Below are 115343 nucleotides of genomic sequence, written 5' to 3'. Positions count from 1 at the left end.
CATTGTCACCTTTTTGTCCCAGGGAACGGATGGGGTACTGAATATGACCTGGGGGATGTGGGCCATTGCGGCGCTTCTTCCGGCGGTCGTTTCGCTGATTGTGATGCCCATCGTCATCTGGTGGCTCTATCCACCCGCCATTACCCGCACACCCAATGCGCCGCAGTTCGCCCGGCAAAAGCTGGATCTTCTCGGCCCACTGTCGCTGGCGGAAAAAATCACGCTGGCGGTGTTCATTTTGCTGCTCTGCCTGTGGGCTGGCGTTCCCGCGATGATCATGGGCAGCGGCTGGACCGTTAACCCCACCAGTGCGGCGCTGATCGGTTTATCGATTCTGTTGCTGACGGGGGTATTACACTGGGAGGACATCCTTAAGTGCCGCGGTGCCTGGGATACCATTGTCTGGTTTGCCGCGCTGGTGATGATGGCGGATTTCCTCAGCAAACTGGGACTGGTCGGCTGGCTTGCGACCAGTGTGGGGACGGCAATCAATCACCTTGGCGTCCACTGGAGTATTGCGACACTGCTGTTGATCCTGCTTTACGTCTACTCTCATTACTTTTTCGCCAGCACCACGGCGCATATCACGGCCATGTTCTCCGCCTTCTTCATCGCGGGGTTAGGTCTGGGCGCGCCACCGGCCCTGCTGGGGCTGATGCTCGGTTTCTCCTCTTCGCTGATGATGTCGCTCACCCACTACGGTACGGGCACTGCGCCGATCATTTTTGGCTCTGGCTATGCCACTCTGGCGGAATGGTGGAAGACGGGGCTGGTGATGAGTGTGGTAAACCTGACTATCTGGGCGGTGACAGGGGCTTTCTGGTGGCACTGGCTGGGATACTGGTAATACGGGGATAAGTCGGGGGAGAGGTCCCCCCGACTACACAACTTAAGCTTGTTTTGCTGCTTCAGCTGCTTTTACGATCACGGCGAAAGCGTCAGCTTTCAGAGAAGCACCGCCAACCAGCGCGCCGTCGATATCCGGCTGAGTGAACAGTTCTGCCGCGTTAGCTGCGTTTACGGAACCGCCGTACTGGATGATGACCTGCTCAGCAATTTTCGCGTCCGCTTTGGCAATATGATCACGGATAAATTTGTGAACAGCCTGTGCCTGCGCTGGCGTTGCGGATTTGCCGGTGCCGATTGCCCAAACCGGTTCGTAAGCGATAACTACGCCTTCGAATGCCGCAGCACCCTGTGTTTTCAGAACGGCGTCGATCTGACGTGCGCACACTTCTTCTGTTTTGCCCGCTTCGTTTTCAGCTTCGGTTTCACCGATGCACAGAACGGGAGTCAGACCCTGCTCTTTCAGCACAGCGAATTTTTTCGCGATCAGTTCGTCAGACTCTTTGTGGTAAGTACGACGCTCAGAGTGGCCGATGATGATGTACTGTGCGCCGATGTCTTTCAGCATTTCAGCACTTGTTTCACCGGTAAATGCGCCGGACAGGTTCAGGTCAACGTTCTGTGCGCCCAGGAGGATGTGGCTACCGGCCGCAGCATGTTTTGCCAGATCGATATACATTTCTGGCGGTGCGATCGCTACCGCACAGCCAGCGACGCCAGCCAGCTCTTTACGCAGGTTAGCAATCAGTTCGTTTACCATGTGGCGGCTGCCGTTCAGTTTCCAGTTACCCATCACTAAAGGATGTCGCATTTCTATTCTCCACGCTTTGTCAGCGAATTAAGGAAGATGGCCGCCCCGCAGGGCAGCATGGTCTGTGAAACAGTATAGAGATCACTCCCCGGAAAGGCTTTGCTTTTTATCATCAATTGGGCCCGTCCAGATTTTCAGATAACGCCAGCTTAATCGGTTCAACCGCGAAGGTCAGCCCCTTTTCGCCGTTATCTGCGACAACATAGCGAATTGCGCCTTCGGTCTCCGCGTAATAGCGCTTATTTTTGCCCGACGTAAGCAGCTTTTGCAGCTTTTTCTGGCTCTGCTCTTTGGTCAATAAGGGGGCGACCGTGCGGATCACTGCCGCCATATATTCCTGCGCTTTGGCTTTCGCCGCTTTCTGTTCCGGCCCCTGAATCGGCAGCCAGGTTATCTGCATGCTCTTAATCTTCAGCGTTCCGCGCTCAAGAGCGGTCGAGGCGTACAGGTTTTCATTTATTTTGCTGGCCGCACGGGTGAGGTTGGCTTTGTCGCGACTACTGTCGATGGCGCGGAATTCATTTAAGGTAAGCTTCGGATTTTGCGTATTAAAGTTTTCGCGAAACTGGCTGATCGAAAGGTCAAACGTGGGGGCACCGGCGAGTAAATACGGTGCGGTGGTGGCCGCCAATGGCTCAGCCGCCAGCGCCGGAGGGCTGGAGAGCATCGCAGAAAACAATAATAAAAACAGTGAACATCCTGGCTTCATCAATCTTACCTTTCGTTATGACTGTCCACGATTAAAACGATAACCGTCTGGCTTGTCAAAAGGGTAAACTGTCGAAGATAGTCATTTTAAAGGAACAGACATGACCCTACAGCAGTGGTTATTCTCATTTAAAGGGCGTATTGGACGCCGTGATTTCTGGATCTGGATTGCGCTGTGGATTGTCAGCATGGTGGTTCTGTTTTCACTCGAGAGTCAAAAATTACTTCCCGATCAGATTGCTCCCTTTGCCCTGGTGTGTCTGCTCTGGCCGACGGCAGCGGTTACGGTGAAACGTCTGCACGATCGTGGGCGTTCGGGGCTGTGGGCGTTATTGATTATTCTTGCCTGGATGCTGTTAGCCGGTAACTGGGCTATTCTGCCGGGGATGTGGCAATGGGTGGTCGGACGGTTTGCGCCGACGCTTATCCTCATCATGACTCTTATCGACCTGGGGGCGTTTGTTGGCACCCAGGGCGAAAATAAATACGGTAAAGACACGCAGGATGTCGCGTTTAAATCAGCGCCCTGAACCGTATTACCAGTAATGCTCGGCGGTCATATGGCCTGGCCGGCGACGAAGGTGTTTCGTCATCTGCCGGGTCTCTTTCAGCAACTGCTGTGTGTCGCGAACCATTTGCGGATTTCCACACAGCATCACATGGCTGGTCTCTTTATCCATCGGTAAGCCTACCGCTTTTTCCAGTTCGCCACTTTCAATCAATGCCGGAATGCGGCCGGTCAGTGAACCCGCGACGGTCTCCCGGCTCACCACCGTCTGGATCCGCAGTTTGCCTTCGTAGCGCTTTTGCAGCGCCTGCATCAGCGGCAGGTAGCTTAAATCGGCGGCGTATCGTGCGGCGTGGACCAGTACCAGATTTTTGAAACGTTCGAGATCGATACCCAGTTGCAGAATCGATAAATAGGGACCAATGGCGGTGCCCGTTGCCAGCATCCATAACGTGTCACAGTCCGGTACTTCGTCAAGCACAAAGAAACCGGCGGCTTCGCTCACTACCTGTACTTCGTCGCCGGGCTTGAGTGCCGCCAGACGTGGGCTTAGCTTACCGTCAGGCACGGTGACCAGGTAAAACTCCAGATCGGGATTGTCAGGGGCATTCACATACGAGTAGGCACGCTGGACGCGCTCGCCGTCAATCTCAAGACCGAGTTTGGTAAATTGACCTGCGGTGAAGGGATGAACGGGGGCGTGAACGGTCAGACTAAACAGAGCATCAGTCCAGTTCTGTACCTTTGTGACTTTGCCTGTTACCCAATCTGCCATGGTTTTCTCCTGTACGGGTCTCGTTCCCTTATCTTCGTTCGTTGGCGGAAAGATTTCCAGCCCGGAGGGGCTGGAAGGCTCGAACGAACAAATCAGTTACAGGATGTGCGCCTGCACGTCCGGGTCTTTACGGTCGAGATAGTGGATCGACTGAATACGGCGGATGGTGCGTGACTTACCGCGGATCAGCAGCGTTTCGGTGGTCGCGATATTACCTTTACGGCTGATCCCTTCCAGCAGATCGCCTTTGGTGATGCCGGTTGCGGAGAAAATAACATTATCGCTGCGCGCCATTTCATCCAGACGCAGCGCTTTACCCGCCTCGATGCCCATTGCCTGGCAGCGTGCCAGCTCTTGTTCGCCAATGCGACGGTTCTCTTCGCTGTCGCCTTTGACATCATGACGTGCCAGCAGACGGCCCTGCATGTCACCATCCAGTGCGCGGATCACCGCGGCGGACACCACACCTTCCGGCGCACCGCCAATCCCGTACAGCACATCCACTTCGCTGTCCGGCATGCAGGTCAGAATGGACGCGGCAACATCGCCATCAGGAATCGCGAATACGCGCACGCCAAGCTTCGCCATCTCTGCGATCACGTCATCATGACGCGGTTTCGCCAGAATCGTTACCGTCAGTTCGCTCAGCGGTTTGCCCAGCGCGTTGGCGACATTACGCAGGTTCTCTTCCAGCGGCAGATTGAGATCGATGCTGCCTTTTGCGCCCGGTCCAACAATCAGCTTTTCCATATACATGTCAGGTGCGTTCAGGAAGCAACCCTTGTCACCCACGGCCAGAACGGCCAACGCGTTGGCCTGGCCCATCGCCGTCATTCGTGTGCCTTCAATGGGGTCGACGGCAATATCCACCGCGTCGCCGCGACCGGTACCGACTTTCTCACCGATGTAGAGCATCGGCGCTTCGTCGATCTCGCCTTCCCCGATCACGATGGTCCCGTCAATGTTGACCTGGTTTAGCATTATGCGCATGGCGTTAACCGCCGCGCCGTCGGCGGTGTTTTTGTCACCGCGTCCTAACCATTTGTAGCCAGCCAGCGCCGCCGCTTCGGTTACGCGGGAAAATTCGATGGCAAGTTCTCGTCTCATAGCAAACTCGTAGCAGAAAGGAATGGCGCGAAGTGTAGCACAGGGGAGAGGGGGAAATTATTGATATCAGAGGGTGAGTGTGCGGGGTTGTCCCCGCACCGTAATCTCATCCGTAGGCCGGATAAGACGCTTTCGCATCGTTATCCGGCAATTCGCGATTACTCTTCGTGGTCTTCCCACGCCAGCGCGCGTTTGACCGCTTTCTTCCAGCCGCTGTAACGGTAGTTACGCTCGGTGGTTTCGATGCCAGGGCGGAATTCACGTTCGATGACCGCTTTTTCCTGCAGTTCATCAAGGTTCTGCCAGAAACCGACTGCCAGACCGGCCAGGTAGGCCGCACCCAACGCCGTGACTTCACGCACTTCCGGACGCTCAACGCGCGTGCCAAGAATGTCAGACTGGAACTGCATCAGGAAGTTGTTGGCGACCGCGCCACCGTCCACGCGCAGGGCGTGCAGGCGAATGCCGGAGTCTGCCTGCATCGCTTCCAGTACGTCGCGGGTCTGGTAGGCAATAGATTCCAGCGTTGCACGGATGATGTGGTTGGCGTTCACACCACGGGTCAAACCGAAGATCGCGCCACGCGCATACGGGTCCCAGTACGGCGCGCCCAGGCCGGTGAAGGCGGGGACGACGTACACGCCGTTAGTGTCCTTCACTTTGGTCGCGAAATACTCGGAATCGAAGGCGTCGCTGATGAGCTTCATTTCATCACGCAGCCACTGAATAGAAGCGCCCGCCATAAACACAGCGCCTTCCAGCGCATAGTTCACTTCCCCGGTCGGGCCGCAGGCGATGGTGGTCAACAGGCCGTTTTCGGATTTCACCGCTTTTTCGCCGGTGTTCATCAGCATAAAGCAGCCGGTACCGTAGGTGTTTTTCGCCATCCCTTCCTTCACGCACAGCTGGCCGAACAGTGCAGCCTGCTGGTCACCGGCGATACCGGAGATCGGAATACGCGTGCCGCCTTTACCGCCGATGTTGGTCTGACCGTAGACCTCGGAAGAACGGCGCACTTCCGGCAGCATGGCGCGTGGAATATCCAGCGCATCCAGCATCTTGTCGTCCCAGTCCAGCGTGTGGATGTTGAAGAGCATGGTACGCGAGGCGTTGGTGTAATCCGTTACGTGTACGCGTCCCTGGGTCATTTTCCAGATAAGCCAGGTATCAACGGTACCGAACAGCAGTTCGCCGCGACGTGCGCGCTCACGAGAGCCTTCGACGTGGTCGAGGATCCACTTCACTTTGGTGCCGGAAAAATACGGGTCAATGACCAGACCCGTGTTATTGCGGATGTACTCTTCCATGCCATCGCGCTTCAGATGTTCGCAGATATCCGCGGTACGACGGCACTGCCAGACAATCGCATTATAGATAGGTTTACCGGTCTCACGTTCCCAGACGATGGTCGTTTCACGCTGGTTAGTAATCCCGATAGCTGCAATCTGATCGGAACTGATGTCCGCTTTCGCCAGGACTTCCACTAGGGTAGAGCTCTGCGTTGCCCAGATTTCCATCGGGTCGTGTTCTACCCAGCCTGCTTTCGGGTAGATCTGCTCAAATTCGCGCTGTGAGACGCTTACGATATTGGCATCATGATCCATCACGACGGCGCGGGAGCTGGTGGTTCCCTGGTCGAGCGCAACGATATATTTTTTCTCAGTCATAATTATTTGTCCCGTAGTCACATTACAGCGAAGCTTTTTGTTGTGAAGTGGTCGTGGTTTCCTTCTCTTCCACGGCACAGATATCGCACGGCAAATGGCGACCGATCAGCTTGCGATAGGCGAAAGCGCCCAAAATAGCACCAACGATGGGGCCAAACAGCGGCACCAGGAAGTAAGGAATATCTTTGCCACCGGTGAAGGCGACATTACCCCAGCCTGCAAGCCAGGCGAACGCTTTCGGACCGATGTCACGTGCCGGGTTCATCGCAAACCCGGTCAGTGGGCCCATGGATGCGCCGATAACCGCAATCAGTAAACCAATCAACAAAGGAGCCAGCGGGCCACGCGGTACACCGTTACCGTCATCAGTCAGCGCCAGAATAAGCCCCATCAGGATAGCGGTAATCACCATTTCAACCGCGAAGGCCTGCACAAAATTGATATGTGGGTTGGGATACGTTGAGAAAGTGCCGGCCAGATCAACACTCTCAATGCTGCCACGTACAATGTGGTGCGTTTGTTCGAAGTCGGCGAAAAGATTGTAGTAAAGCCCGTAAACTAACGCCGCTGCGCAAAAGGCACCGGCAAATTGAGAAAGGATAAAAGGAACAACTTTGCGCTTGTCGAAACACGCAAACAGCCACAACGCGATAGTGACTGCCGGGTTGAGATGTGCGCCAGACACCCCTGCGGTCAGGTAGATAGCCATGGCTACCCCCAATCCCCAGATGACGCTGATTTCCCACTGTCCAAAAGACGCACCCGCGACTTTAAGCGCAGCGACGCACCCCACACCGAAGAAAATCAACAACCCGGTACCGAGGAATTCAGCAATGCACTGGCCTTTTAAGGTTGATGTTTGACTCATAATCGGATCCTGAAGAGTTTAATGTTTATTGTATGCGAGGAGGTCACTGACGTCCGCGATGCCCTGTAGGCACACTGTTAATTTATCGTTAACGAGCACAAACGAGAAATATCGAACTTAAAATGTGTGTACTCCGTCAATAAAATGAGCGTTTTCGCGCCATGAGGCGCGTTTTGTTATACAAAAATAGTGTGAGCTGAATCATTTCATTAACCAAAGCGTTAACACTTAAGGGTTAGGCCGTCGATGTCTGTAAGAGTCGACTGAAAAGTGTTGCAAACCGCAATCAGCGCGGGATGCCGCTGGACAGGGAGAGCGGGGCTTCATACAATCGGCACTATATATTGTGCGCGTTCACGTGAAGCGTCGCCTTGCAATTCAGGAGAGTATGACCATGTCTTTAGAAGTGTTTGAGAAACTGGAAGCAAAAGTACAGCAGGCGATTGATACCATCACCTTGTTGCAGATGGAAATTGAAGAGCTGAAAGAGAAGAACAGCTCGCTGGCGCAGGAAGTGCAATCTGCACAGCACAGCCGTGAAGAGCTCGAGCGCGAAAATCAGTCTCTGAAAGAACAGCAGAATGGCTGGCAGGATCGTTTGCAGGCATTGCTGGGCCGCATGGAAGAAGTCTAATCCTCGTCATCTTTCACGTTATGGCGGCGTTGGCTGCGCGTATTCACCCCGGTCACGTAGTTTACTACGCTCCTGGGGATTCATTCGCTTGCCGCCTTGCCCTAACGCGAAATCTTTAGAGGATTCCTGAGCAAGTAGCTTGTAGGCCGGATAAGGCGCAAGCCGCCATCCAGTAGCCCGCGATAACCAATAAAAAAGGCACCTTACGGTGCCTTTTTCGATCACTCGATATCGAGCGGGTCTTCGGAGAGGATGATTCCGGTGTTATCGGCGTACAGATGGTCGCCGGAGAAGAAGGTCACGCCGCCGAAATTGACGCGGACATCGCTTTCCCCAATCCCTTCGCCTGCTGCACCTACCGGAATCGCGGCAATCGCCTGAATGCCGATGTCCAGCTCTTCCAGATCGTCTACCTGACGCACCGCGCCGTAGATGACCAGGCCTTCCCATTCATTTTGTACAGCCAGACGCGCCAGTTCGGCGTCGACCAGCGCACGACGGACAGAACCGCCGCCATCGACCAGCAGAATGCGACCACGGCCATTTTGTTCGAGCAGATCGTACAGCAACCCGTTGTCCTCGAAACATTTCACCGTGACGATTTGTCCGCCAAACGACGACCGTCCTCCAAAGTTAGAGAACAGTGGTTCCACGACGTTGACATCTTCTTGATAGATGTCACAAAGCTCGGAAGTATCGTATTTCATAGGCTTAACGTTCAGTTGCTGCGAGAATTTTTAGTATATCGCGCTATGCGTACTGTTGGCAAAATCATCAATTGTTAATTGATATTTGTCAGTTATCTTGCCCACTGACTTAAGAAAATCCCGACAACAAACAGCAGGTTAGTCAGCAACGCGGCTTTTACCGTACGTTCAAGCATAGGGCGCATCGCTGCTGGTTCCATCTGGCGCATCACGTAACGCGCCTGTTTTACCAGTACCGGTGCGGCCAGCAGGAACAACCAACCCCACGGACTTTGCAGCGAAAGCAGGTTAAACAGCGCCAGGCAGATCAGCGTGCCTATCAACAAGCAAGCGTGGTAACGACGGGCATTTACGGCGCCGAGGCGGACAACCAGCGTGTTCTTGCCGTTTTCCCGGTCACTGTTGATATCGCGCAGGTTATTGATGTTAAGCACGGCGGTGGCCAGCAGACCGCAGGCGGTAGCTGGAAGGATTAACGCCGGGATCAGTGTATGCGCCTGCAGATACCAACTCCCCATCACGCTCAGCCAGCCAAAGAAGACCAGCACGGAAATATCGCCCAGACCGATGTAGCCATAAGGACGATTGCCCACGGTATAGGTGATGGCGGCAATGATCGACAGTACGCCAAGCACCAGGAAGCCGACAAAATCCGCCGGCGTGCGGCACGCCACCGCAACCAGCGACAGACCGGACACGCAAATGAGTACCACGGTGATGATCAGCGCGCGCTTCATCTCCTGTTGGGTGATCACCCCTTTTTGCATCCCACGCAGCGGCCCAATGCGATCCGGCTTATCGCTGCCTTTAACGGCATCACCATAGTCGTTGGCGAGATTTGACAGGATTTGCAGAAGCCCTGCCGTAATGAGCGCCAGCAAGGCGACCAGCGGATCAAAATATCCCTGCCACCATGCCAGGGCAGTACCGACGATGATCGCCGCGAAGGCGAGCGGTAGAGTCTTGGGTCGTAAACTTTCCAGCCAGGCCTGGGAGCGGCTAATTTGTTGTTGTTCAGTCATATTTAGCGCCAATAAAAATGGGGCCTTTCAGCCCCATCAACAATGATGAAAATGCAGTGAACGCGATTATAGGATAAAACGGCTCAGATCTTCATCTGCGACCAGCGCATCCAGATGTTTGCTCACATAATCCGCATCAATTGTTATGCTTTGACCGTTCAAATCGCTCGCATCATAGGAAATATCTTCCATCAGACGCTCCAGAACGGTGTGCAGACGACGGGCACCGATGTTTTCGGTGGTCTCGTTAACCTGCCATGCTGCTTCAGCTATACGCTTGATACCGGATTCCGTAAACTCAATGTTGACGCCTTCGGTCGCCATTAGCGCTTTGTACTGCACGGTAACAGAAGCGTTAGGTTCCGTCAGAATACGTTCGAAGTCGCTGGTAGTCAGCGCCTGCAGCTCTACGCGAATCGGCAGACGACCCTGCAGTTCCGGGATCAGATCGGACGGTTTTGCCACCTGGAATGCGCCAGAGGCGATAAACAAAATGTGGTCGGTTTTGACCATACCGTGTTTGGTCGAGACGGTGCAGCCTTCAACCAGCGGCAGCAGGTCGCGCTGTACGCCTTCACGGGACACGTCCGGACCCGAGGATTCGCCGCGCTTACAGATTTTGTCGATTTCGTCGATAAATACGATCCCATGCTGCTCAACGGCGTCGATAGCTTCCTGTTTCAGCTCTTCCGGGTTCACCAGTTTGGCCGCTTCTTCTTCAATCAGCAGCTTCATCGCGTCTTTGATTTTCAGCTTACGCGCTTTCTGCTTCTGTCCACCCAGGTTCTGGAACATGGACTGCAGTTGGCTGGTCATCTCTTCCATTCCCGGAGGCGCCATGATTTCCACGCCCATCGGTGCGGCGGCAAGATCGATCTCGATTTCTTTATCGTCGAGCTGGCCTTCACGCAGTTTTTTACGGAACGCCTGACGCGCAGCGGACGGTTCAGACTGTTGCTCCGCCTGGCCCCAGTTATTTTTCGCCGGTGGGATCAGCACATCAAGAATGCGCTCTTCTGCCATCTCTTCCGCACGATAGCGGTTCTTTTCGATCGCCTGGACGCGAACCATTTTAATGGCGGCATCGGTCAGATCGCGGATGATAGAGTCGACTTCTTTACCGACATAACCCACTTCGGTGAATTTTGTTGCTTCCACTTTAATGAACGGCGCGTTGGCAAGCTTTGCCAGACGACGGGCGATTTCGGTTTTACCGACACCGGTTGGGCCGATCATCAGAATGTTTTTCGGTGTAACTTCATGGCGCAGCTCTTCGTCGAGCTGCATGCGGCGCCAGCGGTTACGCAGTGCAATCGCCACGGAACGCTTGGCGTTATCCTGGCCGATGATGTGCTTGTTCAGTTCGCTGACGATTTCGCGTGGGGTCATTTCAGACATGGGAGATCCTTACGCTTTAGACGGTAATTCTTCAATGGTATGGAAATGGTTGGTGTAAATGCAGATATCACCTGCAATATCCAACGCTTTTTCAGCAATGTCGCGAGCGCCGAGCTCGGTGTTTTCCAGCAGAGCACGTGCCGCAGCCTGGGCGTAGGGACCGCCGGAGCCGATGGCAATCAGATCGTTTTCCGGCTGCACGACGTCACCGTTACCGGTGATGATGAGGGAGGCGGTTTCATCCGCGACCGCCAACAGCGCTTCAAGTTTGCGCAGCATGCGATCGGTACGCCAGTCTTTCGCCAGCTCAACGGCGGCTTTAACCAGATGTCCCTGATGCATTTCCAGCTTGCGCTCAAACAGTTCGAACAGCGTGAACGCATCCGCCGTACCGCCCGCAAAGCCAGCAATGACTTTGTCGTTGTACAGACGACGCACTTTCTTCACGTTGCCTTTCATGACGGTGTTACCCAGTGTGGCCTGACCATCACCGGCGATAACCACCTGGCCGTTACGGCGTACGCTTACTATTGTTGTCACGAGCAGACCCCTTGGTTACAAATGCAGAATACAAGCCCCGCACGGTGTGCGGGGCGTAATGCAAGTATAGATGGGGGAGATTTTGGGGGTTTCAACCCCCGGAGGCGAGTCGAATACAGTTTGTGTGACCTGCCATCTTCAGACGGCTAATGGTGCTGTCGGCATTCTCTTTGCCTTTCACCGGCCCGATGACCACGCGGTTCCAGCCATTATTGGTGGTGATTTTGGAGTCAAAGCCTTCGAAAGCTAACTGTGCACGCACGGTTTCTGCCTGTTCTGCGCCTTTAAACGAACCACATTGTACCATCCAGCGACGTTCGTCTTTCTTCTCTGTCGTCGGCTTCGGTGCCTCTGGCACGCGCTCAACCGGTGCGGCTGGCTGTGTTTTTGGCTGCGATGCCGTGGTGTGTGCCGGGGTCTGCAGCAGATCCTGGTACGGTTGCGACGTCGCAGCGGGTTTCTGCGTCTGCGTGGCAGGCTTCGACGGCTGCTGCACTGGCGCCGTTTGCGCAGTACGCGTTTGCGTCTGTGGCTGCGTACGCGGCTGTTGAACTGGCGGCGTGCTGTTCCACTGCTGCTGCTGTTGCTCAACCTGACGTTGCTGAGCCTGGCGTTGCAACGTTTGCTGACGTTGTGCCGGTGTCTGCTCGTTCCACGGCACTTCGTTGAGCTGCGTCGGTTGCTGGCGCATGTCGGCCTGCATTTGCGCAAGTAACTGGCGCTGTTCTTCAGTCAGTTGATCCGGCTTCATGACTTCACCACCGGCTGACGGTTCTGTGGGCGCACGTACGCCCGGCTGACGGCTTTCCAGCTCTTTAATATAGCGCCAGCGCTCTTCCGGCTTTGGCGGCAGCCCGTTGCCGGTCACTTTCTGACCCTGCAACGTTTCGGATTCTTCTTTTTTATGATGCGTAATGAAGTACAGACCACCGATAAAGGCCACAAGCACGGCGGCGGCAATGGCGACCATTGCGGGCGATACCGCAGACGTGTTGCGTTGCTTTTTCCGTGAGGTGCTCTTTTTGCGCCGCGAAGGTGCCGGTTGGCCGCGACGTACATAATCTCGTTGTGCCACTATCGTTTCGCTGTATTGATTCGTTCGTCAGCCCGCCATGTTACTTAAGCGGCGGGCCTTTGACCAGACACGGTGTCTGAAAGGTTTACGTTAAGGCACGCGTCGTACCCCGAAGGATTAACTCACAATCCATTAAACGCGAGCCGCTGTTGACATTTTGCCCCTGAATTTGGTCAAGCAGCAACAGCATCGCTTCGCGACCAATTTCGAAACGCGGTTGCGCAACGGTGGTCAGCGGCGGATCGCAAAACTCCGCCAGGGCGATGTTGTCGAAACCAATAATCGACAGGTCATCCGGGACGTTGATGCCCTGACGTTTGGCCCATGAGAGGGCACCAAGCGCCATAACATCGCTATGACAGAATACCGCTGTCGGTGGTTGCGGCAAGTCGAACAGTTGTTTAAGCGCATTGCCGCCAGCTTCGTAGGTAAAATCCCCACGGGCGATATAGTGCGGATCAACGGTAATACCGCAACGACGCAGCGCCTGCACGTAGCCCTGCAAGCGGTAATGACACAGCGGCATTTCTTCCGGCCCGGCAATACAGCCAATGCGCTGATGTCCCAGCTCATGCAGGTAGTTCACGGCATTGAAGGCGGCGGTCAGGTTATCGATATGGACGGTAGGCAGTTCCAGTTCCGGCGCAAACTCGTTCGCCATCACCATCGGCGGCAGATTGCGCTGCTCTTCAATACTGGCGTCAAACGGCAGACGAGAGCCCAGCAGCAGCATGCCATCAATTTGCTTGGTGATGATCAAATTGACGAAGGTTTTTTCCTGCTGGTTCTGATGCGCACAATCGCCGATCAGCACCAGATAGCCATGACTGGCGGCGGTGACCTCGATCCCACGGATCAGTTCGCTAAAGAAGGGATCGCAAATATCCGGAACAATCACCAGGATGGTTCGCGATTCATTACGTTTAACGTTGCGTCCCGCCGCCTGCGGTAAATACCCGACCTCTACAGCTGCCTGTTCAACCCGGTTTCGGGTGGACTGAGAGACTTTATCCGGGTTCATTAGCGCGCGAGACACGGTTGCCGTTGAGACTTTCGCCTTCATGGCAACATCTTTCATTGTAGCGGCAGCAACCTGCTTATTCGGTTTCACTCTTTCTCCTCGCCTGGGAAATCCGGCGCAGCACAATCCCTGTTTAAATTCACATCGGAAACATTTTTATCAGATAGCGAATGGAAACGGTTACAGAATTTTCATAAAAAGTGTGATGGGTGTTAAATTTTACGATCCGCCTCGCATCGTGAGGGGGTTATCCCTCAATAGGATCGACATCCAGCACCCATTTCACCTTGCGTGAATCCGGTAAGGTATTGATGAGCGCGAGCGTTCCGCTGACGATATGTTGCAAACGAATTCGTGATGGATGTTGCAATAAAATCTGCCAGCGATAGCGTCCGCCGCGCTTCGGCGCCAGCGCCGGAACGGGGCCTAACACCCAGAGCTTGTCATCTGCCAGCGGGCTGGCCTGGATCAGATTACGCAGCTGCTGCAAAAACAGTGAAGCCTGCTGATTATTATGATCTTCAGCACGCACGATGACGTGGCTGGTCCACGGCGGCAGTTGCATCGTTCGGCGTTCGGCCAGCGCCTGTTCGGCAAACGCGTCATAGCCTTTATGCAACAGAGTTTGCAGCAGCGGATGTTCCGGATGGTGAGTCTGCAAAACCACTTCCCCCTGTTTGCCTGCGCGTCCTGCGCGTCCGGACACCTGAGTATAAAGTTGGGCAAAGCGCTCCGCCGAGCGGAAGTCTGCGGAGAACAACGCGCCATCCACATCCAGCAGCGCAACCAGCGTCACATCAGGGAAGTGGTGACCTTTTGCCAGCATCTGGGTGCCGATCAGGATCCTTGCGCCGCCGCGATGGACTTCCGCCAGATGTTGCTCAAGCGATCCTTTTCGGCTGGTGGTGTCGCGGTCAATGCGGGAAATCGGCACGCAGGGAAAGAAGGGGGCTAAGGCTTGTTCAAGCTGCTCGGTGCCTAACCCGACCGGCACCATATGCGTGGAGCCGCAGGAGGGGCACTGACGCGGCACCGGGCGCTGACTGTCGCAGTGGTGGCAGCGCAAGTGGTGCTGCGCCTGGTGCAGGGTGTAGTAGTGATCGCAACGCGGACACTCTGCAATCCAGCCGCAGTCGTGGCAAAGCAACGCAGGCGCAAAACCCCGGCGGTTGAGGAATAAAATCACCTGGTTATCGGCCTGTAAATGCTGGCGCATACGGGCGATTAACGCCGGTGCCAGGCCTGCCTGCACCTGTTGACCTTTTAAATCGAGTACATGCTGAGTGGCGGGGCGTGCGTTTCCGGCACGACGCGTCAGGCGCAGCATGCGGTATTTTTTCTGCCTGACATTGCAAAGCGTCTCAAGCGCCGGCGTTGCCGAACCGAGGATAATCGGGATGCGTTCACTATGGGCGCGCCAGACCGCCAGATCGCGGGCATGGTAGCGCCAGCCTTCCTGCTGTTTATAGGAACTGTCGTGTTCTTCATCGATCACGATCACGCCAAGATTTTTAAACGGTGTAAATAAGGAGGAACGGGTGCCAATAACGATCGCGGCTTCGCCGTTTTTCGCCTTCAGCCAGGCAGAGAGGCGTTCGCTGTCGTTGAGAGCGGAGTGCAGCACTTCCACCGGCGCGTTGAAACGTTCGCGAAAGCGGGCGATGGTTTGCGGCGTCAGGCCAATTTCCGGCACCATTACCAGCGCCTGTTTACCCTGCGCGAGGACGTTTTCCAGTACGCTCAGGTAAACTTCGGTTTTACCTGAGCCTGTCACCCCGGCCAGCAGCCAGGCGGAGAAACTGTCTGACGCACTGTGAATGGCGCCAACGGCGGTGGCCTGTTCGGTGTTCAGGCGCAGACGTTCGCCGCAGACCGCGTAATTTGTGCGCCAGTCGCTAAAACCAGGCGTTTCGCTCGCCAGTTCGCACAAGCCTTTTTTACGCAGCGCCTGAAGCGCGCCATCGTTGAATTCGAGAGCAGCCACCTGATCGCGCCAGATTTTCCCCTGCCGTAACGCAGCCAGCGCCTGCTGCTGTTTGGGGGAACGCTTCAGGCTATTGAGATCAATGGCCTGACCCTCTTCGGTGGCAAACCAGTACCACATTGGCGCGTTGGTAGCAGGTTTCCCCTGACGCAACAGGATGGGCAGAGCGTGGAACAGCACATCGCCGATGGGATGATGATAATAATCCGCCGCCCAGATCAGCAGACGCCAGACAGAGGTCGAAAAGAGCGGTTCATCATCCAGCACGTCAACGATCGCTTTCAGTTCATTCAGCGGCAGCTCGCTTTTGTCGCTGACCGAAACCACGATCCCGACGCGCTCTTGCTGTTTGCCAAACGGCACGCGCACGCGACATCCTGCCTTGACGCTGCTCATGCCTTCCGGCAGAAGATAGTCAAAGGTGCGGGGAAGCGGAACGGGTAAGGCAACGCGCGCTACGGGCATAAATCGTCCTGACTTGAAATCTGGCGGGTTAGTATACACATTAGTCGTGGGTGACGAGCGAATCAGTTTGCATGAGTGGGCTAATTTCTGTATGATTCGCCGCCTTTGATGCAAATTGATTGTGTCAAACTATACTATCAACATCGCGTGGTGTCTGGCGTTAGGGCTGGAAGAGCGACGCGGCCTTAAACTGAGGTTTCCCATGAAAAAAGATATTCACCCGAAATACGAAGAAATTACTGCTACCTGTTCTTGCGGTAACGTCATGAAAATCCGCTCTACCGTTGGTCACGATCTGAACCTGGACGTGTGCGGTAAATGCCACCCGTTCTACACTGGCAAACAGCGTGACGTTGCAACCGGTGGCCGTGTTGACCGCTTCAACAAGCGTTTCAACATCCCGGGCAGCAAATAAGTTTCAGCTGTCAAAAAAAAGCGCCGACTGGCGCTTTTTTTGTCTCTGAAATTTATCTGTTCCATATATATCATTAATGTCTTGAATAAATAACGCCACGGAAAATTGAAATTGTGTTTTTAATTTATAGATAAATTGTTTCTGTTGGTGATGTCTGTCTCTCTTATCTTCCTTTTTTTGCCATGATTTTTATTTGCTGGCAAAATTTAAAAGGTTTTAACTTTCCCACTTAAATAAACTTCACTTCGTAATATAAAATTATCCTTGTTTTCATCATTGCATTTTTATCGTTGTGATGTTGATAAGGTCAGATTGTTTTTGATGTATTCTATTGAGAGGGATTGCTATGAAGCGTGGATATGCGTTATTACTTATTCCAATATTATCTGGAGCCGCTCATGCTGGCTACGTAGATTATCGTCATGAATATTATGACGACGGACGTAACTATGACCGTGTTTATATGTCCCATCGTTTTGCCAGTGGATTTGGCGTTGCGGTAGAAGCGATTTCGCGCTCTGATGATTCGGATCCAAAACATCCGGTTAATAACATGGAGACGAACGGTAACGAGTACACGGCCAGTTACCAGTTCACCTGGCAAGACCTTGTCTGGCAACCGGGACTGGCGATAGAAACAGATGAAGGTCAGGCAATCTATAAGCCGTACTTGCGTGTGCAATATAATATCAATGATAGCTGGTGGACGGCATTCCGCTATCGTTTTGAGTATACTCGTCGCAATTCAGAAGGCAGAGATGATCGAATGGTTTATCGCCCGGAGGCCTGGTTGGGCTATAACCTTCATGACTGGATGTTTGAACTGAACGGTATTTATAAAATCGCAGACAGTGAAGATTTATATAATAATAAAAAAGAAGACTATGAACTTAACTTTCGCGTTGCCTATAAAATAGGTTCCTGGATTCCTTTTGCTGAAGTGGGTAACGTCTCTTCCGGCTATAATACAGCGACAACCGACGATCGTCAGACACGTTATCGTATTGGTATTGGTTATACTTTCTGATTAATAAATTCTTCTCTATGACATATTCCTGTGCGGTAAGCGTATTTTTTTGCCGCGCGTACTTCATGCTTAATAATCAGGGAATCCAGATGAATAAGCGAAAAATAGGTCTTGTGAATTACCTTGCCTATGGCTCAGGTGATTGTCTTGGCGCAGGGACAACCGCGCTGACTGCGGCATGGTTATTATATTTTTTCACCACCTTTTGCGGATTAACACCAATAGAGGCGACGTTTATTTTTGCGATGGCGAGAATTTTGGATGCGGTGGTCAGTCCGCTGATGGGATATCTGACGGATAGCTTTGGCAATACGTGGTTGGGAAAACGATTTGGTCGACGGAAGTTCTTTATTTTACTGGGTATTCCCTGCGTTTTCTCCTATAGCCTGATGTGGATGGAGGGAATGAGCTACTGGTATTATCTGGCCGCCTATCTGTTGTTCGACGTGGTCTACACCATGATTTTGGTGCCTTATGAAACACTGGTTCCGGAAATGACCGACGAATTCAGGCAGAAAACGAAGTTTTCCGGGGCGCGTATCGCGATGGCGCAACTGTCAGCGATCCTGGCGGCTTTTTTACCCGGTATTTTGCTGAACCATTTTGGTAAGGACAATGCCATCTCCTTCTTTTACGCCAGCCTGGTGTTCGCCATTATGTGTGCCGTGGTGCTGACTTTCGTCTGGATCTTTACCTGGGAACGTGAACGTAGTGCGGAAGAGCTGGCGGTGCAGGCGCAAAAGCTGACTCTGGGGCAGAGTCTGCATCGCCTGGTGATTGAGCTGAGCTCAACGTTTCGCATTCGAATTTTTCGTCTGCATCTCGGGATGTATCTCGGCGGCTATATTGCGCAGGACGTTTTCAACGCCGTGTTTACCTATTACGTGGTGTTCGTGCTGATGCAAAGCCCAACGCTGGCGTCCAATCTCATGGGGACGATGGCGATCCTGCAGTTTATCGCCGTGATGGCGATGATCCCGCTGTGTATCCGTTTTGGCCCAGCGCCGTCGTATCGTGTGGTGGTGCTGCTGTTTGGTCTGGGCGCGCTGTCATACTCCGCACTGTACTATAGCGGGATGAGCGACAATTCGGCGCTGTTGCTGCTGATTTCCGCGGTGGCCGGTCTGGGGCGCGGCGGCATCAATTATATCCCGTGGAACATTTATACCTATATTGCGGATGTGGATGAGGTCATCACCGGACAGCGTCGCGAGGGGATATTTGCGGGCATCATGACCCTGACTCGCAAAGCGTCTCAGGCCGGTGCCGTAATGTTGGTCGGCATTGTGATGCAGTATTCCGGTTTTGTCTCAGGACAGGCCACTCAGGTGCCGGGTGTCAGCCATACCATCATGCTGATTCTGAGTTTCGGTACGGAGGCGGTGCTCTGCATGGGATTCCTGGTTTCACTGCGTTTTCGATTAAACCTGAAAACGCACAAAGTACTGCGCGAAGAGACACTGAAAATGCGTCAGGCCGGAGGGATTACCCCGGACGCGATCACACCTCAGGCGCGCCAGACCGTGGAGATGCTGGCTGGTATGCCGTACGAACAGCTGTGGGGAAACAATACGATTGGTTATGTAAACCGGCAGAAGGCGCAGTACCATCAGCCAGCCTGATCCGAGAGAGCCAAACCGATAATCACCATGAAAAAAAGCAGAAGCGTGGCTTCTGCTCTTTTCTGCATCAATATTCCCACGTCTCCGGGTCGATGCCGAGTTCACGCATAATCTCTTTTGCCGCTTCCGGGATTTCGTCGCTGCGCTCTTTGCGCAGGTCGGCATCGTTTGGCAGAGGTTGCCCGGTAAAGGCATGCAGAAACGCTTCACACAGCAGCTCGCTGTTGGTGGCGTGACGCAGGTTGTTCACCTGACGACGCGTGCGTTCATCGGTGAGGATTTTTAACACCTTCAGAGGAATGGAAACCGTAATTTTCTTTACTTGCTCACTCTTCTTACCGTGCTCAGCGTATGGGCTGATATATTCGCCGCTCCATTCAGCCATGAGATACCTTAATCCTCTTCGTCATTAATATGGGGCAAGACCATACTATTAGTATGCCTACTCGCCGTAATTCCGCATAGTTTACCGTACAGGCGATACCGTGACACGGATTAAGCACCTGTAGTTGTGCGCTAATGCAGATAATTTTAACGGCTATTTCCAGTTTGCTCAATCTATACGCAAAGAAGTTTAGATGTCCAGATGTATTGACGTCTATTGTTAACCTGTTTACTCTGGGACCTGACTTTTCATCGACTCAGCTCAGGAACACCCTAACATGACGCGTAAACAGGCCACCATCGCAGTGCGTAGCGGGTTAAATGACGACGAACAGTACGGTTGCGTCGTTCCGCCGATTCACCTTTCCAGTACCTATAATTTTACCGGTTTTAATGAGCCGCGCGCCCATGACTACTCCCGTCGCGGTAACCCGACGCGCGATGTGGTCCAGCGTGCGCTGGCCGAACTGGAAGGCGGTGCGGGTGCGGTACTGACCAATACCGGTATGTCGGCGATTCATCTGGTGACGACCGTGTTCCTGAAGCCCGGAGATCTGCTGGTTGCGCCACATGACTGCTACGGCGGCAGCTACCGCCTGTTTGACAGCCTGGCGAAGCGCGGATGCTATCGCGTGCGCTTTGTCGATCAGGGAGATGAGCAGGCGTTGCAGGCAGCGCTGGCAGAAAAACCTAAACTGGTGCTGGTAGAAAGTCCGAGTAATCCGCTATTACGCGTGGTGGATATTGCGAAAATCTGTCAACTGGCACGTGAAGCCGGGGCCGTCAGCGTTGTCGATAACACTTTTTTAAGCCCGGCGCTGCAAAATCCGCTGGCATTGGGCGCCGATCTGGTGTTGCATTCATGCACGAAATATCTGAATGGTCACTCTGACGTCGTGGCGGGCGTGGTGATAGCCAAAGATCCGGAAATCGTCACCGAACTGGCCTGGTGGGCGAATAATATCGGCGTGACCGGCAGCGCGTTTGACAGCTACCTGCTGCTGCGCGGGCTGCGTACGCTGTCGCCGCGCATGGAAGTGGCGCAGCGTAATGCACAGGCGATCGTCGATTACCTGCAAACCCAGCCGCTGGTGAAAAAGCTGTATCACCCGTCGCTGCCAGAAAATCAGGGGCATGACATTGCCGCGCGTCAGCAGAAAGGCTTTGGCGCAATGTTGAGTTTTGAACTGGATGGCGATGAGCAGACGCTGCGTCGTTTCCTGAGTGGGCTGTCGTTGTTTACGCTGGCGGAATCTTTAGGGGGAGTGGAAAGCTTAATCTCTCACGCCGCAACGATGACGCATGCTGGCATGGCGCCAGAAGCGCGTGCGGCCGCCGGGATCTCCGAGACGCTGCTGCGCATCTCCACGGGTATTGAAGATGGCGAAGATTTAATTGCCGACCTGGAAAATGGCTTCCGGGCTGCAAACAAGGGGTAAACATGAGTGTGATTGCGCAGGCAGGGGCGAAGGGTCGTCAACTGCACAAATTTGGTGGTAGTAGTCTGGCTGACGTGAAGTGTTATCTGCGCGTCGCGGGCATCATGGCGGAATACTCACAGCCTGACGACATGATGGTGGTTTCCGCTGCGGGCAGTACGACCAACCAACTGATCAGTTGGCTGAAATTAAGTCAGACCGATCGCCTCTCTGCGCATCAGGTACAACAGACCCTGCGACGCTATCAGTGTGAACTGATTAGCGGCTTGCTTCCCGCCGACGTGGCGGAGGCATTAACCAGCCTGTTTATCAGCGATCTGGAACGTCTGGCCAATCTGCTGGACAGCGGCGTGAATGACGCCGTTTATGCGGAAGTCGTGGGCCACGGTGAAGTATGGTCAGCGCGTCTGATGTCGGCTGTGCTCAATCAGCAGGGCATGGAGTCGGCCTGGCTGGATGCGCGTGAATTCTTACGCGCTGAGCGCGCTGCGCAACCGCAGGTGGATGAAGGGCTTTCTTACCCGCTATTACAGCAACTGCTGATCCAGCATCCGCAGAAACGTCTGGTCGTGACCGGTTTTATCAGTCGTAGTAATGCGGGTGAAACGGTGCTGCTGGGCCGTAATGGTTCTGACTACTCCGCCACGCAGATTGGCGCGCTGGCGGGCGTTTCCCGCGTTACCATCTGGAGTGACGTGGCCGGGGTTTACAGCGCTGACCCGCGTAAAGTCAAAGATGCCTGCCTGCTGCCGCTGCTGCGTCTGGATGAAGCCAGCGAGCTGGCGCGTCTGGCGGCACCGGTTCTGCACGCCCGTACGCTGCAGCCGGTTTCTGGCAGCGATATCGATCTTCAGTTGCGCTGTAGTTATACGCCAGATCAAGGCTCCACGCGCATTGAGCGTGTATTAGCTTCCGGGACCGGTGCGCGTATCGTGACCAGCCATGATGACGTCTGCCTGATTGAATTTCAGGTCCCTGCCAGCCAGGACTTTAAGCAGGCGCATAAAGATATCGATCAGGTCCTCAAGCGTGCACAGGTGCGTCCGCTGGCCGTTGGCGTCCATACCGATCGTCATCTGCTGCAGTTTTGCTATACCTCGGAAGTGGCCGACAGCGCCTTGCGAATCCTCGATGAAGCCGGTCTGCCGGGTGAACTGCGATTGCGTCAGGGGCTGGCGCTGGTGGCGATGGTGGGCGCAGGCGTCACCCGTAACCCGCTGCACTGCCATCGTTTCTGGCAACAGTTGAAAGGACAGCCGGTAGAATTTACCTGGCAGTCGGAAGAGGGCATCAGCCTGGTGGCCGTACTGCGTACCGGCCCAACGGAGAGCCTGATTCAGGGTCTGCATCAGTCCATATTCCGCGCTGAAAAACGCATCGGCCTTGTGCTTTTCGGCAAGGGCAACATCGGCTCCCGCTGGCTTGAGCTGTTTGCCCGCGAGCAGAGCACGCTCTCGGCGCGTACCGGATTTGAATTTGTGCTGGCTGGGGTGGTGGATAGCCGTCGCAGCCTGCTGAACTACGAAGGGCTGGACGCCAGCCGGGCGCTGGCGTTCTTCAATGATGAAGCCATTGAACAGGATGAAGAGTCGCTGTTCCTGTGGATGCGCGCGCATCCGTATGACGATCTGGTGGTGCTGGATGTGACCGCCAGCGAACAGCTCGCCGATCAGTATCTCGACTTTGCCAGCCACGGTTTTCACGTGATTAGTGCGAACAAACTGGCCGGTGCAAGCACCAGCAATAAGTATCGCCAGATCCACGACGCGTTTGATAAGACCGGGCGCCACTGGCTGTATAACGCAACCGTGGGTGCGGGGTTGCCGATCAACCACACCGTGCGCGATCTGATCGACAGCGGCGACACCATCCTGTCGATCAGCGGGATCTTCTCCGGCACACTGTCCTGGCTGTTCCTGCAGTTTGATGGCTCTGTGCCGTTTACCGATCTGGTGGATCAGGCCTGGCAACAGGGACTGACGGAGCCGGATCCGCGCGTTGACCTGTCGGGTAAAGATGTGATGCGCAAGCTGGTGATTCTGGCACGCGAAGCAGGCTACGACATCGAGCCGGATCAGGTCCGCGTTGAGTCGCTGGTTCCCGCGCATTGTGAAGAAGGCTCAATCGACCACTTCTTTGAGAATGGCGATGAGCTGAACGATCAGATGGTGCAGCGTCTGGAAGCGGCCCGTGAAATGGGGCTGGTACTGCGCTATGTGGCGCGTTTCGACGCCAATGGCAAAGCGCGTGTTGGCGTGGAAGCGGTTCGCCCGGAGCATCCGCTGGCAGCGCTGCTGCCGTGCGATAACGTCTTTGCTATCGAAAGCCGCTGGTATCGCGATAACCCGTTAGTGATCCGCGGGCCCGGTGCCGGGCGTGACGTCACTGCCGGGGCGATTCAGTCGGATATTAACCGTCTGGCGCAGCTGCTGTAGTTTTTTGCCGGATGGTGCAGTGCGCTTATCCGGCCGATGGTTCGGGCGTAATTCAGGCCGGATAAGATGCTTCAGCATCCTGTCCGGCGTGTTACCGACCAGCAAACACCTCTTTTGCGGCGAACAGACCGTTCAGCGCCGCCGGGAAACCGGCATACACTGCCATCTGCATCATGACCTCAATAATCTCCTCCTGCGTTAACCCGACATGCAGCGCGGCAGCAATGTGAACCTTCAACTGCGGTGCGGCGTTGCCCAGTGCGGTTAAGGTGGCGACGGTGGCGATTTCCCGACTGCGTAAATCCAGTCCGGGGCGGGAATAAATGTCGCCAAAAGGAAACTCAATCAGATAGCGAGCGAAGTCGGGAGCGATGTCCTTCAGGCTCTCGACGACGGCATCGCCGCCTTTGCCATCAACCTGCTGTAGCATGTTCTGACCGGTGATAAAGCGTTCTGAATGCATAGTGTCTTCCTCATCTGTTAGTGATGACGTGAGGATAGGGTGGGTGGAATGATTTGGATAATACCGTTTCCGTGATACCTTTTCGGTATGACAACACCGCTTCTGCACTCTCTGGATATTCGCTTGCTGCGTTACTTTGCCGTGGTGGCGGAAGAGAACAACATGAGCCGGGCAGCCCTGCGACTGTTTATGTCGCAACCGCCGCTTAGCCGCCATATACGCCAGCTTGAAGAACGTCTGGGGGTGACGCTGTTTGTCCGTCATACCAAAGGGTTGACGCTGACGAATGAGGGGCTGCGCGTGCTGGAGATCGTGCGTCCGCTGCTGGAACAGCAGGATAAAACCTATGCGGCCCTGAATCAGCTTGCGCCAGACGGCGTGCAGTCGTTGCGTCTGGGGCTGACGACGGCATTTGAGCAGGGCGTCTTCGCCGCGCTGGAAACGCAACTGAATACCCGGGTTGATACCCTGCGTCTTGTGCGCCAGGGCTCGCCCGATCTCATACGTCAGGTGCGACGCGGAAAACTGGATGCTGCCGTGGTGGCGTTGCCGCTGGAGACCGCCGGACTGACCATCACGCCGCTCGACTGGCGTGAGCCGCTCATCGCAGCGCTACCTGCCATTTGGTCAGAGGCTGGCAGTGACACCCTCTCCCTGAAAGCACTTAATCACCGGCCGCTGTTCTGGTTTAGCCGGGAACGAAATCCGGCCTTCTTTGACGCTACGCGGGCACGCTTTCAGCGTGTGGGTTACGCTCCTGCCTGTCTTGAAGAGCCGCTGGAGCATGACGTTCTGCTGGCGCGAATAGCCCATGGCGATGGTCTGAGCTTATTCCCTGCTTCCTTTGCCGCTATTCAGCGTCAGGGCGTGGTTTTTCGACCACTGAGCGAGGGTGAACTCAGCATTCAGGCGGGGCTGGCGATGTTGCCGGAGAACGCTGCCCGCTTACAATGGCTGAAAAGCATGATGCTGTCCGCTGGTATAGCCCACTAACGTGAATTTTTTTCATCTTCCCTGACTTTTCCTCACCATCAACGATGATTTTTCAGTTGACGTCATCGTGCTTTTCCGTCATTTTTACATCTGGACGTCTAAACGGATAGATGTTCACAACACAACATATAATGACAAGCGATTGATGAGGTAAGGTATGAGCTTTTTTCACGCCAACCAGCGGGAAGCCCTGAATCAGAGCCTGGCGGAAGTCCAGGGTCAGATTAACGTTTCGTTCGAGTTTTTCCCGCCGCGCACCAGTGAAATGGAGCAAACCCTGTGGAATTCCATTGATCGCCTGAGCAGCCTGAAGCCGAAGTTTGTTTCGGTAACCTACGGCGCCAACTCTGGCGAACGCGATCGCACGCACAGCATCATCAAAGGGATTAAAGATCGCACCGGTCTGGAAGCCGCACCGCACCTGACCTGTATTGATGCGACCCGCGATGAACTGCGTACTATTGCACAGGACTACTGGAACAACGGAATCCGCCACATCGTTGCGCTGCGCGGCGATTTGCCGGCAGGCAGCGGTAAGCCCGATATGTATGCTGCCGACCTGGTGAGCCTGCTGAAAGAGGTGGCCGACTTTGATATCTCCGTCGCCGCTTACCCGGAAGTGCATCCGGAAGCGAAAAGCGCGCAGGCGGATCTGCTCAACCTGAAACGTAAAGTGGATGCCGGGGCGAACCGCGCCATTACCCAATTTTTCTTTGACGTCGAAAGCTACCTGCGTTTTCGTGACCGCTGCGTCTCTGCGGGTATCGACGTGGAAATCATTCCTGGCATTCTGCCGGTCTCGAACTTTAAGCAGGCGAAGAAGTTTGCCGATATGACCAATGTGCGCATTCCGGCGTGGATGTCACAAATGTTTAATGGCCTCGATGACGATGCGGAAACCCGTAAGCTGGTGGGAGCAAATATCGCCATGGACATGGTGAAAATTTTAAGCCGGGAAGGCGTAAAAGACTTTCATTTCTATACACTTAACCGCGCTGAAATGAGTTATGCCATTTGCCACACCCTGGGTGTCAGACCCGGTATCTAAATGCCTCGGCCCTCCCCGGAGGGCTTTATTACACCTCATTTTGATCTACATCTCTGTAACTAAAAATATAAAAGGTATCGGCTATCGAATCTGTGGATTTTTTCGACTATATCTTATCTCTGTAGGTGTATATCGTAATGTAAACACTGTAAAGGGAGCATATAGATGAGCACGCCAGACGATATCCATAACCCGACGTCCGCCGGAAAATGTCCTTTTCATCAGGGCGGCCATGACCAGAGCGCTGGAGCAGGAACAACCAGCCGTGACTGGTGGCCTAACCAGCTCCGCGTCGACTTGTTAAACCAACATTCCAATCGCTCAAACCCGCTGGGTGAAGATTTCGATTACCGCAAAGAATTCAGCAAATTAGATTATTCCGCGCTGAAAGGCGATCTCAGAGCGCTTCTCACCGAATCTCAACCGTGGTGGCCTGCTGACTGGGGAACGTATGCCGGTCTGTTTATCCGCATGGCCTGGCACGGGGCTGGTACCTATCGTTCCGTTGACGGACGCGGCGGCGCAGGTCGCGGACAGCAGCGTTTTGCTCCCCTGAACTCCTGGCCGGATAACGTGAGTCTGGACAAGGCGCGTCGTCTGCTGTGGCCAATCAAGCAAAAATACGGACAAAAAATTTCCTGGGCCGACCTGTTTATTCTGGCGGGTAACGTTGCGCTGGAAAACTCCGGCTTCCGTACCTTTGGTTTCGGTGCGGGTCGTGAGGACGTCTGGGAACCGGATCTGGATGTAAACTGGGGCGATGAGAAAACGTGGCTTGCCCACCGTGATCCAGAAGAGCTGGCTAAACGTCCTTTAGCCGCCACCGAGATGGGGCTGATCTATGTTAACCCGGAAGGTCCTAACGCCAGCGGTGAACCGCTTTCGGCGGCTTCAGCGATTCGTGCAACCTTTGGCAACATGGGGATGAACGACGAAGAGACCGTTGCGTTGATTGCCGGCGGTCACACATTAGGGAAAACCCACGGCGCAGGCCCGGCGACGCACGTCGGCCCGGACCCGGAAGTGGCACCGATCGAAAACCAGGGTTTAGGCTGGAAAAGTGATTTTGGTAGCGGTGTGGGCGCGGATGCGATTACATCCGGACTGGAAGTGGTCTGGACGCAAACCCCAACCCAGTGGAGCAACTACTTCTTCGAGAACCTGTTCAAATATGAGTGGGTACAGACGCGCAGTCCGGCTGGCGCCATCCAGTTTGAAGCAGTCGATGCGCCAGAAATCATTCCTGATCCATTCGACCCGTCGAAAAAACGTAAGCCGACGATGCTGGTCACCGACCTGACGCTGCGTTTTGATCCGGAATTCGAAAAAATTTCCCGCCGTTTCCTGAACGATCCGCAGGCGTTTAACGAAGCCTTCGCCCGTGCGTGGTTCAAACTGACCCACCGTGATATGGGGCCGAAAGCGCGTTACATCGGTCCGGAAGTGCCAAAAGAAGATCTGATTTGGCAGGACCCGCTGCCGCAACCCACCTTCAATCCAACGGAAGAAGATATCCTGAGCCTGAAGTCTGCCATCGCGGATTCCGGTCTCTCTGTCGGTGAACTGGTGTCCGTTGCGTGGGCGTCTGCGTCGACCTTCCGCGGGGGGGATAAACGTGGCGGGGCGAACGGTGCGCGTCTGGCATTAGCGCCGCAGCGCGGCTGGGATGTCAATGCGATTGCTACGCGTGCGCTGCCGGTTCTGGAGAAAATCCAGCGTGATTCCGCTAAAGCGTCGCTGGCCGATATCATTGTTCTTGCCGGTGTCGTGGGGGTTGAAAAAGCCGCCAGCGCTGCAGGTGTCAGCATTCATGTGCCGTTTACGCCTGGTCGTGTGGATGCGCGTCAGGATCAGACAGATATTGAGATGTTTGAGCTCCTCAAACCGATCGCCGATGGGTTCCGTAACTATCGCGGTGAACCTGGCGTGGCAACAACAGAGTCTCTGCTGATCGATAAAGCGCAGCAGTTGACTCTGACCGCACCAGAAATGACCGTGCTGGTGGGTGGTCTGCGCGTGCTTGGCGCGAACTACGACGGCAGTAAACATGGTGTCTTTACCGATCGTCCGGGTGTACTCAGTAATGACTTCTTCGTCAACCTGCTGGATATGCGTCATGAATGGAAACCGGTTGATGAGTCAAACGAACAATTTGAAGGTCGCGATCGTCAGACAGGTGAAGTGAAGTACACCGCTTCTCGTGCGGACCTGGTTTTTGGCTCTCATGCGGTGCTGCGTGCTCTGGCGGAAGTGTATGCCGGTAGCGATGCGCACGTGAAGTTCGTGAAGGACTTTGTTGCGGCATGGGTGAAAGTGATGAACCTGGACCGTTTCGACCTGCAGTAAGCCCACCCCTGATGTAATCTGACCCCGCTTCAGCGACGGCTTGCAGTCGCTGAAGTGTATTTGTAGGGGTATAGTGTCCGCAGGAAACGTCAATCTACTGGATCTATCATGTCTGTCTCAGGAAAGGGCAATCCACTGGCAATCGGTGGTCTTATCTTGCTTACCCTTATCTGGAGCTATAGCTGGATTTTTATGAAGCAGGTCACGAGCTATATCGGCGCGTTCGACTTCACTGCATTACGCTGTATCTTCGGAGCCTTAATATTATTCCTCGTCCTCCTTTTGCGCGGCCGTGGCCTGCACCCGACGCCGTTTCGGTTTACGCTGGCGATTGCGCTGTTGCAGACCTGCGGGATGATTGGCTTCGGTCAGTGGGCGCTGGTCAGCGGCGGGGCGGGGAAAGTCGCTATCCTGACCTATACCATGCCGTTTTGGGTCGTTATTCTGGCGGCGCTGTTTCTGGGGGAGCGACTGCGACGCCTGCAATACGCCGCAATTGCCATTGCCGCAATAGGGTTACTGCTTGTGCTGCAACCGTGGCAACTGAATTTATCAACGTTGAAGAGCGCTCTGCTGGCGATTCTCTCCGGAGTCAGCTGGGGAGCGAGCGCCATTGTCGCTAAACGTCTTTATACCCGCCATCCACGCGTCGATTTGCTGTCGTTAACGGCCTGGCAGATGTTGTATGCCGCGCTGGTGATGAGTGCGGTGGCCTGGCTGGTGCCGCAGCGGGAAGTTGACTGGCAGCCGGTGGTCCTCTGGGCGCTGGGATATAGCGCGATTCTGGCGACGGCGCTGGCCTGGAGTTTGTGGCTGTTTGTCCTGAAGAATTTGCCTGCCAGTATCGCCAGCTTAAGCACCCTGGCGGTGCCGGTCTGTAGCGTGCTGTTTTCCTGGTGGCTGCTTGGTGAAAACCCCGGTCCCGTTGAGGGTGGGGGAATTGTGCTGATCGTTATGGCGCTGGCAATTATCAGCCGGAAAAAGCGTGAGGTGCAGGTGGTCGAACAGGCCTGATGAGATAAGAAACACTCCCGGCGAGGCCGGGAGTGTAGAGCGTGTTATTCCCACTCTTGCAGATAGCGCTGACCGTACTGGTCGGCAACCAACAGTGCGGCATAAACCTGATCCGGCGTTGCGCCGCCAGGCATGTTGTGAATGGTTTCGCCTTCCGCGCAGGAGGCTTCTGCCACAATACGCATCTTCGCCGGGATATCCTGTTTGATATCCAGTTGCGCCAGCGTAATCGGCAGACCGACGGAATGGCACAGTGCGGCAACGGTCTCAATCTCTTCAACCGGCGCGTTTTCCAGAATCAACTGCGTCAGCGTACCGAAGGCCACTTTTTCACCGTGATAATAGTGATGCGCATCCGGGATCGCCGTCAGACCGTTGTGAACCGCGTGCGCGGCAGCCAGACCGCCGCTTTCAAAGCCGACGCCGCTCAGATAGGTGTTGGCCTCAATCACGCGCTCAAGCGCCGGGGTCACGACATGCTGCTCGGCGGCGAGCATTGCTTTTTCACCCTCTTCGAGCAGCGTGTTGTAGCACAGTTCAGCCAGCGCCAGCGCCGCCTGAGTGCATTTGCCGCCCGCCATGGTGATCGCGCCGCTGCGTGAACACGCGCGTGCTTCAAACCACGTGGCCAGCGCATCACCAATCCCTGCGGCTAACAGACGCGCCGGGGCGCCGGCAACGATTTTGGTGTCGACGATAACCATATGCGGGTTGTGCGGTAGCAGCAGATAACGGTCAAATTCACCAGCATCGGTGTAGATAACGGAAAGTGCGCTGCAGGGCGCATCGGTTGAGGCGATGGTCGGGGCGATCGCCACAGGCAGGTTCATAAAGTGGGCAAGGGCTTTGGCGGTATCCAGCGTTTTACCGCCGCCGATGCCGAGCACCGCGCTACACTGCGCATTTTCCGCCACGCTGCGCAAACGGTCGATCTCGTTTTGCGAGCATTCACCGCCAAACGGCGCGACTTCCAGCGCCAGTCCTGCGTTTTTAAAGCTTTTTTCCAGTTCGCCCTGAGCGAAACCGAGAACAAATTTGTCGCCAACAACCAGCCAACGTTCAGCCAACGGCTTGAGGTATTCGCCAAGACGAGTGATGACATCTGCACCCTGGATGTACTTACCAGGGGATTGAATAATGCGATCCATACCTTATTTCCCTCACAGGTTGATGTTACCGAATGCGTTTTTCCAGTCTTGCTCAAACTTCTCAACAGCTGACTCTACCGCAGGGGTATCGAGCATTTGTTGCGCTACATCTAAAGGAAGGGTGATTGCTTCACAGCCCACCAGCAGACAGTCCAGCGCCTGGCGCGGGGTCTTGAAACTGGCGGCCAGCACTTTGCTTTTCGGGGCATGACGTTCCAGTAGCGTCTGTAATTCCTGAACGGTGCGAATACCGTCTCCGCCCTGGGCATCTACGCGGTTGACGTAAGGCGCGACATATTTTGCCCCCGCCAGCGCGGCAAGTAGTCCCTGAGAGGCGCTGTACACGGCGGTGCCCAGGGTGACTATGCCCTCTTTTTTCAACTGCTTGATGGCGACCAGTCCTTCAGAGGTTACCGGGATTTTCACCACAATTCCCGGAACGGCATTGTTCAGACGTTTAGCTTCGTTCACCATTCCCTGCGCATCGCGACTCATGGTCTGGGCAAACAGAACGCCGTTTTCGCCAATCACCTTTTGCAGACGCGGCAGAACATCCCAGATGGATTCTTTGCTTGCCGCGATAATACTCGGGTTGGTCGTCACCCCGGCGATAGGGAAGATGCGGGCCAGACGTTCGACTTCCGCCACATTGGCGCTATCCAGATACAGTTCCATTTTGCTTCCTCTTAAAGTTCAAGCTCATGTTGCAGCAGGCTGGCAATCGCGTCGGCAGACGCGGCATTCACCAGCGCATTGCGAAATTCTTCGTGCATAATGCGACGGGCCAGGCGTGAGAAAATACGCATGTGCTGGTCCCCCGCCGCGTGTTTGTTGAGCGTTAGCATGATGATGAACTGCGCCTCGTCATCTCCCCAGCGGACAGGCGCTTTCAGGCGTGCCACGCTGATAGTGGACTGCTCAATGTGTTCAGATTTGCTGTGCGGAATGGCGAAGCTGAAGCCCAGCCCGGTAGAGAATACTGCCTCACGAGCCCACAGATCGGCTTCCAGTTTGCGGGGGTAGCGGCAGCGGCTGGCGAGCAGCAGATTGTCGGTCATTCCTTTGATCACCTCTTCTTTGCTGCGCCAGTCACTGTCGAGGGTGATGCACTGGGCGGTGACCAGTGGGGCATCCTGCTGTGACATGCGGAACTGCGCCAGCAGATGCTCCACTTCCAGCGACGTGCGACAGGCCATCGCCTGATTCAGCAATTGTCGGCAGGCGCGACTGTCGAGTTGCGCCATTCGCGCTTTAGCGGCAGGAATGGCGGGGGCGCTCATGCTGATTTCATCCAGCCCCAACCCGACCAGCAATGGCAGAACGGAACCTTTTGCCCCGAGCTCGCCACACAGGCCGATCCATTTCCCCTGACGGTGCACCGCCTGCACCGCGAAATCCAGCGCGCGCAGAAAGGCGGGGTTCAGGCTGTTGTAGTGGCGGGTCACTTTGGCGTTATCGCGGTCAACGGCCAACAGGTATTGCGTCAGGTCATTGCTGCCAATACTAAAGAAATCAATCTCTTCGCAACACTGGTCGATGATGAACATCACTGACGGGACTTCCAGCATAATGCCGAGCGGGATCTTCTCATCAAATGGGATCTGTTCATTGCGAAGCTGCTGTTTGGCTTCCGCCAGTTTCTCTTTCACCCACAGGATCTCTTCCATTGAGGAGATCATCGGGATCATAATTTTCAGGCTTCCGTGCGCCGATGCGCGCAGGATCGACCGGAGCTGAGTGGTAAACAGCGCGGCGTACTCTTCATAGATACGCACGGCGCGATAGCCGAGGAACGGGTTGGCTTCAGCAGGAATATTCAGATAATCAACGGGCTTATCGCCGCCGATATCCATCGTACGCACAATAATGCTGCGCCCCTGTGCGGATTCCAGCGCCTGGCAAAAAATGTTGTACAGCTCGTTCTCGTCCGGAGCGCTGAGCCGATCCATATACAGCATTTCGGTGCGGAACAGGCCAACCGCCTCCGCGCCGTTGCCAAATGCCGACTGCGCTTCCACGGAGTGAGCAATGTTGGCGGCAACTTCCATACGAATGCCGTCGGCCGTGCGCGCTTCCTGGGTCAGCCAGACGCGCTGTTGCTCGCGCAGCGCCTCGTGTACACGGGCTTCCTGCTGATAGTAGCGGCTGACCGGTTCATCAGGCGCGACCACCACCGCTCCTGCATTGCCATCGATATAAACTTCTTGCTGCAGCCACGGGGTTAAAGCGTCAATCGCGACACCGATCAGAGTGGGGATGTTGAATGAACGAGCAAGAATCACCGTGTGCGAAGTGGTGCCGCCGCTTTTCAAAAGCAGTCCTTTGAGGAACGTTTTGTCCAGTTCCAGGAACTGGCTGGGCGTCAACTCATCCGCCATACAGATGGTGGGTTGGGTCAGCTTTCCCGGTGCCGGAAATCGCTTTTCGCCGTAGATGTGTTGCAGCAACTGGAAACAGACGTCGCGAACGTCCAGCGCGCGTTCCTGCAAATAGCGACTGCTGGAACGGGCAAACTCATCGCAGAAATGGTTGGCGCTGTCGACAATCGCCTGCGCGCAGCTTAAGCCGCGAGAAACGCCTGCCAGCAAATGCTGACGTAAGGAGGTATCGCCCGCCAGCGAACGGTGGGCTTCCAGAATCGCACTGGTGGTGCCGTCGCTGTCGAGCAAACGAAACGCAATGTTTTTTACCAGCAGCGTTAAGCCGCGATCCAGCGCCGACTGCTCGCTTTCCACATCGCCTGCCACAGGGAGTTCGCCGAGCGCGTTGAGATCCAGCGAAGAGAGAAGCGTCAGGATACCGCCCGCGCTACCACTGCAAACGCTACGGGCGCGGAAAAGCTGCGGGTTCAGGTGAGTCAGTGAAGCCGGTAGTGGTTCTAATTCGCTGTTACTGGCTTCTGCCAGCGGGGCATCGCAGTGGGGGAACTCGTCGCGCAGCCACAGGCTCAGGCGCTGATGGGCATCGGATTCATCTGCTCCTGTAATGAGCAACTGGCAGGGGTCGCCAGCCAGCGTATCCGTGCCAATCAACGCCAGTGCGCTCTTGGCGTTGCCCTTACGATCGGTTCGCAGGTTGTGCCACTCAATGTGTGAAGTAAAGGTGTTACACAGGGTCTCAACATGGCTTGCCGGGCGCGCATGGACGCCATTGGGCAGCTCACAGGTAAATTCCACAATCAGGGCCATTGCCTTTCTCCCATAACGGTTTTCTGTCTACAGCATAAAAGGCCTTGCTTGTTCGCTGCCATGTGACAATTCTGCCAAAAACTGGACAAATGTAATGTAAGGCGAAAAGTGGGAGACAGTTCACAAGTCCTCCCGGTATCCGTGAATTCTCTTATCCTTCAACTTATGAAGCGGATCGCATTTTTGTACTGACATTACAAAAATCCAGTAAATGGCCTTTTTATCCACTGTCTGCGACCTTGCGGATTGCCTATTGTTTGCCACAACAACGTTATGGATATGGGCAAACACCTGCCCGGGAGCGACTTATGAATGAGTTGGTACACATCCTGAAAAATACCCGTCAGCATCTGATGACGGGGGTGTCGCATATGATCCCCTTTGTGGTTGCGGGCGGCATCTTACTGGCAGTCTCCGTCATGCTGTATGGGAAAGGGGCGGTGCCTGATGCCGCGACCGATCCGAATCTCAAAAAGCTGTTTGATATCGGCGTGGCCGGGCTGACCCTGATGGTGCCTTTCCTTGCGGCGTACATTGGTTATTCCATTGCGGAACGCTCCGCGCTGGCACCATGCGCGATTGGTGCCTGGGTAGGCAACAGCTTCGGCGCCGGGTTCTTCGGGGCGCTGATTGCCGGGATTATCGGCGGCATTGTGGTGTATTACCTGAAAAAAATTCCGGTCCATAAGGTATTGCGTTCTGTCATGCCCATCTTCGTGATTCCTGTCATCGGGACCTTTATTACGGCGGGCATCATGATGTGGGGACTGGGCGAACCCGTTGGCGCGCTGACCGCCAGTCTGACCCAGTGGCTGCAAGGCATGCAGCAGGGCAGCATCGTGATGTTAGCCGTGATTATGGGGCTGATGCTGGCCTTTGACATGGGCGGCCCGATCAACAAAGTGGCCTACGCCTTCATGCTGATTTGTGTAGCGCAGGGGGTTTACACCGTCGTGGCCATTGCGGCGGTCGGGATCTGCGTGCCGCCGCTGGGCTTAGGACTGGCGACGCTGGTGGGGCGTAAAAATTTCTCTTCTGAAGAGCGCGAAGCCGGTAAAGCGGCGCTGGTGATGGGATGTGTGGGCGTTACCGAAGGGGCGATTCCTTTCGCTGCCGCTGACCCGCTGCGCGTCATTCCTTCCATCATGCTGGGTTCGGCCTGTGGTGCGGCCACGGCGGCATTGTTCGGCGCTCAGTGTTACGCAGGCTGGGGTGGACTGATTGTTCTGCCGGTGGTTGAAGGTAAGTTGGGTTATGTCGCCGCGGTGGCGGTAGGTGCGGTGGTGACGGCTATCTGTGTGAACGTGCTGAAAAGCCTGGCGCGCAAGAATGTCTCTCAGACCGACGAGAAAGAAGACGATCTGGATTTAGATTTTGAAATTAATTAAGTGAGGAGTGGCGTCATGACGAAAATTATTGCAGTAACCGCATGTCCTTCAGGTGTCGCACATACCTATATGGCCGCTGAAGCGCTGGAAAGTGCAGCCAAAGCGAAAGGCTGGGAAGTGAAAGTGGAGACGCAGGGCTCCATTGGTCTGGAAAATGAACTGACACCCGCTGATGTGGCACAGGCTGATATCGTCATTCTGACCAAGGATATCGGGATTAAATTTGAGGAGCGTTTTGCTGGTAAGACTATCGTCCGTGTCAACATCAGCGATGCGGTAAAACGCGCCGACGCGATTATGAACAAGATTGGCGCGCATCTGGCGCAAACCGCATAAGTTTTTTGTGTTCCGGATGGCGGCGCTGCCTTATCCGGCCTACGAATTTGTAGGCCTGATAAGCGTAGCGCCATCAGGCATTCATGCCCACAGGAGTTCCTCATGACCCACCGCATCCACCGCTTAAAAGCGGCACTCTTTCAGAACAGCAGGGAAATTTCGCTTGAGCGTGCAATGCTGTATACCGCCAGTCATCAACAGACGGAAGGGGAGCCGGTCATTTTACGTCGGGCTAAAGCGACCGCGTATATCCTCGAGCATGTCGAGATTTCGATTCGTGATGAGGAACTGATTGCCGGCAACCGTACCGTTAAACCGCGTGCGGGCATCATGTCGCCGGAGATGGACCCGTACTGGCTGCTCAACGAGTTGGATCAGTTCCCGACTCGTCCCCAGGACCGTTTCGACATCAGCGAAGACGATAAACGCCTCTATCGTGATGTGCTGTTCCCTTACTGGGAAAAACGGTCGATGAAGGATTTCATCAACGGTCAGATGACGGATGAGGTTAAGGCCGCCGTCAGTACCCAGATTTTTAGCATCAACCAGACGGATAAGGGACAGGGGCATATCATCATTGATTATCCGCGCCTGCTGAATCATGGGCTGGGTGAACTGGTGATGGAGATGCGCGCGCACTGCGAGCAGGCGCCGCATAACGCCTTTTATCAGGCGGCACTGCTGCTGCTGGAAGCGTCGCAGCGCCACATTCTGCGTTATGCCGTACTGGCGGAAGAGATGGCTGAACGCTGCCCTGACGTCACTCGTCGCCAGGAGTTGCTGACTATCGCTGCCAACTCGCGGCATAACGTGCAGCATAAGCCGCACACCTTCTGGCAGGCGTGCCAGTTGTTCTGGTACATGAACATCATTTTGCAGTACGAGTCCAACGCTAGTTCGCTGTCGCTGGGGCGTTTCGATCAGTACATGCTGCCGTTTTATCAGGCGTCGCTGGCGCAGGGAGATGATCCCGCATTCCTGAAAGAACTGCTGGAATCGCTGTGGGTGAAATGCAACGACATTGTGCTCCTGCGTTCGACCAGCAGCGCACGTTATTTCGCTGGCTTCCCGACCGGCTATACCGCGCTACTTGGTGGCCTGACGGAGAATGGCCGCAGTGCGGTAAACGTGCTTTCATTCCTCTGTCTCGATGCCTATCAGAGTGTGCAGTTACCCCAGCCGAATCTGGGCGTTCGCACCAACACGCTGATTGATACGCCGTTTCTGATGAAGACTGCCGAGACTATCCGCCTGGGTACCGGTATTCCACAGATCTTTAATGATGAAGTGGTGATCCCGGCATTCCTCAACCGGGGCGTCTCGCTGGAAGATGCGCGTGATTACGCCGTGGTAGGGTGCGTGGAGTTGTCGATTCCGGGCAGAACCTACGGCCTGCATGATATCGCCATGTTCAATCTGTTGAAGGTCATGGAAATTAGCCTGTACGAGAATGAAGGTAATAGTGAGCTGACCTGGGACGGTCTGCTGGCACATATTCGCACCAAAATCAGCCACTACATCACGCTGATGGTTGAAGGCAGTAATATTTGCGACATCGGTCATCGCGACTGGGCGCCAGTGCCGTTGCTCTCCTCGTTTATCAGTGATTGTCTGGAGAAGGGATGTGACATTACCGACGGCGGCGCGCGCTATAATTTCTCGGGTGTGCAGGGTATTGGCATCGCCAACCTCAGCGATTCTCTGCATGCGCTGAATGGACTGGTGTTTGAGCAGCAGCGCCTCCGTTTTGACGAACTTCTTGCGGTGTTAAAGGCTAACTTTGCCACGCCGGAAGGGGAAAAGATCCGCGCCAGGTTGATCAACCGCTTCCATAAATACGGTAATGACATTGATGAGGTGGACAACATCAGCGCCGAACTGCTGCGTTATTACTGCAAAGAGGTGGAGAAGTATCAGAATCCGCGTGGCGGGCAGTTTACGCCGGGTTCTTATACCGTGTCCGCACACGTGCCGTTGGGGGCGGTGGTAGGGGCGACACCGGACGGGCGGTTTTCCGGAGAGCAACTGGCGGATGGCGGCCTTTCGCCGATGCTTGGACAGGATATGCAGGGACCGACGGCGGTGCTGAAATCGGTCAGTAAGCTGGATAACACGCTGTTGTCCAACGGGACGTTGCTGAACGTGAAGTTCACGCCCGCCACGCTGGAAGGAGAGGCAGGATTACGCAAACTGTGCGATTTCTTGCGCGCCTTTACCCAGCTCAAATTGCAGCATATTCAGTTTAACGTGGTGAATGCCGAAACGCTGCGGGAAGCGCAGCTGCGACCCCAGGATTTCGCCGGGCTGGTGGTACGCGTGGCAGGGTATAGCGCCTTCTTTGTCGAGCTGTCGAAGGAGATTCAGGATGACATCATTCGCCGCACCGCGCATCAGTTGTGAGGTTGTGGAGTCGTGCGACGAGGAGGTCGCACGCATCTTCAATATTCAACGGTATTCGCTGAATGACGGTCAGGGGATCCGCACGGTGGTCTTTTTTAAAGGCTGCCCGCACACCTGCCCGTGGTGCGCCAATCCGGAATCGATCTCGCCACGAATTGAAACGGTGCGACGGGAAAGCAAATGCCTGCACTGTACGCCGTGTCTGCGTGATGCCGACGAGTGTCCTTCCGGGGCGTTTGAGCGGATTGGCCGTGATGTCACCCTGGATGAGCTGGAACGCGAGGTGATGAAAGATGACGTTTTCTTTCGCACTTCTGGCGGCGGGGTGACGCTGTCGGGCGGAGAGGTGTTGATGCAGGCGGCTTTCGCTACGCGATTCTTACAGCGTCTGCGGCGCTGGGGTGTGCATTGTGCAATTGAAACGGCAGGCGATGCCCCCGCCCGTCGGCTGCTTCCGCTGGCGAAAGCGTGTGATGAAGTGCTGTTCGATTTAAAGATCATGGAGCCTGAACGGGCCCGTGAGATTGTGGCGATGAATATGCCACGCGTCGTGGCTAATTTGCGGATGCTGGTGGCGGAGGGCGTTAACGTGATCCCCCGTTTGCCGCTGATCCCCGGTTACACGCTCACACATGAGAATATGCAGCGCGCGCTGACGTTGCTGTTATCGCTTGGTATAAAGCAATTGCACCTGCTACCGTTTCATCTCTATGGAGAACCGAAATATCGGTTGCTTGGGCAGCAGTGGGGGATGAAGGACGTCCCTGCGCCAGCGGAACAGATTATTGCCCAAATGCGTGAGATGGCGGAGAACGCGGGCTTTCAGGTCACAACAGGAGGGTAATATGTCCGTGTCAACAGGACGATTTCTGGTCGCGGTGACGGCCTGCGTAAGCGGTGTGGCCCATACCTACATGGCGGCTGAACGGCTGGAGAAGTTATGCCAGCAGGAAAAATGGACCATTAAGATTGAAACGCAGGGGGCGCTTGGTACGGAAAATCGCTTAACCGAAGAGGATATCCGTCGGGCGGATGCCGTGCTGCTGATTACCGATATCGAACTGGCGGGGGCGGAACGTTTCACTCAATTCCGTTATGTCCAGTCCGGCATTAACGCCTTTCTGCGCGAACCGCAGCGTGTCATGAGCGCGGTGCGTAAGTTGCTTTCCGCTCCGCAATATACCCATCTTATTCTGGACTGACCTGCTTTTCCGTTAGCTGGCTGTGATACTGACGACGATATTCTGACGGCGAGCGTTCGGTGTTTTTACGAAACAGGCGGCAAAAGTAGTTACTGTCCACAAATCCGCAGGTGTGCGCGACTTCTTTCACTTTTAAGTCGTAGCCTTTCAACAAAGTCTTTGCGTGTTCCAGTCGCGTATGGTTCAGGTATTCGTTAAAGCCAACCGCCCCCGTTTTTTGAAACAGATGCGAGAGATAGTTCGGCGAGATATAGAACGCCTGCGCCACCGATTCCCGGGTGAGCGGTGAGGCGTAGCGCTCGTCAATGTAGTCGCGGATAGCCTCAAACAGCGCCTGGCTGCGCGAGGCAGTCTGGATCTGGCTGCCAAGCAGGTCGCGACAGTGGCTGAGCAGACTGGCGACAATCAACCGCGCCGTTTGCTGCTCCTGCGGCTGCATTTGCATTTCATTGAGCGTCTGCAGCAGAAAGGAACCGATACGCGGGCCACGGCGCGCCACGTGCTGTTTGACCAGATTCTGGTATGTTTCCCCGTCCCATTGCACCACGCTGAATCCGAGCTGTTGTTTGCCGAACAGGATACTGAGCGTAATGACCGGCACCTGCCACTGCGGAAGATTCCAGCCACCTGCTGGCACATAGAGCACATCGTATGGGGTGAGCGTGTCGGTGAGGCTGGCGTCGGTCAGTTCACCTTCCAGCACGATTTCCAGACGGGGAAAATCGACCTGATACGCCAGCGCCGGGATGGGGGTAAGCGTACTGGCAAAGAAAATCTGGCGCAGCGGCGCGGGGCCATGAATCAGGCGGGATAGAAGATGGCTGACGTCTTGATACATGATGATCCCTTGCGTTGCTCAGACAAGGAAACAGTAACTGCCAGGGTGAAAAAAGGCCACCCTAAAAAGCGTGGCCTGCTGAATGACTTACTGATTTCCGACCTGATCGCCATACGGCAGAGTGTCGTAATCAATCAGCGCATTTTTCTTGTACGGGTTACCAATCCAGCGCGTGGTTTCTTTGAACTGCGGGCTGGTGATGGAGCGCGTCGGATCGAAACCGTCGTAGGTCAGCCCGGCTAAGTCGGACCAGGTGTGGATCAGTTCCGAACTGCTGTACTTACGATTCACATCTTGTGATAAATCACGCGGATGCGCGGCCTGCCATTTCTCGGACGTCCACAACAGGAACGGCACGGTATACATGTGACGCGTCGGGTTGTCCTCGTTACGACCCTGCGTTTTATGCGGCGGGGTGTCATACACCTCTTCGCCATGGTCGGAGAAATAGAGCAGGAAGCCGTTCGGATCGGTCGCTTTATAATCCTTAATCAGGCTCGCGACGACTTTGTCGTTATACAGGTTGGCGTTGTCGTAATCGTTATACGATTCCAGCTCTTCTGCGCTCAGGCCTGGCGGAACATGATCGGTACTGCCGTCGAACTTGCCCTGGTCTTCCGGGTAACGGAATTTGTACTTAATGTGCGTGCCCAGCAAATGCACGATGATGAACTTTTTCGGTGCCGGATCAGCCATGATTTTCTTAAATGGCGTCAGCACGTTAGTGTCATATTCGCGCGCGCTTTGCGTACGCTGCTGGTTCATATAGAACTGCTCGTCGGTCTGCTTAGAGAAAACCGTCAGCATGGTGTTACGGGCGGTCATCGTCTGCTGGTTTGTGATCCAGTAGGTCTTATACCCCGCCTGTTTCATCATGTTCATCAGCGACGGTTTCGTCAGATACAGGTCCGGGTTCTTCTCGTTCGCGAAGGTCAGCGCCTGTTGCAAGATTTCGATCGTGTAAGGACGTGAGGTCACGACGTTGTTAAACACGGTCAGATTCGGATCCGACTGATGCAATGCGTCCAGTTCCGGCGTGGTTTCACGCGGATAACCGTACAGACTCATGCGGCCACGTTGGGTGGATTCGCCAATCACCAGCACCAGCGTGCGCGGCGCGTCGCCGGAATTGTCTTTAAAATTGCTCAGCGGAGGCAAAGCGTGGTTCTGACTTAACAGGTTGTTAAGTGAGGTCAACTGGCGCTGATACTGGTAGTAACCAATGACAAACTGCCATGGTGCCGCCGGTTCCATACGTGAGGAGAGGCCGCTTAGCGTTTTTTCATACGGCGAGTTGCCAAACGCAGAACGAACCACAAACGGGTTCAGGATCAGCCCATACAGCAGCGCAAAAGAGACGAGCCAACGCCAGCGTCCGGGAATATAGACGGGGCGCAGTCGTGTCCAGAGAAACACGGCGACGACGGTATAGGCCAGCGCAATGGCGATAATCTTCAGGCTGAAGTATTGGCTCAGGTATTCACTGGCTTCGTTGGCGTTAGTCTCAAACATCACGAACAGGACGCTTTGCGAAAACTCTTGCCCGTAGATGACGTAATAGCAGAGCGTGGCCAGCGACGTCGCCCATAACACGATCCCCACCACCGCAGCAATAATGCGGGTCCGACTCGGGAACAGGAAAATTGGGATTAGCCAAAGGGAGCTGTAAAGCAACGAGTCACGCAGTCCGTTGGTACCGCTGAAACCCGTAATTAAAATAATGGCCTGTAATAAAGAGGAGAAAAACCAAAAATAGAGAAGCGCCCAGCCAAGGGCTTTCCAGCTAAATGATGGCGTAGACTGGAGGGTTGTGGATTGCATATTGTCAGCCTGTCTTTAAACGTGGTGCCAAACGTAGCGACTAAACCTTAAGAGAATCTGAAGCACCGGTGCAAAGGCACACGTTGCTCTGAAAAATCTCACGGTGGAAAAAACAGACAGAAATATAGTGAATGTGCGGAGGTTATGACAGAACTATTTCAACCCCCTCGCGCGCAATAGCACGAGAGGGGGGTTAGGGGAAAAATTAGCCGGTATTACGCATACCTGCCGCCACGCCGGCAATGGTGACCATCAGCGCTTGTTCAACGCGAGGATCGGGCTCTTTGCCCTGTTGTTCCGTCAGTCGCGAGCGGTGTAACAGCTCGGCCTGCAGAACGTTCAGCGGGTCGGTGTAGATATTCCGTAACTGGATAGACTCGGCAATCCACGGGAGATCGGCCATCAGATGTGAATCGTTGGCAATCGCCAGCACCACTTTGATGTCTTCTTCCAGCAGTTCGCGCAGCTCCTTGCCCAGCGGCCACAGCGCTTTCGCGACCAGGCGCTGATCGTAATATTCCGCCAGCCACAGATCCGCTTTCGAGAACACCATTTCCAGCATGCCGAGACGGGTGGAGAAGAACGGCCAGTCGCGGCACATCGCTTCCAGTTCGCTCTGCTTACCATCTTCCACCACTTTTTGCAGCGCGGTGCCGGCACCGAGCCAGGCTGGCAACATCAGGCGATTCTGCGTCCAGGCGAAAATCCACGGAATAGCGCGCAGAGATTCCACACCACCGGTCGGGCGACGTTTCGCTGGACGCGAACCGAGCGGCAGTTTGCCCAGTTCTTGTTCCGGCGTTGCGGAGCGGAAGTACGGGACAAAGTCTTTGTTTTCACGCACGTAGCCACGGTACACGTCACAGGAGATGACTGAAAGTTCGTCCATGATATGACGCCAGGCGTCTTTCGGCTCTGGCGGCGGCAGCAGGTTCGCTTCCAGAATGGCGCTGGTGTATAGCGACAGGCTGCTGACGGTGACTTCCGGCAGACCGTATTTGAAACGGATCATCTCGCCCTGTTCGGTCACGCGCAGACCGCCTTTCAGGCTGCCCGGTGGTTGTGAAAGCAGGGCGGCATGGGCCGGTGCGCCCCCGCGACCGATAGAACCACCGCGACCATGGAACAGCGTCAGTTCGATACCGGCTTTCTCGCAGGTTTTGATCAACGCATCCTGCGCCTGATACTGCGCCCAGGAGGCGGCCATTACGCCGGCGTCTTTTGCCGAGTCGGAATAACCAATCATCACCATCTGCTTGCCCTGAATCAGACCGCGATACCAGTCGATGTTCAGCAGTTGGGTCATGACGTCGTCGGCATTGTTCAGGTCGTCAAGGGTCTCGAACAGCGGGGCCACCGGCATGGCAAAGCCAATTCCGGCTTCTTTCAATAGTAGATGCACAGCCAGCACGTCAGATGGCGTTTTTGCCATTGAGATGACGTAGGCAGCAATCGACCCTTTCGGCGCTTCGGCGATGACTTTACAGGTGTCGAGCACTTCACGAGTGTCATTACTCGGCTCCCAGTTGCGCGGTAGCAGCGGGCGTTTGGAGTTCAGCTCACGGATCAGGAAGGCCTGTTTGTCCGCTTCTGACCAGCTTTCGTAATCACCAATGCCGAGGTAGCGGGTCAGTTCACCCAGCGCTTCGGTGTGGCGGGTGCTTTCCTGGCGGATATCAATACGCACCAGCGGGACGCCAAAACATTTCACACGACGCAGGGTGTCGAGCAGTTCACCGTTGGCGATAATGCCCATGCCACAAGCTTGTAACGACCGGTAGCAGGCGTACAGCGGTTCCCATAGCTGTTCGTTTTGCGTCAGCAGACCTGCCGGTTTCGGCAGCTTCTCGCCTTTCAGACGCGCTTCCAGCCAGGCCTGGGTTGCCATCAGGCGCGAGCGCAAGTTTTTCATCAGATAGCGGTAAGGCTCCGAAGCGCCTTCTTCACCGACCATCGCTAACAGTTCCGGCGTGGCATCGACCATCGACAGCTCGGAAACCAGAACCTGAATATCTTTCAGGAACAGGTCGGTTGCTTTCCAGCGGCTCAGCAGCAGAACGTGGCGGGTGATATCTGCGGTTACATTCGGGTTGCCGTCACGGTCGCCGCCCATCCATGAGGTGAAACGGACTGGAACGAAATCAACGGGTAACTGGTAGCCCAGATTATCTTCCAACTGTTCGTTCAGCTCGCGTAAATAGTTCGGTACGCCCTGCCACAGGCTGTTCTCGACCACCGCGAAGCCCCATTTGGCTTCATCAACCGGGCTTGGGCGCAGCTTACGAATTTCATCGGTGTGCCAGGACTGGGCAATCAGCTGACGCAGACGGCGCATCAACTGGTGGCGTTCGTATTCAACGATATCTTTGTTATCGAGCTGCTTCAGACAGGCGTTGATTTCGCCCATTTTGTGGATCAGTGTGCGACGGGTAATTTCCGTCGGATGTGCGGTCAGCACCAGCTCAAGAGACAACGACTCTACCGCTTTTTTGATGATGGCGTCGTTCAGCTCTGGCTGGTTTTTCAGTTTACGCAGGGTGCGGGCAATCACTTCCGGGTTGCTGGCGCCTTCGCCTTTTGGCGAGCTGCTGTGATATTGCTCGGCGGTGTTGGCCAGGTTCAGGAACTGGCTAAACGCGCGTGCGACCGGCAGCAACTCGTCATTCGACAAATTCTGTAACGTGGTGAGCAACTCCTGGCGATTTGCTTCATTGCCAGCGCGTGAGGATTTAGACAGCTTACGGATTGTTTCTACGCGATCAAGAATGTTCTCTCCCAGCGCATCCTTGATGGTTTCTCCCAGCACTTTGCCGAGCATACTGACATTACTACGCAACGCGGAATATTGTTCGTTCATATTAACCCAGACACCCCATCTTTAATCTATGAGTCCTGTATCTTTCACGCCACAGCGGCGTTGGCTGCGCTCGCCCACCCAGGTCACTTACTTATGTAAGCGCCCTGGAATGGGCTTGTTTGCCGCCTTGCTGTGACACGAAATCTTTCGGACTTTGTTTAGTAGTCGTCTTTTATAAAGCCACGTAAAACCCGTGGCGTCAATTGCGGCGAAATCGGTTCAGCAAACGAATAAATGCGGGTAATTTACGAAATTTAATTCATATCCAGCCAGATAAGAAATGCTTATCGGAATGTGAAAATGCATTGCCGGATGGCGCTGCGCATATCCGGCCTACCATCGGAGGTAGGCCGGGAAAGCGGGTAGTTCGATCAGTGCCAGCAGAAGTGGTGCACGACCTGGGTGATTAACTCACGGGTGGGCTTAATAAAACGCGTCTCGAGATATTCGTCAGGCTGGTGCGCCTGATTGATTGAACCCGGTCCCAACACCAGCGTTGGGCACAGGGTCTGAATAAACGGCGCTTCGGTGCAGTAGTTCACGACATCGGTTTTTTCGCCCAGCAGTTTCTCCACTACCTCGACAAGCTGATGGTCTGGCGGACACTCGTAACCAGGGATCGGCGGATGGAGTTCGGCAACGGTCAGACGACCCGGCCAGCGTTCGCTCACTGGCGCCAGGGCTTCCGTCAGCAAACCATCCAGATCGCCCAGCGTCATGCCCGGCAGCGGACGGATATCCATATGCAGTTCACAGCAGGCACAAATTCGGTTCGACGCATCGCCACCGTGCAGACTACCCAGATTCAGGGTGGGATATGGTACGGTGAACGCGTCGTAGTGATAACGCTCTTTCAGAGTATCGCGCAGTTGCATAATGCGACCAATCGCGTCGTGCATCAGTTCGATGGCGTTCACGCCGCGTGCCGGATCGCTGGAGTGACCGGACTGGCCCATCACCCGTACCGCCGTCGAGATATGACCTTTGTGAGCGCGAATCGGCTGTAGCGACGTGGGCTCACCGATGATCGCGCAATCAGGACGAATCGACGCGTTTTCCGAGAAGTAACGTGCCCCCGCCATACTGGTCTCTTCATCTGCCGTCGCCAGGATGTAGAGCGGTTTTTTCAGTTGTGTCACATCAACGTCGCGAAGCGCGTCGAGAATAAATGCGAAGAAGCCCTTCATATCTGCGGTACCCAGACCGTAGAGCTTATTGTCATGCTCGGTAAGGGTGAAGGGATCGCGCGTCCAGCGCCCATCGTCAAACGGTACGGTGTCGGTATGACCCGTGAGCAGTAAGCCGCCTGCTCCTTGTCCGGTGCTGGCCAGCAGATTGAATTTATTGCGGGTTCCCGGGACCGGTTGAATCTCAACGTTGAAACCGAGATCGCTGAACCAACCCGCCAGCAGATTGATTAAAGACTCATTGCTCTGATCCAGTGCTTCTTCGGTAGCGCTGATGGACGGCGTGGCAATCAGCGCGCGGTAGATCTCGATAAATGGCGGTAAGTTCATTTTCATTGTTGACACACCTTAGGTCGTGATAGTATCAATATTCATGCAATAAATATGCATAAAAATACATTAACGTTGAGCATAAAGGAACCTGATGTTGAATACGCTGATTGTAGGCGCTAGCGGTTATGCGGGCGCAGAGCTTGTAAGCTACGTGAATCGCCACCCTCATATGACCATAACCGCTTTGACCGTCTCAGCGCAAAGCAATGATGCGGGAAAGTTAATTTCTGATTTGCATCCACAGCTTAAAGGCATCGTCGATCTGCCGTTGCAGCCGATGTCTGATATCAGCGAGTTTACCGATGGCGTGGATGTGGTGTTTTTAGCCACCGCCCACGAAGTCAGCCATGACCTGGCGCCGCAATTTCTGGCTGCCGGTTGCGTGGTCTTCGACCTTTCCGGTGCCTTCCGCGTGAACGATGCCGGCTTCTATGAAAAATACTATGGCTTCACCCATCAGTATCCCAACCTGCTTGAGCAGGCGGTCTACGGTCTGGCGGAGTGGAGCGCCGACAAACTGAAAGAGGCGAATCTGATTGCGGTGCCGGGGTGTTATCCCACGGCGGCGCAACTTTCTTTGAAACCCCTGATTGATGCCGGACTGCTGGATTTGACGCAATGGCCGGTGATCAACGCGACCAGCGGGGTGAGCGGAGCGGGACGTAAAGCGGCATTGTCTAACAGCTTCTGCGAAGTGAGCCTGCAACCGTATGGCGTGTTTACCCATCGTCATCAGCCGGAGATCGCCACCCATCTGGGAACGGACGTGATTTTCACCCCGCATCTGGGCAATTTCCCGCGCGGGATCCTGGAAACGATCACTTGTCGACTGCAGCCGGGCGTGACCGCTGCGCAGGTCGCGCAGGTATTACAGCAGGCGTATGCGGATAAACCGCTGGTGCGTCTGTATGACAAAGGCGTTCCGGCGCTGAAGAATGTCGTTGGGCTGCCGTTCTGCGATATCGGTTTTGCCGTGCAGGGTGAACATTTGATCGTGGTGGCAACCGAAGATAATTTGTTGAAAGGCGCCGCCGCACAGGCAGTGCAGTGTGCCAATATCCGTTTCGGCTTTGCTGAAACGCAGTCTCTTATTTAAGGGTGCAATGATGAGTCCATTAATTATCAAGCTGGGTGGCGTATTACTGGATAGCGAAGAGGCGCTGGAGCGTCTTTTTACTGCGCTGGTGAACTATCGCGAGTCGCATCAGCGTCCGCTGGTCATTGTCCATGGCGGCGGTTGTGTCGTTGATGAGTTGATGAAAGGGCTCAACCTGCCGGTGAAAAAGAAAAACGGCCTGCGTGTGACGCCTGCTGACCAGATCGACATCATCACCGGTGCGCTGGCGGGAACGGCGAACAAAACGCTGCTGGCCTGGGCGAAGAAACACCACATCGCCTCCGTAGGCCTGTATCTTGGCGATGGCGATAGCGTAAAAGTGACCCAGCTCGACGAAGAGCTTGGCCATGTTGGACTGGCGCAGCCGGGTTCACCTACGCTGATTAACACGCTGCTGGAAAATGGTTTTCTGCCAGTCGTCAGCTCGATTGGGGTGACGGAAGAAGGGCAGTTGATGAACGTGAACGCGGACCAGGCGGCGACAGCGCTGGCGGCGACGCTGGGCGCGGATCTGATCCTGCTTTCCGACGTGAGTGGTATTCTCGACGGTAAAGGTCAGCGCATTGCTGAAATGACCGCCGCGAAAGCGGAACAGCTGATCGACCAGGGTATTATTACCGATGGCATGATTGTGAAGGTCAATGCCGCGCTGGATGCTGCACGCACGCTGGGTCGTCCGGTGGATATCGCCTCCTGGCGTCATGCCGAGCAACTCCCGGCGCTGTTCAATGGCACGCCGATCGGTACACGTATTCTGGCGTAATTCTTTTTGTGCCCGATGGCGACTACGCCTTATCGGGCCTACGAAACACAACCTGTAGGCCGGATTAGCGCAGCGCCATCCGGCAATTCGAGAAATTAAGGAAGCAAGTTATGGCACTTTGGGGTGGGCGTTTTACTCAGGCAGCAGATCAGCGGTTCAAACAGTTCAACGATTCGTTGCGCTTTGATTACCGCCTGGCGGAGCAGGATATTGTTGGCTCTGTGGCCTGGTCCAAAGCGTTGGTTACCGTTGGCGTGTTGACCGCTGACGAACAACTTCAGCTCGAAGAGGCGTTGAACGTACTGCTGGAAGAGGTTCGCGCTAATCCGCAGCAGATCCTCGAAAGCGATGCCGAAGATATTCACAGCTGGGTGGAAGGCAAACTGATCGACAAAGTCGGTCAGTTAGGTAAAAAGCTGCATACCGGGCGTAGCCGTAATGATCAGGTCGCTACCGATTTGAAACTGTGGTGCAAAGTGACGGTGACCGAACTGCTTACCGCCAATCGTCAGTTGCAGAGCGCACTGGTCGAGACGGCGGAAAATAACCAGGATGCGGTGATGCCGGGGTATACCCACCTGCAACGTGCGCAGCCGGTGACGTTTGCGCACTGGTGCCTGGCGTATGTCGAAATGCTGGCGCGTGATGAAAGCCGTCTGCAGGACGCGTTAAAGCGTCTGGACGTTAGCCCATTAGGCTGTGGCGCGCTGGCCGGGACCGCCTATGAAATCGATCGTGAACAGCTGGCGGGCTGGCTGGGATTTGCATCGGCCACGCGTAACAGCCTGGACAGCGTATCGGATCGTGACCACGTGCTGGAACTGCTGTCCGACGCCTCTATCGGTATGGTGCACCTGTCGCGTTTTGCCGAAGATCTGATTTTCTTTAACACCGGTGAAGCGGGCTTTGTTGAGCTTTCCGATCGAGTGACCTCCGGTTCTTCATTGATGCCGCAGAAGAAAAACCCGGACGCGCTGGAGTTGATTCGCGGTAAATGTGGCCGTGTGCAGGGCGCATTGACGGGCATGATGATGACGCTGAAAGGACTTCCACTGGCCTACAACAAAGATATGCAGGAAGACAAAGAAGGCTTGTTCGACGCGCTCGACACCTGGCTGGACTGCCTGCATATGGCTGCGCTGGTGCTGGACGGCATTCAGGTGAAACGTCCGCGTTGCCAGGAAGCGGCGCAGCAGGGGTACGCTAATGCTACCGAACTGGCGGATTATCTGGTCGCGAAAGGCGTGCCGTTCCGTGAAGCGCACCACATCGTCGGTGAAACGGTTGTTGAGGCGATTCGTCAGGGGAAACCGCTGGAAGACCTGCCGCTCGCCGATCTGCAGAAATTCAGTAGCGTCATCGGCGATGACGTATACCCGATCCTCTCTCTGCAGTCGTGTCTGGACAAACGTGCCGCGAAGGGCGGGGTGTCTCCGCAGCAGATTGCACAAGCGATCAGCTACGCGAAGGCGCGTCTGGCATAACGGGTATTCTGGCTTATCTGGCCTGGCGAGATGCCAGGCTTTTTTATGCCATCACGCGAAGATTACTGTCCGTAATAAGCATTCGCGCCGTGTTTTCTCAGGAAATGTTTATCCAGCAGCGTGGGTTGCATGGCGGGAATTTGAGGTTGTAACTGCTGAGTAAACAAATTCATATAAGCGATTTCTTCCAGTACCACGGCGTTATGCACGGCGTTAGCAGGATCAGAACCCCAGGCGAAAGGCCCATGGCTGTTGACCAGTACCGCCGGGATCTGTTCCGGTGAGAGCCCGCGCTGCGCAAAGGTTTCGATAATCACGCTGCCAGTTTCATATTCATAGCGGCCATTAATTTCGTCGTCATGCATCGGGCGCGTGCAAGGAATGGTTCCGTAAAAATAATCCGCATGCGTGGTGCCTAAAGCCATTAAGTCTTTTCCGGCTTGCGACCAGATAGTGGCGTGTCGGGAATGCGTATGTACGATGCCGCCAATCGTCGGGAAAGCACGATAGAGCGCTAAATGCGTGTCGGTATCTGATGATGGCTTTTTATTTCCCTCAATAACGTTGCCGCTTTGTACATCCACCACCACCATATCTTCCAGACCCATATGGTTATATTCCACTCCGGAAGGTTTGATGACCATAATACCTTTTTCACGATCGATGCCGCTGACGTTACCCCAGGTAAACGTTACCAGTTTATGCGCAGGCAGGGATAAATTCGCCTCAAGAACGTGTTGTTTTAACGTATTCATTGTTGACTCCAGAATATAGGAAGCATGTTATTTAACAGCATTAATGACTTAACGATGGATAACATAAAATATGTGCCGCGTTTTTATTTAAATTACGCCGAATAAATAGGATGTAAAACGTAGTCAGGTGCGTCATGGCAAGAAAAAGTCATACTCGGTCACATTCGGGCATATTTGGTCAATCATAAGATGACCATTTATGTTTGTTTGAGTGTTTTCAGGTTACGGCAGGCGTGCAAAACAAGCGTATTTTGTGAGTTTTATCACCTTATATGTTGACTGGTTGCTGTTATTTCATTGTTTATTGTGATGAATATCGTTCAATTGTTCGCGGGCTTTTTCAATGGAATATTTCTTGAAATTAATCACTTTAATTCCGGGTGGAAACGTTAATTATAAGACCATGTAAAATGATACTTAGCGGATCCCTATTATGCTGCAGGCAGAACGTTACAAAATGATTTGTGCCCATGTGCAAAAACAAGGGGCGGTGCGGGTAACGGAGCTGTCGCAATTATGTCAGGTATCACCGGAAACCATTCGCCGGGATCTGAGAGTATTAGAACGTAACAAACGATTGACCCGCAGCTTTGGCGGCGCGGTTTCTCTGGATGCGCCAGAGGCGACGGCAGCGGCGATAGAGGGGACGGCATGGCAGGCGAGCAGCGTGGACCGCGCCGAATCATTTCGCAAGCGTACCGAGGAACATCCTGATATCAAAACTAAAATCGCCAAGGCAGCGTTACAGTTTATCCATTCTGGCGATTGCATTCTGATGGACAACAGCAGTACCTGCTGGTTTCTGGCCCGGCAAATTCCGGACATTGATATTACCGTGGTGACCAATTCGCTACGCATTATCCAGGCGCTGGCCTGTCGGGATAAAGTGCGCATTATCGGTATTGGGGGTGAGTATTCTGAACGCCACGATGATTTCCATGGACCCGTTGCCGAGAGTGCTATTCGAAATTTTCAAATTAATAGTTTTTTCTTTTCCTGTCAGGGAGTAAATCTGGAAAATGGCATACGTGATGGCAGTGAAATAAATGCCAGATTAAAGCAGGTTATGTTACAGGTTTCCGGGCAAAAGATCCTTCTGGTGGATTCCAGTAAATTTGAACAATACGCCTTCAGTAAAATATGTATGCTGGATGAAATCGATATTATGGTCACCAATAGCTGTATTGATCAACGTTATCGTGCGCAATACCCACAGCTAAATGTGGTGGAAGTCGATAAGTAGTATGTGTTAGCCGTTATCTGAATAATCATGACACCTGTCTGGTTATTCTGCCAGTGCCAGAGGAAAGTCGAAATAAATAAAAAGTCAGGCCAATTTTTATTGGGTATTCCTGGCGTCTGAAGCTATTTCTTAAGGAAATTACGATGAAAAAATTACTCTTACCCTGCCTGATTACTGTTGCATTGTCATCAACCGCCGCGTGGGCTGAACAATCCACGGCGCCGCAAAAAGCCAACAAGCCTTTTACCATGGGCGTGGTTGTGAAAGTCGGCGGGATTCCCTGGTTCAACGTGATGGAACAAGGGATTAAAGAAGAGGGCAAGGCGCTCGGCGTTAATGCCTGGCAGGTTGGCCCAACGACGGCAGACCCGGCCGAGCAGGTGCGGGCCATTGAAGATTTAATCGCTAAGAAAGTCGATGTGATTGGCGTGGTGCCGAACGATGCGAAAGTGCTGGAGCCGGTACTTAAACGTGCCCAGGAAGCCGGTATCAAAGTGATTACCCATGAATCACCGGATCAGGCTAATGCTGACTGGGATTTTGAGCTGCTGAACACCCAAACCATGGGCGCCAATCATATGAAAGATATGGCGAAGTGCATGGGTGAAGAAGGCAAATACGCCATGTTTGTCGGCAGCCTGACGGTACCGCTGGTGAATGACTGGGCCAATGCCGCGATTGCTTATCAAAAAGAACACTACCCGAAAATGACCCTGGTGGAAGATCGCTTTGGCGTGGCGGAATCGGTGGACGATTCCATGCGCACTGCGAATGACCTGATGTCCAAATACAAAGATCTCAAAGGCATTATGTCGTTCGGTTCTCAGGGCCCGATTGGCGCAGGCCGCGCGATTGATAAGCGTAAGAAAAACGATGCGATTTGCGTGTTCGGCACCTTCACTCCGGGTCAGGGCATTAAATTGCTGGAGAAAGGCGCGATTGACGGTGGCTACATTTCTAACCCGATGATCGCCGGTAAAGTTTTCGTTCAGGTCGCCACGGCGATGATGAATGGCGAACCGATTAAAGACGGCGTCAAAATCGGCGATATGGGCGAAATCAAAGTCCAGAACAACACCATCCTGAGCGATAACCCCGAAAAGCTTGATGTTGAAAATACCCGGCGTTTAGTGAAGTTAGGTTTGTAGTTTCAGGTCGCATCACCGGGCCGCCAACCGGCCCGGAAATCCTTTGGTCGTTTTCAGGAACAGCATGATGCCGCATATTGCAGAACGAAATGCCAGTGAACCGTTGGTGACATTTAAGTCGCTAAGCAAAAGTTTTGGCGGTCATCGGGCATTAAAGAATATTGATCTCACGTTAAATAAAGGCGAAGTCCACTGTCTGGCCGGAGCGAACGGCTGTGGTAAAAGCACGCTGATAAAAACCCTGTGCGGTGTGTATATCCCGGATGCCGGTAGCGAAATTATTATTGATGATAAATCCTGGTCAAGACTCTCGCCGGATAAAGCCCGTGAGTTAGGCATTCAGGTTATTTATCAGGATCTGTCGTTATTCCCGAACCTCACAGTCGCGGAAAATATCGCCTTTGAAGAAAATCTCAAGGGCTATTTTGGCTGGCACCGCAAAGCCCGTCTTAAAGCGCTGGCGCTAAAAATTATCCACGAATTACATTTCTCCCTCGATCCGGACGCGCAGGTTCAGCATTTACCGATTGCCCAGCGCCAGCAGGTGGCGATTTGCCGCGCGCTGGTGGCCGATGCCCGGCTGGTGATTATGGATGAGCCTACGGCGTCGCTGACGCGCACTGAAGTTAACCAGCTGCTGCGCACGGTCAATTATCTGCGCGATAAAAATATCACCGTGGTGTTTGTCAGCCATCGTCTGGATGAAGTGAAAGAGATTTCCGACCGTATTACCGTGATCCGCGATGGCGAAATCATTGGCACCTGGGCGGCGAATTTACTAACCCCGTCGCGTATTACCGAACTGATGACCGGCAGAACGATTATCCATCAGAAAAAGCTGCCGAACAGCGTGGAAGGAAAAGTGGTGCTGGAACTGAATAATCTCAGTCGGAAAGGGCAGTTCGAGGATATTTCACTGAAGCTTCACCAGGGTGAAGTGCTGGGACTGTGCGGATTGTTAGGCTCAGGGCGAACAGAGCTGGCGTTAAGTCTTTTTGGCATTACCCATCCGGATAGCGGAGAGATTTATCTGGAGGGGAAAAAAGTCACCATCAAAGACAATACGCAGGCCGCGAAACTGGGCATTGCCTATGTCTCTGAAGACCGCCTGACGCTGGGCGCGGTGCTCCCGCAGTCGGTCAGCGACAATATGGTGCTTTCGATCCTTAACCGGTTAAAAACGCCGTGGCATGTTATTGACGAAAAACGGCAGGCCACCCTCGTTCAGGAGTGGATCCAGGATCTGGATATTAAAGTCGCCAATCCCGATAACCCGCTCTCGACGCTGTCCGGCGGCAACCAACAAAAAGTGGTGTTGGCAAAATGGATTTTAACCCGCCCCAAAGTCTTGATCCTCGATGCGCCGACCGTCGGCGTCGATATTGGCGCGAAAGACAGTATTTATCAGCTTATCCACCGCCTTTCCGGCGTCGGTATTTCCGTGCTGCTGATTACCGATGAAGCGCCAGAGGCGTATTACAACTGCGATCGTATTTTCCATATGCAGCGCGGGAAAATTATTAACGAGCTGTTGCCTGCGGACTATACCGAGCAGCAGCTGGCGGAGGTGATTAATGGCTAATGTATTGCCGCTCCGGTTTCCACGGTCGGTGGAAGGCTGGCTGGGCTGGGTCATCGTCCTGATGCTGGCGTTTTTTTCGCTGATGAGTAATGAGTTCCTGTCAATCCAGAACCTGCTCGATCTCACCGAAAGCTACGCGGTGACGGGGATATTCGCCCTCGGTCTGTTTGTGGTGCTTGTCACCGGGGGGATTGATATTTCCTTCGCCGCCGTGGCGTCGGTGGTTCAGTACGTGGTGGCGTCGCTGTTGCTCAGCGGCACCATGACCAGCCCGCTGCTGTGCCTGGGGTTTGCTATCGCGCTGGGTGTGATATTTGGCCTGATCAACGCGATCCTGATTTATTACCTCAATGTGGTTTCCATCATCATCACCATCAGTATGCAGTCGCTGTTGTTCGGCATGCTGATGTGGCTGACCAACGGCCACAGCATCTATGACCTGCCGGACTGGTGGATCACCCAGCGATCGCTGTTTAGTTTTGGTTTTGAAGGAGAAACCTACCAGGTCGGGCTGCCGCTGGTGGTGATGTTGGCGATGGCCTGTTTCACCTGGATGCTGATGAATAAAACCCATATTGGCCGCCAGCTGTATGCGGTGGGCGGCAGTACCGAGTCGGCACGACGTATCGGTATCCGGGTATCGCTGATTTATCTGTTTGCCTACGGGTATCTTGGCGCCGCCGCCGCCATTGGCGGAATGCTACAGGCCTACCGCATGAGTGAAGTGGTGCCTAACGCGCTGGTGGGCGGCGAACTCGATGTGTTGGCTGCCGCCGTGCTGGGCGGAGCCAGTTTGTCCGGCGGGCGCGGTTCGGTGATCGGCACGCTAATGGGGGTCTTTCTGATCGGCATCCTCAAAAACGGTCTTAACCTGATCGGCGTCTCCAGCTACTTCGTGAATATCGTCATCGGCGTGGTGATTGTCTCGGCTATCTGCGTCACCCATTACAAAAAACGTAAAGAAACGGACGTTGGATTCGTCTGACGGGGGGCTTGAAATGAAAAAGCAGGCATTTTTACCGCTTGATGGCACCAGCTCAGGGTTGCTGGCGATCTGTTTCTTCGCCGTGGCGGCGTTCAGTCTGGCGATGCCAGGGCGTTTTTTTACCGACAACACTTTTCTGAGTATCGCCTTTCAGCTACCGGAACTGGGGCTACTGACCTTCGCGATGTTTGTCCCGATGCTGAGCGGCGGTCTGAATCTGGCGATTATCGGTACCGCGAATCTGACCAGCCTGTTTATGGCCTGGCTGCTGATCCAGTATGTGCCGGCTGACGCGTCCACCGGTATGCAACTGTGGTGGCTGTTTCTGGCGCTGCTGGGTGCGATGGCGATCGCCATGGTGATCGGCGCACTCACCGGGACCATTATTTCCCGCGTTGGCGCGCACCCGATTCTGGTGACGCTGGGCAGCATGACCATTATCAGCGGCATCGGCGTTTACCTGACTAAAGGCGCGGCGCTAAGCGGTATGCCACCGGTGGTGCGCAGTATCGGGTCGGAAGTGATCTTTGGCATTCCGGTGCCGATGGTGATTTTTATCGTCGCTACCCTGGGTCTGGCGCTGTTCCTCGGCAAAACCCGTACCGGGAAAATCATCTATATGTGCGGCAGCAACATCAATGCGACCTGGTTTAGCGGCATTCGCACCCACCGTGTGTTAATGGCGATTTATGCGATTTCCAGCCTGCTGTGTGTGCTGGCCGGGCTGATTATGCTGGCCCGTTTTAACTCCGCCCGTATGGGCTATGGCGATTCTTATCTGCTGCTGACGGTACTGGCGATTGTGCTGGGCGGCACCGATCCCTTCGGCGGCTCAGGCAAAGTCAGCCACGTCTTTTGCGCCTTGCTGGTGCTGCAGGTGATCGCCACCGGCCTGAGCCTGTTAGGCCTCAGCCTGCATTTCAATCTGGCGGTCTGGGGTATCACGCTGATAGCAGCGCTGGCGTTTAAATTCTTTAAGCAAAAATGGCAGGCACAGCGCGCCATGAATCACAGCCGAAAAGCGTTACAACAACTGGCCACTCGTGAGGGAAGATAATGCGTAGCCACCCGTTAGGTATTTATGAAAAGGCGCTACCCGGAAACACCAGTTGGGTAGAAAAACTGGCACTGGCAAAATCCTGCGGTTTTGATTTTGTCGAAATGTCGGTGGATGAGAGCGAAGAGCGGCTGGCACGCCTCGACTGGTCTCTCGCGGAGCGCATGGAAATCATCAGCGCGATCCAGAAAACCGGGGTGCGCATTCCAACGATGTGCTTATCCGCCCATCGCCGCTTCCCGTTCGGCAGCCACGATAGCCAGACTCGCCAGCAGGCGCGCGCCATCATGCAAAAAGCGCTGCGGCTAGCGCAGGATCTAGGGATACGGACCATCCAGCTTGCCGGTTATGACGTTTATTATGAGCCACAGAATGAAGAGACTATCGCCTGGTTCGAAGATGCGATGGCCTGGGCCGCGGAGCAGGCTGCTGCTGCGCAGGTGATGTGTGCCGTGGAAATCATGGATACGCCTTTCATCAATTCCATCAGTAAATGGAAAGTGCTGGATGAAAAAATTAACTCGCCGTGGTTCACCGTTTACCCGGACGTCGGCAACTTAACTGCCTGGGGTAACGAACTGGAGAGCGAACTGGCGAAAGGCATCGACCGTATTGCCGCGATCCATCTCAAAGACACATTCCCGGTGACGCCGGATTCGCCCGGGCAATTCCGCGATGTGCCCTTTGGCGAAGGGTGTGTGGACTTTATCAAGCTGTTCAAAACGCTACGCCGCCTTAACTATCGGGGAACCTTCCTGATTGAGATGTGGACGGAAAAGTCCGCCGAGCCGTTGTTAGAAATTATCCATGCGCGCCAGTGGATAGAGAGCAAGATGCAGGCAGCCGGGTGGTATGACGAACGGCCGCTCATGGCAGGTTAAGGAGATAACGATGAGCCATTACTTTATCGGCATTGATTTGGGCGGCACAGTCACCAAAGCGGGGATTTATACCGCCGAAGGTAGAGAAGTCACCGTTGCGGCCCAAACCTTGCCGCTGCTGAGCCCACAGGTGGGGTGTTGTGAGCGCGATATGAACGCGCTCTGGGCCACCACATGTCTCGTGATTCAGCGCGCGCTGGCCGAGAGCCATATTGCGGCGGAACAGATCCGCGGGATTGGCTTTTCTGCACACGGTAAAGGACTTTACCTGGTCGATAAGTCGGGCAAACCCGTCCGTAATGGCATCGTCTCTTCAGATTCACGGGCGCAACCGCTGGTGGCAAGCTGGAAGGCGCAGGGTGTCGATCGCCAGGCGTACCCGCTCAGTTTGCAACAGCTATGGCCTTCTCATCCGGCAGCGCTGCTGGCCTGGCTGAAACAGCATGAGCCGGAGAACTACGCGCGGACGGGCCACATCCTGATGGCGCACGACTATATTCGTTACTGCCTGACGGATAACCTTGCCTGTGAAGAGACCAATATCTCCGGGAGCCAGTTGTTTAATCAGCAGCGTAATGAGTTCGATCCCGCGCTGTTCGCCCTGTTTGGCATTGAGGAGATGGTGCACTGCACGCCGGGGGTGATAGGTTCTGCCGATCTCGCTGGCTATGTGACCGCCGATGCCGCTACGTTATGCGGGTTGAAGGCAGGTACACCCGTGTTCGGCGGGGTCTTTGACGTGGTTGGCGCAGCCATCACCTCCGGTGTGCATGACAGCTCGCACCTCAGTGCGGTAGCGGGCACCTGGTCTATCGCTACCCGGGTATTCGATCGCATTATTCCGGCGGATTATCCCTATGTGTGGGGTAAATTCAGTGTTCCTGGGCAGTATTTTGCGCATGAAGGCAGCCCCACTTCCGCCAGTAATCTGACCTGGTTTATCAACCATTTTTTCCCGGCGTTGGCGAACGATCACGATACGCTTAACCGGTGGGCGGAGCAGGGGTATCAGAAGCCAGACAGCATTCTGTTTTTCCCGTGGCTGTACGGCTCAAACTATTGCGACTCATTAAGCGGCGGCTTTTTCGGGCTGGCAGGGCATCACGATGCGTCAGACATGGTTTACGCTATCTATCAGGGCATCGTATTTTCTCATTTACTGCATCAGGACCGGATGCTGCAACTCAACGGCGCAACCCAGGCGATTCGTTTTACTGGCGGGCCAACGCATTCGCGCATCTGGATGCAGATGTTTTGCGATGCCAGCAATCTGCCGCTTGAAATTGTCGATGTCGAGCAGTCCGGGTGCCGGGCGGCGGCGATGTGTGCGGCCGTTGGCGTGGGGGATTATGCAGGATTCGCACAGGCGATTAACGCCACTCTGCCGTCGGTGATCAGACTTGAGCCGAATGCCGTAAAGCACAACATGCTGCGTAGCCGGTTTGCGCAATTCAAACGCGTTGCGGATGCATTGAGTGCAATATAACGCTGATTAACTTCATTCCGGCCAGGCACGATGCCTGGCTTTTTTACGCAAAAAAAATGCGGACCACGGGGTCCGCAAAAGTTCACGTTGGCTTTCGTTATTTGGGTAGAGAGAGACTCTCTGAACGGGCAGTGGCTTCAAGGGTTAAACGAGACTGCTCCGTTTCTGTGATGGATTATCAGACAGAAAGCTTGATAGGGATAATCGTTCGTTGCTATGCTACCTATCGCCATGAACTATCGTGGCGATGGAGGATGAATAATGAATATTCGTGATCTTGAATACCTGGTGGCATTAGCCGAACATCGCCACTTCCGGCGCGCGGCGGACTCCTGTCACGTTAGTCAGCCAACGCTGAGCGGACAAATCCGCAAGCTGGAAGATGAGCTGGGCGTGATGCTGCTGGAGCGTACGAGTCGTAAAGTGCTGTTCACCCAGGCGGGTTTACTGCTGGTGGATCAGGCGCGTACCGTGCTGCGTGAGGTCAAAGTGCTCAAGGAGATGGCAAGCCAACAGGGCGAAACCATGTCAGGTCCGCTGCACATTGGTTTGATTCCCACTGTCGGTCCTTACCTGCTGCCGCATATTATCCCGATGCTGCACCAGACTTTCCCGAAGCTGGAAATGTATCTGCATGAAGCGCAGACCCATCAGCTGCTGGCGCAACTGGATAGCGGCAAGCTTGACTGCGTGATCCTGGCGCTGGTGAAAGAGAGCGAGGCCTTTATCGAAGTGCCGTTGTTCGACGAGCCGATGCTGCTGGCGATCTACGAAGATCACCCGTGGGCGAATCGCGAATGCGTGCCGATGTCCGATCTGGCAGGCGAAAAACTGCTGATGCTGGAGGACGGCCACTGTCTGCGCGATCAGGCGATGGGATTCTGCTTTGAAGCCGGTGCTGACGAAGACACCCACTTCCGTGCGACCAGTCTGGAAACGCTGCGTAACATGGTAGCGGCAGGAAGCGGTATTACCCTGCTGCCTGCGCTGGCGGTTCCGCAAGAACGCAAACGTGATGGCGTGGTATATCTGCCCTGCATTAAGCCTGAGCCGCGTCGTACGGTGGGGCTGGTGTATCGTCCAGGATCACCGCTGCGTAGTCGCTATGAGCAACTGGCAGAGGCCATCCGCGGTGCGATGGATGGCCATTTCGACAAGGCGTTAAAAAAGGCGGTTTAAACCATTTAGCGCCGCTACCCGATAGGCTTCCGCCATCGTCGGGTAGTTAAAGGTGGTGTTAACGAAGTACTCAATCGTGTTACCACCACCTTTCTGCTCCATAATCGCCTGACCGATATGAATAATCTCGGCTGCGCGTTCACCAAAGCAGTGAATCCCCAGAATCTCTTTCGTTTCCCGATGGAACAAAATCTTCAGCGTGCCTACGTTCATGCCGACGATTTGCGCGCGCGCCAGGTGTTTAAACTGAGCGCGGCCCACTTCGTAAGGCACTTTCATCGCTGTCAGTTGCTGTTCGGTTTTGCCCACGGAACTGATCTCCGGGATGGTGTAAATCCCGGTGGGAATATCTTCAATCAGGTGCGCGTTCGCTTCCCCTTTCACCAGCGCCTGGGCGGCAATGCGTCCCTGGTCGTATGCTGCGGACGCCAGGCTCGGGTAACCAATCACATCTCCGACGGCGTATACGTGCGGCAGGGCGGTCTGGTACATGCTGTTAACCTTGAGCTGACCACGGCTGTCGGTTTCCAGACCGATATTCTGTAACGCCAGAGAATCGGTGTTGCCGGTACGACCATTGGCATACAACAGGCAGTCGGCCTTCAGTTTCTTACCGGACTTCAGGTGCATGATCACGCCATCGTCGCAGCCTTCGATTTTCTCATACTCTTCATTGTGGCGAATGACGACGCCGCTGTTCCAGAAGTGGTAAGAGAGGGAGTCGGACATCTCCTGATCGAGGAACGCCAGCAGACGGTCGCGGGTGTTGATGAGATCAACTTTGACCTCCATTCCGCGGAAGATCGACGCATATTCGCAGCCAATCACCCCGGCACCATAAATAATCACATGGCGCGGTTCGTGGTGCAGACTGAGGATCGAATCGCTGTCATAAATGCGCGGGTGCGAGAAATCCACGTCTGCCGGATGATAAGGGCGCGATCCGCAGGCAATGACAAATTTCTCTGCTGTCAGGGTTTCAACCGTACCGTCATGACATTCCAGCGCCAGCGTGTGTTCGTCAACAAAATGGGCGTTACCCTGCAAGATCTCGCAGTGGTTACGCTCATAAAAACCCTGCCGCATCCGTGTTTGCTGATTAATCACGTTGTCGGCATGGTTGAGAATATCGGCGAATGAGGAACGAAGCAGGCGGGAATGATCGCTATAAAGGGGGTTCTGATTGAATTCGATAATACGACTGACTGCGTGGCGGAGCGCTTTTGACGGGATGGTGCCCCAGTGGGTGCAACCGCCGCCAACGTTATGATAACGCTCGATAACGGCAACACGAGCTCCTTGCTTAACCAGACCCATTGCAGCGCCTTCGCCGCCGGGGCCGGAACCTATAACTATGGCATCGTAATCGTAGGAATGTGGCATGGTAAGGCTTACCTGTTCTTATACATAAAAGCAACAGAATAGTAACATCATTGCCGGGATAACCCAATTATCGTTGTGCTTTTTTGCGAAGCCGAAGCACAAACTGCGCGTAAACAATCATTCACAAAGCTGAACAAACAGATTAACTTTGAACTCTGGTATAGTGCCGGACAAGGCATACGGAAGGATTCAGACATCGTGATGGGCGTTAGAGCGCAGCAAAAAGAAAAAACCCGGCGTTCGCTGGTAGAAGCCGCATTTAGTCAACTGAGCGCGGAGCGTAGCTTCGCCAGTCTCAGTTTACGTGAAGTCGCACGTGAAGCGGGCATTGCGCCAACCTCCTTTTATCGTCATTTCCGTGATGTTGATGAGCTCGGCCTGACCATGGTTGATGAAAGCGGTCTGATGTTGCGTCAGTTGATGCGCCAGGCTCGTCAGCGTATCGCCAAGGGCGGGAGTGTGATCCGCACCTCGGTCTCCACATTTATGGAGTTCATCGGTAACAACCCCAACGCCTTCCGTTTATTATTGCGTGAACGTTCTGGCACCTCAGCGGCGTTCCGTGCTGCCGTTGCGCGAGAAATTCAGCACTTCATCGCGGAACTTGCGGACTATCTGGAAATCGAAAACCATATGCCGCGTGCGTTTACTGAAGCGCAAGCCGAAGCGATGGTGACGATTGTCTTCAGTGCAGGCGCCGAAGCGCTGGACGTGGGCGCGGAACAGCGTCGGCAGTTAGAAGAGCGACTGGTACTGCAACTGCGCATGATTTCGAAAGGTGCGTATTACTGGTATCGCCGTGAACAAGAGAAGATGCCCCTCATTCCGGGTAACGTGAAGGAAGAGTAATGAAACAGTCAGTTCAGGATAAAGGTACGCTGCTGCTGGCGCTGGTCGCTGGCTTGTCAATCAATGGCACATTCGCGGCGCTGTTTAGCTCCATCGTGCCGTTTTCTGTATTTCCGATTATCTCGTTGGTGCTGACGGTGTACTGTCTGCATCAACGTTATTTGAATCGCACCATGCCTGTGGGTTTACCGGGTCTGGCTGCCGCCTGCTTTATTCTCGGCGTTCTGCTTTACAGCACCGTGGTGCGCGCGGAATATCCGGATATCGGTTCCAACTTCTTCCCGGCGGTGCTGTCGGTCATTCTGGTCTTCTGGATCGGCGTGAAAATGCGTAATCGCAAGCAGGAAGTGTCGGAATAAAGAGGAGAGGCCGGATGAGACGCTTTGCGTCATCATCCGGTTATGACACTCACTTCGCCGTCAACAACACCCCACACTCCATATGGTGCGTATACGGAAACTGATCAAACAGCGCCAGACGTGATACGTCATGCGTCTGGCTTAACGTTTCCAGGTTCTTGCACAGCGTCTCCGGATTACAGGAGATGTACAGAATGCGCGGATATGCCTGTACCATTTTCTCCGTTTCGCTGTCCAGGCCGCTGCGGGGCGGATCGACAAAAATCGTTTCGCACTGATAGCTTTTCAGATCGATACCCTGCAAGCGGTTAAATTCGCGCACGCCGTTCATTGCCTGCGTAAACTCTTCCGCCGCCATGCGGATAATCTGCACGTTATCAATCTGATTCGCCGCAATGTTGTATTGCGCGGCGGCAACAGACGGTTTGGCGATTTCGGTGGCCAGCACACGGTCAAAATTGCGTGCCAGCGCTAAAGAAAAGTTGCCGTTACCGCAGTACAGTTCAAGCAGGTCGCCTTTCGAGCCTTTAGTGACATCCAGCGCCCACTCCAGCATCTGAATGTTCATGGCCGCATTTGGCTGCGTAAAGCTGTTCTCAACCTGGCGATAGATCATTTCTTTGCCCGCAACGGGCAAACGTTCATCAATGTAGTCCTGATCCAGCGCGATTTTGGTTTTTGTCGCGCGGCCAATCAGATGCACGTTCAGGTTCTGCGCACGCAGGGCGTCGCGGAGCGCTTCGGCGGCTTCATGCCATTCGTCGTCCAGCTTTTTATGATACAGCAGCGAAACCACTGCCTGATTACTCATGGTGGTGAGGTAATCAATCTGGAACAGTTTATGGCGCAACACGCGGTTGTCGCGCACGCCTGCGATCATCGCGGTCATCAACTGGTTAATCAGTTCACTCGCCGCAGGGAAGCTGTCGACGCGGATTCGGCTTTTGCTCTGTTGGTCAAAAATGATGTGATAGAGGTCATCGCCATCGTGCCAGATGCGGAATTCAGCACGCATACGGTAGTGACTGACCGGCGAACGAAACACTTCCGGGACAAGGTCAGAAAAGGGCGCCATCATACTCTGCAAGCGCACCACTTTTTCGGCGAGCTGCGCGTCATACTGTTCTGTCGGAAGGTGTTCGGGGGTCATGATGTATCCTGAAAAATAAAAGTACGCGGGGATTGTAGGGATTGCTCAACAGATGTCCAGTCATTGATGATCTCTCATATTTAACAAACACGCTGGACAGTAAGATGTTACAAACTGTAGCATCCGTGTGCCGGTCCTGTGAGTTAATAGGGAATCCAGTGTAAATCTGGAGCTGACGCGCAGCGGTAAGGAAAGGTGAGATGAGAGCGTAAGCAGACACTGCCTGTTGGGTGGGAAGTCTTCATCTCTTATATCCGTGGATAACCTTCCAAGCCCGAAGACCTGCCGGCTAACGTCGCAACTGGTTTTCATCATCGCGTACTATCGGTGGGACCTGCGGCATCCTTCTTATATTGTGGATGCTTTACAATGATTAAAAAAACATCGCTGCTGACGGCGCTCTCCGTCACGGCTTTTTCGGGTTGGGCACAGGATGCCACCCCTGACACGCTTGTCGTGACAGCAAACCGTTTTCAACAACCTGTTAATACCGTTCTGGCCCCGACCGATATTGTCACCCGCGAGGATATCGAACGCTGGCAGTCCCGAACCGTTCTGGATGTCATGCGCCGCCTGCCAGGCGTGGATGTCGCCCAGAATGGCGGCATGGGGCAAAGCTCTTCTCTGTTTGTGCGGGGTACCGAAGCGAAACACGTTCTGGTGTTAGTCGATGGTATTCCGGTCGCCCGTCCGGGCATTACGAATAATTCCGATATTGACCAGATCCCGGTGTCGCTGGTGCAGCGCATTGAGTATATCCGTGGCCCGCGCTCAGCCATTTATGGCTCTGGCGCGATTGGCGGCGTAGTGAACATCATCACTATGACGAGTGAGGAACGTTCGCAGATTAATGCTGGCGTGGGGTCAAAAGGTTATCAGCAATATGACGGTACGTACCGCCAGCGTTTTGGCGATACCGTGGTAACCGCGGCCGGGGCTTATCAGACCACCAAAGGCTTCGACGTTCAGCCGCGTTCCAGCTATAGCGGCGACAGCGATCGCGATGGTTATCGCAATAAACTCTTCTGGGGTGGCGTTGAGCACAAATTTAACGATCAATTCGATGGTTACTTTCGTGGCTACGGCTATGCCAGTAATGCCGATTACGACCAGGGGAACTGGGGATATGACGGCGGAAACGACGAGCACCAGAATTACACTCAGTCGTGGGATACGGGGCTGCGCTTCAATTCTGGAATCTACTCGTCACAACTGGTCGCTAACTACCAGCGAATTAAGGACTATAACTACAGCAGCCTGAATGGGCGCTATGCCACAGGTTATAGCCTTGATGATATGGAACAGCGCTACGTCCAGTGGGGCAACAACGTTATTGTCGGGCACGGCGCTGTCAGTGCTGGTGTCGACTGGAAACAAGAAAAGCTGATGTCCTTCGGCGAGTATGGGACAGACAACTATAAGCGTGATAACACGGGCCTCTATCTCACCGGGCAACAGCAGATTGATAGCGTGACGCTGGAAGCGTCGGGCCGTGAAGACCATGACGACCAGTTCGGCTGGCATGGTACCTGGCAAACAGCGGCGGGATGGCAGTTTGTTGATGACTATAAAGTGACGCTTTCCTATGGCACGGGCTTCCTTGCGCCTTCACTGGGGCAACAGTTTGGTGCGGAGCGTTTTGGGATCGCCTCTAACCCAAACCTGAAGCCGGAAGAGTCGAAGCAGTGGGAAGCCGGATTAGAAGGGCTGACCGGCCCGCTTGACTGGCGTCTGTCGACCTATCGCTACAAAATTCAGAACCTGATCGACTACAACAACAATACCTACTTCAACGTCAAATCCGCGACCATCAAAGGCCTGGAATGGACCGGGAACCTGACGACCGGGCCGGTCGATCATCGCTTAACGTTGCAGTATGTTGATCCGCGTGATGATGAAACCGATCAGCCGCTTTATCGTCGCGCTAAACAGCAGGTGAAGTACGAGCTCAGCGGACAGGTCTACGATCTGGGCTGGGATGTGACCTATCAGTATATTGGCGAGCGTTACGATTACGACTACGACAATTCCCGGAAGGTGAAAATGGGCGGGCTGAGCGTGTGGGACCTCGGACTTTCATATCCAGTCACCTCACATCTCACAGTTCGTGGTAAAATAGCCAACCTGTTCGATAAAGATTACGAGACAGTTTATGGCTACCAAACTGCAGGACGGGAATACACCTTGTCTGGCAGCTACACCTTCTGATCCACGCCCCACCGTGCTGGTATTTGATTCCGGTGTCGGTGGGTTGTCGGTCTATGATGAGATTCGGCATCTCCTGCCGGATCTCCACTATATCTATGCTTTCGATAACGTGGCTTTTCCTTATGGGGAGAAGAGCGAGGCATTTATCGTTGAGCGCGTTGTTGAGATCGTGACGGCGGTACAGCAGCGTTATCCTCTTTCTCTGGCCGTTATCGCCTGTAACACGGCCAGCACGGTCTCTCTTCCTGCCTTACGTGAGAAGTTCGCTTTCCCGGTTGTGGGCGTGGTACCGGCGATCAAACCGGCGGCGCGTCTGACGGCGAACGGGGTTGTCGGGCTTCTGGCCACGCGCGGGACGGTGAAGCGCCCTTATACGCATGAACTGATCGCGCGCTTTGCCAATGAGTGCCAGATAGCCATGCTGGGGTCCGCAGAGCTGGTGGAACTGGCGGAAGCGAAGTTGCACGGCGAGCCCGTGCCGCTGGAAGAACTACAACGGATCCTGCGCCCATGGCTGCGGATGCCGGAGCCGCCTGATACCGTGGTACTTGGCTGCACCCACTTTCCCCTGTTGCAGGAAGAACTCTTACAGGTTCTGCCTGAAGGAACGCGACTGGTCGATTCCGGGGCGGCCATTGCACGACGTACTGCCTGGCTACTGGAACATGAAGCGCCGGATGCGAAATCAGCAGATGCCAACATTGCCTATTGCATGGCGATGACGCCAGAAACTGAGCAATTATTGCCCGTTTTGCAGCGCTATGGCTTTGAATCGCTCGAAAAACTGACGGTTTAACGCTGTTTTGGGTAAATATTACGCACTCGGAAAATTATTTTAAATTTCCCCTTGTCAGCCCGAAATAACTCCCTATAATGCGCCTCCACTGACACGGAACAACGGCACGCAAGCCGCCGGGTCAGCAGGGTTCTCCGGTGAAAACCAGTGATGAACACCGACAGAGAAAAGCAAAATAAATGCTTGACTCTGAAGCGGGAAAGCGTATTATGCACACCCCGCGCCGCTGAGAAAAAGCGAAGCGGCACTGCTCTTTAACAATTTATCAGACAATCTGTGTGGGCACTCAGAGTGACATGGATTCTTAACGTCGCAAGACGAAAAATGAATACCAAGTCTCAAAGAGTGAACACGTAATTCATTACGACGTTTAATTCTAAGAGCATCAAACTTAAATTGAAGAGTTTGATCATGGCTCAGATTGAACGCTGGCGGCAGGCCTAACACATGCAAGTCGAACGGTAACAGGAAGCAGCTTGCTGCTTTGCTGACGAGTGGCGGACGGGTGAGTAATGTCTGGGAAACTGCCCGATGGAGGGGGATAACTACTGGAAACGGTAGCTAATACCGCATAATGTCGCAAGACCAAAGAGGGGGACCTTCGGGCCTCTTGCCATCGGATGTGCCCAGATGGGATTAGCTTGTTGGTGAGGTAACGGCTCACCAAGGCGACGATCCCTAGCTGGTCTGAGAGGATGACCAGCCACACTGGAACTGAGACACGGTCCAGACTCCTACGGGAGGCAGCAGTGGGGAATATTGCACAATGGGCGCAAGCCTGATGCAGCCATGCCGCGTGTATGAAGAAGGCCTTCGGGTTGTAAAGTACTTTCAGCGGGGAGGAAGGGGTTAAGGTTAATAACCTTAGCCATTGACGTTACCCGCAGAAGAAGCACCGGCTAACTCCGTGCCAGCAGCCGCGGTAATACGGAGGGTGCAAGCGTTAATCGGAATTACTGGGCGTAAAGCGCACGCAGGCGGTCTGTCAAGTCGGATGTGAAATCCCCGGGCTCAACCTGGGAACTGCATTCGAAACTGGCAGGCTTGAGTCTCGTAGAGGGGGGTAGAATTCCAGGTGTAGCGGTGAAATGCGTAGAGATCTGGAGGAATACCGGTGGCGAAGGCGGCCCCCTGGACGAAGACTGACGCTCAGGTGCGAAAGCGTGGGGAGCAAACAGGATTAGATACCCTGGTAGTCCACGCCGTAAACGATGTCTATTTGGAGGTTGTGCCCTTGAGGCGTGGCTTCCGGAGCTAACGCGTTAAATAGACCGCCTGGGGAGTACGGCCGCAAGGTTAAAACTCAAATGAATTGACGGGGGCCCGCACAAGCGGTGGAGCATGTGGTTTAATTCGATGCAACGCGAAGAACCTTACCTGGTCTTGACATCCACAGAACTTGGCAGAGATGCCTTGGTGCCTTCGGGAACTGTGAGACAGGTGCTGCATGGCTGTCGTCAGCTCGTGTTGTGAAATGTTGGGTTAAGTCCCGCAACGAGCGCAACCCTTATCCTTTGTTGCCAGCGGTCCGGCCGGGAACTCAAAGGAGACTGCCAGTGATAAACTGGAGGAAGGTGGGGATGACGTCAAGTCATCATGGCCCTTACGACCAGGGCTACACACGTGCTACAATGGCATATACAAAGAGAAGCGACCTCGCGAGAGCAAGCGGACCTCATAAAGTATGTCGTAGTCCGGATTGGAGTCTGCAACTCGACTCCATGAAGTCGGAATCGCTAGTAATCGTGGATCAGAATGCCACGGTGAATACGTTCCCGGGCCTTGTACACACCGCCCGTCACACCATGGGAGTGGGTTGCAAAAGAAGTAGGTAGCTTAACCTTCGGGAGGGCGCTTACCACTTTGTGATTCATGACTGGGGTGAAGTCGTAACAAGGTAACCGTAGGGGAACCTGCGGTTGGATCACCTCCTTACCTTAAAGAACCTGCCTTTGTAGTGCCCACACAGATTGTCTGATGAAAAGTAAAAAGCAAGGCGTCTTGCCGAAGCAGACTTCAGTGTCCCCTTCGTCTAGAGGCCCAGGACACCGCCCTTTCACGGCGGTAACAGGGGTTCGAATCCCCTAGGGGACGCCACTTGCTGGTTTGTGTGAGTGAAAGTCGCCGGCCCCTGTATCTCAAAACTGACTCAGCGAGTCATGTTTGAGATATTTGCTCTTTAAAAATCTGGATCAAGCTGAAAATTGAAACGACACACCGTTAATGGTGTGTTCGAGTCTCTCAAATTTTCGCAACACGATGATGAATCGAAAGAAACATCTTCGGGTTGTGAGGTTAAGCGACTAAGCGTACACGGTGGATGCCCTGGCAGTCAGAGGCGATGAAGGACGTGCTAATCTGCGAAAAGCGTCGGTAAGGTGATATGAACCGTTATAGCCGGCGATGTCCGAATGGGGAAACCCAGTGCAATTCGTTGCACTATCGTTAACTGAATCCATAGGTTAACGAGGCGAACCGGGGGAACTGAAACATCTAAGTACCCCGAGGAAAAGAAATCAACCGAGATTCCCCCAGTAGCGGCGAGCGAACGGGGAGCAGCCCAGAGCCTGAATCAGCATGTGTGGTAGTGGAACGGTCTGGAAAGGCCGGCGATACAGGGTGACAGCCCCGTACACAAAATTGCATGTGCTGTGAGCTCGATGAGTAGGGCGGGACACGTGGTATCCTGTCTGAATATGGGGGGACCATCCTCCAAGGCTAAATACTCCTGACTGACCGATAGTGAACCAGTACCGTGAGGGAAAGGCGAAAAGAACCCCGGCGAGGGGAGTGAAAAAGAACCTGAAACCGTGTACGTACAAGCAGTGGGAGCCTCTTTATGGGGTGACTGCGTACCTTTTGTATAATGGGTCAGCGACTTATATTCTGTAGCAAGGTTAACCGAATAGGGGAGCCGAAGGGAAACCGAGTCTTAACTGGGCGTTAAGTTGCAGGGTATAGACCCGAAACCCGGTGATCTAGCCATGGGCAGGTTGAAGGTTGGGTAACACTAACTGGAGGACCGAACCGACTAATGTTGAAAAATTAGCGGATGACTTGTGGCTGGGGGTGAAAGGCCAATCAAACCGGGAGATAGCTGGTTCTCCCCGAAAGCTATTTAGGTAGCGCCTCGTGAATTCATCTCCGGGGGTAGAGCACTGTTTCGGCTAGGGGGCCATCCCGGCTTACCAACCCGATGCAAACTGCGAATACCGGAGAATGTTATCACGGGAGACACACGGCGGGTGCTAACGTCCGTCGTGAAGAGGGAAACAACCCAGACCGCCAGCTAAGGTCCCAAAGTCATGGTTAAGTGGGAAACGATGTGGGAAGGCTCAGACAGCCAGGATGTTGGCTTAGAAGCAGCCATCATTTAAAGAAAGCGTAATAGCTCACTGGTCGAGTCGGCCTGCGCGGAAGATGTAACGGGGCTAAACCATGCACCGAAGCTGCGGCAGCGACACTAAGTGTTGTTGGGTAGGGGAGCGTTCTGTAAGCCTGTGAAGGTGTGCTGTGAGGCATGCTGGAGGTATCAGAAGTGCGAATGCTGACATAAGTAACGATAAAGCGGGTGAAAAGCCCGCTCGCCGGAAGACCAAGGGTTCCTGTCCAACGTTAATCGGGGCAGGGTGAGTCGACCCCTAAGGCGAGGCCGAAAGGCGTAGTCGATGGGAAACAGGTTAATATTCCTGTACCAGGTGTTACTGCGAAGGGGGGACGGAGAAGGCTATGTTGGCCGGGCGACGGTTGTCCCGGTTTAAGCGTGTAGGTGTGTGTTCCAGGTAAATCCGGTTCACTTTAACACTGAGGCGTGATGACGAGGCACTACGGTGCTGAAGTGACAAATGCCCTGCTTCCAGGAAAAGCCTCTAAGCATCAGGTAACATCAGATCGTACCCCAAACCGACACAGGTGGTCAGGTAGAGAATACCAAGGCGCTTGAGAGAACTCGGGTGAAGGAACTAGGCAAAATGGTGCCGTAACTTCGGGAGAAGGCACGCTGATATGTAGGTGAAGCGATTTACTCGTGGAGCTGAAATCAGTCGAAGATACCAGCTGGCTGCAACTGTTTATTAAAAACACAGCACTGTGCAAACACGAAAGTGGACGTATACGGTGTGACGCCTGCCCGGTGCCGGAAGGTTAATTGATGGGGTTATCCGTAAGGAGAAGCTCTTGATCGAAGCCCCGGTAAACGGCGGCCGTAACTATAACGGTCCTAAGGTAGCGAAATTCCTTGTCGGGTAAGTTCCGACCTGCACGAATGGCGTAATGATGGCCAGGCTGTCTCCACCCGAGACTCAGTGAAATTGAACTCGCTGTGAAGATGCAGTGTACCCGCGGCAAGACGGAAAGACCCCGTGAACCTTTACTATAGCTTGACACTGAACACTGGTCCTTGATGTGTAGGATAGGTGGGAGGCTTTGAAGCGCGGACGCCAGTTCGTGTGGAGCCATCCTTGAAATACCACCCTTTAATGGCTGGTGTTCTAACGTGGGCCCGTAATCCGGGTTGCGGACAGTGTCTGGTGGGTAGTTTGACTGGGGCGGTCTCCTCCTAAAGAGTAACGGAGGAGCACGAAGGTTAGCTAATCCTGGTCGGACATCAGGAGGTTAGTGCAAAGGCATAAGCTAGCTTGACTGCGAGCGTGACGGCGCGAGCAGGTGCGAAAGCAGGTCTTAGTGATCCGGTGGTTCTGAATGGAAGGGCCATCGCTCAACGGATAAAAGGTACTCCGGGGATAACAGGCTGATACCGCCCAAGAGTTCATATCGACGGCGGTGTTTGGCACCTCGATGTCGGCTCATCACATCCTGGGGCTGAAGTAGGTCCCAAGGGTATGGCTGTTCGCCATTTAAAGTGGTACGCGAGCTGGGTTTAGAACGTCGTGAGACAGTTCGGTCCCTATCTGCCGTGGGCGCTGGAGAATTGAGGGGGGCTGCTCCTAGTACGAGAGGACCGGAGTGGACGCATCACTGGTGTTCGGGTTGTCATGCCAATGGCACTGCCCGGTAGCTAAATGCGGAAGAGATAAGTGCTGAAAGCATCTAAGCACGAAACTTGCCCCGAGATGAGTTCTCCCTGACCCTTTAAGGGTCCTGAAGGAACGTTGAAGACGACGACGTTGATAGGCCGGGTGTGTAAGCGCAGCGATGCGTTGAGCTAACCGGTACTAATGAACCGTGAGGCTTAACCTTACAACGCCGAAGCTGTTTTGGCGGAATTGAGAGAAAATTTTCAGCGTGATTACAGATTAGATTAACCGGCGAAAGGCGGGTTAATAAACAGAATTTGCCTGGCGGCTGTAGCGCGGTGGTCCCACCTGACCCCATGCCGAACTCAGAAGTGAAACGCCGTAGCGCCGATGGTAGTGTGGGGTCTCCCCATGCGAGAGTAGGGAACTGCCAGGCATCAAACAAGTGAAGAGCCCATCCTGACGGATGGGCTTTTTTGCGTCCGTCACCTGTCGGATCATTTTATCGAATAACGTCATCCCGCCATAATACAAGCCATACTGCGGCATATGCGGTAAACTAACCGCGATTTTGCATCAGGAAAGCCTCTATGAATCACTCCCTTAAATCCTGGAATACTTTTGGCATCGATCAAAATGCCAATGAGATTGTTTGCGCCGAAAATGAACAACAACTACTTAGCGCCTGGCAATCTGCCAATGCGTTGCATCAGCCGGTACTGATACTGGGTGAAGGGAGTAACGTCCTGTTCCTTGACGCCTTCCGCGGGACAGTGATCGTCAATCGTATCAAAGGCATTGAAGTAACAGAGCAACCAGACGCGTGGTTATTGCATGTCGGTGCGGGTGAAAACTGGCATCATCTGGTTCAGCATACACTACGTCTTGGCATGCCGGGGCTGGAAAACCTGGCGCTGATCCCCGGCTGCGTAGGGTCTTCACCGATCCAGAATATTGGTGCTTACGGCGTGGAGCTCCAGCGAGTGTGTGATTATGTTGACTGTGTTGAGCTGGCGACAGGAAAATCGCGGCGCGTGAGTGCGGCGGAATGTCGCTTTGGCTATCGTGACAGTATCTTTAAACATGAATACCAGGATCGCTACGCGATCGTTGCGGTGGGGTTACGTCTGACTAAGCAATGGCAACCAGTGTTGACCTATGGCGACCTGACGCGTCTGGATCCGGCCACGGTAACGCCCCAGCAGGTGTTTGATTCGGTTTGCCATATGCGTATAACAAAACTGCCCGATCCAAAAGTGAACGGTAATGCGGGCAGCTTTTTTAAAAACCCCGTCGTGGCAAAGGATGTGGTTGAGGCACTGCTGTCTCAGTTTCCGAATGCCCCTCATTACCCTCAACCTGATGGTTCAGTAAAACTGGCGGCTGGCTGGCTCATTGACCAATGTGAGTTGAAAGGCGTGGGTATCGGAGGGGCAGCCGTACATCGTCAACAGGCGCTTGTACTTATTAACGCGGCTAACGCGACAAGCGAAGATGTGGTCAATCTCGCGCACCTGGTGCGTGCGAAAGTCGGTGAGAAATTTAACGTCTGGCTGGAGCCTGAAGTACGCTTCATCGGGCAGAGTGGCGAAGTCAATGCTGTGGAGATCATTGCATGAAGGATAATACCGTTCCTCTGATGCTTATCTCCTTACTGGCCGATGGCGAGTTTCATTCCGGTGAGCAACTGGGTGAACAGTTGGGGATGAGCCGGGCGGCCATCAATAAACATATCCAGACTCTACGTGACTGGGGAGTTGATGTCTTTACCGTGCCAGGCAAAGGATACAGTTTACCGGAGCCGATTCAGTTGCTGGATTCTGACCGCATCTACAGTCAGTTGGATTGCGGCACGGTGGCTGTGCTGCCGGTTATTGATTCCACCAATCAGTACCTGCTGGACCGCATCGATCTATTGCAGTCTGGCGATGCCTGCGTGGCGGAATACCAACAGGCAGGTCGTGGACGTCGTGGACGTAAGTGGTTTTCCCCCTTTGGCGCAAACCTTTATCTTTCAATGTTCTGGCGTCTGGAGCAGGGGCCGGCCGCCGCGATCGGCTTAAGCCTGGTGATCGGTATCGTAATGGCTGAGGTTCTGTGTGATCTGGGTGCGGACAAGGTACGGGTGAAGTGGCCTAACGATCTCTACCTGTTGGATCGCAAACTGGCGGGGATCCTGGTTGAGTTAACGGGTAAGACGGGCGATGCTGCGCAGATCGTCATCGGCGCCGGCATTAACATGGCAATGCGCCGTGTGGAAGAAGGCGTGGTGAATCAGGGATGGATTACGTTGCAGGAAGCTGGGATTACGCTCGATCGCAATACGCTGGCGGCAAGGCTCATTCGTGAATTACGTACCGCGCTGGAGTTATTTGAGCAAGAAGGACTGGCTCCTTATCTTTCCCGTTGGGAAAAGCTGGATAACTTTATCAATCGCCAGGTTAAACTGATAATCGGTGACAAAGAAATATACGGTATTTCACGAGGTATCGATGCGCAGGGCGCATTACTTCTGGAACAGGATGGCATTATAAAACCGTGGGTTGGGGGAGAAATCTCCCTGAGAAGCGCTGAATAATTAAAAAGGGAGCGAAAGCTCCCTTTTTAATTATTTTCGCAGGCGAACCTGCTCGACGGCATGATTGGCGCTCTTGGTCATAATCAGACTCGCGCGCTCACGCGTGGGTAGAATATTTTGTTTTAAATTCAGCCAGTTAATTTCTTTCCATAATGAGGTGGCCGTATTGATCGCCTCCTCTTTCGTCAGTTTCGCGTAGTTATGGAAATAAGAGTCAGGGTCGGTAAACGCCCCCTCGCGGAATTTAAGAAAACGATTGATATACCATGTCTGCAGTAACTCTTCCGGTGCATCAACATAAATAGAGAAGTCGACGAAGTCCGAAACAAATACATGATGAGGGTCATGTGGATAGTCCATCCCGCTCTGCAGAACATTGAGTCCTTCGAGAATTAATATATCGGGTTGGGCCACGGTTTTATCCCCATCAGGGATCACATCATAAATCAGATGCGAATAAACCGGAGCGGTTACGTTTGGCACGCCGGATTTGAGATCGGAGACAAACTTGACCAGACGATGCATGTCATACGATTCCGGAAAACCTTTCTTCTTCATTAACCCACGGTCTTTTAATACCTGGTTTGGATGAAGAAAACCATCCGTGGTGATCAGTTCAACGCGACGATGTTCTGGCCAACGGCTCAGTAACGCCTGTAATACACGCGCAGTGGTACTTTTCCCCACCGCTACGCTGCCAGCAATACTGATGATATAAGGGATACGCTCACCGTTCGTGCCCAGAAACTGTTCGAGAACAGCCTGACGACGCAGGTTCGAGCTGATATAGAAGTTAAGCAAACGCGACAAGGGCAAATAGATCTCTGCAACTTCTTCCAGCGATAAATCTTCATTAATCCCTTTTAACCGTGCGATCTCTTCTTCAGTGAGGGTCATCGGCACGGAATCACGAAGCGCAGCCCACTGGTTGCGGTCAAACTGTAGGTAAGGCGTCATTAACGTTTGCTCTTTTATACTCATAAGCATGTTTCTGGCTGTCATTACACCATCAGGGCAGTGATAAAAAGCGCGTCATCCCCGGCATGCAATGGCACGTCGCATTTCAGTTAATTTGGACAATGGGCAGGAGGGTAACACCAGATGGGGGGGAATAATAAGAAAAAATCTCTTCTGAACGTCATTCCCTGAAACGCAATGTGACGGATATTCCAGATGTACAGGCGATGATTTGGTGCGTTGAAGTACCACCCGATGCAGGTGGGAGGAAATGGACTGCCAGATAATGTCGAAATTTTATGCTAAGCTGACTGAAAATACGCCATTTTTTGGTCGTATAGTGCAAAATGTGAGCGATAGAACATTTTATGCAATTTTTTAGTTGCATGAGCACGCAGGTCTCCATAGAATGCGCGCTACTTGATGCCGACTTAGCTCAGTAGGTAGAGCAACTGACTTGTAATCAGTAGGTCACCAGTTCGATTCCGGTAGTCGGCACCATCAAGTCCGGTGGGGTTCCCGAGCGGCCAAAGGGAGCAGACTGTAAATCTGCCGTCACAGACTTCGAAGGTTCGAATCCTTCCCCCACCACCACTTTCTGGCAGCAATTGCTGTCTGAGCTGGTTACGAAAATAATCGGCTCGAATGAGAAAAGAGACTTGTCTCTTTTTTTGTTACAGAAAGAACTGGGTAGCCGAGTTTCAGGATGCGGGCATCGTATAATGGCTATTACCTCAGCCTTCCAAGCTGATGATGCGGGTTCGATTCCCGCTGCCCGCTCCAGACGTGCTGATATGGCTCAGTTGGTAGAGCGCACCCTTGGTAAGGGTGAGGTCCCCAGTTCGACTCTGGGTATCAGCACCACTTCACTTCTCCTCCCCGTGTTTTCTCTGTAACGACTCAATGATTCAACAGTTCAGGCATATCGCCTGGTTGATGTGGTGATATCACCGATTTATCCGTGTCTTAGAGGGACAATCGATGTCTAAAGAAAAGTTTGAACGTACAAAACCGCACGTTAACGTCGGTACTATCGGCCACGTTGACCATGGTAAAACAACGCTGACCGCTGCCATCACTACCGTACTGGCTAAAACCTACGGCGGTGCTGCTCGCGCATTCGATCAGATCGATAACGCGCCGGAAGAAAAAGCTCGTGGTATCACCATCAACACTTCTCACGTTGAATATGACACCCCGACTCGCCACTACGCACACGTAGACTGCCCGGGCCACGCCGACTATGTTAAAAACATGATCACCGGTGCTGCGCAGATGGACGGCGCGATCCTGGTTGTTGCTGCGACTGACGGCCCGATGCCGCAGACTCGTGAGCACATCCTGCTGGGTCGTCAGGTAGGCGTTCCGTACATCATCGTGTTCCTGAACAAATGCGACATGGTTGATGACGAAGAGCTGCTGGAACTGGTAGAAATGGAAGTTCGCGAACTTCTGTCTCAGTACGATTTCCCGGGCGACGACACCCCGATCGTTCGTGGTTCTGCTCTGAAAGCGCTGGAAGGCGACGCAGAGTGGGAAGCGAAAATCATCGAACTGGCTGGCTTCCTGGATTCTTACATCCCGGAACCAGAGCGTGCGATTGACAAGCCGTTCCTGCTGCCGATCGAAGACGTATTCTCCATCTCCGGTCGTGGTACCGTTGTTACCGGTCGTGTAGAACGCGGTATCATCAAAGTGGGCGAAGAAGTTGAAATCGTTGGTATCAAAGAGACTGCCAAGTCTACCTGTACTGGCGTTGAAATGTTCCGCAAACTGCTGGACGAAGGCCGTGCGGGTGAGAACGTTGGTGTTCTGCTGCGTGGTATCAAACGTGAAGAAATCGAACGTGGTCAGGTACTGGCTAAGCCGGGCACCATCAAGCCGCACACGATGTTCGAATCCGAAGTGTACATCCTGTCCAAAGACGAAGGCGGCCGTCATACTCCGTTCTTCAAAGGCTACCGTCCGCAGTTCTACTTCCGTACAACTGACGTGACTGGCACCATCGAACTGCCGGAAGGCGTTGAGATGGTAATGCCGGGCGACAACATCAAAATGGTTGTTACCCTGATCCACCCGATCGCGATGGACGACGGTCTGCGTTTCGCAATCCGTGAAGGCGGCCGTACGGTAGGCGCAGGCGTTGTTGCTAAAGTTCTCAGCTAATCGCTGATAACATTTGACGCAATGCGCATTAAAAGGGCATCATTTGATGCCCTTTTTGCACGCTTTCGAACCAGAACCTGGCTCATCAGTGATTTTATTTGTCATAATCATTGCTGAGACAGGCTCTGAAGAGGGCGTTGAGCCCGGAATGCCCCCAATGCATTTCGGCACAAGGTTGACTGGTTAGCCTCGCATTCGCGGGGTGAAATTATTTGTAGAATACTTCTGACAGGTTGGTTTATGAGTGCGAATACCGAAGCTCAAGGGAGCGGGCGTGGCCTGGAAGCGATAAAGTGGATCGTGGTTGTGGCATTGCTGCTCGTGGCAATTGTTGGCAACTATCTTTATCGTGACATGATGCTGCCGCTGCGTGCGCTGGCCGTAGTAATTCTGATTGCTGCAGCGGGTGGTGTCGCGCTGTTGACGACAAAAGGTAAAGCTACCGTTGCTTTTGCCCGCGAAGCGCGTACTGAAGTACGTAAGGTCATTTGGCCGACTCGCCAGGAAACATTGCACACCACGTTGATTGTGGCTGCGGTTACCGCAGTAATGTCACTGATCCTGTGGGGACTGGATGGTATTCTGGTTCGCCTGGTTTCCTTTATCACTGGCCTGAGGTTCTGAGATGTCTGAAGCTCCTAAAAAGCGCTGGTACGTCGTTCAGGCGTTTTCCGGTTTTGAAGGCCGCGTAGCAACATCGCTGCGTGAGCATATCAAATTACACAATATGGAAGAGTTGTTTGGCGAAGTCATGGTGCCGACCGAAGAAGTGGTCGAAATCCGTGGTGGTCAGCGACGTAAGAGCGAGCGTAAATTCTTCCCGGGTTATGTGCTGGTCCAGATGGTCATGAATGACGCGAGCTGGCACCTGGTGCGTAGTGTACCGCGTGTGATGGGCTTTATCGGCGGTACATCTGACCGTCCGGCGCCGATCAGCGACAAAGAAGTTGATGCGATTATGAATCGCCTGCAGCAGGTGGGTGATAAGCCGCGGCCGAAAACGCTGTTTGAACCGGGTGAGATGGTGCGTGTCAACGATGGTCCGTTTGCTGACTTTAATGGCGTCGTTGAAGAAGTGGACTATGAGAAGTCCCGCCTGAAAGTATCCGTTTCTATCTTCGGTCGTGCGACCCCGGTAGAACTGGACTTTGCACAGGTTGAAAAAGCCTAAGTAGCGATCAAAAAAGCGGCGATTTAATCGTTGCACAAGGCGTGAGATTGGAATACAATTTCGCGCCTTTTGTTTTTATGGGCCTGGCCCGTAGAACGAATTTTTATATCACGGGGAGCCTCTCTGAGGCGCTATCACCCAACAGAGGAAATTGAGAATGGCTAAGAAAGTCCAAGCCTACGTCAAGCTGCAGGTTGCAGCTGGTATGGCAAACCCGAGTCCGCCGGTTGGTCCTGCTCTGGGTCAACAGGGTGTTAACATCATGGAATTCTGCAAAGCGTTCAACGCTAAGACTGATTCCATCGAAAAAGGTCTGCCAATTCCGGTTGTTATCACCGTTTACGCTGACCGTTCTTTCACCTTCATTACCAAAACGCCTCCGGCAGCCGTTCTGCTGAAGAAAGCGGCTGGTATTAAGTCTGGTTCCGGTAAGCCGAACAAAGACAAAGTAGGTAAAATTTCCCGCGCTCAGCTGCAGGAAATCGCGCAGACCAAAGCTGCCGACATGACTGGTGCCGACATTGAAGCGATGACTCGCTCCATTGAAGGTACTGCACGTTCCATGGGCCTGGTAGTGGAGGACTAAGAAATGGCTAAACTGACCAAGCGCATGCGTGTGATCCGTGAGAAAGTTGATGCGACCAAACAGTACGACATCAACGAAGCTATCTCTCTGCTGAAAGAACTGGCTACCGCTAAGTTCGTTGAAAGCGTAGACGTTGCTGTTAACCTCGGCATCGATGCGCGTAAATCTGACCAGAACGTACGTGGTGCAACTGTACTGCCGCACGGTACTGGCCGTTCCGTTCGCGTAGCTGTATTTACCCAGGGTGCAAACGCTGAAGCTGCTAAAGCTGCTGGCGCTGAACTGGTAGGTATGGAAGATCTGGCTGAGCAGATCAAGAAAGGCGAAATGAACTTTGACGTGGTTATTGCTTCTCCGGATGCAATGCGCGTTGTTGGCCAACTGGGCCAGGTTCTGGGTCCGCGTGGCCTGATGCCAAACCCGAAAGTGGGTACCGTAACGCCGAACGTTGCTGAAGCAGTTAAGAACGCTAAAGCGGGTCAGGTTCGTTACCGTAACGACAAAAACGGCATCATCCACACTACCATCGGTAAAGTGGATTTTGACGCTGACAAACTGAAAGAAAACCTGGAAGCTCTGCTGGTTGCGCTGAAGAAAGCAAAACCGACTCAGGCGAAAGGCGTGTACATCAAGAAAATCAGCATCTCCACCACCATGGGTGCTGGTGTTGCCGTTGATCAGGCTGGTCTGAGCGCTTCTGCGAACTAAGATTAGCTTTACGTGGGCGGTGGATTTGTCTACAATTCTACCCCCACGTTTCTGTTGAAAGAGACAGACACTCTGCAAGTCATTTGAATTGCGGTTCGAAAGACGAAGCATAGAACAGATTTGTTCGTTGGAGCCTGGCCTAATCCAGGCCTCCGTCGAAGACCGCAGGTGTTTCGTAAGAAACTTAATCCCCTGCGTAGACGGTGACAGAACGCTAAGATTATTTTTGGATACTCTGGCTTGTTTCTGCTCACCGTATTAAGACGCTCTTTTCGTTGGAAAGAGTGAAGTGAGTTCCGGAACATGAGTTCCGGCAAACATCCAGGAGCAAAGCTAATGGCTTTAAATCTTCAAGACAAACAAGCGATTGTTGCTGAAGTCAGCGAAGTAGCCAAAGGCGCGCTGTCTGCAGTAGTTGCGGATTCCCGTGGCGTGACTGTAGATAAAATGACTGAACTGCGTAAAGCAGGTCGTGAAGCTGGCGTTTACATGCGTGTTGTTCGTAACACCCTGCTGCGTCGTGCTGTTGAAGGTTCTCCGTTCGAGTGCCTGAAAGACACGTTTGTTGGTCCGACCCTGATTGCATACTCTATGGAACACCCGGGCGCTGCTGCTCGTCTGTTCAAAGAGTTCGCGAAAGCGAATGCAAAATTTGAGGTCAAAGCCGCTGCCTTTGAAGGTGAGCTGATCCCGGCGTCTCAGATCGACCGCCTGGCAACTCTGCCGACCTACGAAGAAGCAATTGCACGCCTGATGGCAACCATGAAAGAAGCTTCGGCTGGCAAACTGGTTCGTACTCTGGCTGCTGTACGCGATGCGAAAGAAGCTGCTTAATCGCAGTTATCTTTTTAAAGCATCTGCTTACGTATAAACTTATTCTGATATTCAGGAACAATTTAAATGTCTATCACTAAAGATCAAATCATTGAAGCAGTATCCGCTATGTCCGTAATGGACGTTGTAGAACTGATCTCTGCAATGGAAGAAAAATTCGGTGTTTCCGCTGCTGCTGCTGTTGCTGTAGCTGCTGGCCCGGTTGAAGCTGCTGAAGAAAAAACTGAATTCGACGTAATTCTGAAAGCTGCTGGCGCTAACAAAGTTGCTGTAATCAAAGCAGTACGTGGCGCAACTGGCCTGGGTCTGAAAGAAGCTAAAGACCTGGTAGAATCTGCTCCGGCCGCTCTGAAAGAAGGCGTGAGCAAAGATGACGCAGAAGCACTGAAAAAATCTCTGGAAGAAGCTGGCGCTGAAGTTGAAGTTAAATAAGCCAACCCTTCCGGTTGCAGCCTGAGAAATTAGGCTGATGGCTGGTGACTTTTTGGTCACCAGCCTTTTTGCGCTGTAAGGCGCCAGTAGCGTTTCACACTGTTTGACTACTGCTGTGCCTTTCAATGCTTGTTTCTATCGACGACTTAATATACTGCGACAGAGCGTCCGTTCTGTGTAAATCGCAATGAAATGGTTTAAGCGTGATAGCAACAGGCATTGCGGAAAGTATTCGATTTTCCGGTCAACAAAATAGTGTTGCACAAACTGTCCGCTCAATGGACAGATGGGTCGACTTGTCAGCGAGCTGAGGAACCCTATGGTTTACTCCTATACCGAGAAAAAACGTATTCGTAAGGATTTTGGTAAACGTCCACAAGTTCTGGATGTGCCTTATCTCCTTTCTATCCAGCTTGACTCGTTTCAGAAGTTTATCGAGCAAGATCCTGAGGGGCAGTATGGTCTGGAAGCCGCCTTCCGTTCCGTATTCCCGATTCAGAGCTATAGCGGTAATTCCGAGCTGCAATACGTCAGCTACCGTCTTGGCGAACCGGTGTTTGACGTTCAGGAATGTCAGATCCGTGGCGTGACCTATTCCGCACCGCTGCGCGTAAAACTGCGTCTGGTGATCTACGAGCGCGAAGCGCCGGAAGGCACCGTTAAAGACATTAAAGAACAAGAAGTCTACATGGGCGAAATTCCGCTCATGACCGACAACGGTACCTTTGTTATCAACGGTACTGAGCGTGTTATCGTTTCTCAGCTGCACCGTAGTCCGGGCGTCTTCTTTGACTCCGACAAAGGTAAAACCCACTCTTCGGGTAAAGTGCTGTATAACGCGCGCATCATTCCTTACCGTGGTTCCTGGCTGGACTTCGAATTCGATCCGAAAGACAACCTGTTCGTACGTATCGACCGTCGCCGTAAACTGCCTGCGACCATTATTCTGCGTGCGCTGAACTACACCACTGAGCAGATCCTGGATCTGTTCTTCGAAAAAGTGATTTTCGAGATTCGCGACAACAAGCTGCAGATGGAGCTGGTGCCTGAACGTCTGCGTGGTGAAACCGCCTCCTTCGATATCGAAGCGAACGGTAAAATCTACGTTGAAAAAGGCCGCCGCATCACTGCGCGTCACATCCGCCAACTGGAAAAAGACGATATCAAACATATCGAAGTTCCGGTTGAGTACATTGCGGGCAAAGTGGCTGCGAAAGATTACGTTGACGAATCCACTGGCGAGCTGATCTGCCCGGCGAACATGGAGCTGAGCCTGGATCTGCTGGCTAAGCTGAGCCAGTCTGGCCACAAACGTATCGAAACCCTGTTCACCAACGATCTGGATCACGGCCCGTACATTTCTGAAACCGTACGCGTCGACCCAACTAACGATCGTCTGAGCGCGCTGGTAGAAATCTACCGCATGATGCGCCCGGGTGAGCCGCCGACACGTGAAGCGGCTGAAAGCCTGTTTGAGAACCTGTTCTTCTCTGAAGACCGTTATGACCTGTCTGCGGTCGGTCGTATGAAGTTCAACCGTTCTCTGCTGCGCGACGAAATCGAAGGTTCCGGTATCCTGAGCAAAGACGACATCATCGAAGTGATGAAGAAGCTCATCGATATCCGTAACGGTAAAGGCGAAGTCGATGATATCGACCACCTCGGCAACCGTCGTATCCGTTCCGTAGGCGAAATGGCGGAAAACCAATTCCGCGTTGGCCTGGTACGTGTTGAGCGTGCGGTGAAAGAGCGTCTGTCTCTGGGCGATCTGGATACCCTGATGCCTCAGGACATGATCAACGCCAAACCGATTTCTGCAGCAGTGAAAGAGTTCTTCGGTTCCAGCCAGCTGTCTCAGTTTATGGACCAGAACAACCCGCTGTCTGAGATTACGCACAAACGCCGTATCTCTGCACTCGGCCCAGGCGGTCTGACGCGTGAGCGCGCTGGCTTTGAAGTTCGAGACGTACACCCGACGCACTATGGTCGCGTATGTCCAATCGAAACGCCTGAAGGTCCGAACATCGGTCTGATCAACTCCCTGTCCGTGTACGCACAGACTAACGAATATGGCTTCCTCGAGACGCCGTATCGTCGCGTGGTTGATGGCGTTGTGACAGATGAGATTCATTACCTGTCTGCTATTGAAGAAGGTAACTTCGTTATCGCTCAGGCGAACTCCAACCTGGATGACGATGGCCACTTCGTAGAAGATCTGGTGACCTGCCGTAGCAAAGGTGAATCCAGCCTGTTCAGCCGTGACCAGGTTGACTACATGGACGTTTCCACTCAGCAGGTGGTTTCCGTCGGTGCGTCCCTGATCCCGTTCCTGGAACACGATGACGCCAACCGTGCATTGATGGGTGCGAACATGCAACGTCAGGCGGTTCCGACTCTGCGCGCTGATAAGCCGCTGGTAGGTACCGGTATGGAACGTGCTGTTGCCGTTGACTCCGGTGTTACTGCGGTGGCTAAACGTGGCGGTACCGTTCAGTACGTGGATGCTTCCCGTATCGTTATCAAAGTTAACGAAGACGAGATGTACCCGGGCGAAGCGGGTATCGACATCTACAACCTGACCAAATACACCCGTTCTAACCAGAACACCTGTATCAACCAGATGCCGTGTGTCTCTCTGGGCGAGCCGGTTGAACGTGGTGATGTACTGGCAGACGGTCCGTCCACCGACCTCGGTGAACTGGCGCTCGGTCAGAACATGCGCGTCGCGTTCATGCCGTGGAACGGTTACAACTTCGAAGACTCCATCCTCGTTTCCGAGCGTGTTGTCCAGGAAGACCGTTTCACCACCATCCACATTCAGGAACTGGCGTGCGTGTCCCGTGACACCAAGCTGGGGCCGGAAGAGATCACCGCTGACATCCCGAACGTGGGTGAAGCTGCGCTCTCCAAACTGGATGAATCCGGTATCGTTTACATCGGTGCGGAAGTGACCGGCGGCGACATTCTGGTGGGTAAGGTAACGCCGAAAGGTGAAACCCAGCTGACGCCAGAAGAAAAACTGCTGCGTGCGATCTTCGGTGAGAAAGCGTCTGACGTTAAAGACTCTTCTCTGCGCGTACCAAACGGTGTTTCCGGTACGGTTATCGACGTTCAGGTCTTTACTCGCGATGGCGTAGAAAAAGACAAACGTGCGCTGGAAATCGAAGAGATGCAGCTGAAGCAGGCGAAGAAAGACCTGTCTGAAGAACTGCAGATCCTCGAAGCTGGCCTGTTCAGCCGTATCTATGCTGTGCTGGTTGCCGGTGGTGTTGAAGCTGAGAAGCTCGACAAACTGCCTCGCGATCGCTGGCTGGAACTCGGCCTGACCGATGAAGAGAAACAAAATCAGCTGGAACAACTGGCTGAGCAGTACGACGAACTGAAACACGAGTTCGAGAAAAAACTCGAAGCGAAACGCCGCAAAATCACCCAAGGCGACGATCTGGCACCGGGCGTGCTGAAGATTGTTAAGGTCTATCTGGCCGTTAAACGCCGTATCCAGCCTGGTGACAAGATGGCAGGTCGTCACGGTAACAAGGGTGTCATTTCTAAGATCAACCCGATCGAAGATATGCCGCACGATGCTAACGGTACGCCGGTAGATATCGTACTGAACCCGCTGGGCGTACCGTCTCGTATGAACATCGGTCAGATTCTGGAAACCCACCTGGGTATGGCTGCGAAAGGTATCGGCGATAAGATCAACGCCATGCTGAAACAGCAGCAGGAAGTCGCGAAACTGCGCGAGTTCATCCAGCGTGCGTACGATCTGGGTGCTGACGTTCGTCAGAAAGTTGACCTGAATACCTTCAGCGATGAAGAAGTTCTGCGTCTGGCTGAAAACCTGCGCAAAGGTATGCCAATCGCAACGCCGGTGTTCGACGGTGCGAAAGAAGCGGAAATTAAAGAGCTGCTGAAACTGGGTGACCTGCCGACTTCCGGTCAGATCACGCTGTTCGACGGCCGTACGGGTGAGCAGTTCGAGCGTCCGGTAACCGTAGGTTACATGTACATGCTGAAACTGAACCACCTGGTCGACGATAAGATGCACGCTCGTTCCACCGGTTCCTACAGCCTGGTTACTCAGCAGCCGCTGGGTGGTAAGGCGCAGTTCGGTGGTCAGCGCTTCGGGGAGATGGAAGTGTGGGCGCTGGAAGCATACGGCGCGGCATACACCCTGCAGGAAATGCTCACCGTTAAGTCTGATGACGTGAACGGCCGTACTAAGATGTATAAGAACATCGTAGATGGCAACCATCAGATGGAACCGGGCATGCCGGAATCCTTCAACGTACTGTTGAAAGAGATTCGTTCGCTGGGTATCAACATCGAACTGGAAGACGAGTAATTCTCGCTCAAACAGGTCACTGCTGCCGGGATAACACCCGGCAGCGGAATGTGCTAACTCCGACGGGAGCAAATCCGTGAAAGACTTATTAAAGTTTCTGAAAGCGCAAACTAAAACCGAAGAGTTTGATGCGATCAAAATTGCTCTGGCTTCGCCAGACATGATCCGTTCATGGTCTTTCGGTGAAGTTAAGAAGCCGGAAACCATTAACTACCGTACGTTCAAACCTGAGCGTGACGGCCTTTTCTGCGCCCGTATCTTTGGGCCGGTAAAAGACTATGAGTGCCTGTGCGGTAAGTACAAGCGCCTGAAACACCGCGGTGTGATCTGTGAGAAGTGCGGCGTTGAAGTGACCCAGACTAAAGTACGCCGTGAGCGTATGGGCCACATCGAGCTGGCGTCCCCGACTGCTCACATCTGGTTCCTGAAATCTCTGCCGTCCCGTATCGGCCTGCTGCTCGATATGCCGCTGCGCGATATCGAACGCGTACTGTACTTCGAATCCTATGTGGTTATCGAAGGCGGTATGACCAATCTGGAACGCCAGCAGATCCTGACTGAAGAACAGTATCTGGATGCGCTGGAAGAGTTCGGTGACGAATTTGACGCGAAGATGGGTGCGGAAGCGATCCAGGCCTTGCTGAAGAGCATGGATCTGGAGCAAGAGTGTGAAACTCTGCGTGAAGAGCTGAACGAAACCAACTCCGAAACCAAACGTAAGAAGCTGACCAAGCGTATCAAGCTGCTGGAAGCGTTCGTTCAGTCTGGCAATAAGCCAGAGTGGATGATCCTGACCGTTCTGCCGGTTCTGCCGCCAGATCTGCGTCCGCTGGTTCCGCTGGATGGTGGTCGTTTCGCTACGTCGGATCTAAACGATCTGTATCGTCGCGTGATCAACCGTAACAACCGTCTGAAACGTCTGCTGGATCTGGCTGCGCCGGACATCATCGTACGCAACGAAAAACGTATGCTGCAGGAAGCGGTTGACGCCCTGCTGGATAACGGTCGTCGCGGTCGTGCGATCACCGGTTCTAACAAACGTCCTCTGAAATCTTTGGCCGATATGATCAAAGGTAAACAGGGTCGTTTCCGTCAGAACCTGCTCGGTAAGCGTGTTGACTACTCCGGTCGTTCTGTTATCACCGTAGGTCCATACCTGCGTCTGCATCAGTGCGGTCTGCCGAAGAAAATGGCACTGGAGCTGTTCAAACCGTTCATCTACGGCAAGCTGGAACTGCGTGGCCTCGCCACCACCATCAAAGCCGCGAAGAAAATGGTTGAGCGTGAAGAAGCTGTCGTTTGGGATATCCTGGACGAAGTGATCCGCGAACACCCGGTACTGCTGAACCGTGCACCAACACTGCACCGTCTGGGTATCCAGGCGTTTGAACCTGTTCTTATCGAAGGTAAAGCTATCCAGCTGCACCCGCTGGTTTGTGCGGCATATAACGCCGACTTCGATGGTGACCAGATGGCTGTTCACGTACCGCTGACGCTGGAAGCCCAGCTCGAAGCGCGTGCGCTGATGATGTCTACCAACAACATCCTGTCCCCGGCGAACGGCGAACCTATCATCGTTCCGTCTCAGGACGTTGTACTGGGTCTGTACTACATGACCCGTGACTGTGTTAACGCCAAAGGCGAAGGCATGGTGCTGACTGGCCCGAAAGAAGCTGAGCGTATTTATCGCGCTGGCCTGGCCTCTCTGCATGCGCGCGTTAAAGTGCGTATCACCGAATACGAAAAAGATGCTAACGGCGAGTTCGTTGCGAAAACCAGCCTGATTGATACGACGGTAGGTCGTGCAATCCTGTGGATGATCGTACCGAAAGGTCTGCCTTTCTCCATCGTCAACCAGGCGCTGGGTAAGAAAGCCATCTCCAAGATGCTGAACACCTGTTACCGTATTCTGGGCCTGAAGCCGACCGTTATCTTCGCTGACCAGACAATGTATACCGGCTTTGCTTATGCAGCGCGTTCAGGTGCATCCGTTGGTATCGATGACATGGTCATCCCGGAGAAAAAACACGAGATCATCTCTGAAGCGGAAGCTGAAGTGGCTGAGATCCAGGAACAGTTCCAGTCTGGTCTGGTCACCGCCGGCGAACGTTACAACAAAGTGATCGATATCTGGGCTGCGGCGAACGATCGCGTTTCCAAAGCGATGATGGATAACCTGCAAACCGAAACCGTGATTAACCGTGACGGTCAGGAAGAGCAGCAGGTTTCCTTCAACAGCATCTACATGATGGCCGATTCCGGTGCGCGTGGTTCTGCTGCACAGATTCGTCAGCTGGCGGGTATGCGTGGTCTGATGGCGAAGCCGGATGGCTCCATCATCGAAACGCCGATCACCGCGAACTTCCGTGAAGGTCTGAACGTACTCCAGTACTTCATCTCCACGCACGGTGCGCGTAAAGGTCTGGCGGATACCGCACTGAAAACAGCGAACTCCGGTTACCTGACGCGTCGTCTGGTTGACGTTGCACAGGATCTGGTTGTTACCGAAGACGACTGTGGCACGCTGGAAGGTATCACCATGACCCCGGTTATCGAGGGTGGTGATGTTAAAGAGCCATTGCGCGATCGCGTTCTGGGTCGTGTAACCGCAGAAGACATTCTGAAGCCGGGTACGGCGGATATTCTGGTTCCGCGCAACACGCTGCTGCATGAACAGTGGTGTGATCTGCTGGAAGCGAACTCCGTTGACTCTGTGAAAGTTCGCTCTGTTGTATCCTGTGACACCGACTTTGGTGTATGTGCGCACTGCTATGGTCGTGACCTGGCGCGTGGCCACATCATCAACAAAGGTGAAGCTATCGGCGTTATCGCGGCACAGTCCATCGGTGAGCCGGGTACACAGCTGACGATGCGTACGTTCCACATCGGTGGTGCGGCATCTCGTGCGGCTGCTGAATCCAGCATCCAGGTGAAAAACAAAGGTAGCATCCGTCTGAGCAATGCGAAGTCGGTTGTGAACTCCAGCGGTAAACTGGTGATCACCTCCCGTAACACTGAGCTGAAACTGATCGACGAATTCGGTCGTACCAAAGAAAGCTATAAAGTGCCTTACGGCTCTGTGATGGCGAAAGGTGATGGTGAGCAGGTTGCCGGCGGTGAAACCGTAGCAAACTGGGATCCGCACACCATGCCGGTTATCACGGAAGTGAGTGGTTTTGTCCGCTTCACTGACATGATCGACGGCCAGACCATTACGCGTCAGACCGACGAGTTAACCGGTCTGTCTTCTCTGGTGGTTCTGGATTCCGCAGAACGTACTACCGGTGGTAAAGATCTGCGTCCTGCACTGAAAATCGTTGATGCTCAGGGTAACGACGTACTGATCCCGGGTACCGACATGCCTGCGCAGTACTTCCTGCCGGGTAAAGCGATTGTTCAGTTGGAAGATGGCGTACAGATCAGTTCTGGTGACACCCTGGCGCGTGTTCCGCAGGAATCCGGCGGTACCAAGGACATCACCGGTGGTCTGCCGCGCGTTGCGGACCTGTTCGAAGCACGTCGTCCGAAAGAGCCGGCAATCCTGGCTGAAATCAGCGGTATTATTTCCTTCGGTAAAGAAACCAAAGGGAAACGTCGTCTGGTTATCACCCCGGTAGACGGTAGCGATCCGTACGAAGAGATGATTCCGAAATGGCGTCAGCTCAACGTGTTCGAAGGTGAACGTGTAGAACGTGGTGACGTGGTTTCCGACGGTCCGGAAGCGCCGCACGACATTCTGCGTCTGCGTGGTGTTCATGCTGTAACTCGTTACATCGTTAACGAAGTTCAGGACGTATACCGTCTGCAGGGCGTTAAGATTAACGATAAACACATCGAAGTTATCGTTCGTCAGATGCTGCGTAAAGCCACCATCGAAAGCGCTGGTAGTTCCGACTTCCTGGAAGGCGAACAGGTTGAATACTCCCGCGTCAAGATCGCTAACCGCGAACTGGAAGCGAACGGCAAAGTGGGCGCCACGTTCTCCCGCGATCTGCTGGGTATCACCAAAGCGTCTCTGGCAACCGAGTCGTTCATCTCTGCCGCATCGTTCCAGGAGACCACGCGTGTCCTGACCGAAGCAGCCGTTGCGGGTAAACGCGACGAACTGCGTGGCCTGAAAGAGAACGTTATCGTAGGTCGTCTGATCCCGGCGGGTACCGGTTATGCGTACCACCAGGATCGTATGCGTCGCCGTGCTGCGGGTGAACTTCCGGCTGCACCGCAGGTGACTGCAGAAGATGCCTCTGCCAGCCTGGCAGAACTGCTGAACGCAGGTCTGGGTGGTTCTGACAACGAGTAATCGTTGACTGCCTGACAGTAAAAAACCCGCTTCGGCGGGTTTTTTTATGGCGTTTTTGTAGGCCCGGTAAGCGTAGCGCCACCAGGCTTTTTTATCAGTTTGCCAGCGGGATTCGGCGATACAGTTCAATCATGTCACCTGCCAGATCCTGAATCACCATCGCGTTCATCAGATGGTCCTGCGAGTGGACGGTGATCAGATTCACCGGCAGCTTACCGGTTCCTTCATCGATCCCGATCAGTTGCGTCTGGATTTTATGCGCCAGTTTGACGTAATCGCGTGACTCTTCCATCGCCTGTTCGGCACCGGCAAAGTCGCCTTTGCGAGCCAGTTGCAGGGCGGTCAATGCCTGGCTTCGTGCGGCTCCGGCATTAACCAGCAGTTCCATAATGATGGTTTCTAACTCTTCCATGTTAGGGCTCCATCAGCTTCAGGGCTTTTTCCAGCACGGCATCGCCTTTCATCATGCCGTAATCCATCATGTCGATCACGGCGACTTTCTTACCGAGCGGATCGGCCAGCGCCTGCAATTTTGCCTGCTCATACTTGACCTGCGGGCCCAACAGGACGATGTCCGCCGTGGCAATATTCTCTTTAAACTCTGCGACAGGTACAGCCTTGATCGTCACTTCGATCCCTTTCTTCTGAGCGGCATCTTTCATTCGTTGTACCAGCATGCTGGTGGACATACCGGCGGCACAGCATAAAACGATATTCTTCATAGTTCGCTCTCACGGTTCCATTGATACTTCATCTTTAGTCCGAGCGAGTGATGAGAACAACCGCCTTACCGCGAATGTGTGTAAAGCATCACAAAGAAATCGCACAAATAATGAAACCGGTTGCGGTTTTTCTCAAAATGAAAAAAAGCCCGTCGTAACGGGCGTTGCAGAGAGGGGATGATCAGCGATTCGCGACAATAATCCGGTTTTTTCCTTCCTGTTTGGCTTTGTATAGCGCTTCATCTACACGCATGATCAGCTGTTCCTGCGCTTCCAGATTCCATTCCCCGAGTCCGGCGCTAAAGGTGACGTGCAGACCCTCTTCACGCCATGAGCGCTGCGCGACCTCAATGCGCCAGCGTTCCAGTAGGGTATGCGCGTTGTTCAATTGCTCACCCGAGAACAGCACGGCAAACTCCTCACCGCCATAGCGATAGACAGAAACGGCGGCGGGTTGCATGATCTGAATCCCTTCGCGCGCGACGTTACGCAGGACGATGTCGCCATTCAAATGTCCCCAGGTATCATTGATAGATTTAAAATTATCAATATCCACCAGTGCCAGGACGAACGGTTGGTGATCGTTCATCAGCGCGACGATATCGCTATCAAAAGCGCGGCGGTTTTTACAACCGGTCAGGGCATCAATGGTCGCCTGTCGAACGTAAGCCAGTTCGCGCTCCTTATTGGACTCGATAGCTTTGCTCAGCATTGCTTCAAGGCGCGGTGCGCGTTTCACATCGCCGGTCTTGATTGCGTTGATGATATTCATCAGCACCGTGCGTGAAGCGTGGCGAAGATAGAGACCAAACAGCGCAATGATGATCGCCGCAAGGGCAAATCCCCAGACCACAATGTTGGTCTCATGACGTGTCAGATCGACGAGGGTTGTATCTGAAACCCGATAAATCACAAACCAGTCCGGGTTGGTGAACGAATAGTAGTAGTACCAGTCCTGAGTGTCCGGGTCGTACAGATGTCCTTCACCGCTGGTCATCCGGCTCATGGTTTTTTTACTGACATACTGTTTAAACAGCGCGCCTGTATCCGGATGCAGTACCACTTTTCCATCACGGTCGACCACATAGAACTCGCCCTGGACGGGAGCCACCATCTGGCGCAATGCGTAACCCATTGACGTCAGATCAAGATGAAACGCAATCGTACCTTTCATTTTCCCTTCGGGAGAGATGACCGGTTTGTAGATCGTCACCGTAGGGTGGTGCGTAAAATAGTCAATGTAGGGGGCGGTATAGTTGCTAAAGGTACTGGCTTCAGCCTGATCCATAAACCAGGGACGCGATTTCACGTCGAATGTTGTGCTGCGTTCGGTATTTAGCACCTGGGGCGCGCGCAGGTAATGGCCTTCTATATCTACCAATGAGATCGAGGAGACTGAGGGCATCAGCGTCTGCAATTGCATGATGGTTTTCAGACCTTGTTCCGGGTCAAGGTTAACCGTGTCGTTCAGGTGGTCATTACGAGAAAAGTAGGTCGCCGCCCGACCAAGGATATAATCATTTTCGCGTAGCAAAGACTCGGTATAGTTCACCGCCAGGTTATGGGTGAAATTCCGATTTATGCCATGATAATCTTCAAGAAAATCATTCTTCTGCGTAAAAGTTATGAATATGGCGATCAATAGAAAGCTGAGTATGATCCCCGTAAAGCTCACCAATATTGGCGTCGTGAATGAAAGTTTTCTGTTATGACGTGCCATTACTGTACTTATCCAGAAAGTGTAAATCCCGAAGAGAAGTGCGAAGTGAAGCCAACAATGTGGCTCTGCATATCAGGAAGAATGTAGGCAATTATAATCTCGCTGATATAAGTCGAGGTGATTTATCTTAAGAAGTGTACACCCCAGTGGCCATTTTTGGCTGAAATTGGTGTTTTATCTCGCTGATTTCGGTGAAGGCAGGGCGAAACGAGGAAGAAGCTCTTCGCCCTGGACAGCGTTAAGGCTGACGGTGATACGTTAAAAAAGTGAGAGGCTAACAACAACCTCTCGTTTTCTCTCTTTCGTCGCGGCTCGTAAAATGGTTACCCGTTTGCAAGACGGTTCATCGCCTTTGCGAAGCGCGCCCCAGATACGCATCCCAGTCTTTCCATACCGGCTGAAGCCCCTGCGCGGAAAGTGCATCGGCGACAGTTTCGGGACGGCGGTTGTCATGTGGCGCGAACTGTTCCAGTTCAGGATGATTGTCCGCATACCCGCCAGGCTGGGTTTTCGAGAACGCGCTGACGTTGTTAATCGCCAGCGGGATCACGTGGTCTCGAAACCAGGGCGACTCCCGCGTCGACAACGACAGCTCAATTTCCGGTGCCAGCAGACGGAACGCGCAAATGGTTTGTACCAGTTGGCGCTCATCCATGATTGAGGCGGGCTCAATACCGCCAGCGCACGGACGCAGGCGCGGGAACGAAATCGAGTAACGGCTTTGCCAGTAGTGCTGCTGAAGCCACAGCAAATGCTCTGCAACCATATAGCAGTCCACCCGCCAGTTGTCGGAAAGACCAATCAGCGCCCCGAGGCCGATTTTGTCGATACCGGCGCGCCCCAGTCGGTCCGGCGTTTCCAGCCGCCAGAAGAAATCTTGTTTTCTCCCTTTCAGATGGTGCTGCGCGTACATCGCGTCGTGATACGTTTCCTGATAGACCATCACGCCGTCGAGTCCCAGCGTTTTCAGTTCGGCATATTCCGCCTCGGCTAACGGTTGAACTTCCATCTGTAATGACGAAAACTGCTGGCGAATGGTGGGCAAGTGGCGACGGAAATAGTCCATTCCGACCTTTGCCTGATGCTCGCCGGTGACCAGCAGGAGATGTTCGAAACCCAGCTCGCGGATCGCCGCACACTCCCGGATAATGTCCGTTTCATTCAGCGTCTTGCGCTTGATGCGGTTACTCATCGAAAAACCGCAGTAGGTACAGTCGTTAGCGCACAGATTGGAGAGATACAGCGGGACGTAAAAACTCACCGTATTGCCGAAGCGCTGGCGGGTCAGCGTCTGCGCCCGCTGTGCCAGCGGTTCAAGGTATGCGCTCGCTGCAGGTGACAGCAGTGCCATCATATCGTCGCGGCTGGGGTGGGGGGCATTTAGCGCCCGCTCAACGTCAGCGGACGTTTTGCTGTTGATGCGCAGGCGGATGTCGTCCCAGTCGAGTTGCTGCCAGCGGTCGGTGAACGTTTTCATACCGGGATCTCCAGAAAACCGGTCAGTGGGCTGGTGGCCTGCGCCTGACGGCTGCGACTACCCGGTCCTGCCTGACGCGCCAGAAGGCCGGCTTCTACCGCCAGACGGAAAGCGCGGGCCATCATCACCGGATCGTCCGCCACGGCAATCGCCGTATTCACCAGCACGGCGTCCGCGCCCATTTCCAGCGCCTGCGTGGCGTGGCTGGGTACGCCGATTCCGGCATCCACCACGACCGGAACGGTGGACTGCTGGATAATAATCTCCAGCATGGCCCGGGTTTCCAGCCCCTGATTAGAGCCAATCGGCGCGCCGAGCGGCATCACTGCCGCACAGCCCACCTCTTCCAGCCGTTTACACAGCACCGGATCCGCACCGCAGTAAGGCAGCACCACAAATCCTTGTTTTACCAGTGCCTCGGCGGCTTTCAGCGTTTCAATGGGGTCCGGCAGCAACCAGCGCGCATCGGGATGAATTTCCAGCTTCAGCCAATGGGTACCGAGCGCCTCGCGCGCAAGCTGTGCGGCAAAGATTGCCTCTTCTGCCGTTTTCGCCCCGGAGGTGTTGGGCAACAGCGTGACGCCCGCGTCGATAAGAGGAGCCAGGATGGCGTCATTTTGCTGGCGCAAATCCACACGCTTCATGGCCAGCGTCACCAGTTGGCTACCGGAGGCGCGGATCGCGTCAATCATTAATGCTGGTGATGCAAACTTACCCGTGCCCGTGAACAGATGCGAATCAAACGTTTTATCTGCAATTCGTAACATTTCAACCCCCTGCGATAACCTGAAAAAGCAGGATCTGGTCGCCTTCCTGCACGATGTGCTGCTCCCACTGCTCGCGGGGCAGGATCTGTTGATTCAGCGCCAGTGCGGCGCCGGGTTTTAACTGATTCAATTGCGTCAGCAGTGTATGTACGGAGAGTCCTTCTGCACACTGCATTGGCTCATCATTGAACTGTATTCGCATGTCGCCCTCCACACACTGGGCACCCGCTGGCGCGGCGTAATGCCAGGCTGCGCCATTGGCTGGTTTTGCCGTCAAACAGGCGCAATTCGCCGCCGGGTATCTCCATACCGCTTAGGAGCTTGATTGCCTCGAGTGCCTGCAGGGTCCCCATCATCCCGACGACGGGGCCGACAACGCCTGCGGTACGGCAATTGCGTTCGGGTTCCGCGTCATCCGGCCATAAGCAGCGATAGCAGCCTTGTGACCAGGGCGGCGTCAACACCATCAACTGGCCGCCAAAACCGACCACGCTGGCGGTGATCAGCGGGGTATCGAGCGCCACGCAGGCGGCGTTAATTTCCTGACGCGTCGCCATGTTGTCGGTGCAGTCGAGCACGACATCCGCTTGCGCCACTGCATGCCTGAGCGCCTCTCCACTCAGACGCTGCGTCAGCGAGAGCAGTTCGATATCCGGATTGAGTCGTGCCAGCCGCTGCTGTGCAACCTGCGATTTAGCGCGGGCAATGTCATCCGTGGTGAACAGGATCTGCCGCTGCAGGTTGCTGAGATGAACCTCATCGTCGTCAGCCAGCACCAGCGTGCCGACACCGGCTCCTGCCAGATACAGCGCGGCCGGTGAGCCTAATCCGCCCAGCCCGACGATCAGCACACGGCTGGCAAGCAGCTTTTGCTGACCGTCAATGGCGATATCGCCCAGCAGGATCTGACGGCTATAGCGCATAAAGTCACGGTCATTCATCGCCTGCTCCTGCTATCGCCAGCAATTGCGCGGTGGCCGCCCGCCAGTCTTCGGCCTGGGTAATGGCGCTGACCACCGCAATACTCCCTACACCAGTCGCCAGCACGGCGGGGGCGCGCTCCAGGCTGATACCGCCAATGGCGACGGTAGGATAATCATTCAGACGATTGATATGCCGTGCGAGTTGTTCCAGTCCTTGCGGCGCGGACGGCATCTGCTTAGTCTGCGTCGGGAAAACGTGGCCCAGCGCGATGTAGGAGGGACGTGCCGCCAGCGCTACGTCGATCTCCATATCGTCGTGTGTCGAGACGCCCAGGCGTAATCCCGCCGCCTGAATCGCCTTCAGTTCGGTGGTTTCCAGATCTTCCTGACCCAGATGCACGCCATAGGCGCGGTGTTTGATCGCCAGCCGCCAGTAATCGTTAATAAACAGACGGGCGTTGTATTTCCGCCCCAGTTTGATGGCGGCCACCACATCGGCTTCCACCTCTTCATCACGCTTATCTTTGATGCGCAACTGGAGCGTACGCACGCCCGCATCCAGTAGGCGTTCAATCCACGTTACGCTGTCGACAACCGGATAGAGGCCCAGGCGAAAAGGAACCGTTGGGAAATCGGGTTGAATCATCAGACTTCCTCCCGCTTGAGGTAGATTTCTCCGCCTTTGGCGCGGAAGTTTTCTGACATATCCGCCATCCCCACTTCGATGGTCTGCGCGGCGGCGTAGTCACGGACTTCCTGACTGATTTTCATTGAGCAGAATTTCGGGCCGCACATGGAGCAGAAGTGCGCGACTTTGCCGGATTCCTGCGGCAGGGTTTCATCGTGGTAAGCGCGGGCGGTAAACGGATCGAGCGCCAGATTAAACTGGTCTTCCCAGCGGAATTCAAAGCGCGCTTTGGACATCGCGTTATCACGGATTTGCGCCCCCGGATGCCCTTTCGCCAGATCGGCGGCATGGGCGGCAATCTTGTAGGTAATCAGCCCCTGTTTCACATCTTCTTTGTTTGGCAGGCCAAGGTGTTCTTTCGGGGTGACATAGCAGAGCATCGCGCAGCCAAACCAGCCGATCATCGCTGCGCCAATTCCCGAGGTGAAATGGTCGTAACCCGGCGCAATATCGGTGGTCAGCGGACCTAAGGTATAAAACGGCGCTTCATGACAGTGCTCCAGCTCTTCGGTCATGTTGCGACGGATCATCTGCATCGGCACATGGCCCGGACCTTCAATCATCACCTGCACGTCATACTCCCAGGCGATTTTGGTCAGTTCGCCCAGTGTGTGCAGTTCTGAGAACTGTGCCTCGTCGTTGGCGTCCTGAAGGGAACCCGGACGCAGGCCATCGCCGAGCGACAGCGACACGTCATAGGCAGCGCAGATTTCACAAATCTCGCGGAAGTGCTGGAAGAGGAAGTTCTCTTTGTGATGAGAGAGACACCATTTCGCCATAATGGACCCTCCGCGCGAGACAATCCCTGTCAGGCGTTTCGCGGTCATCGGCACATAGCGCAGCAGTACACCGGCATGAATGGTGAAGTAGTCCACCCCCTGTTCGGCCTGCTCCAGCAGCGTATCGCGGAAGGCTTCCCACGTCAGATCTTCGGCGATCCCGTTGACCTTCTCCAGCGCCTGGTAGATCGGAACGGTACCGATCGGCACCGGGCTGTTGCGCAGGATCCATTCGCGGGTTTCATGGATATAGCGACCGGTGGAGAGGTCCATTACGGTGTCCGCTCCCCAGCGCGTTGACCACACCAGTTTCTCCACTTCTTCTTCGATGGAGGAGGTGACGGCAGAGTTGCCGATATTGGCGTTCACCTTCACCAGGAAATTACGCCCGATAATCATCGGTTCCGATTCCGGGTGATTGATGTTGGCGGGGATGATAGCTCGTCCAGCGGCCACTTCATCACGCACAAATTCCGGCGTGATGTTCTCCGGCAGGCGTGCGCCAAATCCTTCACCCGGATGCTGCTGGCGTAACACTTCACTGCGGATGCGTTCACGGCCCATGTTTTCACGAATGGCGATAAACTCCATTTCCGGGGTTACGATACCCTGGCGCGCGTAGTGCAGTTGCGTCACGCATTTGCCTGCTTTCGCGCGTTTTGGCGTCAGCAAACCGGTGAAACGCAGTTCATCCAGACCGTCGTCGGCCAGACGTTCTTTGGTATAGACAGAGCTGCGGTCAGTTAAGGCTTCGCTGTCGTTACGCGCATCAATCCACGGCTGGCGCAGCTTTGTCAGCCCCTGCTGGACGTTAATTGCCACATCCGGATCACCATACGGACCGGAGGTGTCGTACACCGGAATCGCTTCGTTCTCTTCAAACTGCGGTTCCGCTTTGCTGCCGCCGATGAGCGTCGGGCTAAGCTGAATTTCCCGCATCGGGACGCGAAGATCATGTTGTGAACCGGTGATGTAGATCCGTTTTGAGTTCGGGAAGGCTGTGCCTTCCAGCGTATCGATAAAGTGTTGTGCTTGCGCGCGCTGTTCGCGGCGGGACAATTTAGGGGTAGTTGCAGACATAGCTCATTCCAAAAAAGTAAGGAGATGGCTTGTCAGACGACGGATGAGTAATAGGTGTGCGACGCCCGTTAAGGCTTACGCATAAAGCAGAATTACTCTTGTTCCCTTCGCAGGTTTTAACCTGATCAGGTTCCGCGGATCCCGAATTAACGGTCTCAGCCGGTGTTTTCACACCAGGCACTCCGACAAGATGTAACCTCTGATAAGAGGCAATAGGGGTAAACTACGCGTTCTGTGCGCCGAACTCAAGCAGGACGTTTGATGACCGCATTGTCATGCATGGCGTCAAAGACCAGCATGATCAGCTTATCTTCCAGCGCAAATCGGGCTTCCAGCGCTTCGCCGAGATCGGATAAAACCTGTTGAAACTCCAGGCAGTTATCGTGATCAATCGCCGTTTCCAGGCTGGAGTCATAGTAGTCCATGATGCGTTGTGTGTTAGCTTCCAGTAGCGGCCAAATTTTTGTCGCTTTTAAAAGCTGCCCGTTACCTTCCAATTTATGCAGAATACGTTCATAAATACTGAAGTGTCCGGTGGAGAGGTAGTCGACCAGGCTCTGACAAAAATCATCCAGCGCTTTTTCATTCAGTTGCATGTACGATTCTTTGCCAGGCTTAATGCCAACCAGATTGTAGTAAGCCACGAGCAGATGCTTACGTACATGTAGCCAGCGATCAACCAGTTTGTTACTTCCTCTGACGCGCTCTGTCAGGTCTTCCAGCTGGTTTAGCATGATTGACTCCGCAAGTGTAGATTTAAAAACTGCTCACGCAGGAATTGTAAAAATAATGTTATCAACATGCCAGTGAAGCAAAGGTAGTGCAAGAGCTATGGATCGTATAATTGAAAAATTAGATCACGGCTGGTGGATCGTCAGCCATGAGCAAAAATTATGGTTGCCTCATGGCGAATTGCCACACGGCGATGCGGCAACTTTCGATCTTGTCGGGCAGCCAGCGCTGCAAATCGGAGAGTGGGAAGGCGAACCCGTCTGGCTGGTGCAACAGCATCGGCGTCACGAGATGGGATCGGTTCGTCAGGTGATCGATCAGGATGTGGGGCTGTTTCAACTGGCGGGGCGCGGGGTACAGCTGGCTGAGTTTTATCGATCGCATAAATTCTGTGGCTACTGCGGGCACCTGATGCATCCGAGTAAAACCGAGTGGGCGATGCTCTGTACCCACTGCCGTGAACGTTACTATCCGCAAATCGCCCCCTGCATTATCGTCGCCATTCGCCGTGAGGATTCGATCCTGCTTGCCCAACACGTTCGCCATCGTAACGGCGTACATACCGTACTTGCCGGATTTGTTGAGGTGGGCGAAACCCTGGAACAGGCGGTGGCGCGTGAGGTGATGGAAGAGAGCGGCATTAAAATTAAAAACCTGCGCTATATCACCTCGCAGCCGTGGCCTTTCCCGATGTCGCTGATGACTGCGTTTATGGCGGAGTATGACAGCGGCGAGATTGTCATCGACCCGAAAGAGTTGCTGGAGGCTAACTGGTATCGCTACGATGATCTACCACTCCTGCCGCCGCCAGGCACCGTCGCACGGCGTCTGATCGAAGATACCGTGGCAATGTGTCGGGCTGAGTATGAATGACATGATACACTGACGGCCTGACGCAATAAGGAACTGCAAAAATGACCGAACTGAAGAACGATCGTTATCTGCGTGCGCTGCTGCGCCAGCCCGTTGATGTCACCCCGGTATGGATGATGCGCCAGGCGGGCCGCTATTTACCGGAATATAAAGCCACCCGCGCAGAGGCGGGCGATTTTATGTCGCTGTGCAAAAATGCCGAGCTGGCCTGCGAAGTGACGCTCCAGCCGCTGCGCCGTTATCCGCTTGATGCGGCGATCCTCTTCTCGGATATCCTGACCATTCCGGATGCGATGGGGCTGGGGCTCTGGTTTGAAGCCGGCGAAGGTCCGCGTTTTACTGCACCGGTCGCCTGCAAAGCCGATGTCGACAAGCTGCCGGTTCCCGATCCGGAAGATGAACTGGGCTACGTGATGAACGCGGTACGCACGATTCGTCGCGAGCTAAAAGGCGATGTGCCGCTGATCGGCTTCTCCGGCAGTCCGTGGACGCTGGCGACCTACATGGTGGAAGGCGGAAGCAGCAAAGCCTTTACCGTGATTAAAAAGATGATGTATGCCGACCCGAAAACGCTGCATGCGCTACTTGATAAGCTGGCGAAGAGCGTCACGCTGTATCTGAATGCTCAAATCAAGGCGGGCGCGCAGTCGGTGATGATTTTCGACACCTGGGGTGGCGTGCTGACCGGACGCGATTATCAGCAGTTCTCGCTGTATTACATGCACAAAATCGTTGATGGCCTGCTGCGTGAAAACGACGGTCGCCGCGTGCCGGTGACGCTGTTTACTAAAGGTGGCGGACAGTGGCTGGAAGCGATGGCGGAAACCGGCTGCGATGCGCTCGGACTCGACTGGACCACCGATATTGCCGATGCACGTCGTCGCGTGGGACACAAGGTTGCTTTACAAGGCAACATGGATCCTTCCATGCTCTATGCGCCTACGGCGCGGATCGAAGAAGAAGTGGCGTCTATACTTTCTGGTTTCGGCCAGGGGGAAGGCCACGTCTTTAACCTCGGTCACGGCATCCACCAGGACGTGCCGCCAGAACATGCTGGCGCCTTTGTGGAGGCGGTGCATCGGCTGTCCGCGCAATACCACCGCTAAGGAGACCATATGGACCTCGCGTCGCTACGCGCTCAACAACTTGAACTGGCCTCATCTGTAATCCGCGTGGATCAACTTGATAACGATCCGCCGGATCTGATCGGCGGGGCAGACGTGGGGTTTGAACAGGGCGGAGAGGTGACGCGGGCGGCGATGGTTTTGCTGAAATATCCCTCGCTGGAACTGGTTGAATACAAAGTGGCGCGCATCGCCACCACCATGCCTTATATCCCCGGCTTTCTCTCCTTCCGTGAATATCCCGCGTTGCTGGCAGCGTGGGAGCAACTCTCGCAAAAACCCGATTTGCTCTTTGTGGATGGTCACGGTATTTCCCATCCGCGCCGTCTCGGCGTGGCCAGCCATTTCGGACTGTTGGTGGATGTGCCGACCATTGGTGTGGCGAAAAAAAGATTGTGCGGCAAGTTCGAACCACTCTCTGCTGAACCTGGCGCACTGGCGCCGCTGATGGACAAAGGTGAGCAACTGGCATGGGTCTGGCGCAGCAAAGCGCGCTGTAATCCGCTGTTTATCGCTACGGGCCATCGTGTCGGGTTGGACAGCGCCCTGGCGTGGGTGCAGCGCTGTATGAAAGGCTACCGCCTGCCGGAGCCAACCCGCTGGGCGGATGCGGTGGCATCGGAACGTCCGGCGTTTATGCGATGGCAGGAAATTCAGCCCTGATTGCGGTACACTGCCGCTAATTTCTGATTCGAGAATTCATCATGTTACAAAACCCGATTCATCTGCGTCTGGAACGTCTGGAAAGCTGGCAGCACGTCACGTTTATGGCCTGCTTGTGTGAGCGCATGTACCCGAACTATGCCATGTTCTGCCAACAGACCGGGTTTGGCGACGGACAGGTGTACCGCCGTATTCTGGACCTGATCTGGGAAACGCTGACGGTCAAAGACGCGAAAGTGAATTTCGACAGCCAACTGGAGAAGTTTGAAGAAGCGATCCCGGCGGCAGACGATTATGACTTGTATGGGGTTTATCCGGCCATTGATGCCTGCGTGGCGTTAAGCGAGCTGGTTCATTCCCGTTTGAGCGGTGAGACGCTGGAACACGCCATTGAAGTCAGCAAGACGTCCATCACTACGGTTGCGATGCTGGAAATGACCCAGGCAGGTCGAGAAATGAGCGATGAAGAGCTCAAAGATAACCCGGCGGTGGAGCAAGAGTGGGATATTCAGTGGGAAATATTCCGACTTTTAGCTGACTGTGAAGAACGCGACATTGAGCTGATAAAAGGGCTTAGAGCAGACCTGCGTGAGGCTGGCGAGAGCAATATCGGTATAAATTTGCAGCAGTAAGACACGAAAACGTGATTTAACTTCTGAATTGTCGTACCTGAAGGCTTCCCTTCCGCCCCCCGTCTGGTCTACATTTGGAGGGCGAAAAAAAGTGGCTATCGGTGCGTGTATGCAGGAGAGTGCTTTTCTGGCATTTCCGTCGCACTCGATGCTTAGCAAGCGATAAACACATTGTAAGGATAACTTATGAACAAGACTCAACTGATTGATGTAATTGCAGACAAAGCAGAACTGTCCAAAACCCAGGCTAAAGCTGCTCTGGAATCCACTCTGGCTGCTATTACTGAGTCTCTGAAAGAAGGCGATGCTGTACAACTGGTTGGTTTCGGTACCTTCAAAGTGAACCACCGTGCTGAGCGCACTGGCCGCAACCCGCAGACCGGTAAAGAAATCAAAATCGCCGCAGCTAACGTACCGGCGTTTGTTTCTGGTAAAGCACTGAAAGACGCAGTTAAGTAAGACCGCGTGGCTGTGAACAGTTTTAATGAAGGGGCGGCTTCGCCCCTTTCGTCTGTCTGGCGTCGCACGTTGACGTTAGCAGGCGTGCTGTTGCTAACGGCCTGTAGCCATAACGCCTCTCTTCCGCCGTTTACCGCCAGTGGGTTTGCTGACAACCAGGGCGCAGTGCGTATCTGGCGTAAAGACGCATCAGACGGCGTCCATATGCTTTCGGTGTTCAGTCCGTGGCGTAATGGCAGTACCACAACCAGCGAGTACCGCTGGCAGGGTGATTCCCTTTCACTGATAGAACTCAATATTTATGGCGAACCGCCGGAGCATATCCGCGTGCGTTTTGACGATCGCGGCGAACTGAGCTTTATGCAGCGCGAAGTCGATGGTCATAAACAGCAGTTGTCGAACGACCAAATCGAATTGTACCGTTACCGTGCCGAGCAGATCCGCCAGACCAGCGATGCATTGCGACAGGGGCGGGTGGTCTTGCGTCAGGGACGCTGGCATGCCGCTGAACGTACGGTTACCACCTGCGAAGGCGAGACGATTAAACCGGATTTAGATGCCTGGGCGATGAGTCACATTGAGCGCCGCCAGAGCCATTCATCTGTTGACGTCAGCGTGGCATGGCTGGAGGCGCCCGAAGGGTCACAGCTTCTGCTGGTGGCGAATTCCGACTTCTGCCACTGGCAGCCAAAAGAAAAAACGTTTTGATGGGTGCCGGATGGCGGCCTACATCAGACATTCTGTAGGCCTGATAAGCGTCGCGCCATCAGGCAAAACATTACCAGTGTCCCATTCCCATGTGGCCGCCACGACCACCGCATCCGCCGTAACCCATCCCCATACCGCCAGGGACACCGGCCTGAGCCATGGCAACATCCCGTTTCACCCGTTGTTCATCCAGAGACTGTCTTAAGGATTCCATCTCTTTCGCCACCGCATTGATTTTGGCGGTATCCGGCGGATTCGTCGCTAACAGCGCGTTGTATTCATAGCGTTTGGACATCAGTTGTTGGCGTAGGGCGTTAGTCTGGTTGTAAAAGTCATTATGGATTTTTTGCGCGGCAGCCTGCTGCTCTGCGCTCAGTCCACTGCCATTTTGTTGCCACATGCCGCCGCCGTTCCCCCAGTGATGCCGCGCCAGGGCGGGGCTGGAGCCCAGCACCATCAAAGAGAGGGCGATCAGCGCCAGGCCTGCTTTCGTGTTCCGTTTCATCATTTATCCTCCTGTGGGTGGTCTTATCTTCTGTATTGCATCTTCCGTGCCAGACTGATTCTTCCCGCCCGGCGCGGGTTCTGGCGATGCACTGGCCAGCAAAGCGAGTAAAAATGACTCGCCGGAAGGACGCAGTGGGTCATTTTTACCCGGCGTTGTCGGCAGTTTGTGTGGCAAGACCGGGATACGAGCCGCGAAAAGTGGCATGATTTCTGCTGAAAAGAAGGGATTGAGTCACTCAGAGCTGATGAGAATGATGCGAGAACATAAGGATGCGGTAGCCCGATGGTTGAGCGGGGTGCTACCCGCCATCATCCTGATTCTGGTTGGGCTATTTGCCGTGATGGTGATCCGCGATTACGGGCGTGAAAGTGACGCAGCGCGGCAGACGCTGCTGGAAAAAGGCAGTGTGCTAATCCGTGCACTGGAGTCGGGGACGCGCGTCGGGATGGGCATGCGGATGCATCATGCTCAGCAGCAAACGCTGCTCGAAGAGATGGCGGGGCAGCCAGGCGTGCTGTGGTTTGCCGTGACCGATGCGCAGGGCAACGTTGTCATGCACAGCGATCCTGCCCTGGTCGGGAAAACGCTCTACTCGCCAGCAGAGATGCACACATTACACCCAGGAGAAGAGGCGCGCTGGCGTGCGCTTGACGCGACGGATGCGCAGGGGGAGACCGTTCCGGCGCTGGAGATCTATCGTCAGTTCCAGCCGCTGTTTTTCCCTGGACGACACGGGATGCGTGGGATGTCGCGTGGTAATGGCGCAATGCCGGGTTCTGCTCATCAGTTCATTTTTATCGCCTTTGATGCCAGTGAGTTGGCCGTGACGCAGGCGCGTGAGTGGCGTAATACGCTGATTATGCTTTTCGCGCTGACCACCGTGCTGCTGGCGACCCTCCTGACGTTTTTCTGGTACCGGCGATACCTGCGTTCTCGCCAGCTGTTGCAGGATGAGATGAACCGTAAAGAGAAGCTGGTGGCGATCGGGCATCTGGCCGCAGGCGTCGCGCATGAGATTCGAAATCCGCTCTCTTCCATCAAAGGACTGGCAAAGTACTTTGCTGAACGCGCGCCAGCGGGCGGTGAAGCGCATGAACTGGCGCAGGTGATGGCGAAAGAGGCCGATCGTTTAAACCGGGTGGTCAGTGAACTGCTGGAACTGGTGAAGCCCGCGCACTTGTCCTTGCAGTCGGTGGATCTCAATGCGGTAATTGACCACTCTCTGCAACTGGTCAGCCAGGACGCGCAGAGTCGGGCGATTGAGCTGCAATTTGTGTCTGACCCTGCGCTGCCGCCCGTTCAGGCTGACCCGGACCGGCTGACGCAGGTGTTGCTGAATCTTTATCTGAACGCGATTCATGCCATCGATCGGCAGGGGACCATCCGCGTTGAGGCAAGCACAAGCGGAGCCGATCGCGTTAAAATCACCGTTGCAGACAGCGGGAAAGGGATTGCGGCGGAACAGCTGGCCGCCATTTTCACCCCTTATTTCACGACGAAAGCGGACGGTACGGGACTGGGGCTGGCGGTGGTACAGAACATCATTGAACAGCATGGCGGGACGATCCAGGCGGATAGCCTGCCAGGTAAAGGCGCAACGTTCACCCTCTGGCTCCCGGTGACGTTAACACGTAAGGATTCACAAGGATGATTCGCGCAAAGATCGATATTCTGGTGGTGGATGACGACGTCAGCCACTGCACTATTTTACAGGCATTACTGCGAGGATGGGGTTATGACGTCGCGCTGGCTTACAGCGGACGAGCCGCACTCGAGCAGGTGCGTGAACACGTCTTTGACCTCGTGTTGTGCGATGTACGCATGGCGGAGATGGACGGCATCGAAACGCTGAAAGAGATCAAGACGCTGAACCCGGCAATTCCGGTGCTGATCATGACGGCGTTTTCCAGCGTGGAGACGGCTGTAGAGGCGCTAAAAACTGGCGCGCAGGATTACTTAATCAAACCGTTGGATTTTGACAATCTGCAAACGACGCTGGAAAACGCGCTGGCGCATACGCGAGCATCTGCCAGCGAGCTGCCGTCAGTTTCCGCCTCGCAGTTTGGGATGGTCGGCGAAAGCCCGGCGATGCAGCAACTGCTGAGTGAAATTGCGATGGTTGCGCCTTCCGATGCAACGGTATTGATTCATGGAGATTCTGGCACCGGGAAAGAGCTGGTGGCGCGCGCGCTGCATGCCTGCAGTGAGCGGAGCGACAAACCGCTGATAACGTTGAACTGCGCGGCGCTCAACGAGTCGCTACTGGAATCTGAGCTGTTCGGTCATGAAAAAGGCGCATTTACCGGTGCCGACAAGCGCCGGGAAGGGCGCTTTGTCGAAGCCGATGGCGGCACGCTGTTTCTTGATGAGATTGGTGATATCTCGCCGATGATGCAGGTGCGGTTACTGCGGGCGATTCAGGAACGCGAAGTTCAGCGTGTGGGCAGCAACCAGACGATCTCGGTCGATGTCCGCCTGATTGCCGCGACTCATCGCGATCTGGCACAAGAGGTGCAGGCCGGACGTTTTCGTCAGGATCTCTACTATCGCCTGAACGTAGTGACCATTGAAACGCCGTCGCTGCGTCAGCGGCGGGAAGATATCCCCCTGTTGGCTGACCACTTTCGCCAGCGGTTTGCTGAACGTAACCGTAAGGCGGTGAAAGGGTTTACCCCACGGGCGATGGATCTGCTGATTCACTACGACTGGCCGGGGAATATCCGTGAGCTGGAAAATGCGATTGAGCGTTCAGTGGTCCTGCTGACCGGAGAGTATATTTCTGAGCGCGAGCTGCCGCTGGCGATCGCGAGTCAGCCCCTGCCGCTCATGACGGAGCAGGCCATTCAGCCGCTGGTGGAAGTCGAAAAAGAGGTGATTCTGGCGGCGCTGGAAAAAACGGGCGGCAACAAAACGGAAGCCGCCCGTCAGCTAGGGATTACGCGAAAGACGCTGCTGGCGAAACTGTCGCGTTAGTTCTGTTCACGCTCAATGGCGCGCCAGCCGATGTCTTTACGGCAGAAACAGTCGTCCCAGTGGATATCGGTCATTAAGGCATAGGCGCGTTTTTGCGCCTCTGCCACCGTATCCCCCAGCGCAGTGACGCACAGCACGCGACCACCGCTGGTGATAACCTGCTCGTTATCGTCCAGTCGGGTGCCGGCGTGGAACACTTTGCCATCTGCCACTTCTTCCAATGGCAAACCGTGGATCACGTCGCCGGTGCGATAATCGCCAGGATAACCGCCCGCTGCCATCACCACGCCAAGCGAGGCGCGATCATCCCACTCTGATTTTTGCTCGTCCAGTTTGCCTTCGCAGGCAGCAAGGCAAAGCTCAACCAGATCGGATTTCATACGCAGCATGATGGGCTGGGTTTCCGGATCGCCAAAGCGGCAGTTAAATTCGATCACCTTCGGATTGCCCTGTTTGTCGATCATCAGACCGGCATACAGGAAACCGGTATAGGTGTTACCTTCTGCCGCCATGCCTTTGACGGTTGGCCAGATGATGCGTTCCATCGTGCGCTGGTGGACGTCATCCGTCACCACCGGCGCCGGAGAATAGGCACCCATCCCGCCGGTGTTCAGGCCGGTATCACCATCGCCTACGCGCTTATGATCCTGACTGGTCGCCATCGGCAAGACGTGCTCGCCGTCGACCATCACGATAAAGCTGGCTTCTTCGCCGTCGAGGAACTCTTCAATCACGATGCGATGACCCGCGTCGCCAAACGCGTTGCCAGCCAGCATATCATGTACGGCGGCTTCGGCTTCTTCCAGCGTCATTGCGACAATCACACCCTTACCGGCAGCCAGACCGTCAGCCTTAATGACGATCGGCGCGCCTTTCTCACGCAGATAAGCGAGAGCTGGTTCGATCTCCGTAAAGTTCTGATATTCGGCCGTCGGGATCTGGTGACGTGCAAGGAAATCTTTGGTGAACGCTTTTGAACCTTCCAGTTGTGCCGCGCCTGCGGTTGGACCGAAGATTTTCAGGCCCACCGCACGGAAGGTATCGACCACGCCTTTCACCAGCGGCGCTTCCGGGCCGACGATCGTCAGGTCAATCTTTTCACTCTGGGCAAAGTTCAGCAGTGCCGGAATATCGGTTGCGCCGATCGCGACGTTTTGCAGCGTCGGTTCCAGCGCGGTGCCGGCGTTACCCGGTGCAACAAATACGGTTGCCACTGTTGGTGACTGAGCGGCTTTCCACGCCAGAGCGTGCTCGCGCCCGCCGTTTCCGATAACTAATACTTTCATGTCTCGCTCCATTAATGGCGGAAGTGGCGCATGTCGGTGAAGATCATCGCAATGCCGTGTTCGTCAGCAGCGGCAATGACTTCATCATCACGGATGGAACCGCCTGGCTGGATCACGCAGCTCACGCCAACAGCGGCAGCAGCATCAATACCATCGCGGAACGGGAAGAAGGCGTCGGACGCCATCGCGGAACCTTTCACTTCCAGACCTTCATCCGCGGCTTTGATCCCGGCAATTTTAGCGGAGTAGACGCGGCTCATCTGGCCTGCGCCAATACCGATAGTCATGTTCTCTTTGGCGTAAACAATGGCGTTGGATTTAACGAACTTCGCGACTTTCCAGCAGAACAGCGCGTCGCGCAGTTCCTGTTCGGTCGGCTGGCGCTTCGTCACCACGCGCAGCTCACCAGCAGTGACCATACCCAGATCGCGATCCTGTACCAGCAGACCGCCGTTAACACGTTTGAAGTCCAGGCCCGGCACGCGCTCAGCCCACTGACCGCAGGTCAGAACGCGCACGTTTTGCTTGGCAGCGGTGATTTTCAGCGCCTCATCGGTCGCTGATGGAGCGATGATCACTTCGACAAACTGACGGGAGATGATGGCCTGCGCCGTTTCAGCATCCAGTTCGCGGTTAAAGGCGATGATGCCGCCGAAGGCAGATGTTGGGTCGGTTTTGTAGGCGCGATCGTAGGCATCCAGAATAGAGGTGCTTACGGCAACGCCGCATGGGTTCGCGTGCTTGACGATAACGCAGGCTGGCTCGTTGAACTCTTTCACACATTCCAGCGCGGCGTCGGTATCGGCGATGTTGTTATAGGAGAGTGCTTTGCCCTGAACCTGCTGAGCGGTTGCAACGGAGGCTTCTTGTACGTTCTCTTCTATATAGAATGCAGCCTGCTGGTGGCTGTTTTCACCGTAGCGCATATCCTGCTTCTTAATGAAGTTCAGGTTCAGCGTCCGCGGGAAGCGACCCGCGGCGTCTTTGCTTTCACCGTGATAGGCCGGAACCATGCTGCCAAAATAGTTGGCAATCATACTGTCGTAAGCGGCGGTGTGTTCGAAGGCTTTAATCGCGAGGTCGAAACGGGTATCGAGGGTCAAAGAACCGTCGTTGGCATCCATCTCTTTAATAATGGCGTCGTAGTCGCTGCTCTTTACAACGATTGCGACATCTTTATGGTTTTTTGCAGCAGAGCGCACCATTGTCGGCCCGCCGATGTCGATGTTCTCTACAGCATCTTCCAGTGAGCAGCCTTCGCGGGCAACGGTCTGGGCGAACGGATAAAGGTTAACAACCACCATGTCGATGGGGGCGATGCCGTGCTGTTCCATAATCCCGTCATCCTGACCGCGACGACCGAGAATGCCGCCGTGTACTTTAGGATGCAGGGTTTTGACGCGTCCATCCATCATTTCCGGGAAACCGGTGTAATCGGAAACTTCGGTCACCGGCAGACCTTTCTCTGCTAACAGACGGGCAGTGCCCCCTGTCGACAGCAGATCCACACCACGTGCGGAAAGTGCCTGGGCGAATTCGACGATACCGGCTTTGTCAGAAACACTGAGCAGAGCGCGGCGGACTGGACGACGTTGTTGCATGGTAAATCCCCTGGATTTGACGATAACAGAGAGCGTTAGCTGAATTTTTCGTGAAAAACTTAGCTAACGCCCCTTACGGGGCATCCTTGTTTTGCGGGGGCATTGTAACGAAAACGTTTGCGCAACGCTCGCGAATTTTTCTTTTTCGATTCTGGTTCTGATTTTCTCTCTATATAGATCGTTAACGGCAGGGAAGATCCGCTCAAAGATCCCGACGATTGTGGATAAGTCTGTGTGTAAAAGGGTATAAGGCGGGGTTTTGCTGGGGAATGCAGCAGTCAGTCATTTTTCTGCAACTTTTCTATTGCGGATGCTCGGGAACTCCCTATAATGCGCCTCCATCGACACGGCGGATGTGAATCACTTCACACAAACAGCCGGTTCGGTTGAAGAGAAAAATCCTGAAAATCAGGGTTGACTCTGAAAGAGGAAAGCGTAATATACGCCACCTCGCGACAGAGCGCTAAAGCGCGTCGCAACTGCTCTTTAACAATTTATCAGACAATCTGTGTGGGCACTCAGAGTGACATGGATTCTTAACGTCGCAAGACGAAAAATGAATACCAAGTCTCAAAGAGTGAACACGTAATTCATTACGACGTTTAATTCTAAGAGCATCAAACTTAAATTGAAGAGTTTGATCATGGCTCAGATTGAACGCTGGCGGCAGGCCTAACACATGCAAGTCGAACGGTAACAGGAAGCAGCTTGCTGCTTTGCTGACGAGTGGCGGACGGGTGAGTAATGTCTGGGAAACTGCCCGATGGAGGGGGATAACTACTGGAAACGGTAGCTAATACCGCATAATGTCGCAAGACCAAAGAGGGGGACCTTCGGGCCTCTTGCCATCGGATGTGCCCAGATGGGATTAGCTTGTTGGTGAGGTAACGGCTCACCAAGGCGACGATCCCTAGCTGGTCTGAGAGGATGACCAGCCACACTGGAACTGAGACACGGTCCAGACTCCTACGGGAGGCAGCAGTGGGGAATATTGCACAATGGGCGCAAGCCTGATGCAGCCATGCCGCGTGTATGAAGAAGGCCTTCGGGTTGTAAAGTACTTTCAGCGGGGAGGAAGGGGTTAAGGTTAATAACCTTAGCCATTGACGTTACCCGCAGAAGAAGCACCGGCTAACTCCGTGCCAGCAGCCGCGGTAATACGGAGGGTGCAAGCGTTAATCGGAATTACTGGGCGTAAAGCGCACGCAGGCGGTCTGTCAAGTCGGATGTGAAATCCCCGGGCTCAACCTGGGAACTGCATTCGAAACTGGCAGGCTTGAGTCTCGTAGAGGGGGGTAGAATTCCAGGTGTAGCGGTGAAATGCGTAGAGATCTGGAGGAATACCGGTGGCGAAGGCGGCCCCCTGGACGAAGACTGACGCTCAGGTGCGAAAGCGTGGGGAGCAAACAGGATTAGATACCCTGGTAGTCCACGCCGTAAACGATGTCTATTTGGAGGTTGTGCCCTTGAGGCGTGGCTTCCGGAGCTAACGCGTTAAATAGACCGCCTGGGGAGTACGGCCGCAAGGTTAAAACTCAAATGAATTGACGGGGGCCCGCACAAGCGGTGGAGCATGTGGTTTAATTCGATGCAACGCGAAGAACCTTACCTGGTCTTGACATCCACAGAACTTGGCAGAGATGCCTTGGTGCCTTCGGGAACTGTGAGACAGGTGCTGCATGGCTGTCGTCAGCTCGTGTTGTGAAATGTTGGGTTAAGTCCCGCAACGAGCGCAACCCTTATCCTTTGTTGCCAGCGGTCCGGCCGGGAACTCAAAGGAGACTGCCAGTGATAAACTGGAGGAAGGTGGGGATGACGTCAAGTCATCATGGCCCTTACGACCAGGGCTACACACGTGCTACAATGGCATATACAAAGAGAAGCGACCTCGCGAGAGCAAGCGGACCTCATAAAGTATGTCGTAGTCCGGATTGGAGTCTGCAACTCGACTCCATGAAGTCGGAATCGCTAGTAATCGTGGATCAGAATGCCACGGTGAATACGTTCCCGGGCCTTGTACACACCGCCCGTCACACCATGGGAGTGGGTTGCAAAAGAAGTAGGTAGCTTAACCTTCGGGAGGGCGCTTACCACTTTGTGATTCATGACTGGGGTGAAGTCGTAACAAGGTAACCGTAGGGGAACCTGCGGTTGGATCACCTCCTTACCTTAAAGAACCTGCCTTTGTAGTGCCCACACAGATTGTCTGATGAAAAGTAAAAAGCAAGGCGTCTTGCCGAAGCAGACTTCAGTGTCCCCTTCGTCTAGAGGCCCAGGACACCGCCCTTTCACGGCGGTAACAGGGGTTCGAATCCCCTAGGGGACGCCACTTGCTGGTTTGTGTGAGTGAAAGTCGCCGGCCCCTGTATCTCAAAACTGACTCAGCGAGTCATGTTTGAGATATTTGCTCTTTAAAAATCTGGATCAAGCTGAAAATTGAAACGACACACCGTTAATGGTGTGTTCGAGTCTCTCAAATTTTCGCAACACGATGATGAATCGAAAGAAACATCTTCGGGTTGTGAGGTTAAGCGACTAAGCGTACACGGTGGATGCCCTGGCAGTCAGAGGCGATGAAGGACGTGCTAATCTGCGAAAAGCGTCGGTAAGGTGATATGAACCGTTATAGCCGGCGATGTCCGAATGGGGAAACCCAGTGCAATTCGTTGCACTATCGTTAACTGAATCCATAGGTTAACGAGGCGAACCGGGGGAACTGAAACATCTAAGTACCCCGAGGAAAAGAAATCAACCGAGATTCCCCCAGTAGCGGCGAGCGAACGGGGAGCAGCCCAGAGCCTGAATCAGCATGTGTGGTAGTGGAACGGTCTGGAAAGGCCGGCGATACAGGGTGACAGCCCCGTACACAAAATTGCATGTGCTGTGAGCTCGATGAGTAGGGCGGGACACGTGGTATCCTGTCTGAATATGGGGGGACCATCCTCCAAGGCTAAATACTCCTGACTGACCGATAGTGAACCAGTACCGTGAGGGAAAGGCGAAAAGAACCCCGGCGAGGGGAGTGAAAAAGAACCTGAAACCGTGTACGTACAAGCAGTGGGAGCCTCTTTATGGGGTGACTGCGTACCTTTTGTATAATGGGTCAGCGACTTATATTCTGTAGCAAGGTTAACCGAATAGGGGAGCCGAAGGGAAACCGAGTCTTAACTGGGCGTTAAGTTGCAGGGTATAGACCCGAAACCCGGTGATCTAGCCATGGGCAGGTTGAAGGTTGGGTAACACTAACTGGAGGACCGAACCGACTAATGTTGAAAAATTAGCGGATGACTTGTGGCTGGGGGTGAAAGGCCAATCAAACCGGGAGATAGCTGGTTCTCCCCGAAAGCTATTTAGGTAGCGCCTCGTGAATTCATCTCCGGGGGTAGAGCACTGTTTCGGCTAGGGGGCCATCCCGGCTTACCAACCCGATGCAAACTGCGAATACCGGAGAATGTTATCACGGGAGACACACGGCGGGTGCTAACGTCCGTCGTGAAGAGGGAAACAACCCAGACCGCCAGCTAAGGTCCCAAAGTCATGGTTAAGTGGGAAACGATGTGGGAAGGCTCAGACAGCCAGGATGTTGGCTTAGAAGCAGCCATCATTTAAAGAAAGCGTAATAGCTCACTGGTCGAGTCGGCCTGCGCGGAAGATGTAACGGGGCTAAACCATGCACCGAAGCTGCGGCAGCGACACTAAGTGTTGTTGGGTAGGGGAGCGTTCTGTAAGCCTGTGAAGGTGTGCTGTGAGGCATGCTGGAGGTATCAGAAGTGCGAATGCTGACATAAGTAACGATAAAGCGGGTGAAAAGCCCGCTCGCCGGAAGACCAAGGGTTCCTGTCCAACGTTAATCGGGGCAGGGTGAGTCGACCCCTAAGGCGAGGCCGAAAGGCGTAGTCGATGGGAAACAGGTTAATATTCCTGTACCAGGTGTTACTGCGAAGGGGGGACGGAGAAGGCTATGTTGGCCGGGCGACGGTTGTCCCGGTTTAAGCGTGTAGGTGTGTGTTCCAGGTAAATCCGGTTCACTTTAACACTGAGGCGTGATGACGAGGCACTACGGTGCTGAAGTGACAAATGCCCTGCTTCCAGGAAAAGCCTCTAAGCATCAGGTAACATCAGATCGTACCCCAAACCGACACAGGTGGTCAGGTAGAGAATACCAAGGCGCTTGAGAGAACTCGGGTGAAGGAACTAGGCAAAATGGTGCCGTAACTTCGGGAGAAGGCACGCTGATATGTAGGTGAAGCGATTTACTCGTGGAGCTGAAATCAGTCGAAGATACCAGCTGGCTGCAACTGTTTATTAAAAACACAGCACTGTGCAAACACGAAAGTGGACGTATACGGTGTGACGCCTGCCCGGTGCCGGAAGGTTAATTGATGGGGTTATCCGTAAGGAGAAGCTCTTGATCGAAGCCCCGGTAAACGGCGGCCGTAACTATAACGGTCCTAAGGTAGCGAAATTCCTTGTCGGGTAAGTTCCGACCTGCACGAATGGCGTAATGATGGCCAGGCTGTCTCCACCCGAGACTCAGTGAAATTGAACTCGCTGTGAAGATGCAGTGTACCCGCGGCAAGACGGAAAGACCCCGTGAACCTTTACTATAGCTTGACACTGAACACTGGTCCTTGATGTGTAGGATAGGTGGGAGGCTTTGAAGCGCGGACGCCAGTTCGTGTGGAGCCATCCTTGAAATACCACCCTTTAATGGCTGGTGTTCTAACGTGGGCCCGTAATCCGGGTTGCGGACAGTGTCTGGTGGGTAGTTTGACTGGGGCGGTCTCCTCCTAAAGAGTAACGGAGGAGCACGAAGGTTAGCTAATCCTGGTCGGACATCAGGAGGTTAGTGCAAAGGCATAAGCTAGCTTGACTGCGAGCGTGACGGCGCGAGCAGGTGCGAAAGCAGGTCTTAGTGATCCGGTGGTTCTGAATGGAAGGGCCATCGCTCAACGGATAAAAGGTACTCCGGGGATAACAGGCTGATACCGCCCAAGAGTTCATATCGACGGCGGTGTTTGGCACCTCGATGTCGGCTCATCACATCCTGGGGCTGAAGTAGGTCCCAAGGGTATGGCTGTTCGCCATTTAAAGTGGTACGCGAGCTGGGTTTAGAACGTCGTGAGACAGTTCGGTCCCTATCTGCCGTGGGCGCTGGAGAATTGAGGGGGGCTGCTCCTAGTACGAGAGGACCGGAGTGGACGCATCACTGGTGTTCGGGTTGTCATGCCAATGGCACTGCCCGGTAGCTAAATGCGGAAGAGATAAGTGCTGAAAGCATCTAAGCACGAAACTTGCCCCGAGATGAGTTCTCCCTGACCCTTTAAGGGTCCTGAAGGAACGTTGAAGACGACGACGTTGATAGGCCGGGTGTGTAAGCGCAGCGATGCGTTGAGCTAACCGGTACTAATGAACCGTGAGGCTTAACCTTACAACGCCGAAGCTGTTTTGGCGGAATTGAGAGAAAATTTTCAGCGTGATTACAGATTAGATTAACCGGCGAAAGGCGGGTTAATAAACAGAATTTGCCTGGCGGCTGTAGCGCGGTGGTCCCACCTGACCCCATGCCGAACTCAGAAGTGAAACGCCGTAGCGCCGATGGTAGTGTGGGGTCTCCCCATGCGAGAGTAGGGAACTGCCAGGCATCAAACAAGTGAAGAGCCCATCCTGACGGATGGGCTTTTTGCGTCTCTGCGCTGCAAATTTGGAGTGTGGCTTTGCCTTATCTGGCCTGTAGGCCTGACAGGCGCAGCGCCTCAGGCAGACCGCACCACTGCCGGATGGCGGCTTTGCCTTATCCGGCCTGCAGTCAGGACGAGGCTTTGTGGTAACGCAAATGCAATAACGGATATGGCTGCCCAAGATCGTCGACCTCTGCGCGCCCGGTCACCCTGAATCCCATCTTCTTATAGAATCCAACAGCTTGTTCATTCTGCTCGTTCACGTTAGTGGTCAACGCGGGTGCTAGCGAAAGCGCATGCTCAATCAACAGTTTACCCACGCCACAGCCCCGAATATCGGGATCAACAAACAGCGCATCCATATGCTCTCCAGTGAGCAACATAAACGCGACGGGCTCATCCTGCTCATTAGCGGCAACCCATAAAGGGGCTTCGGGTAAAAACGA

Annotated in this window: 91 protein-coding genes, 6 tRNA genes, 6 rRNA genes, 1 pseudogene and 2 riboswitches (2 of these 106 cut by a window edge); of the genes and pseudogenes, 63 read left to right on the top strand and 41 right to left on the bottom strand. The window is 54.2% G+C overall.

Translation table 11 applies throughout. From position 1 onward, the window contains the following. On the top strand, positions 1-847 hold the 3' portion of the coding sequence (locus HVZ37_RS21325; protein WP_090050662.1) for a DASS family sodium-coupled anion symporter. It extends 626 nt beyond the left edge of the window; the window shows 847 of its 1473 coding nt (coding positions 627-1473); its start codon lies beyond the left edge, outside the window; the stop codon is at positions 845-847. A gap of 42 nt (positions 848-889) precedes the next feature. On the opposite strand, the gene tpiA is transcribed toward HVZ37_RS21325, so the two are convergent. Further along, entirely contained in the window at positions 890-1657 is a 768-nt protein-coding gene (gene tpiA / locus HVZ37_RS21320) for a triose-phosphate isomerase (RefSeq protein ID WP_042325562.1), read from the bottom strand. A gap of 112 nt (positions 1658-1769) precedes the next feature. Next, the gene (locus HVZ37_RS21315) at positions 1770-2366 is read right to left on the bottom strand and encodes a YiiQ family protein (protein WP_044257465.1); all 597 of its coding nucleotides are present in this window, start codon (positions 2364-2366) and stop codon (positions 1770-1772) included. Positions 2367-2466: 100 nt separating this feature from the next. Between HVZ37_RS21315 and HVZ37_RS21310 the strand changes: the two genes are divergently transcribed. Beyond that, positions 2467-2895: a DUF805 domain-containing protein gene (locus tag HVZ37_RS21310; protein WP_042998919.1), complete on the top strand. Its 429-nt coding sequence runs from the start codon at positions 2467-2469 to the stop codon at positions 2893-2895. A gap of 6 nt (positions 2896-2901) precedes the next feature. Here the strand turns inward: HVZ37_RS21310 and fpr are convergent, their stop codons facing one another. The 4 genes from fpr to glpF form a co-directional block, all read right to left on the bottom strand. Then, positions 2902-3648: a ferredoxin--NADP(+) reductase gene (fpr, locus tag HVZ37_RS21305; protein WP_181627953.1), complete on the bottom strand. Its 747-nt coding sequence runs from the start codon at positions 3646-3648 to the stop codon at positions 2902-2904. Between the two features lie 96 nt (positions 3649-3744). Beyond that, positions 3745-4755 (bottom strand): class II fructose-bisphosphatase, encoded by a 1011-nt coding sequence (glpX, locus tag HVZ37_RS21300; RefSeq protein ID WP_042998921.1) that lies wholly within the window; start codon positions 4753-4755, stop codon positions 3745-3747. A gap of 158 nt (positions 4756-4913) precedes the next feature. Beyond that, positions 4914-6422, bottom strand: coding sequence for a glycerol kinase GlpK (glpK, locus tag HVZ37_RS21295; protein WP_044257467.1), 1509 nt, complete (start codon positions 6420-6422; stop codon positions 4914-4916). Positions 6423-6444: 22 nt separating this feature from the next. Then, positions 6445-7290, bottom strand: a complete 846-nt coding sequence (gene glpF, locus HVZ37_RS21290) for a glycerol uptake facilitator protein GlpF (protein ID WP_042998923.1) — start codon at positions 7288-7290, stop codon at positions 6445-6447. A gap of 388 nt (positions 7291-7678) precedes the next feature. On the opposite strand from glpF, the gene zapB reads away from it, so the two are divergent. Next, positions 7679-7924, top strand: a complete 246-nt coding sequence (gene zapB, locus HVZ37_RS21285) for a septal ring assembly protein ZapB (protein WP_090050665.1) — start codon at positions 7679-7681, stop codon at positions 7922-7924. Between the two features lie 221 nt (positions 7925-8145). Here the strand turns inward: zapB and rraA are convergent, their stop codons facing one another. The 7 genes from rraA to priA all read right to left on the bottom strand — a co-directional run bounded on the left by rraA (position 8146) and on the right by priA (position 16136). Further along, positions 8146-8631: a ribonuclease E activity regulator RraA gene (rraA, locus tag HVZ37_RS21280; RefSeq protein WP_042998924.1), complete on the bottom strand. Its 486-nt coding sequence runs from the start codon at positions 8629-8631 to the stop codon at positions 8146-8148. A 92-nt stretch (positions 8632-8723) separates the two neighbouring features. Beyond that, entirely contained in the window at positions 8724-9653 is a 930-nt protein-coding gene (gene menA, locus HVZ37_RS21275; protein WP_042998925.1) for a 1,4-dihydroxy-2-naphthoate polyprenyltransferase, read from the bottom strand. 66 nt (positions 9654-9719) lie between these two features. Beyond that, positions 9720-11051 carry an HslU--HslV peptidase ATPase subunit gene (gene hslU / locus HVZ37_RS21270; RefSeq protein ID WP_044257468.1) on the bottom strand — a complete coding sequence of 444 codons (1332 nt, stop codon included), beginning with the start codon at positions 11049-11051 and terminating at the stop codon, positions 9720-9722. 9 nt (positions 11052-11060) lie between these two features. Then, positions 11061-11591, bottom strand: a complete 531-nt coding sequence (gene hslV / locus HVZ37_RS21265; RefSeq protein ID WP_044257469.1) for an ATP-dependent protease subunit HslV — start codon at positions 11589-11591, stop codon at positions 11061-11063. Between the two features lie 91 nt (positions 11592-11682). Then, entirely contained in the window at positions 11683-12666 is a 984-nt protein-coding gene (ftsN, locus tag HVZ37_RS21260) for a cell division protein FtsN (RefSeq protein WP_125339239.1), read from the bottom strand. Positions 12667-12751: 85 nt separating this feature from the next. Beyond that, the gene (cytR, locus tag HVZ37_RS21255) at positions 12752-13777 is read right to left on the bottom strand and encodes a DNA-binding transcriptional regulator CytR (protein ID WP_044257471.1); all 1026 of its coding nucleotides are present in this window, start codon (positions 13775-13777) and stop codon (positions 12752-12754) included. Between the two features lie 157 nt (positions 13778-13934). Then, positions 13935-16136, bottom strand: coding sequence for a primosomal protein N' (priA, locus tag HVZ37_RS21250; RefSeq protein WP_181627952.1), 2202 nt, complete (start codon positions 16134-16136; stop codon positions 13935-13937). Positions 16137-16338: 202 nt separating this feature from the next. Here priA and rpmE point away from each other — a divergent pair, with 202 nt between their 5' ends. From rpmE to HVZ37_RS21235, 3 genes are all read left to right on the top strand, one after another. Next, entirely contained in the window at positions 16339-16551 is a 213-nt protein-coding gene (gene rpmE / locus HVZ37_RS21245; RefSeq protein WP_042325590.1) for a 50S ribosomal protein L31, read from the top strand. 346 nt (positions 16552-16897) lie between these two features. After that, positions 16898-17578, top strand: coding sequence for an oligogalacturonate-specific porin KdgM family protein (locus HVZ37_RS21240; protein WP_042998930.1), 681 nt, complete (start codon positions 16898-16900; stop codon positions 17576-17578). Between the two features lie 89 nt (positions 17579-17667). Then, positions 17668-19200, top strand: coding sequence for an MFS transporter (locus tag HVZ37_RS21235; RefSeq protein ID WP_181627951.1), 1533 nt, complete (start codon positions 17668-17670; stop codon positions 19198-19200). Positions 19201-19267: 67 nt separating this feature from the next. Here the strand turns inward: HVZ37_RS21235 and metJ are convergent, their stop codons facing one another. Beyond that, positions 19268-19585 (bottom strand): met regulon transcriptional regulator MetJ, encoded by a 318-nt coding sequence (gene metJ, locus HVZ37_RS21230; RefSeq protein ID WP_042325599.1) that lies wholly within the window; start codon positions 19583-19585, stop codon positions 19268-19270. A gap of 277 nt (positions 19586-19862) precedes the next feature. Here metJ and metB point away from each other — a divergent pair, with 277 nt between their 5' ends. Together metB and metL are read left to right on the top strand one after the other, a co-directional pair. Continuing rightward, positions 19863-21023, top strand: coding sequence for a cystathionine gamma-synthase (metB, locus tag HVZ37_RS21225; protein WP_044265209.1), 1161 nt, complete (start codon positions 19863-19865; stop codon positions 21021-21023). 2 nt (positions 21024-21025) lie between these two features. Next, positions 21026-23458: a bifunctional aspartate kinase/homoserine dehydrogenase II gene (metL, locus tag HVZ37_RS21220; protein ID WP_046401646.1), complete on the top strand. Its 2433-nt coding sequence runs from the start codon at positions 21026-21028 to the stop codon at positions 23456-23458. 91 nt (positions 23459-23549) lie between these two features. Here the strand turns inward: metL and HVZ37_RS21215 are convergent, their stop codons facing one another. After that, positions 23550-23921: a carboxymuconolactone decarboxylase family protein gene (locus tag HVZ37_RS21215; protein WP_181627950.1), complete on the bottom strand. Its 372-nt coding sequence runs from the start codon at positions 23919-23921 to the stop codon at positions 23550-23552. Positions 23922-24008: 87 nt separating this feature from the next. Between HVZ37_RS21215 and HVZ37_RS21210 the strand changes: the two genes are divergently transcribed. The 4 genes from HVZ37_RS21210 to HVZ37_RS21195 all read left to right on the top strand — a co-directional run bounded on the left by HVZ37_RS21210 (position 24009) and on the right by HVZ37_RS21195 (position 29322). Beyond that, a complete protein-coding gene (locus HVZ37_RS21210) occupies positions 24009-24914 on the top strand; it encodes a LysR family transcriptional regulator (RefSeq protein WP_042998935.1) in 906 nt (301 codons plus the stop codon). Positions 24915-25071: 157 nt separating this feature from the next. Next, positions 25072-25962: a methylenetetrahydrofolate reductase gene (gene metF / locus HVZ37_RS21205; RefSeq protein WP_042998936.1), complete on the top strand. Its 891-nt coding sequence runs from the start codon at positions 25072-25074 to the stop codon at positions 25960-25962. A gap of 165 nt (positions 25963-26127) precedes the next feature. After that, positions 26128-28308, top strand: a complete 2181-nt coding sequence (katG, locus tag HVZ37_RS21200; RefSeq protein WP_042998937.1) for a catalase/peroxidase HPI — start codon at positions 26128-26130, stop codon at positions 28306-28308. Between the two features lie 108 nt (positions 28309-28416). Further along, positions 28417-29322: a DMT family transporter gene (locus HVZ37_RS21195; protein ID WP_156595535.1), complete on the top strand. Its 906-nt coding sequence runs from the start codon at positions 28417-28419 to the stop codon at positions 29320-29322. A 44-nt stretch (positions 29323-29366) separates the two neighbouring features. On the opposite strand, the gene HVZ37_RS21190 is transcribed toward HVZ37_RS21195, so the two are convergent. Genes HVZ37_RS21190 through ptsP form a run of 3 tightly spaced genes read right to left on the bottom strand, consistent with a single transcriptional unit; the run spans position 29367 to position 33658 of the window. After that, positions 29367-30470 carry a glycerol dehydrogenase gene (locus HVZ37_RS21190; RefSeq protein WP_042998939.1) on the bottom strand — a complete coding sequence of 368 codons (1104 nt, stop codon included), beginning with the start codon at positions 30468-30470 and terminating at the stop codon, positions 29367-29369. Between the two features lie 12 nt (positions 30471-30482). Further along, positions 30483-31145 carry a fructose-6-phosphate aldolase gene (fsa, locus tag HVZ37_RS21185; protein WP_042998940.1) on the bottom strand — a complete coding sequence of 221 codons (663 nt, stop codon included), beginning with the start codon at positions 31143-31145 and terminating at the stop codon, positions 30483-30485. An 11-nt stretch (positions 31146-31156) separates the two neighbouring features. Then, a complete protein-coding gene (gene ptsP, locus HVZ37_RS21180) occupies positions 31157-33658 on the bottom strand; it encodes a phosphoenolpyruvate--protein phosphotransferase (RefSeq protein WP_181627949.1) in 2502 nt (833 codons plus the stop codon). 308 nt (positions 33659-33966) lie between these two features. Between ptsP and HVZ37_RS21175 the strand changes: the two genes are divergently transcribed. The 5 genes from HVZ37_RS21175 to HVZ37_RS21155 all read left to right on the top strand — a co-directional run bounded on the left by HVZ37_RS21175 (position 33967) and on the right by HVZ37_RS21155 (position 38984). Next, positions 33967-35046, top strand: coding sequence for a PTS fructose transporter subunit EIIC (locus tag HVZ37_RS21175; protein WP_044257488.1), 1080 nt, complete (start codon positions 33967-33969; stop codon positions 35044-35046). 15 nt (positions 35047-35061) lie between these two features. After that, on the top strand, positions 35062-35382 hold the full coding sequence (locus tag HVZ37_RS21170; RefSeq protein WP_044257490.1) for a PTS fructose-like transporter subunit IIB: 321 nt from the start codon (positions 35062-35064) through the stop codon (positions 35380-35382). A 102-nt stretch (positions 35383-35484) separates the two neighbouring features. Beyond that, positions 35485-37782: a formate C-acetyltransferase gene (locus HVZ37_RS21165; protein ID WP_181627948.1), complete on the top strand. Its 2298-nt coding sequence runs from the start codon at positions 35485-35487 to the stop codon at positions 37780-37782. Next, positions 37748-38626, top strand: a complete 879-nt coding sequence (locus HVZ37_RS21160) for a [formate-C-acetyltransferase]-activating enzyme (RefSeq protein ID WP_054176978.1) — start codon at positions 37748-37750, stop codon at positions 38624-38626. Before HVZ37_RS21165 ends, HVZ37_RS21160 begins: the two co-directional genes overlap by 35 nt. Position 38627: 1 nt before the next feature. Then, entirely contained in the window at positions 38628-38984 is a 357-nt protein-coding gene (locus tag HVZ37_RS21155) for a PTS fructose-like transporter subunit IIB (protein WP_181627947.1), read from the top strand. On the opposite strand, the gene HVZ37_RS21150 is transcribed toward HVZ37_RS21155, so the two are convergent. The 4 genes from HVZ37_RS21150 to argE all read right to left on the bottom strand — a co-directional run bounded on the left by HVZ37_RS21150 (position 38971) and on the right by argE (position 46023). Next, a complete protein-coding gene (locus HVZ37_RS21150; RefSeq protein ID WP_042998944.1) occupies positions 38971-39822 on the bottom strand; it encodes an AraC family transcriptional regulator in 852 nt (283 codons plus the stop codon). The genes HVZ37_RS21155 and HVZ37_RS21150 overlap by 14 nt on opposite strands. Before the next feature lie 87 nt (positions 39823-39909). Then, positions 39910-41643: a phosphoethanolamine transferase CptA gene (locus HVZ37_RS21145; RefSeq protein ID WP_054176979.1), complete on the bottom strand. Its 1734-nt coding sequence runs from the start codon at positions 41641-41643 to the stop codon at positions 39910-39912. 205 nt (positions 41644-41848) lie between these two features. After that, complete coding sequence (gene ppc, locus HVZ37_RS21140) at positions 41849-44500, bottom strand: phosphoenolpyruvate carboxylase (protein ID WP_042998946.1); 2652 nt, start codon at positions 44498-44500, stop codon at positions 41849-41851. A 371-nt stretch (positions 44501-44871) separates the two neighbouring features. Then, positions 44872-46023 (bottom strand): acetylornithine deacetylase, encoded by a 1152-nt coding sequence (gene argE, locus HVZ37_RS21135; RefSeq protein WP_181627946.1) that lies wholly within the window; start codon positions 46021-46023, stop codon positions 44872-44874. An 88-nt stretch (positions 46024-46111) separates the two neighbouring features. Between argE and argC the strand changes: the two genes are divergently transcribed. The 3 genes from argC (at position 46112) to argH (ending at position 49384) form a co-directional block, all read left to right on the top strand. After that, entirely contained in the window at positions 46112-47116 is a 1005-nt protein-coding gene (argC, locus tag HVZ37_RS21130; RefSeq protein WP_044265228.1) for an N-acetyl-gamma-glutamyl-phosphate reductase, read from the top strand. A gap of 7 nt (positions 47117-47123) precedes the next feature. Beyond that, entirely contained in the window at positions 47124-47900 is a 777-nt protein-coding gene (gene argB, locus HVZ37_RS21125; protein WP_086512777.1) for an acetylglutamate kinase, read from the top strand. A 110-nt stretch (positions 47901-48010) separates the two neighbouring features. Next, entirely contained in the window at positions 48011-49384 is a 1374-nt protein-coding gene (gene argH, locus HVZ37_RS21120; RefSeq protein WP_181627945.1) for an argininosuccinate lyase, read from the top strand. Between the two features lie 62 nt (positions 49385-49446). On the opposite strand, the gene araD is transcribed toward argH, so the two are convergent. Beyond that, entirely contained in the window at positions 49447-50139 is a 693-nt protein-coding gene (gene araD, locus HVZ37_RS21115) for an L-ribulose-5-phosphate 4-epimerase (RefSeq protein ID WP_042998951.1), read from the bottom strand. Between the two features lie 433 nt (positions 50140-50572). On the opposite strand from araD, the gene HVZ37_RS21110 reads away from it, so the two are divergent. The 8 genes from HVZ37_RS21110 (at position 50573) to oxyR (ending at position 59700) form a co-directional block, all read left to right on the top strand. Then, positions 50573-51382 (top strand): DeoR/GlpR family DNA-binding transcription regulator, encoded by an 810-nt coding sequence (locus HVZ37_RS21110; RefSeq protein WP_042998952.1) that lies wholly within the window; start codon positions 50573-50575, stop codon positions 51380-51382. A gap of 143 nt (positions 51383-51525) precedes the next feature. After that, entirely contained in the window at positions 51526-52530 is a 1005-nt protein-coding gene (locus tag HVZ37_RS21105) for a substrate-binding domain-containing protein (protein ID WP_042998953.1), read from the top strand. Between the two features lie 67 nt (positions 52531-52597). Beyond that, positions 52598-54112, top strand: coding sequence for a sugar ABC transporter ATP-binding protein (locus HVZ37_RS21100; protein WP_181628500.1), 1515 nt, complete (start codon positions 52598-52600; stop codon positions 54110-54112). Next, positions 54105-55097: an ABC transporter permease gene (locus HVZ37_RS21095; RefSeq protein ID WP_044328352.1), complete on the top strand. Its 993-nt coding sequence runs from the start codon at positions 54105-54107 to the stop codon at positions 55095-55097. The genes HVZ37_RS21100 and HVZ37_RS21095 overlap by 8 nt, the downstream gene beginning before the upstream one ends. 13 nt (positions 55098-55110) lie before the next feature. Continuing rightward, positions 55111-56154 (top strand): ABC transporter permease, encoded by a 1044-nt coding sequence (locus HVZ37_RS21090; RefSeq protein ID WP_181627944.1) that lies wholly within the window; start codon positions 55111-55113, stop codon positions 56152-56154. Continuing rightward, the gene (locus tag HVZ37_RS21085) at positions 56154-57035 is read left to right on the top strand and encodes an L-ribulose-5-phosphate 3-epimerase (RefSeq protein WP_042998958.1); all 882 of its coding nucleotides are present in this window, start codon (positions 56154-56156) and stop codon (positions 57033-57035) included. The genes HVZ37_RS21090 and HVZ37_RS21085 overlap by 1 nt, the downstream gene beginning before the upstream one ends. A 10-nt stretch (positions 57036-57045) precedes the next feature. Further along, entirely contained in the window at positions 57046-58521 is a 1476-nt protein-coding gene (locus HVZ37_RS21080; protein ID WP_042998959.1) for an FGGY-family carbohydrate kinase, read from the top strand. Between the two features lie 261 nt (positions 58522-58782). Continuing rightward, complete coding sequence (gene oxyR, locus HVZ37_RS21075) at positions 58783-59700, top strand: DNA-binding transcriptional regulator OxyR (RefSeq protein ID WP_042998960.1); 918 nt, start codon at positions 58783-58785, stop codon at positions 59698-59700. Here oxyR and sthA read toward each other — a convergent pair. Further along, a complete protein-coding gene (gene sthA, locus HVZ37_RS21070) occupies positions 59683-61083 on the bottom strand; it encodes a Si-specific NAD(P)(+) transhydrogenase (RefSeq protein ID WP_042325654.1) in 1401 nt (466 codons plus the stop codon). The genes oxyR and sthA overlap by 18 nt on opposite strands. A gap of 198 nt (positions 61084-61281) precedes the next feature. Between sthA and fabR the strand changes: the two genes are divergently transcribed. Next, the gene (fabR, locus tag HVZ37_RS21065; protein WP_043001797.1) at positions 61282-61932 is read left to right on the top strand and encodes an HTH-type transcriptional repressor FabR; all 651 of its coding nucleotides are present in this window, start codon (positions 61282-61284) and stop codon (positions 61930-61932) included. Next, positions 61932-62291: a YijD family membrane protein gene (locus HVZ37_RS21060; protein WP_042998961.1), complete on the top strand. Its 360-nt coding sequence runs from the start codon at positions 61932-61934 to the stop codon at positions 62289-62291. Before fabR ends, HVZ37_RS21060 begins: the two co-directional genes overlap by 1 nt. Positions 62292-62340: 49 nt before the next feature. Here the strand turns inward: HVZ37_RS21060 and trmA are convergent, their stop codons facing one another. Beyond that, a complete protein-coding gene (trmA, locus tag HVZ37_RS21055) occupies positions 62341-63441 on the bottom strand; it encodes a tRNA (uridine(54)-C5)-methyltransferase TrmA (RefSeq protein WP_181627943.1) in 1101 nt (366 codons plus the stop codon). Between the two features lie 114 nt (positions 63442-63555). After that, positions 63556-63746: riboswitch (cobalamin riboswitch) on the top strand. A 64-nt stretch (positions 63747-63810) separates the two neighbouring features. Here trmA and btuB point away from each other — a divergent pair. The 8 genes from btuB (at position 63811) to birA (ending at position 73999) form a co-directional block, all read left to right on the top strand. Then, positions 63811-65649, top strand: a complete 1839-nt coding sequence (btuB, locus tag HVZ37_RS21050) for a TonB-dependent vitamin B12 receptor BtuB (protein ID WP_156595539.1) — start codon at positions 63811-63813, stop codon at positions 65647-65649. After that, positions 65594-66445: a glutamate racemase gene (gene murI / locus HVZ37_RS21045; RefSeq protein ID WP_042998964.1), complete on the top strand. Its 852-nt coding sequence runs from the start codon at positions 65594-65596 to the stop codon at positions 66443-66445. Before btuB ends, murI begins: the two co-directional genes overlap by 56 nt. Before the next feature lie 393 nt (positions 66446-66838). Continuing rightward, positions 66839-68380 (top strand): 16S ribosomal RNA (locus tag HVZ37_RS21040). Between the two features lie 86 nt (positions 68381-68466). Beyond that, a tRNA-Glu gene (locus HVZ37_RS21035) sits at positions 68467-68542 on the top strand. Positions 68543-68738: 196 nt separating this feature from the next. After that, a 23S ribosomal RNA gene (locus tag HVZ37_RS21030) occupies positions 68739-71644 on the top strand. Positions 71645-71741: 97 nt separating this feature from the next. Then, positions 71742-71857, top strand: a 5S ribosomal RNA gene (gene rrf / locus HVZ37_RS21025). Together the 16S, 23S and 5S rRNA genes with 1 tRNA gene alongside form the textbook arrangement of a ribosomal RNA operon. Before the next feature lie 154 nt (positions 71858-72011). After that, entirely contained in the window at positions 72012-73040 is a 1029-nt protein-coding gene (gene murB / locus HVZ37_RS21020) for a UDP-N-acetylmuramate dehydrogenase (RefSeq protein WP_044268480.1), read from the top strand. After that, positions 73037-73999, top strand: a complete 963-nt coding sequence (gene birA, locus HVZ37_RS21015; protein ID WP_181627942.1) for a bifunctional biotin--[acetyl-CoA-carboxylase] ligase/biotin operon repressor BirA — start codon at positions 73037-73039, stop codon at positions 73997-73999. Before murB ends, birA begins: the two co-directional genes overlap by 4 nt. Positions 74000-74029: 30 nt before the next feature. Here the strand turns inward: birA and coaA are convergent, their stop codons facing one another. Next, complete coding sequence (gene coaA, locus HVZ37_RS21010) at positions 74030-74980, bottom strand: type I pantothenate kinase (RefSeq protein ID WP_061069505.1); 951 nt, start codon at positions 74978-74980, stop codon at positions 74030-74032. A 259-nt stretch (positions 74981-75239) separates the two neighbouring features. After that, positions 75240-75362: pseudogene (locus HVZ37_RS23190) on the bottom strand (hypothetical protein); the annotation flags it as partial. Positions 75363-75381: 19 nt separating this feature from the next. Here HVZ37_RS23190 and HVZ37_RS21005 point away from each other — a divergent pair. From HVZ37_RS21005 to rpoC, 13 genes are all read left to right on the top strand, one after another. Then, positions 75382-75457: transfer RNA gene (locus HVZ37_RS21005), tRNA-Thr, on the top strand. Positions 75458-75465: 8 nt separating this feature from the next. Further along, positions 75466-75550: transfer RNA gene (locus tag HVZ37_RS21000), tRNA-Tyr, on the top strand. A 114-nt stretch (positions 75551-75664) separates the two neighbouring features. Further along, a tRNA-Gly gene (locus HVZ37_RS20995) sits at positions 75665-75739 on the top strand. 5 nt (positions 75740-75744) lie between these two features. Then, positions 75745-75820 (top strand) — tRNA-Thr (locus HVZ37_RS20990). Positions 75821-75937: 117 nt separating this feature from the next. Then, positions 75938-77122 (top strand): elongation factor Tu, encoded by a 1185-nt coding sequence (gene tuf / locus HVZ37_RS20985; RefSeq protein ID WP_042998968.1) that lies wholly within the window; start codon positions 75938-75940, stop codon positions 77120-77122. A gap of 240 nt (positions 77123-77362) precedes the next feature. Next, complete coding sequence (gene secE / locus HVZ37_RS20980) at positions 77363-77746, top strand: preprotein translocase subunit SecE (protein ID WP_012907759.1); 384 nt, start codon at positions 77363-77365, stop codon at positions 77744-77746. Between the two features lies 1 nt (position 77747). Beyond that, positions 77748-78293: a transcription termination/antitermination protein NusG gene (gene nusG / locus HVZ37_RS20975; RefSeq protein ID WP_003862341.1), complete on the top strand. Its 546-nt coding sequence runs from the start codon at positions 77748-77750 to the stop codon at positions 78291-78293. A 157-nt stretch (positions 78294-78450) separates the two neighbouring features. Continuing rightward, the gene (gene rplK, locus HVZ37_RS20970; RefSeq protein ID WP_012133815.1) at positions 78451-78879 is read left to right on the top strand and encodes a 50S ribosomal protein L11; all 429 of its coding nucleotides are present in this window, start codon (positions 78451-78453) and stop codon (positions 78877-78879) included. 3 nt (positions 78880-78882) lie between these two features. Next, positions 78883-79587: a 50S ribosomal protein L1 gene (gene rplA, locus HVZ37_RS20965; RefSeq protein ID WP_042998969.1), complete on the top strand. Its 705-nt coding sequence runs from the start codon at positions 78883-78885 to the stop codon at positions 79585-79587. Between the two features lie 336 nt (positions 79588-79923). Continuing rightward, entirely contained in the window at positions 79924-80421 is a 498-nt protein-coding gene (gene rplJ, locus HVZ37_RS20960; RefSeq protein WP_042293041.1) for a 50S ribosomal protein L10, read from the top strand. Positions 80422-80487: 66 nt separating this feature from the next. Continuing rightward, on the top strand, positions 80488-80853 hold the full coding sequence (gene rplL / locus HVZ37_RS20955) for a 50S ribosomal protein L7/L12 (protein WP_012133812.1): 366 nt from the start codon (positions 80488-80490) through the stop codon (positions 80851-80853). A 319-nt stretch (positions 80854-81172) separates the two neighbouring features. Beyond that, positions 81173-85201 (top strand): DNA-directed RNA polymerase subunit beta, encoded by a 4029-nt coding sequence (gene rpoB / locus HVZ37_RS20950; protein ID WP_042998970.1) that lies wholly within the window; start codon positions 81173-81175, stop codon positions 85199-85201. 76 nt (positions 85202-85277) lie between these two features. After that, positions 85278-89501 carry a DNA-directed RNA polymerase subunit beta' gene (rpoC, locus tag HVZ37_RS20945; RefSeq protein ID WP_042998971.1) on the top strand — a complete coding sequence of 1408 codons (4224 nt, stop codon included), beginning with the start codon at positions 85278-85280 and terminating at the stop codon, positions 89499-89501. Positions 89502-89595: 94 nt separating this feature from the next. Here rpoC and HVZ37_RS20940 read toward each other — a convergent pair whose 3' ends face one another. The 10 genes from HVZ37_RS20940 to HVZ37_RS20895 form a co-directional block, all read right to left on the bottom strand. After that, positions 89596-89913 carry a PTS lactose/cellobiose transporter subunit IIA gene (locus HVZ37_RS20940; RefSeq protein ID WP_042998972.1) on the bottom strand — a complete coding sequence of 106 codons (318 nt, stop codon included), beginning with the start codon at positions 89911-89913 and terminating at the stop codon, positions 89596-89598. 1 nt (position 89914) lies between these two features. Continuing rightward, a complete protein-coding gene (locus HVZ37_RS20935) occupies positions 89915-90223 on the bottom strand; it encodes a PTS sugar transporter subunit IIB (protein ID WP_042998973.1) in 309 nt (102 codons plus the stop codon). Positions 90224-90404: 181 nt separating this feature from the next. After that, on the bottom strand, positions 90405-91943 hold the full coding sequence (locus tag HVZ37_RS20930) for a sensor domain-containing diguanylate cyclase (RefSeq protein ID WP_054177380.1): 1539 nt from the start codon (positions 91941-91943) through the stop codon (positions 90405-90407). A gap of 343 nt (positions 91944-92286) precedes the next feature. Then, positions 92287-93420 (bottom strand): 2-iminoacetate synthase ThiH, encoded by a 1134-nt coding sequence (gene thiH / locus HVZ37_RS20925; protein ID WP_044327223.1) that lies wholly within the window; start codon positions 93418-93420, stop codon positions 92287-92289. Beyond that, positions 93417-94187, bottom strand: a complete 771-nt coding sequence (gene thiG / locus HVZ37_RS20920; RefSeq protein ID WP_125339229.1) for a thiazole synthase — start codon at positions 94185-94187, stop codon at positions 93417-93419. The genes thiH and thiG overlap by 4 nt, the downstream gene beginning before the upstream one ends. 1 nt (position 94188) lies before the next feature. Continuing rightward, positions 94189-94389 (bottom strand): sulfur carrier protein ThiS, encoded by a 201-nt coding sequence (thiS, locus tag HVZ37_RS20915; RefSeq protein ID WP_042998977.1) that lies wholly within the window; start codon positions 94387-94389, stop codon positions 94189-94191. After that, entirely contained in the window at positions 94370-95128 is a 759-nt protein-coding gene (thiF, locus tag HVZ37_RS20910; RefSeq protein WP_181627941.1) for a thiazole biosynthesis adenylyltransferase ThiF, read from the bottom strand. The genes thiS and thiF overlap by 20 nt, the downstream gene beginning before the upstream one ends. Further along, positions 95121-95756, bottom strand: coding sequence for a thiamine phosphate synthase (thiE, locus tag HVZ37_RS20905; RefSeq protein WP_042998979.1), 636 nt, complete (start codon positions 95754-95756; stop codon positions 95121-95123). Before thiE ends, thiF begins: the two co-directional genes overlap by 8 nt. After that, positions 95756-97657, bottom strand: a complete 1902-nt coding sequence (gene thiC / locus HVZ37_RS20900) for a phosphomethylpyrimidine synthase ThiC (RefSeq protein ID WP_044256805.1) — start codon at positions 97655-97657, stop codon at positions 95756-95758. Before thiC ends, thiE begins: the two co-directional genes overlap by 1 nt. Positions 97658-97742: 85 nt before the next feature. Continuing rightward, positions 97743-97852, bottom strand: a riboswitch (TPP riboswitch). Between the two features lie 50 nt (positions 97853-97902). Then, on the bottom strand, positions 97903-98391 hold the full coding sequence (locus HVZ37_RS20895; protein WP_042998981.1) for an Rsd/AlgQ family anti-sigma factor: 489 nt from the start codon (positions 98389-98391) through the stop codon (positions 97903-97905). A 97-nt stretch (positions 98392-98488) separates the two neighbouring features. Here HVZ37_RS20895 and nudC point away from each other — a divergent pair, with 97 nt between their 5' ends. The 6 genes from nudC (at position 98489) to HVZ37_RS20865 (ending at position 102848) form a co-directional block, all read left to right on the top strand. Then, positions 98489-99262, top strand: a complete 774-nt coding sequence (nudC, locus tag HVZ37_RS20890; RefSeq protein WP_042998982.1) for an NAD(+) diphosphatase — start codon at positions 98489-98491, stop codon at positions 99260-99262. A 41-nt stretch (positions 99263-99303) separates the two neighbouring features. Next, a complete protein-coding gene (hemE, locus tag HVZ37_RS20885) occupies positions 99304-100368 on the top strand; it encodes a uroporphyrinogen decarboxylase (RefSeq protein WP_042998983.1) in 1065 nt (354 codons plus the stop codon). Positions 100369-100377: 9 nt separating this feature from the next. Then, complete coding sequence (gene nfi, locus HVZ37_RS20880; RefSeq protein WP_042998984.1) at positions 100378-101049, top strand: deoxyribonuclease V; 672 nt, start codon at positions 100378-100380, stop codon at positions 101047-101049. Between the two features lie 41 nt (positions 101050-101090). Further along, positions 101091-101681, top strand: a complete 591-nt coding sequence (locus tag HVZ37_RS20875; protein ID WP_042998985.1) for a YjaG family protein — start codon at positions 101091-101093, stop codon at positions 101679-101681. A gap of 186 nt (positions 101682-101867) precedes the next feature. Then, the gene (gene hupA, locus HVZ37_RS20870) at positions 101868-102140 is read left to right on the top strand and encodes a nucleoid-associated protein HU-alpha (protein WP_001044509.1); all 273 of its coding nucleotides are present in this window, start codon (positions 101868-101870) and stop codon (positions 102138-102140) included. Between the two features lie 12 nt (positions 102141-102152). After that, complete coding sequence (locus HVZ37_RS20865; protein ID WP_043001799.1) at positions 102153-102848, top strand: DUF1481 domain-containing protein; 696 nt, start codon at positions 102153-102155, stop codon at positions 102846-102848. 70 nt (positions 102849-102918) lie between these two features. Here the strand turns inward: HVZ37_RS20865 and zraP are convergent, their stop codons facing one another. After that, positions 102919-103353 (bottom strand): zinc resistance sensor/chaperone ZraP, encoded by a 435-nt coding sequence (zraP, locus tag HVZ37_RS20860; protein ID WP_044268712.1) that lies wholly within the window; start codon positions 103351-103353, stop codon positions 102919-102921. Positions 103354-103600: 247 nt separating this feature from the next. On the opposite strand from zraP, the gene zraS reads away from it, so the two are divergent. Both zraS and zraR read left to right on the top strand, forming a co-directional pair. Then, on the top strand, positions 103601-105007 hold the full coding sequence (gene zraS / locus HVZ37_RS20855) for a two-component system sensor histidine kinase ZraS (RefSeq protein ID WP_181628499.1): 1407 nt from the start codon (positions 103601-103603) through the stop codon (positions 105005-105007). After that, positions 105004-106329, top strand: a complete 1326-nt coding sequence (zraR, locus tag HVZ37_RS20850; RefSeq protein WP_058587261.1) for a sigma-54-dependent response regulator transcription factor ZraR — start codon at positions 105004-105006, stop codon at positions 106327-106329. Before zraS ends, zraR begins: the two co-directional genes overlap by 4 nt. Here the strand turns inward: zraR and purD are convergent. Continuing rightward, positions 106326-107615 carry a phosphoribosylamine--glycine ligase gene (purD, locus tag HVZ37_RS20845; RefSeq protein ID WP_181627940.1) on the bottom strand — a complete coding sequence of 430 codons (1290 nt, stop codon included), beginning with the start codon at positions 107613-107615 and terminating at the stop codon, positions 106326-106328. The two genes, zraR and purD, sit on opposite strands and share 4 nt — an antisense overlap. Before the next feature lie 11 nt (positions 107616-107626). Then, the gene (gene purH, locus HVZ37_RS20840; protein ID WP_042998989.1) at positions 107627-109216 is read right to left on the bottom strand and encodes a bifunctional phosphoribosylaminoimidazolecarboxamide formyltransferase/IMP cyclohydrolase; all 1590 of its coding nucleotides are present in this window, start codon (positions 109214-109216) and stop codon (positions 107627-107629) included. A gap of 625 nt (positions 109217-109841) precedes the next feature. On the opposite strand from purH, the gene HVZ37_RS20835 reads away from it, so the two are divergent. From HVZ37_RS20835 to rrf (HVZ37_RS20820), 4 genes are all read left to right on the top strand, one after another. Beyond that, a 16S ribosomal RNA gene (locus HVZ37_RS20835) occupies positions 109842-111383 on the top strand. Positions 111384-111469: 86 nt separating this feature from the next. Beyond that, a tRNA-Glu gene (locus HVZ37_RS20830) sits at positions 111470-111545 on the top strand. 196 nt (positions 111546-111741) lie between these two features. Beyond that, positions 111742-114647 (top strand): 23S ribosomal RNA (locus HVZ37_RS20825). Between the two features lie 97 nt (positions 114648-114744). Continuing rightward, a 5S ribosomal RNA gene (gene rrf, locus HVZ37_RS20820) occupies positions 114745-114860 on the top strand. A 165-nt stretch (positions 114861-115025) separates the two neighbouring features. Here the strand turns inward: rrf (HVZ37_RS20820) and HVZ37_RS20815 are convergent. Next, on the bottom strand, positions 115026-115343 hold the 3' portion of the coding sequence (locus tag HVZ37_RS20815; RefSeq protein ID WP_042998990.1) for an acetyltransferase. Its footprint extends 132 nt past the window's final position; only the last 318 of its 450 coding nucleotides appear in the window; the start codon falls outside the window, past its right edge; its stop codon occupies positions 115026-115028.

Source organism: Citrobacter sp. RHB35-C17, assembly GCF_013816795.1.
Lineage (GTDB): Bacteria > Pseudomonadota > Gammaproteobacteria > Enterobacterales > Enterobacteriaceae > Citrobacter_A > Citrobacter_A amalonaticus.
Note: the sequence above shows the minus strand (reverse complement) of the source record. Positions and strands in the feature narration are given on the sequence as shown.

What these genes read in the sequence shown, in the direction of transcription:
- HVZ37_RS21085 (WP_042998958.1), top strand. Translation starts at nt 56,154, where the DNA reads ATGCGTAGCCACCCGTTAGGTATTTATGAAAAGGCGCTACCCGGAAAC.
- HVZ37_RS21315 (WP_044257465.1), bottom strand. Translation starts at nt 2,366, where the DNA reads ATGAAGCCAGGATGTTCACTGTTTTTATTATTGTTTTCTGCGATGCTC.
- thiE (WP_042998979.1), bottom strand. Translation starts at nt 95,756, where the DNA reads ATGATTCAACCCGATTTCCCAACGGTTCCTTTTCGCCTGGGCCTCTAT.
- rplA (WP_042998969.1), top strand. Translation starts at nt 78,883, where the DNA reads ATGGCTAAACTGACCAAGCGCATGCGTGTGATCCGTGAGAAAGTTGAT.
- purD (WP_181627940.1), bottom strand. Translation starts at nt 107,615, where the DNA reads ATGAAAGTATTAGTTATCGGAAACGGCGGGCGCGAGCACGCTCTGGCG.
- HVZ37_RS21310 (WP_042998919.1), top strand. Translation starts at nt 2,467, where the DNA reads ATGACCCTACAGCAGTGGTTATTCTCATTTAAAGGGCGTATTGGACGC.
- rpmE (WP_042325590.1), top strand. Translation starts at nt 16,339, where the DNA reads ATGAAAAAAGATATTCACCCGAAATACGAAGAAATTACTGCTACCTGT.
- HVZ37_RS21110 (WP_042998952.1), top strand. Translation starts at nt 50,573, where the DNA reads ATGCTGCAGGCAGAACGTTACAAAATGATTTGTGCCCATGTGCAAAAA.
- nudC (WP_042998982.1), top strand. Translation starts at nt 98,489, where the DNA reads ATGGATCGTATAATTGAAAAATTAGATCACGGCTGGTGGATCGTCAGC.
- rplJ (WP_042293041.1), top strand. Translation starts at nt 79,924, where the DNA reads ATGGCTTTAAATCTTCAAGACAAACAAGCGATTGTTGCTGAAGTCAGC.
- HVZ37_RS21155 (WP_181627947.1), top strand. Translation starts at nt 38,628, where the DNA reads ATGTCCGTGTCAACAGGACGATTTCTGGTCGCGGTGACGGCCTGCGTA.
- HVZ37_RS21170 (WP_044257490.1), top strand. Translation starts at nt 35,062, where the DNA reads ATGACGAAAATTATTGCAGTAACCGCATGTCCTTCAGGTGTCGCACAT.
- hemE (WP_042998983.1), top strand. Translation starts at nt 99,304, where the DNA reads ATGACCGAACTGAAGAACGATCGTTATCTGCGTGCGCTGCTGCGCCAG.
- thiC (WP_044256805.1), bottom strand. Translation starts at nt 97,657, where the DNA reads ATGTCTGCAACTACCCCTAAATTGTCCCGCCGCGAACAGCGCGCGCAA.
- HVZ37_RS20940 (WP_042998972.1), bottom strand. Translation starts at nt 89,913, where the DNA reads ATGGAAGAGTTAGAAACCATCATTATGGAACTGCTGGTTAATGCCGGA.
- HVZ37_RS21105 (WP_042998953.1), top strand. Translation starts at nt 51,526, where the DNA reads ATGAAAAAATTACTCTTACCCTGCCTGATTACTGTTGCATTGTCATCA.
- fsa (WP_042998940.1), bottom strand. Translation starts at nt 31,145, where the DNA reads ATGGAACTGTATCTGGATAGCGCCAATGTGGCGGAAGTCGAACGTCTG.
- zraP (WP_044268712.1), bottom strand. Translation starts at nt 103,353, where the DNA reads ATGAAACGGAACACGAAAGCAGGCCTGGCGCTGATCGCCCTCTCTTTG.
- HVZ37_RS21215 (WP_181627950.1), bottom strand. Translation starts at nt 23,921, where the DNA reads ATGCATTCAGAACGCTTTATCACCGGTCAGAACATGCTACAGCAGGTT.
- HVZ37_RS21100 (WP_181628500.1), top strand. Translation starts at nt 52,598, where the DNA reads ATGCCGCATATTGCAGAACGAAATGCCAGTGAACCGTTGGTGACATTT.
- thiG (WP_125339229.1), bottom strand. Translation starts at nt 94,187, where the DNA reads ATGTTACGAATTGCAGATAAAACGTTTGATTCGCATCTGTTCACGGGC.
- HVZ37_RS21145 (WP_054176979.1), bottom strand. Translation starts at nt 41,643, where the DNA reads ATGCAATCCACAACCCTCCAGTCTACGCCATCATTTAGCTGGAAAGCC.
- fpr (WP_181627953.1), bottom strand. Translation starts at nt 3,648, where the DNA reads ATGGCAGATTGGGTAACAGGCAAAGTCACAAAGGTACAGAACTGGACT.
- priA (WP_181627952.1), bottom strand. Translation starts at nt 16,136, where the DNA reads ATGCCCGTAGCGCGCGTTGCCTTACCCGTTCCGCTTCCCCGCACCTTT.
- HVZ37_RS21235 (WP_181627951.1), top strand. Translation starts at nt 17,668, where the DNA reads ATGAATAAGCGAAAAATAGGTCTTGTGAATTACCTTGCCTATGGCTCA.
- HVZ37_RS20930 (WP_054177380.1), bottom strand. Translation starts at nt 91,943, where the DNA reads ATGGCACGTCATAACAGAAAACTTTCATTCACGACGCCAATATTGGTG.
- HVZ37_RS20935 (WP_042998973.1), bottom strand. Translation starts at nt 90,223, where the DNA reads ATGAAGAATATCGTTTTATGCTGTGCCGCCGGTATGTCCACCAGCATG.
- sthA (WP_042325654.1), bottom strand. Translation starts at nt 61,083, where the DNA reads ATGCCACATTCCTACGATTACGATGCCATAGTTATAGGTTCCGGCCCC.
- HVZ37_RS21060 (WP_042998961.1), top strand. Translation starts at nt 61,932, where the DNA reads ATGAAACAGTCAGTTCAGGATAAAGGTACGCTGCTGCTGGCGCTGGTC.
- zraR (WP_058587261.1), top strand. Translation starts at nt 105,004, where the DNA reads ATGATTCGCGCAAAGATCGATATTCTGGTGGTGGATGACGACGTCAGC.
- argH (WP_181627945.1), top strand. Translation starts at nt 48,011, where the DNA reads ATGGCACTTTGGGGTGGGCGTTTTACTCAGGCAGCAGATCAGCGGTTC.
- ptsP (WP_181627949.1), bottom strand. Translation starts at nt 33,658, where the DNA reads ATGGCCCTGATTGTGGAATTTACCTGTGAGCTGCCCAATGGCGTCCAT.
- katG (WP_042998937.1), top strand. Translation starts at nt 26,128, where the DNA reads ATGAGCACGCCAGACGATATCCATAACCCGACGTCCGCCGGAAAATGT.
- trmA (WP_181627943.1), bottom strand. Translation starts at nt 63,441, where the DNA reads ATGACCCCCGAACACCTTCCGACAGAACAGTATGACGCGCAGCTCGCC.
- ppc (WP_042998946.1), bottom strand. Translation starts at nt 44,500, where the DNA reads ATGAACGAACAATATTCCGCGTTGCGTAGTAATGTCAGTATGCTCGGC.
- oxyR (WP_042998960.1), top strand. Translation starts at nt 58,783, where the DNA reads ATGAATATTCGTGATCTTGAATACCTGGTGGCATTAGCCGAACATCGC.
- metL (WP_046401646.1), top strand. Translation starts at nt 21,026, where the DNA reads ATGAGTGTGATTGCGCAGGCAGGGGCGAAGGGTCGTCAACTGCACAAA.
- birA (WP_181627942.1), top strand. Translation starts at nt 73,037, where the DNA reads ATGAAGGATAATACCGTTCCTCTGATGCTTATCTCCTTACTGGCCGAT.
- nusG (WP_003862341.1), top strand. Translation starts at nt 77,748, where the DNA reads ATGTCTGAAGCTCCTAAAAAGCGCTGGTACGTCGTTCAGGCGTTTTCC.
- HVZ37_RS21175 (WP_044257488.1), top strand. Translation starts at nt 33,967, where the DNA reads ATGAATGAGTTGGTACACATCCTGAAAAATACCCGTCAGCATCTGATG.
- purH (WP_042998989.1), bottom strand. Translation starts at nt 109,216, where the DNA reads ATGCAACAACGTCGTCCAGTCCGCCGCGCTCTGCTCAGTGTTTCTGAC.
- btuB (WP_156595539.1), top strand. Translation starts at nt 63,811, where the DNA reads ATGATTAAAAAAACATCGCTGCTGACGGCGCTCTCCGTCACGGCTTTT.
- HVZ37_RS21160 (WP_054176978.1), top strand. Translation starts at nt 37,748, where the DNA reads ATGACATCATTCGCCGCACCGCGCATCAGTTGTGAGGTTGTGGAGTCG.
- HVZ37_RS21080 (WP_042998959.1), top strand. Translation starts at nt 57,046, where the DNA reads ATGAGCCATTACTTTATCGGCATTGATTTGGGCGGCACAGTCACCAAA.
- HVZ37_RS21195 (WP_156595535.1), top strand. Translation starts at nt 28,417, where the DNA reads ATGTCTGTCTCAGGAAAGGGCAATCCACTGGCAATCGGTGGTCTTATC.
- rplL (WP_012133812.1), top strand. Translation starts at nt 80,488, where the DNA reads ATGTCTATCACTAAAGATCAAATCATTGAAGCAGTATCCGCTATGTCC.
- glpX (WP_042998921.1), bottom strand. Translation starts at nt 4,755, where the DNA reads ATGAGACGAGAACTTGCCATCGAATTTTCCCGCGTAACCGAAGCGGCG.
- HVZ37_RS21165 (WP_181627948.1), top strand. Translation starts at nt 35,485, where the DNA reads ATGACCCACCGCATCCACCGCTTAAAAGCGGCACTCTTTCAGAACAGC.
- glpF (WP_042998923.1), bottom strand. Translation starts at nt 7,290, where the DNA reads ATGAGTCAAACATCAACCTTAAAAGGCCAGTGCATTGCTGAATTCCTC.
- rplK (WP_012133815.1), top strand. Translation starts at nt 78,451, where the DNA reads ATGGCTAAGAAAGTCCAAGCCTACGTCAAGCTGCAGGTTGCAGCTGGT.
- hslU (WP_044257468.1), bottom strand. Translation starts at nt 11,051, where the DNA reads ATGTCTGAAATGACCCCACGCGAAATCGTCAGCGAACTGAACAAGCAC.
- metJ (WP_042325599.1), bottom strand. Translation starts at nt 19,585, where the DNA reads ATGGCTGAATGGAGCGGCGAATATATCAGCCCATACGCTGAGCACGGT.
- murB (WP_044268480.1), top strand. Translation starts at nt 72,012, where the DNA reads ATGAATCACTCCCTTAAATCCTGGAATACTTTTGGCATCGATCAAAAT.
- araD (WP_042998951.1), bottom strand. Translation starts at nt 50,139, where the DNA reads ATGAATACGTTAAAACAACACGTTCTTGAGGCGAATTTATCCCTGCCT.
- argC (WP_044265228.1), top strand. Translation starts at nt 46,112, where the DNA reads ATGTTGAATACGCTGATTGTAGGCGCTAGCGGTTATGCGGGCGCAGAG.
- rraA (WP_042998924.1), bottom strand. Translation starts at nt 8,631, where the DNA reads ATGAAATACGATACTTCCGAGCTTTGTGACATCTATCAAGAAGATGTC.
- HVZ37_RS21095 (WP_044328352.1), top strand. Translation starts at nt 54,105, where the DNA reads ATGGCTAATGTATTGCCGCTCCGGTTTCCACGGTCGGTGGAAGGCTGG.
- metB (WP_044265209.1), top strand. Translation starts at nt 19,863, where the DNA reads ATGACGCGTAAACAGGCCACCATCGCAGTGCGTAGCGGGTTAAATGAC.
- coaA (WP_061069505.1), bottom strand. Translation starts at nt 74,980, where the DNA reads ATGAGTATAAAAGAGCAAACGTTAATGACGCCTTACCTACAGTTTGAC.
- nfi (WP_042998984.1), top strand. Translation starts at nt 100,378, where the DNA reads ATGGACCTCGCGTCGCTACGCGCTCAACAACTTGAACTGGCCTCATCT.
- murI (WP_042998964.1), top strand. Translation starts at nt 65,594, where the DNA reads ATGGCTACCAAACTGCAGGACGGGAATACACCTTGTCTGGCAGCTACA.
- menA (WP_042998925.1), bottom strand. Translation starts at nt 9,653, where the DNA reads ATGACTGAACAACAACAAATTAGCCGCTCCCAGGCCTGGCTGGAAAGT.
- tuf (WP_042998968.1), top strand. Translation starts at nt 75,938, where the DNA reads ATGTCTAAAGAAAAGTTTGAACGTACAAAACCGCACGTTAACGTCGGT.
- HVZ37_RS21090 (WP_181627944.1), top strand. Translation starts at nt 55,111, where the DNA reads ATGAAAAAGCAGGCATTTTTACCGCTTGATGGCACCAGCTCAGGGTTG.
- argE (WP_181627946.1), bottom strand. Translation starts at nt 46,023, where the DNA reads ATGAAAATGAACTTACCGCCATTTATCGAGATCTACCGCGCGCTGATT.
- HVZ37_RS21190 (WP_042998939.1), bottom strand. Translation starts at nt 30,470, where the DNA reads ATGGATCGCATTATTCAATCCCCTGGTAAGTACATCCAGGGTGCAGAT.
- HVZ37_RS21210 (WP_042998935.1), top strand. Translation starts at nt 24,009, where the DNA reads ATGACAACACCGCTTCTGCACTCTCTGGATATTCGCTTGCTGCGTTAC.
- HVZ37_RS21240 (WP_042998930.1), top strand. Translation starts at nt 16,898, where the DNA reads ATGAAGCGTGGATATGCGTTATTACTTATTCCAATATTATCTGGAGCC.
- HVZ37_RS20875 (WP_042998985.1), top strand. Translation starts at nt 101,091, where the DNA reads ATGTTACAAAACCCGATTCATCTGCGTCTGGAACGTCTGGAAAGCTGG.
- hupA (WP_001044509.1), top strand. Translation starts at nt 101,868, where the DNA reads ATGAACAAGACTCAACTGATTGATGTAATTGCAGACAAAGCAGAACTG.
- secE (WP_012907759.1), top strand. Translation starts at nt 77,363, where the DNA reads ATGAGTGCGAATACCGAAGCTCAAGGGAGCGGGCGTGGCCTGGAAGCG.
- zraS (WP_181628499.1), top strand. Translation starts at nt 103,601, where the DNA reads ATGAGAATGATGCGAGAACATAAGGATGCGGTAGCCCGATGGTTGAGC.
- argB (WP_086512777.1), top strand. Translation starts at nt 47,124, where the DNA reads ATGATGAGTCCATTAATTATCAAGCTGGGTGGCGTATTACTGGATAGC.
- HVZ37_RS20895 (WP_042998981.1), bottom strand. Translation starts at nt 98,391, where the DNA reads ATGCTAAACCAGCTGGAAGACCTGACAGAGCGCGTCAGAGGAAGTAAC.
- HVZ37_RS21150 (WP_042998944.1), bottom strand. Translation starts at nt 39,822, where the DNA reads ATGTATCAAGACGTCAGCCATCTTCTATCCCGCCTGATTCATGGCCCC.
- thiH (WP_044327223.1), bottom strand. Translation starts at nt 93,420, where the DNA reads ATGAAAACGTTCACCGACCGCTGGCAGCAACTCGACTGGGACGACATC.
- glpK (WP_044257467.1), bottom strand. Translation starts at nt 6,422, where the DNA reads ATGACTGAGAAAAAATATATCGTTGCGCTCGACCAGGGAACCACCAGC.
- tpiA (WP_042325562.1), bottom strand. Translation starts at nt 1,657, where the DNA reads ATGCGACATCCTTTAGTGATGGGTAACTGGAAACTGAACGGCAGCCGC.
- rpoB (WP_042998970.1), top strand. Translation starts at nt 81,173, where the DNA reads ATGGTTTACTCCTATACCGAGAAAAAACGTATTCGTAAGGATTTTGGT.
- thiS (WP_042998977.1), bottom strand. Translation starts at nt 94,389, where the DNA reads ATGCGAATACAGTTCAATGATGAGCCAATGCAGTGTGCAGAAGGACTC.
- metF (WP_042998936.1), top strand. Translation starts at nt 25,072, where the DNA reads ATGAGCTTTTTTCACGCCAACCAGCGGGAAGCCCTGAATCAGAGCCTG.
- zapB (WP_090050665.1), top strand. Translation starts at nt 7,679, where the DNA reads ATGACCATGTCTTTAGAAGTGTTTGAGAAACTGGAAGCAAAAGTACAG.
- thiF (WP_181627941.1), bottom strand. Translation starts at nt 95,128, where the DNA reads ATGAATGACCGTGACTTTATGCGCTATAGCCGTCAGATCCTGCTGGGC.